The 115,343-nt window shown below is 70.8% G+C and carries 90 protein-coding genes (2 of these 90 running past the window's edge); 52 read left to right on the top strand and 38 right to left on the bottom strand.

Annotation, left to right across the window (positions count from 1 at the left end):
* From WMF19_RS00890 to WMF19_RS00880, 3 genes are all read right to left on the bottom strand, one after another.
* On the bottom strand, positions 1 to 510 hold the 5' portion of the coding sequence (locus WMF19_RS00890) for an ABC transporter permease (protein ID WP_437897335.1). The gene continues 399 nt to the left of window position 1, outside the view; 510 of the gene's 909 nt are visible here — the first part of the coding sequence; its start codon is at positions 508 to 510; its stop codon lies off the left edge, out of view.
* A complete protein-coding gene (locus WMF19_RS00885; protein WP_437897334.1) occupies positions 507 to 1,418 on the bottom strand; it encodes an ABC transporter substrate-binding protein in 912 nt (303 codons plus the stop codon). The genes WMF19_RS00890 and WMF19_RS00885 overlap by 4 nt, the downstream gene beginning before the upstream one ends.
* A 549-nt stretch (positions 1,419 to 1,967) precedes the next feature.
* Entirely contained in the window at positions 1,968 to 2,885 is a 918-nt protein-coding gene (locus WMF19_RS00880) for a LysR family transcriptional regulator (RefSeq protein WP_437897333.1), read from the bottom strand.
* Between the two features lie 234 nt (positions 2,886 to 3,119).
* On the opposite strand from WMF19_RS00880, the gene WMF19_RS00875 reads away from it, so the two are divergent.
* Positions 3,120 to 3,920 (top strand): dioxygenase family protein, encoded by an 801-nt coding sequence (locus tag WMF19_RS00875; protein WP_437897332.1) that lies wholly within the window; start codon positions 3,120 to 3,122, stop codon positions 3,918 to 3,920.
* Between the two features lie 21 nt (positions 3,921 to 3,941).
* Complete coding sequence (locus WMF19_RS00870; protein WP_437897331.1) at positions 3,942 to 4,598, top strand: YceI family protein; 657 nt, start codon at positions 3,942 to 3,944, stop codon at positions 4,596 to 4,598.
* 363 nt (positions 4,599 to 4,961) lie between these two features.
* Here the strand turns inward: WMF19_RS00870 and WMF19_RS00865 are convergent, their stop codons facing one another.
* A complete protein-coding gene (locus WMF19_RS00865; protein WP_437897330.1) occupies positions 4,962 to 5,360 on the bottom strand; it encodes a ClpX C4-type zinc finger protein in 399 nt (132 codons plus the stop codon).
* A gap of 156 nt (positions 5,361 to 5,516) precedes the next feature.
* A complete protein-coding gene (locus WMF19_RS00860; protein WP_437897329.1) occupies positions 5,517 to 6,251 on the bottom strand; it encodes a hypothetical protein in 735 nt (244 codons plus the stop codon).
* Positions 6,252 to 6,507: 256 nt separating this feature from the next.
* Here WMF19_RS00860 and WMF19_RS00855 point away from each other — a divergent pair, with 256 nt between their 5' ends.
* The 5 genes from WMF19_RS00855 (at position 6,508) to WMF19_RS00835 (ending at position 12,337) form a co-directional block, all read left to right on the top strand.
* Entirely contained in the window at positions 6,508 to 7,770 is a 1,263-nt protein-coding gene (locus tag WMF19_RS00855) for an alpha/beta hydrolase family protein (protein ID WP_437897328.1), read from the top strand.
* A gap of 244 nt (positions 7,771 to 8,014) precedes the next feature.
* Positions 8,015 to 9,439, top strand: coding sequence for a M20 family metallopeptidase (locus WMF19_RS00850; protein ID WP_437897327.1), 1,425 nt, complete (start codon positions 8,015 to 8,017; stop codon positions 9,437 to 9,439).
* A 166-nt stretch (positions 9,440 to 9,605) separates the two neighbouring features.
* The gene (locus WMF19_RS00845) at positions 9,606 to 10,286 is read left to right on the top strand and encodes a lamin tail domain-containing protein (protein WP_437897326.1); all 681 of its coding nucleotides are present in this window, start codon (positions 9,606 to 9,608) and stop codon (positions 10,284 to 10,286) included.
* Between the two features lie 250 nt (positions 10,287 to 10,536).
* Entirely contained in the window at positions 10,537 to 11,442 is a 906-nt protein-coding gene (locus tag WMF19_RS00840; protein ID WP_437897325.1) for a hypothetical protein, read from the top strand.
* 127 nt (positions 11,443 to 11,569) lie between these two features.
* The gene (locus WMF19_RS00835) at positions 11,570 to 12,337 is read left to right on the top strand and encodes a thaumatin family protein (RefSeq protein WP_437897323.1); all 768 of its coding nucleotides are present in this window, start codon (positions 11,570 to 11,572) and stop codon (positions 12,335 to 12,337) included.
* A 46-nt stretch (positions 12,338 to 12,383) separates the two neighbouring features.
* On the opposite strand, the gene WMF19_RS00830 is transcribed toward WMF19_RS00835, so the two are convergent.
* Positions 12,384 to 14,237: a vanadium-dependent haloperoxidase gene (locus WMF19_RS00830; protein WP_437897322.1), complete on the bottom strand. Its 1,854-nt coding sequence runs from the start codon at positions 14,235 to 14,237 to the stop codon at positions 12,384 to 12,386.
* Between the two features lie 313 nt (positions 14,238 to 14,550).
* Here WMF19_RS00830 and WMF19_RS00825 point away from each other — a divergent pair, with 313 nt between their 5' ends.
* Positions 14,551 to 15,054: a GNAT family N-acetyltransferase gene (locus WMF19_RS00825; protein ID WP_437897321.1), complete on the top strand. Its 504-nt coding sequence runs from the start codon at positions 14,551 to 14,553 to the stop codon at positions 15,052 to 15,054.
* Between the two features lie 81 nt (positions 15,055 to 15,135).
* Here WMF19_RS00825 and WMF19_RS00820 read toward each other — a convergent pair whose 3' ends face one another.
* The gene (locus tag WMF19_RS00820) at positions 15,136 to 15,696 is read right to left on the bottom strand and encodes a hypothetical protein (RefSeq protein WP_437897320.1); all 561 of its coding nucleotides are present in this window, start codon (positions 15,694 to 15,696) and stop codon (positions 15,136 to 15,138) included.
* 2,029 nt (positions 15,697 to 17,725) lie between these two features.
* On the opposite strand from WMF19_RS00820, the gene WMF19_RS00815 reads away from it, so the two are divergent.
* Complete coding sequence (locus WMF19_RS00815; protein ID WP_437897319.1) at positions 17,726 to 18,151, top strand: RNA polymerase sigma factor; 426 nt, start codon at positions 17,726 to 17,728, stop codon at positions 18,149 to 18,151.
* On the opposite strand, the gene WMF19_RS00810 is transcribed toward WMF19_RS00815, so the two are convergent.
* Both WMF19_RS00810 and WMF19_RS00805 read right to left on the bottom strand, forming a co-directional pair.
* Positions 18,146 to 19,276, bottom strand: a complete 1,131-nt coding sequence (locus WMF19_RS00810; RefSeq protein ID WP_437894424.1) for an IS3 family transposase — start codon at positions 19,274 to 19,276, stop codon at positions 18,146 to 18,148. The two genes, WMF19_RS00815 and WMF19_RS00810, sit on opposite strands and share 6 nt — an antisense overlap.
* Positions 19,276 to 19,635, bottom strand: coding sequence for a transposase (locus WMF19_RS00805; RefSeq protein WP_437894425.1), 360 nt, complete (start codon positions 19,633 to 19,635; stop codon positions 19,276 to 19,278). Before WMF19_RS00805 ends, WMF19_RS00810 begins: the two co-directional genes overlap by 1 nt.
* A 288-nt stretch (positions 19,636 to 19,923) precedes the next feature.
* Between WMF19_RS00805 and WMF19_RS00800 the strand changes: the two genes are divergently transcribed.
* Both WMF19_RS00800 and WMF19_RS00795 read left to right on the top strand, forming a co-directional pair.
* Positions 19,924 to 20,076 carry a hypothetical protein gene (locus tag WMF19_RS00800; protein ID WP_437897318.1) on the top strand — a complete coding sequence of 51 codons (153 nt, stop codon included), beginning with the start codon at positions 19,924 to 19,926 and terminating at the stop codon, positions 20,074 to 20,076.
* Positions 20,077 to 20,136: 60 nt separating this feature from the next.
* On the top strand, positions 20,137 to 22,059 hold the full coding sequence (locus tag WMF19_RS00795) for a serine/threonine protein kinase (protein ID WP_437897316.1): 1,923 nt from the start codon (positions 20,137 to 20,139) through the stop codon (positions 22,057 to 22,059).
* A 53-nt stretch (positions 22,060 to 22,112) separates the two neighbouring features.
* Here WMF19_RS00795 and WMF19_RS00790 read toward each other — a convergent pair whose 3' ends face one another.
* Positions 22,113 to 24,140, bottom strand: a complete 2,028-nt coding sequence (locus WMF19_RS00790; RefSeq protein ID WP_437897315.1) for a hypothetical protein — start codon at positions 24,138 to 24,140, stop codon at positions 22,113 to 22,115.
* 114 nt (positions 24,141 to 24,254) lie between these two features.
* Between WMF19_RS00790 and WMF19_RS00785 the strand changes: the two genes are divergently transcribed.
* Complete coding sequence (locus WMF19_RS00785; protein WP_437897314.1) at positions 24,255 to 24,950, top strand: Uma2 family endonuclease; 696 nt, start codon at positions 24,255 to 24,257, stop codon at positions 24,948 to 24,950.
* Positions 24,951 to 25,053: 103 nt separating this feature from the next.
* On the opposite strand, the gene WMF19_RS00780 is transcribed toward WMF19_RS00785, so the two are convergent.
* The 4 genes from WMF19_RS00780 to WMF19_RS00765 form a co-directional block, all read right to left on the bottom strand.
* The gene (locus tag WMF19_RS00780) at positions 25,054 to 25,386 is read right to left on the bottom strand and encodes a hypothetical protein (RefSeq protein ID WP_437897313.1); all 333 of its coding nucleotides are present in this window, start codon (positions 25,384 to 25,386) and stop codon (positions 25,054 to 25,056) included.
* A gap of 224 nt (positions 25,387 to 25,610) precedes the next feature.
* Entirely contained in the window at positions 25,611 to 26,513 is a 903-nt protein-coding gene (locus tag WMF19_RS00775) for a DUF692 domain-containing protein (RefSeq protein WP_437897311.1), read from the bottom strand.
* Positions 26,510 to 27,286 (bottom strand): hypothetical protein, encoded by a 777-nt coding sequence (locus WMF19_RS00770; RefSeq protein ID WP_437897310.1) that lies wholly within the window; start codon positions 27,284 to 27,286, stop codon positions 26,510 to 26,512. Before WMF19_RS00770 ends, WMF19_RS00775 begins: the two co-directional genes overlap by 4 nt.
* Positions 27,287 to 27,288: 2 nt before the next feature.
* A complete protein-coding gene (locus WMF19_RS00765) occupies positions 27,289 to 28,197 on the bottom strand; it encodes a hypothetical protein (RefSeq protein ID WP_437897309.1) in 909 nt (302 codons plus the stop codon).
* 153 nt (positions 28,198 to 28,350) lie between these two features.
* On the opposite strand from WMF19_RS00765, the gene WMF19_RS00760 reads away from it, so the two are divergent.
* From WMF19_RS00760 to WMF19_RS00740, 5 genes are all read left to right on the top strand, one after another.
* Positions 28,351 to 28,602: a YdeI/OmpD-associated family protein gene (locus tag WMF19_RS00760; protein WP_437897308.1), complete on the top strand. Its 252-nt coding sequence runs from the start codon at positions 28,351 to 28,353 to the stop codon at positions 28,600 to 28,602.
* Positions 28,599 to 29,219, top strand: a complete 621-nt coding sequence (locus WMF19_RS00755; RefSeq protein WP_437897307.1) for a hypothetical protein — start codon at positions 28,599 to 28,601, stop codon at positions 29,217 to 29,219. The genes WMF19_RS00760 and WMF19_RS00755 overlap by 4 nt, the downstream gene beginning before the upstream one ends.
* 27 nt (positions 29,220 to 29,246) lie before the next feature.
* Positions 29,247 to 29,669 carry a hypothetical protein gene (locus WMF19_RS00750; RefSeq protein WP_437897306.1) on the top strand — a complete coding sequence of 141 codons (423 nt, stop codon included), beginning with the start codon at positions 29,247 to 29,249 and terminating at the stop codon, positions 29,667 to 29,669.
* An 85-nt stretch (positions 29,670 to 29,754) separates the two neighbouring features.
* A complete protein-coding gene (locus tag WMF19_RS00745; protein WP_437897305.1) occupies positions 29,755 to 30,870 on the top strand; it encodes a hypothetical protein in 1,116 nt (371 codons plus the stop codon).
* Positions 30,871 to 30,918: 48 nt separating this feature from the next.
* Entirely contained in the window at positions 30,919 to 32,835 is a 1,917-nt protein-coding gene (locus tag WMF19_RS00740; protein ID WP_437897304.1) for a hypothetical protein, read from the top strand.
* 45 nt (positions 32,836 to 32,880) lie between these two features.
* On the opposite strand, the gene WMF19_RS00735 is transcribed toward WMF19_RS00740, so the two are convergent.
* Complete coding sequence (locus WMF19_RS00735; protein ID WP_437897303.1) at positions 32,881 to 33,285, bottom strand: hypothetical protein; 405 nt, start codon at positions 33,283 to 33,285, stop codon at positions 32,881 to 32,883.
* 307 nt (positions 33,286 to 33,592) lie between these two features.
* A complete protein-coding gene (locus tag WMF19_RS00730) occupies positions 33,593 to 33,991 on the bottom strand; it encodes a hypothetical protein (RefSeq protein ID WP_437897302.1) in 399 nt (132 codons plus the stop codon).
* Positions 33,992 to 34,302: 311 nt separating this feature from the next.
* Between WMF19_RS00730 and WMF19_RS00725 the strand changes: the two genes are divergently transcribed.
* Positions 34,303 to 34,692: a hypothetical protein gene (locus tag WMF19_RS00725; protein ID WP_437897301.1), complete on the top strand. Its 390-nt coding sequence runs from the start codon at positions 34,303 to 34,305 to the stop codon at positions 34,690 to 34,692.
* Positions 34,693 to 34,840: 148 nt separating this feature from the next.
* Here WMF19_RS00725 and WMF19_RS00720 read toward each other — a convergent pair whose 3' ends face one another.
* Together WMF19_RS00720 and WMF19_RS00715 are read right to left on the bottom strand one after the other, a co-directional pair.
* A complete protein-coding gene (locus WMF19_RS00720) occupies positions 34,841 to 35,350 on the bottom strand; it encodes an RDD family protein (RefSeq protein WP_437897300.1) in 510 nt (169 codons plus the stop codon).
* A 335-nt stretch (positions 35,351 to 35,685) separates the two neighbouring features.
* Positions 35,686 to 37,893, bottom strand: a complete 2,208-nt coding sequence (locus WMF19_RS00715) for an FG-GAP-like repeat-containing protein (RefSeq protein ID WP_437897299.1) — start codon at positions 37,891 to 37,893, stop codon at positions 35,686 to 35,688.
* Positions 37,894 to 38,178: 285 nt separating this feature from the next.
* On the opposite strand from WMF19_RS00715, the gene WMF19_RS00710 reads away from it, so the two are divergent.
* The 5 genes from WMF19_RS00710 to WMF19_RS00690 all read left to right on the top strand — a co-directional run bounded on the left by WMF19_RS00710 (position 38,179) and on the right by WMF19_RS00690 (position 47,374).
* The gene (locus WMF19_RS00710) at positions 38,179 to 39,810 is read left to right on the top strand and encodes a DUF1552 domain-containing protein (protein WP_437897298.1); all 1,632 of its coding nucleotides are present in this window, start codon (positions 38,179 to 38,181) and stop codon (positions 39,808 to 39,810) included.
* A 1,236-nt stretch (positions 39,811 to 41,046) separates the two neighbouring features.
* Positions 41,047 to 41,793: a hypothetical protein gene (locus tag WMF19_RS00705; protein WP_437897297.1), complete on the top strand. Its 747-nt coding sequence runs from the start codon at positions 41,047 to 41,049 to the stop codon at positions 41,791 to 41,793.
* An 813-nt stretch (positions 41,794 to 42,606) separates the two neighbouring features.
* Positions 42,607 to 43,470 carry a DUF6209 family protein gene (locus tag WMF19_RS00700; RefSeq protein WP_437897296.1) on the top strand — a complete coding sequence of 288 codons (864 nt, stop codon included), beginning with the start codon at positions 42,607 to 42,609 and terminating at the stop codon, positions 43,468 to 43,470.
* Positions 43,471 to 43,525: 55 nt separating this feature from the next.
* Positions 43,526 to 45,610 carry a methionine--tRNA ligase gene (metG, locus tag WMF19_RS00695; RefSeq protein WP_437897295.1) on the top strand — a complete coding sequence of 695 codons (2,085 nt, stop codon included), beginning with the start codon at positions 43,526 to 43,528 and terminating at the stop codon, positions 45,608 to 45,610.
* A gap of 360 nt (positions 45,611 to 45,970) precedes the next feature.
* On the top strand, positions 45,971 to 47,374 hold the full coding sequence (locus WMF19_RS00690; RefSeq protein ID WP_437897294.1) for a hypothetical protein: 1,404 nt from the start codon (positions 45,971 to 45,973) through the stop codon (positions 47,372 to 47,374).
* 187 nt (positions 47,375 to 47,561) lie between these two features.
* Here the strand turns inward: WMF19_RS00690 and WMF19_RS00685 are convergent, their stop codons facing one another.
* The 3 genes from WMF19_RS00685 to WMF19_RS00675 all read right to left on the bottom strand — a co-directional run bounded on the left by WMF19_RS00685 (position 47,562) and on the right by WMF19_RS00675 (position 51,119).
* The gene (locus WMF19_RS00685; RefSeq protein ID WP_437897293.1) at positions 47,562 to 49,208 is read right to left on the bottom strand and encodes a glycoside hydrolase family 43 protein; all 1,647 of its coding nucleotides are present in this window, start codon (positions 49,206 to 49,208) and stop codon (positions 47,562 to 47,564) included.
* Positions 49,209 to 49,360: 152 nt separating this feature from the next.
* Entirely contained in the window at positions 49,361 to 50,362 is a 1,002-nt protein-coding gene (locus WMF19_RS00680) for a universal stress protein (RefSeq protein ID WP_437897292.1), read from the bottom strand.
* Positions 50,363 to 50,636: 274 nt separating this feature from the next.
* Positions 50,637 to 51,119 carry a PspA/IM30 family protein gene (locus WMF19_RS00675; RefSeq protein ID WP_437897291.1) on the bottom strand — a complete coding sequence of 161 codons (483 nt, stop codon included), beginning with the start codon at positions 51,117 to 51,119 and terminating at the stop codon, positions 50,637 to 50,639.
* Between the two features lie 284 nt (positions 51,120 to 51,403).
* Here WMF19_RS00675 and WMF19_RS00670 point away from each other — a divergent pair, with 284 nt between their 5' ends.
* Both WMF19_RS00670 and WMF19_RS00665 read left to right on the top strand, forming a co-directional pair.
* The gene (locus tag WMF19_RS00670) at positions 51,404 to 51,763 is read left to right on the top strand and encodes a transposase (protein ID WP_437894425.1); all 360 of its coding nucleotides are present in this window, start codon (positions 51,404 to 51,406) and stop codon (positions 51,761 to 51,763) included.
* Complete coding sequence (locus WMF19_RS00665; protein ID WP_437894424.1) at positions 51,763 to 52,893, top strand: IS3 family transposase; 1,131 nt, start codon at positions 51,763 to 51,765, stop codon at positions 52,891 to 52,893. The genes WMF19_RS00670 and WMF19_RS00665 overlap by 1 nt, the downstream gene beginning before the upstream one ends.
* A gap of 297 nt (positions 52,894 to 53,190) precedes the next feature.
* Here the strand turns inward: WMF19_RS00665 and WMF19_RS00660 are convergent, their stop codons facing one another.
* Positions 53,191 to 54,408 carry a cytochrome P450 gene (locus WMF19_RS00660; protein ID WP_437897290.1) on the bottom strand — a complete coding sequence of 406 codons (1,218 nt, stop codon included), beginning with the start codon at positions 54,406 to 54,408 and terminating at the stop codon, positions 53,191 to 53,193.
* A gap of 359 nt (positions 54,409 to 54,767) precedes the next feature.
* Here WMF19_RS00660 and WMF19_RS00655 point away from each other — a divergent pair, with 359 nt between their 5' ends.
* The 4 genes from WMF19_RS00655 to WMF19_RS00640 all read left to right on the top strand — a co-directional run bounded on the left by WMF19_RS00655 (position 54,768) and on the right by WMF19_RS00640 (position 62,370).
* Positions 54,768 to 55,286 (top strand): DUF2690 domain-containing protein, encoded by a 519-nt coding sequence (locus WMF19_RS00655; RefSeq protein WP_437897289.1) that lies wholly within the window; start codon positions 54,768 to 54,770, stop codon positions 55,284 to 55,286.
* 474 nt (positions 55,287 to 55,760) lie between these two features.
* Positions 55,761 to 57,614 carry an OmpA family protein gene (locus tag WMF19_RS00650; protein ID WP_272097179.1) on the top strand — a complete coding sequence of 618 codons (1,854 nt, stop codon included), beginning with the start codon at positions 55,761 to 55,763 and terminating at the stop codon, positions 57,612 to 57,614.
* Positions 57,615 to 57,655: 41 nt separating this feature from the next.
* Positions 57,656 to 61,717: a DUF3344 domain-containing protein gene (locus WMF19_RS00645; protein ID WP_437897288.1), complete on the top strand. Its 4,062-nt coding sequence runs from the start codon at positions 57,656 to 57,658 to the stop codon at positions 61,715 to 61,717.
* A gap of 239 nt (positions 61,718 to 61,956) precedes the next feature.
* Positions 61,957 to 62,370: a PilZ domain-containing protein gene (locus WMF19_RS00640; protein ID WP_437326974.1), complete on the top strand. Its 414-nt coding sequence runs from the start codon at positions 61,957 to 61,959 to the stop codon at positions 62,368 to 62,370.
* Positions 62,371 to 62,381: 11 nt separating this feature from the next.
* Here WMF19_RS00640 and WMF19_RS00635 read toward each other — a convergent pair whose 3' ends face one another.
* From WMF19_RS00635 to WMF19_RS00600, 8 genes are all read right to left on the bottom strand, one after another.
* Entirely contained in the window at positions 62,382 to 63,077 is a 696-nt protein-coding gene (locus tag WMF19_RS00635) for an acetoacetate decarboxylase family protein (RefSeq protein ID WP_437897287.1), read from the bottom strand.
* Between the two features lie 32 nt (positions 63,078 to 63,109).
* The gene (locus tag WMF19_RS00630) at positions 63,110 to 64,771 is read right to left on the bottom strand and encodes an amidase (RefSeq protein ID WP_437897286.1); all 1,662 of its coding nucleotides are present in this window, start codon (positions 64,769 to 64,771) and stop codon (positions 63,110 to 63,112) included.
* Positions 64,772 to 64,947: 176 nt separating this feature from the next.
* Positions 64,948 to 66,243, bottom strand: coding sequence for a hypothetical protein (locus WMF19_RS00625; RefSeq protein ID WP_437897285.1), 1,296 nt, complete (start codon positions 66,241 to 66,243; stop codon positions 64,948 to 64,950).
* Positions 66,244 to 66,345: 102 nt separating this feature from the next.
* Positions 66,346 to 67,620 carry a hypothetical protein gene (locus tag WMF19_RS00620; RefSeq protein ID WP_437901777.1) on the bottom strand — a complete coding sequence of 425 codons (1,275 nt, stop codon included), beginning with the start codon at positions 67,618 to 67,620 and terminating at the stop codon, positions 66,346 to 66,348.
* A 157-nt stretch (positions 67,621 to 67,777) separates the two neighbouring features.
* Complete coding sequence (locus WMF19_RS00615; RefSeq protein ID WP_437897283.1) at positions 67,778 to 68,746, bottom strand: hypothetical protein; 969 nt, start codon at positions 68,744 to 68,746, stop codon at positions 67,778 to 67,780.
* Between the two features lie 230 nt (positions 68,747 to 68,976).
* The gene (locus tag WMF19_RS00610; protein ID WP_437901776.1) at positions 68,977 to 70,263 is read right to left on the bottom strand and encodes an RHS repeat-associated core domain-containing protein; all 1,287 of its coding nucleotides are present in this window, start codon (positions 70,261 to 70,263) and stop codon (positions 68,977 to 68,979) included.
* Entirely contained in the window at positions 70,148 to 73,129 is a 2,982-nt protein-coding gene (locus WMF19_RS00605) for a DUF6531 domain-containing protein (RefSeq protein ID WP_437897282.1), read from the bottom strand. The genes WMF19_RS00610 and WMF19_RS00605 overlap by 116 nt, the downstream gene beginning before the upstream one ends.
* 186 nt (positions 73,130 to 73,315) lie before the next feature.
* Positions 73,316 to 73,894, bottom strand: coding sequence for a Uma2 family endonuclease (locus tag WMF19_RS00600; RefSeq protein ID WP_272097172.1), 579 nt, complete (start codon positions 73,892 to 73,894; stop codon positions 73,316 to 73,318).
* A gap of 355 nt (positions 73,895 to 74,249) precedes the next feature.
* On the opposite strand from WMF19_RS00600, the gene WMF19_RS00595 reads away from it, so the two are divergent.
* From WMF19_RS00595 to WMF19_RS00535, 13 genes are all read left to right on the top strand, one after another.
* The gene (locus tag WMF19_RS00595) at positions 74,250 to 74,492 is read left to right on the top strand and encodes a type II toxin-antitoxin system VapC family toxin (protein WP_437897281.1); all 243 of its coding nucleotides are present in this window, start codon (positions 74,250 to 74,252) and stop codon (positions 74,490 to 74,492) included.
* A gap of 72 nt (positions 74,493 to 74,564) precedes the next feature.
* Positions 74,565 to 76,244, top strand: a complete 1,680-nt coding sequence (locus WMF19_RS00590; RefSeq protein WP_437897280.1) for a DUF2169 family type VI secretion system accessory protein — start codon at positions 74,565 to 74,567, stop codon at positions 76,242 to 76,244.
* A gap of 159 nt (positions 76,245 to 76,403) precedes the next feature.
* A complete protein-coding gene (locus WMF19_RS00585; protein WP_437897279.1) occupies positions 76,404 to 77,864 on the top strand; it encodes a type VI secretion system Vgr family protein in 1,461 nt (486 codons plus the stop codon).
* The gene (locus WMF19_RS00580; protein WP_437897277.1) at positions 77,861 to 80,539 is read left to right on the top strand and encodes a type VI secretion system Vgr family protein; all 2,679 of its coding nucleotides are present in this window, start codon (positions 77,861 to 77,863) and stop codon (positions 80,537 to 80,539) included. Before WMF19_RS00585 ends, WMF19_RS00580 begins: the two co-directional genes overlap by 4 nt.
* Positions 80,540 to 80,591: 52 nt before the next feature.
* On the top strand, positions 80,592 to 82,934 hold the full coding sequence (locus WMF19_RS00575) for a DUF2169 family type VI secretion system accessory protein (RefSeq protein ID WP_437897276.1): 2,343 nt from the start codon (positions 80,592 to 80,594) through the stop codon (positions 82,932 to 82,934).
* Positions 82,931 to 84,943, top strand: coding sequence for a pentapeptide repeat-containing protein (locus WMF19_RS00570; RefSeq protein ID WP_437897275.1), 2,013 nt, complete (start codon positions 82,931 to 82,933; stop codon positions 84,941 to 84,943). The genes WMF19_RS00575 and WMF19_RS00570 overlap by 4 nt, the downstream gene beginning before the upstream one ends.
* 44 nt (positions 84,944 to 84,987) lie before the next feature.
* On the top strand, positions 84,988 to 85,719 hold the full coding sequence (locus tag WMF19_RS00565) for a DUF3540 domain-containing protein (RefSeq protein ID WP_437897274.1): 732 nt from the start codon (positions 84,988 to 84,990) through the stop codon (positions 85,717 to 85,719).
* 12 nt (positions 85,720 to 85,731) lie between these two features.
* A complete protein-coding gene (locus WMF19_RS00560; RefSeq protein WP_272097160.1) occupies positions 85,732 to 86,145 on the top strand; it encodes a DUF4150 domain-containing protein in 414 nt (137 codons plus the stop codon).
* A gap of 30 nt (positions 86,146 to 86,175) precedes the next feature.
* The gene (locus WMF19_RS00555; RefSeq protein ID WP_437897273.1) at positions 86,176 to 87,051 is read left to right on the top strand and encodes a transglutaminase family protein; all 876 of its coding nucleotides are present in this window, start codon (positions 86,176 to 86,178) and stop codon (positions 87,049 to 87,051) included.
* A 446-nt stretch (positions 87,052 to 87,497) separates the two neighbouring features.
* Entirely contained in the window at positions 87,498 to 88,481 is a 984-nt protein-coding gene (locus WMF19_RS00550; protein WP_437326959.1) for a TauD/TfdA dioxygenase family protein, read from the top strand.
* A complete protein-coding gene (locus WMF19_RS00545; protein WP_437897272.1) occupies positions 88,478 to 89,329 on the top strand; it encodes a dienelactone hydrolase family protein in 852 nt (283 codons plus the stop codon). The genes WMF19_RS00550 and WMF19_RS00545 overlap by 4 nt, the downstream gene beginning before the upstream one ends.
* A gap of 364 nt (positions 89,330 to 89,693) precedes the next feature.
* Positions 89,694 to 90,506 carry a dienelactone hydrolase family protein gene (locus WMF19_RS00540; protein WP_437897271.1) on the top strand — a complete coding sequence of 271 codons (813 nt, stop codon included), beginning with the start codon at positions 89,694 to 89,696 and terminating at the stop codon, positions 90,504 to 90,506.
* A 126-nt stretch (positions 90,507 to 90,632) separates the two neighbouring features.
* Positions 90,633 to 91,493: an alpha/beta fold hydrolase gene (locus WMF19_RS00535; RefSeq protein ID WP_437897270.1), complete on the top strand. Its 861-nt coding sequence runs from the start codon at positions 90,633 to 90,635 to the stop codon at positions 91,491 to 91,493.
* Positions 91,494 to 91,525: 32 nt separating this feature from the next.
* On the opposite strand, the gene WMF19_RS00530 is transcribed toward WMF19_RS00535, so the two are convergent.
* From WMF19_RS00530 to WMF19_RS00520, 3 genes are all read right to left on the bottom strand, one after another.
* Positions 91,526 to 92,002, bottom strand: a complete 477-nt coding sequence (locus tag WMF19_RS00530; protein ID WP_272097153.1) for a DUF2059 domain-containing protein — start codon at positions 92,000 to 92,002, stop codon at positions 91,526 to 91,528.
* 121 nt (positions 92,003 to 92,123) lie between these two features.
* On the bottom strand, positions 92,124 to 92,942 hold the full coding sequence (locus WMF19_RS00525) for an MOSC domain-containing protein (RefSeq protein ID WP_272097152.1): 819 nt from the start codon (positions 92,940 to 92,942) through the stop codon (positions 92,124 to 92,126).
* Between the two features lie 79 nt (positions 92,943 to 93,021).
* Positions 93,022 to 94,005, bottom strand: a complete 984-nt coding sequence (locus tag WMF19_RS00520) for a hypothetical protein (RefSeq protein ID WP_437897269.1) — start codon at positions 94,003 to 94,005, stop codon at positions 93,022 to 93,024.
* 79 nt (positions 94,006 to 94,084) lie between these two features.
* On the opposite strand from WMF19_RS00520, the gene WMF19_RS00515 reads away from it, so the two are divergent.
* From WMF19_RS00515 to WMF19_RS00495, 5 genes are all read left to right on the top strand, one after another.
* Positions 94,085 to 94,741 carry a ferritin-like domain-containing protein gene (locus WMF19_RS00515; protein WP_272097150.1) on the top strand — a complete coding sequence of 219 codons (657 nt, stop codon included), beginning with the start codon at positions 94,085 to 94,087 and terminating at the stop codon, positions 94,739 to 94,741.
* A gap of 448 nt (positions 94,742 to 95,189) precedes the next feature.
* Positions 95,190 to 95,528, top strand: coding sequence for a four-helix bundle copper-binding protein (locus tag WMF19_RS00510; protein ID WP_437326953.1), 339 nt, complete (start codon positions 95,190 to 95,192; stop codon positions 95,526 to 95,528).
* A gap of 201 nt (positions 95,529 to 95,729) precedes the next feature.
* Positions 95,730 to 96,857, top strand: coding sequence for a DUF4185 domain-containing protein (locus WMF19_RS00505; RefSeq protein ID WP_437897268.1), 1,128 nt, complete (start codon positions 95,730 to 95,732; stop codon positions 96,855 to 96,857).
* A 128-nt stretch (positions 96,858 to 96,985) separates the two neighbouring features.
* Entirely contained in the window at positions 96,986 to 97,951 is a 966-nt protein-coding gene (locus WMF19_RS00500) for an AraC family transcriptional regulator (protein WP_437897267.1), read from the top strand.
* 205 nt (positions 97,952 to 98,156) lie between these two features.
* A complete protein-coding gene (locus tag WMF19_RS00495; protein ID WP_437897266.1) occupies positions 98,157 to 99,701 on the top strand; it encodes an IMP dehydrogenase in 1,545 nt (514 codons plus the stop codon).
* A 129-nt stretch (positions 99,702 to 99,830) separates the two neighbouring features.
* On the opposite strand, the gene WMF19_RS00490 is transcribed toward WMF19_RS00495, so the two are convergent.
* Entirely contained in the window at positions 99,831 to 100,742 is a 912-nt protein-coding gene (locus tag WMF19_RS00490; RefSeq protein ID WP_272097145.1) for a LysR family transcriptional regulator, read from the bottom strand.
* A 232-nt stretch (positions 100,743 to 100,974) separates the two neighbouring features.
* Between WMF19_RS00490 and leuC the strand changes: the two genes are divergently transcribed.
* The 4 genes from leuC to WMF19_RS00470 all read left to right on the top strand — a co-directional run bounded on the left by leuC (position 100,975) and on the right by WMF19_RS00470 (position 109,527).
* Positions 100,975 to 102,384 carry a 3-isopropylmalate dehydratase large subunit gene (gene leuC, locus WMF19_RS00485; RefSeq protein WP_437897265.1) on the top strand — a complete coding sequence of 470 codons (1,410 nt, stop codon included), beginning with the start codon at positions 100,975 to 100,977 and terminating at the stop codon, positions 102,382 to 102,384.
* 27 nt (positions 102,385 to 102,411) lie between these two features.
* Entirely contained in the window at positions 102,412 to 103,029 is a 618-nt protein-coding gene (gene leuD, locus WMF19_RS00480) for a 3-isopropylmalate dehydratase small subunit (RefSeq protein ID WP_272097143.1), read from the top strand.
* Between the two features lie 785 nt (positions 103,030 to 103,814).
* Positions 103,815 to 105,485: a hypothetical protein gene (locus tag WMF19_RS00475; RefSeq protein ID WP_437897264.1), complete on the top strand. Its 1,671-nt coding sequence runs from the start codon at positions 103,815 to 103,817 to the stop codon at positions 105,483 to 105,485.
* Between the two features lie 1,507 nt (positions 105,486 to 106,992).
* Positions 106,993 to 109,527, top strand: a complete 2,535-nt coding sequence (locus tag WMF19_RS00470) for a glycoside hydrolase family 31 protein (protein WP_437897263.1) — start codon at positions 106,993 to 106,995, stop codon at positions 109,525 to 109,527.
* 78 nt (positions 109,528 to 109,605) lie between these two features.
* Here WMF19_RS00470 and WMF19_RS00465 read toward each other — a convergent pair whose 3' ends face one another.
* From WMF19_RS00465 to WMF19_RS00450, 4 genes are read right to left on the bottom strand one after another with little or no spacing between them, the layout of a single operon-like run.
* Positions 109,606 to 110,307 carry a lycopene cyclase domain-containing protein gene (locus tag WMF19_RS00465; RefSeq protein WP_437897262.1) on the bottom strand — a complete coding sequence of 234 codons (702 nt, stop codon included), beginning with the start codon at positions 110,305 to 110,307 and terminating at the stop codon, positions 109,606 to 109,608.
* Between the two features lie 14 nt (positions 110,308 to 110,321).
* Positions 110,322 to 111,239 carry a prenyltransferase gene (locus WMF19_RS00460; protein WP_437897261.1) on the bottom strand — a complete coding sequence of 306 codons (918 nt, stop codon included), beginning with the start codon at positions 111,237 to 111,239 and terminating at the stop codon, positions 110,322 to 110,324.
* On the bottom strand, positions 111,236 to 111,970 hold the full coding sequence (locus tag WMF19_RS00455) for a ferrochelatase (RefSeq protein WP_437326942.1): 735 nt from the start codon (positions 111,968 to 111,970) through the stop codon (positions 111,236 to 111,238). The genes WMF19_RS00460 and WMF19_RS00455 overlap by 4 nt, the downstream gene beginning before the upstream one ends.
* Complete coding sequence (locus tag WMF19_RS00450) at positions 111,967 to 112,926, bottom strand: prenyltransferase (protein ID WP_437897260.1); 960 nt, start codon at positions 112,924 to 112,926, stop codon at positions 111,967 to 111,969. Before WMF19_RS00450 ends, WMF19_RS00455 begins: the two co-directional genes overlap by 4 nt.
* A gap of 250 nt (positions 112,927 to 113,176) precedes the next feature.
* Here WMF19_RS00450 and WMF19_RS00445 point away from each other — a divergent pair, with 250 nt between their 5' ends.
* Positions 113,177 to 115,343 carry the 5' portion of a UvrD-helicase domain-containing protein gene (locus WMF19_RS00445; RefSeq protein ID WP_437897259.1) on the top strand. 1,592 nt of this gene lie beyond the right edge of the window, so the window shows 2,167 of its 3,759 coding nt (coding positions 1–2,167); it begins with the start codon at positions 113,177 to 113,179; its stop codon lies off the right edge, out of view.

Here is a 115,343-nt window from a genome sequence, read left to right as displayed (position 1 = left end):
CATCTGCTCGCCGATGCCGAACCAGAGGATCAGCAGCGGGATGAGCGCCAGCGTCGGGATCGCGCGCTTGATCTGCACCGGCCCGTCGACCAGCGCCTCGCCGACGCGCGTCAGCCCGGCGAGGAGCGCCAGCACCGTGCCCAGGCCGGCCCCGAGCGCGAGCCCCAGGAAGGCCCGCTGCGCCGACGTGAGCAGGTTGGACTGGAGCCGCCCGTCCGCGATCAGCTCATGGGCCGTGGTCACCACGGTCCACGGCGCGGAGAGCACGCGCGCGTCGAGCGCGCCCGTCGCCGAGGCGGCGGTCCAGAGCGCGAGCAGCAGCGCCGGGCCGAGCGCGAGGCCGTACGGGATGCGCCGCCCCGGGCCCAGGCGGCGCCGCAAGCGGCGACCGGACAGGCGGCGACCGGTCGGTGCGCCGGACGGCGGCGCGGAGACGTCCGCGGTCGCGGTGAGATCCGGGAAGCTGGCGAGGCGCGGCGAGGCGGCGCTCGTGGGCAGTGCGGTCGTCATGGAGTGCTCCTGTCGGCCGTCGCCGGCCTGTCCGTCGGTCCGGCGCCCTCGGCGGCGCCGGCCACCTCCGCTCCGATCGTCTGGAATCGGAGGTCGAAGATCGTCCTGGCCTCGAACCGCTTCTGGCCGGAGGCCTCGGCGAGCAGGTCGGCTGTCTCCTGCGTCAGCGCGATCGCCTCCGACCAGTCGCCCGGGTACTGCGGGTTGCCCGCGGCCTCGATGAGGAAGCGCCCTTCCCTGGCCGAGAGGCCCTGGTCCTTGACGTAGTACGCCTCGGTCCACGCCTCCGGGTGCGCATAGGCCCAGAGCTGGGCCTTGGCCCGCCACCTGGCGTAGTCGACCAGGGCGGCCGCCTTGTGAGCGTCCTTGAGCGCCTCGGCGCGCACGTAAAGGAAGCCGAGGTTGTCGCGGACGCCGTGCGTGATCGACGAGGCGCCCTCGGCGCGGTACTCGTTGAGATAACGCAGCAGGGTGACGCCGGACAGCGGCGCGACGTCGACCTGGCGGCTGGTGAGCGCCTCCTTGAACTCGGTGCTCGCGAGCTGGACGAGCGTGACGTCCTTCTGCGACAGCCCGACCTTCTTCAGCACGCGCAGCACGAGCGCGCCCTGGGCCTGCCCCGGCGAATAGGCGATCTTCTTACCGCGGAGATCGTCAATGGACGCGACCCGCGCGCCCGGCGCGGTGGCCAGCTCGTAGATGGGCTTCTCCCTGACCTGCACGGTGACGATCTTCACGTCGAGCCCGGTGAACGTGGCGTGGATGGGCGGCGTATCGCCGACCGCGCCCGCGTCGAGCACGCCGGCGCGGAACGCCTCGACGGTCTGCGGTCCTCCGCTGATGTTCTGCCAGTCGACGTGGAACGGGAGCTTGTCGATGTCGCCGGAGAGCTGGAGTTGCTTCTGCACCGTCGGATCACCGATGCTGAGCCGCGTCTCGCGCGGGATCTCGGCCGGGATCGGGGCGTCCGGGGCGAGCGTGGCAGCGGCGCTCGCCTGGCCGTCGCGCTTGCACCCGGACGACGCGATCAGCGCAGAGAGCGCCGCGAACGTCGCGAGTGAGCGAATCCTGTCGATGAACGAGCGCAGATGGACCTCGGTGCGCGGCTGGAAGCGGTGCCGTTTCGCTGCTGCCCAGGCGCCGCCCCGCCCGCCGCCCAGCCGGCGGCGGAGAGGAGCGCTCAGGAGACCCCGGGATGGGCCTCACCGAGCCGATGGCTCGCGGTCCGTCCTCGGGAGCGTCTCGCCATGACCAGCAACGCCCATGCCGCCGCGCCGCGCGCCCGGGGACGGCGCGGTCCAGCGGCCCGCGCCCGCCGTCGCGCGGCGCCCGCCGGCGGCGGGACGGTCGGGCCGCCACCGCGCTGCTTCCCCAGCAACAGCCGGTGGTGATCCGCTGCTCCGGCGCGAGCACGGCCGGCTCCCTCCGGCGGGAGCGAGCGCGGCGGGGGCGGCCCGCTACCGCGCGGCGGCGGCCTCGCGCCGCCCCTGGACGCCGAACGCGTCGAGCAGGTAGTCGCGGAAGGCGCGGATCTTGGACGGCAGGAAGCGCGTCCCCGGGTGAACGAGGTACAGGGAGGCGGCGCCGTGGATCGCGTAGTCCTTGAGCACCGGCACGAGCCGCTTCGCGTCGAGGTCGCCCCGCACGTTGATCGCGGGGACCAGCGCGATCCCGCCCCCGGCCAGCGCGACCTCGCGGCAGAAGGAGAAATCGGAGGCCGAGATCGCCGCGCGCACCCGCAGCTCCGCGCGCTCGCGGCCTTCGCGCGCCGAGAGCGCGATCGTCGCGTGCCCGCGCGCGGTCTGGGCGAGCAGCAGCCGGTGCCCCGAGAGGTCCTCGGGCCGGCGCACCGCCCCGTGCTTGCGGAGGTAGGAAGGCGCCGCGAACAGGCCGACCTCGATGTGCTGCAGCTTGTGGGCGATGAGCGACGAGTCCGGGAGGCTCGCGGTCGCGCGCAGGGCCACGTCGACCTGGTGGGCGTCGAAGTCGAGGAGCGCCTCGGTGAGCAGCAGCTCCAGCGAGATCTCGGGGAAGCGCTCGGCGAAGCCGGCCGAGAGCGGCGCCAGGATGCTCAGCCCGAGATCGAACGGCGCCGTCACCCGCAGGTGCCCGCGCGGCCTCGAGCGCGCCTGCTGCACCGCCACGTTCGCGTCCTCCAGCAGCTCGAGCGCCCGCCCGACGCGCATCCGGTAGGCGACGCCGTCCTCGGTCGCCTGCACGAGCCGCGGGCTGCGGCGGAGCAGCTCCACCCCGAGCGCGTGCTCCAGGCGCGTGATGCGGCGGCTGACGCTGCCCTTCGTCTCGCCCAGCGTCTTCGCGGCCGCCGTGATCGACCCGAGGTCGACCACCAGGCAGAAGGCCCGCAAATCGCTCACATTCGCGTCGATCGTTTCCGTTTTGGCAACCTGGCGTTTCATTGCAGGGTCATTGTACCACTCCTGGAAACGACCTAGGGTGAGCGCACCATGGATCGCCGGGCTGCATTGAGGCTCCTCCTTGCCGCGGGCGGGGCCGTACCGATCGCCGGCGCGTGCGGGCGCTCGACGTCGACAGCGCCCGGCCCGGCTCCGGCGTCGAGCTCCACGTCCACCGCGGCCGAGAGAGGTTCGATGTCCGACACCGAGCACAAGGCGCGCGAGGGGCGCATGCCGGCCCTGTTCCTCGCGCACGGCTCTCCCTTCCTGCTCGACGATCGCGCGTGGGTCGCCGAGCTCGCCGCCTGGGCGCAGGCGGTGCCGCGCCCCACGGCGATCCTCATGATCTCGGCGCACTGGGTGGACGCGCCGGTCACGCTCGGCGCCACCGAGACCGTGCCCCTCGTCTACGACTTCTACAACTTCCCCGAGAAGTACTATCGGGTGGAGTACCCCGCGCCCGGCGCCCCCGCGCTCGCGCGGCGCGTCCGGGAGCTGCTCGGCCCGCTGGGGCCGGTCGCCGAGGCTCCTCGCCGCGGGCTCGATCACGGCGCCTATGTGCCGCTCGTCTGCATGTACCCGGGCGCGGATGTCCCGGTGCTCCAGATCTCTTTGCCGACGCTCTCTCCAGCTCCGCTCCTCGAGATGGGGAGAGCGCTCGCCCCGCTCCGCGACGAGGGGGTGTTGATCGTCGGCAGCGGTTTCTTGACCCATAACCTCCGCGCGGCAGACTGGCGCGGAGATGCGGTCGCGCAGCCCTGGGCCACGGAGTTCGACGCATGGTGCGCCGAGGTCCTCTCGCGCCGCGACGTGGGCGCGCTCGTCGAGTACCGCGCCCGCGCGCCGGGAGTGCGGATGGCGCTCCCGACCCACGAGCATTTCGTGCCGGTCGTCGCCGCCATGGGGGCGTCGATCGACGTGAGCGAGCCTGTGCAGTTCCCCATCACGGGGCTCACCTATGGCTCGTTCACGAGACGTTCTGTGCAGTTTGGCTGACAGATAAGGAGATTGTCTCTCATGTTCACCGCTCGTTTCGCTCGCATCGCCCTCCCCGCCGCGCTCTTGCTCTCGCTCGCGGGGTGCGAAGATCCGACCAAGGACAAGCCCAAGGCGACCATCTCGACCGCCGCGCCCGCGCAGACCCAGGCCGCCGCGCCCTCGGGCCCCGCCGAGACGCTGCCCATCGACGCGGCCGCCTCGACCATCGGCTTCGTCGGCTCGAAGGTCACGGGCAAACACGAGGGCAAATTCGAGAAGATCTCGGGCTCGATCACGCTCGCCGGCGGCAAGGCCGCGGGCGGCAAGCTCGCCATCGAGGCCGACGCGTCGTCGGTGAAGACCGACGCCGAGAAGCTCGACGGCCACCTCAAGTCGCCGGACTTCTTCGACGTCGAGAAGTACCCGAAGGCCACGTTCACCTCGACCGAGATCAAGGCCGGCGGCGAGAACGGCGCGACGCACACCGTCACCGGCGAGCTCGATCTGCACGGCGTGAAGAAGACCATCACCTTCCCCGCGACCATCACCGAGGGCGCCGACGCCGTCTCGGGCAGCGCCGAGTTCGTGATCAACCGCAAGGATTTCGGCATCGTCTATCCGGGCAAGCAGGACGATCTGATCCGCGACGATGTGCTGCTGAAGCTCTCGCTCAAGGCGCCCCGCAAGCAGGGCTGAGCGCGGGCCGAACACCGGGCGCGCCGCCCGTGGACGCCGCGCCCCGGATTGACGCCGCACTCCGAAGACGCAGGTGCCATGGCGGCGCATCGGCATGCGAGACGCCGAGGCATGATAGGGTGCCCCTCCGACCATCAGCGACTTGAGAAGGCTGAGCCAGGGATCGCGCCCGCGGCTGAGCAGGATCGCGGGCGTTGAATACATCCCGCCGAAAAGGATTCCGAGGAAGGGCACGGCCAGGCACAGGAGGAGCGCTTCTCGCGTGCGATGGCCAGGAGTCGGGGGCTCATCGGCCAGGCAACGTCAACGATGCACGGCGATCAGCTATTCCGAGTCCTCGGCGCACAGTTCTGGCGGATCGGTTCACCGAGGTTCCTCGCGGATGATCTCCATGCAGAGACGCACGCAGGGACTGCAGATGTTGATCCGGCCGCCCCCTAACAGCGCGGGCACATCGACCAGCGAACGCTTGCAGAACGAGCACGCAAGGTGCGGGTCCCGATAGCTGAGCCCGGTCCGCGTCTTGCTCGGCTCGCCGTCCTCCCAGAATCGCCACCAAGGGCGCCATCCGATGACGTTACGGCGGCGAAGACGGCGGGCACATTCGTGAACGCAAGCGCTGCAAATGCTGACATCAGCGGCGGCGATGAGGCGCTCGAGAACGGCCACCCCGCGTCGACAGAACGAGCACGGAGAACGCGCCTCAGCGACGCCGTCGCCGGCTGCCGCTCTGTCCGATAGTTCAATCCAGATACCCGGCATATCGACAAGCTCTCATCACCCCTCGATCTGTAGGCTGCCATCCCAGGGCCACAGATCATCGTGCGGTTCCATCGTGAAGAGGAAACAGCGGCTGGTGAGCAGCTTGACGCGCTCCTCCCGCGTCAGTCGATCGTCATCTCCGATGCATCAACAGCGTCACATCAGCTCCTGTTCTCGCGGGCGAAACACTTCGTCCATGCGGGCCTGGACCAGCCTCTTCGCGTCGTCACGAAGCGGCTCACCATGGGCACTGATGAGATGGTGAAATGGCAGGTCGGCGAGGCGGCGAAAATCTGAAATATCGGGGGCGCACGCCTCTCGCCAGGTCGCGGGGATGTTCGCCACGCCGATCAACCCTTGGGCGACGAACAGCGCGCCCGTTTCTTCGGAGAAGAACGGATCGACGTGTGACCAGTTCTGGACGGCATCACAGGTAATGAGGATTCCGCCCTCCCGCGGGAGCAAGACGGCCGCTTCCGGGAACCGCGCCGTCGTGAACACGAACACGATGCCTCCGTGAACCGGGAACGGGCCCCCGGCTGCGAGGGCTCGGTCGGCAGGTCGGCCGTCGGCCGCCACGGCCTCGGGAAGCGCCCACAGGGTGGCGCCATAGCGGTCACGATAGAAGGGATCGTCTCGACCGTGGAACGCACCGAGCCGCACGATGTGGCGGACTTGGCCCAGGGCGTCGAGCTGGCGCAGCCCTTCCTCGGTCAGGCGCACGGTATTCACGAGCGTGAGCTCTCGGTTCTGTCGGAGCACGGTCATCGTGCGGCTCGTCTGGAGATCGATCCCGGCGTGGTGGGTCCTGTTCGTACCCACGACGTAAAAGACCTCTGGAAATGCTTCCTGAACCTCGCCATGGGGCCATGCGGGGCTGTGCTCGAACATCTGGAATGTCTCCACACGGTCGCGGCGTCGCGGCTCCTCAAGTAAGAGTAGCCCCGCCTCGTACCGCCGTCGCGGGTCTGCCGGATGCGCCGCCCACTCGTCGCGGCCACGCCTCCTGAACTGCCCGCATGGTGCCGATACTACAGGGGTCTGCGGCTTCTGTCAGGCCGACGTTCGCGTCTGCCGAGCGCACTCGAACGCGCCGCGATCGTGCTCGCCGCGCCGGTCTCGGCTAGGGCGTGAGAACGATGCGCGCATGCTCAACAGCGACGTCGCTCGACACGCCCTCTGCCTGCTCGCAGCCTTCTCCGCCTCCACGCTCGTCGCCGGCTGCGCCGATGACGAGGCCTTGCCGCCCCACGAAGGCGATCCGGTGTGCACCGGCTGGGGCGACGAGGCGCCCGCCGACGGCGTCCTCGAGCTGCCCCGCCCGACCGGCCCGCACCCGGTCGGCACGCAGATCCGCGCCCTCACCGACAGCGCGCGTGGAGAAGAGGCGACGGAGGATCCCGACGACCGCCGCGAGCTCGTGGTGCAGCTCTTCTACCCGGCCGATCCTTGCGGCACAGGGCAGCTCGCGCCGTACCTGTCGCCGGAGGAAGGCGACAGCCGCCGTACGACCGGCGGCCTCCCGATCGAGGACGGCTTCGAGGCGAGCATCCTCACGCACGCGCGCGTGGGCGTGCCGCTCGCCGAAGACGGCGCGCCGCACCCGGTGCTCCTCTTCTCGCACGGGTTCGGGATGCTCCGCGCCGACTACACGAGCCTGCTCGAGGACCTGGCGAGCCACGGCTTCGTGGTGGCCGCCATCAGCCACACCTACGACACCGAGCTCACGGTGTTCCCCGACGGCCGCGCGGTGCCCTTCGGCTCGGTCGTCCTGACGCCGGCGATGGACGCGTCGGAGGAGGAGATCGAGGCCTTTTCTCAGGCGATGAACGAGCACGTCGCTGTCTGGGTCGACGACGCGCGCTTCGTGCTCGACGAGCTCACGGCCGCCGCGCAGGACGACCCGGGCGGCCTGCTCACGGGCCGGCTCGACCTCGAGCGGGTCGGCGTGCTCGGCCACTCCTACGGCGGCGCGATGGCCGCCGAGGCGTGCGCCCGCGACGACCGCTTCGACGCCGGCCTCGACATCGACGGCAGCCTCTTCGGGCCGCAGAACGGCGCCGGCGGCAGGAGCCTCGCGCAGCCCTTCTTCATCATGCTCGCGGCGGACCACCCCGACGATGCGAGCATCGACGAGACCTACGGCGCGCTGAACGGGCAAGCCTACCGGGCGCGGGTCGAAGACACCGCCCACCTCACGTTCTCGGACCTGCCGCTCGTCGTCGAGCACTTCCTTGGCGAGGGCGTCGTCCCGGAGCTGCTCGGCACGCTCGATCCGGCCCGCGCGGTCGAGATCACGAACGCGTACACGCGCGCCTTCGTCCAGGCGCACGTGCGCGGCGACGCGGCCCCGCTGCTCGACGGCCCCTCGCCGGAGTACCCGGAGGTGACCTTCGAGAAGCGGCCCTGACGCCCTGCGAGCCCGCTGAGCCCGCCCGTCCACGCGCCGCGCCCGCCCATCCACGCGCCGCGCCCGCCGGCCCCGCGCCCGCCCATCCACGCGCCGCGCCCGCCCGCCGGCCCCGCGCTCCTCGCCTCGGCGCTCTGGAAGGTTGAAGATGTCGCTGCCCCATGTCCGGGGTACACCCACGTCGTGGGCGCTGTAGAGTCGGTCCCCGGAGATCGCCGCCGTCCTCAAGCCCCTGGAGAGGTTCATGCTGACGAAGCTCAACGAGCGTGAAGCCGTCGCGTCCTGCGAGCGCTGCTGGGAGCACGAGATCGTCCCCGCGCTGCACGACTACATCCGCATCCCCAACAAGTCGCCCGCCTTCGACCCCGCCTGGCGCGAGAACGGCCACATGGACAGGGCGGCGTCGCTCATCGCGGCCTGGTGCGAGGCGCAGCCGATCCCCGGGCTCACCGTGGAGGTGGTGCGCATCGGGAACCGCACGCCGGTGATCCTGATGGAGGTGCCGGGCACGCGCGACGACACGGTGCTCCTCTACGGGCACCTCGACAAGCAGCCCGAGATGACAGGGTGGCGCGAGGGGCTCGGCCCCTGGGAGCCTGTGCGCGAGGGCGACAAGCTCTATGGCCGCGGCGGCGCCGACGACGGCTACTCGGCCTTCGCGTCGCTCGCGGCGCTGCGCCTCCTGCACGAGCAGGGGATCCCGCACGCGCGCTGCGTGATCCTCATCGAGGGCTGCGAGGAGAGCGGCAGCCCGGACCTGCCGGCCTACATCGACGCGCTCGCCGGGCGCATCGGCAAGCCGAGCCTCGTCGTGTGCCTCGACTCCGGCTGCGGCAACTACGACCAGCTCTGGACCACGACGTCGCTCCGCGGGCTGCTCCAGGGCACGCTCGACGTGAACATCCTGCGCGAGGGCGTCCACTCGGGCGTGGGCAGCGGCGTGGTGCCCTCGAGCTTCCGGATCCTGCGGCAGCTCCTGTCGCGCATCGAGGACGAGCGGACCGGGCGCGTCCTCGTGGACGCGCTGCACGTGCAGATCCCGGAGGAGCGCGCGGCGCAGGCGCGGGCCGCGGCCGATGTGCTGGGCGCGTCGCTCGTGAGCGAGCTGCCGTGGGTGAAGGGCGCGCGCCCGGTGACCGGCGACACGGCGGAGCTCCTCCTGAACCGCACCTGGCGCCCGGCGCTCTCCGTGACGGGCGCCGACGGCCTGCCGCCCATCGCCGCCGCGGGCAACGTGCTGCGCCCGTTCACGAGGGCGAAGCTCTCGATGCGCCTCCCGCCGCGCCTCGACCCGAGGAAGGCGGCGGCGGCCCTGAAGGACGCGCTGGAGAAGGACCCGCCGTACGGCGCGGAGGTCCGGTTCCACGTGAGCGAGCCGTCGGCCGGATGGGACGCGCCGGCGACGGCGCCCTGGCTCGAAGCGGCGGTGCGCAAGGCGTCGAAGACGTTCTTCGACCGGCCGGCGATGGGGATCGGCGAGGGCGGGACGATCCCGTTCATGGCGATGCTGGGAGAGAAGTTCCCGGAGGCGCAGTTCCTGATCACCGGCGTGCTCGGGCCGCAATCGAACGCGCACGGCCCGAACGAGTTCCTGCACCTCGGCATGGGGAAGAAGCTGACCTGCTGCGTGGCGAGCGTGATCGCGGACCACGCGGCACGCGCGCGCTGAGGGGCGCGGCGGCGCGCCTTTCACACGAGCGCGCGTCCATGGCGGGGCAGACGCGCGCGTCCATGGCGGGGGCGGCCGCGAACGGGAGCCCGCGCGCGCCGCCCGTCGACACACCGTTGACACACCGCCGGGATCGCCGTGTGCTGGGGCCGAGGAGAACATCGTGATGGCACAATTTCGATACGCCGCGCTCTGCATCGCTGCCCTCTGCGCGGGAGGCTGCGGTTCGAGCGACGAGCCCGGGGACACGGGCACGGGCGGCGCGGGCGGCACGGGCGGCGCGGGCGCGACCACCACGTCCCAGAGCTCGAGCAGCGCGTCCCAGAGCTCGAGCGGCGCGGGCGGCGGCGGCCAAGGAGGGACGGGCGGCGGGACCGCGACGACGACCGTCGTCGTGAACGAGATCTCGGCCAAGGGCGGCGATTGGATCGAGCTCGGCAACCCGGGCCCGGGCTCGGCCGACCTCAGCGGGCTCGGCCTGTGCGACTCCGACGACAGCGGGCAGTGCAACACGGCCGACGCGCTCAGGTTCCCCGAAGGCACGCAGCTCGCCCCGGGCGCGTACCTGCTGATCCTCGGCGACCAGCTGCCCGAGGACGGCCCTGGGCCCCACACCGCGTGCCTGCCGGACGGCGGCCCGAGCAGCTGCTTCTATGCGACCTGGAAGGTGAGCGCCTCCAGAGGCGAGACCGTCTACCTCATCTCCGAGAGCGACCAGGTGCTCGCCCAGTTCGAGTACCCGATGGAGGCAGCAGCCGATGGGCAGACGTGGGGCAGGCTGCCCGACCTGACCGGCGACGGCGCCGTCACGGCGCCGACCCCCGGGGCGGAGAACGCGGCGCCCTAGCGCCGCCCGCCGGGGATCCGGAGAGAGAGTGAACGCAAAGGCGCAAAGACGCAAAGACGCAAAAGAAAGAATGAATATCATGAATTTTTGCGCCTTTGCGCTCTTGGCGCCTTTGCGTTCAACTCTCTCTCTGCACCGAACCGCGATGCGCATGTCACCGGCGTCTGCGATCGGGATCCTCCACGCCCCGCGGCTGCTGCCGCGTCGCCTCCAGGCGTCCCGTCCGCGTGGCAGAAATGCGCCGGGGGCCTTGGCGTGGCGCTCGGCGGCGCCGGCGCTCGCGCTCTCGCTGCTCCTGTCGGCTTGCGGGGCCTCGGATCCGCCGCCGGTGCGGGAGTCGGGCTGCCCTCGTTGCACCGGGGCCGCGCGAATCGGCGCGCTCCCGCCGGGCGACATCGACGAGTGCTCCGGTGTCGTCGCCAGCACGCTGCACCCGGACACGCTCTATGTTCACAACGACCACGGCGATGACCCCCGCTTCTTCGCGATCGGGCTCGACGGCACGCTGCGGGCCGAGGTGACCGTGGCCGGCGCGGCCGCGATCGACTGGGAGGACATCGCGCGCGGCCCGTGCCGTTCGGGCGGAGGCAGCTGCCTGTTCCTCGCGGACATCGGCGACAACGACGGCGAGCGCGACAGCTACACGATCTACGGCGTGCCGGAGCCCGACACGCTCGGAGGAGCGCCGCTCGCCTCGACCGCCGAGGTGTTCGTCCTCTCGTACCCCGACGGAGACCACGACGCGGAGACGCTGCTCATTCACCCCACCACCGGAGCGCTCACCATCGTGACGAAGGTCAACAAGGGCACCTCGGACGTCTATGAGCTGCCAGCGCTGCCCGCCGCGGGCGCGCCGGCGACGCTCGTCCGGACGGGATCCATCGAGCCGCCCGCCGGCAGCGCGCGCTTCACCAGCGGCGACGTCCACCCGGACGGCACGGGCGTGCTGCTGCGCACCTCATCCCACGTGCTCTACTACCCCATGACACCGGATCAGACGGTGGCGCAGGCGCTGGCCGAACCGCCCTGCGTGCTGCCGTCGCCCGACGAGGAGCAGGCCGAGGCGATCGCGTGGGTGCCCGGCGGATGGGACTACGTGACGGTCGGTGAAGGGAAAGAGGAGCCGATCCACCGCGTGTCCTGCCAGGCGCCCTGAAGGACGCCCGAGGTCGCGAGTCCGCGCGGGTCGTTGCTCGCCGCCCGAGAGGACACGGCTTCTCGGTGGACGAGGCTTTCTGTATCCTCATCCTCCTCCCGCCACCGAGTCTGCAAGGAGGACCATCATGTCGCACCATGGGAAGGCCGCGGCCGCACTGCTCGCCATTGCGCTGCTGGATGCCGGCTGCGGGTCCCCCGAACAGGACACATCCTCCGGCGCGACGGGCGGCGGATCCACCTCGGTCAGCTCCGTGTCCAGCGCGACCGGCGGAGCCTCGTCGAGCGAAGCCAGCAGCGCGTCGACAGGCCAGCCGCCCATCAATCCGGGCGAGGTCGACTGCCGCACCCCCGGGGACGGGAAGTCCACCCTGGCCTTCGTCAACAAGTGCGACAAGCCGCTCCAGTTCCAGGGGAGCCTCATCGACGGCGGGGAGCTCGGGCCGGGGCAGTTCGCGTGCCGCGACGTGGGCACCAGCGAGGAGCCGCTGTCGTCCCTGCGTTACTGGGCGTATGCCGGGTCGGACCCCGGCGGCGGCCGATACACGCTGGCCGAGATGACCCTCAACACCGATTTCAACGACTTCGATTGGTACAACATCAGCCACGTGGACGCGCACAACCTCCCCCTGGCGATCGTGCCCGTCGGCCTGCCGGACTGCCGGACGCTGTCGTGCCCGGCGAGCCTGCTCGCGGGGTGCCCGGAGGTGGGTCGCTACAAGGACGCGAGCGGCGCGACGGTCTCCTGCGTGAGCCCTGACCGGGACGATGCCGCGAACCCCGTGGCTGCGTACTTCGAAGAGCAATGCAAGGACGCGTATTCGTGGTCCGGCGATGATCAGGAGTCGATGGCCGCCTGCGCCGGGGAAGACTACGACATCGTGTTTTGCCCCTGAGCTGCCGCTGAGCCGGCTCGGGGCCAAACGCCGGCGAGGGGCCGATTCACACAGTGACCCGCGTGCCGTCGAACCTGGTGAACGTGAAGCCCTCGAACGGCTCGCGGAAGGTCCGGCGCTCGTCCCGGAGCAGGCTGATCGCGACCTCCTCGCCGAGCGCCAGCGACGCCGCGGCGTCCGTGCGCCAGTGGATGCCCGCCCAGTTGCGCCCGAAGGCGGCGTTGGTCGCCAGCTTGTTCAGCTCGCCGCCCACGGTCAGGGGCGGCCCGCTGTACGGAACGAGCCGGGTCGGATCGGCCGGATCGGGGACGAACGGATCCTCGATGACATGGTCCTCGTCGAAGAAGGCCTTCAGGAGCGTCACGTTGACGCCCGCGATGGCGGCGGCGCCGCCCGGATAGGACCCGTGGATCGGGGCGCCCTCCGGGAAGGCCTGCGGAAGCAGGTAGCTCCCGAACGTGTCGAACGTCAGCTCGACCGCGAGCGAGCTCAGGATATCGTCGTGCAGCGGGTACTCTCGCGCGTCGTTCGCGAGCCGGCGGTGGACAAGCCCGCCGTACGCCTCGGGGCGGATGCTGCGGTGCACGAACCACTTCTGCCAGTACGCGGCGCGGACCGCGCGCGACGTGCCGAAGGGGAGCAGGCCCTGCAGGTAGGCGAGCGCGAACGTCGCGGCCGCGGAGGCCTGCGTCTCCGACGTGAGGTAGGGGTTCGTGGGGCTCAGGGGGGCCGCGATGCCCCCCGGGACGCCTGGGGTCGCGCTGCGCGCCGCGCCGAGGAGCAGCGCTGCGCCCCAGAAGCTGGACGCGCCGCCATGCACGTACTCCGCCAGATCGCGCCCTGTCGAGATGTAGCGGCGCACCGGGTCGAATGCGATCGACCGGGTGGGAGCGCGCCCATTCTGCACCGCGAGCCACTCGGCGTAATCGGTCTGGAAGTCGTTGCCCGGCAGCGCCGTGCGGATCGCGCCCCCGATCACCTGGGGGCCATAGGGGATGTCTCGCAGGAGGAACTGCGAGATGTAAGGACCGTCGAGCACGCCGGGAGGAACCACGTGTCTGGCCGTCTTGCCCGAGCGATCCCGGGGATCGACGTAGGTGACGCTGCCGCGGAACAGCGTGTCCAGCGTGACGCGGCCGCCGACCCGGGGGCCGGAGTAGCCCGACAGGCGATCGATCTCCTCGAGCGCGTCCTCCACGTCGCTGCTGCTGGCATAGCTCTCGAACGGCACGTCCCGCAGGAGCGCCTTCCAGTAGACCTCGACCGCCTCGGAGGCCTTCTGGGCGCTCGCCAGCGCGGGGGCCGGGGGCACGCCGATCTGGGCCGGGGTCTTTCCGATCAGGCTGACGGCGAGCGTGCCGATCGGATTGACGAACTTGCGGGTGCCGCCGAGCGGGATGGCCTCGAAATCGTCCCACTCGCGCGACGCGTGGGCCCTGGCCGCGACGCGGTACGCTGCCAGATCCACCTCGCCTCGCGCGTCGTGCGGCAGGCCGCGCGTGTCCGTCCCGATCTTGTTGCGATAGCGCGCCTCGTCGCCGTTGTCCGGGTGTGGCGCGATGGGCTCTTCGAAATCGTCGACCGCGGCCTCCACGCGCACGCGCAGCGCGCGCAGGCGGAGCTCGTGATCGAGCGGTGAGGCGCGCGGATCGCGGCGCGACGAATCGAACCCGTCGAGCAGATCGTCGACGCCCCTGCCCCGCGCTGCATTGGCAACACCGGGGTTCGCGGCGAGGACGCCTCCCACGGCGAGCGAGCCGGCCACACCCATGAAGGCGCGCCTGCCCGAGACCTTCTCGGCCCCCGATCGCTTTGCGGAGCCCTCGGGGTTCACGGGCGTCGGGGCGTCGAGAGTCGAAGCATCGCTCCTGGGATCACTGTCATGAGAATCGATGGTCATGGCGTTCAGCTCCGTTCGTTGGACAGACCTTCGCGTCGGCCCGCCGCGGCGCTCGCGGCAAGGCACCCGTGAGAATCGGCCTGTGAGCTCAGATCGCAGCGCGTCGCCCCGGAAGCGCAGACGCTGAGGTCGAGCTTCCGGCGACGCGCGCGCTTCGAGCGCCGACGAGGCCAGGAAAGGAGCGGACAGCGGCTTCAATCCGCTGCGTCCGTTTTATAGGACAAAATCTACCATAACGGATAGATCCTAGCAAGGACTTTGTTTCGCAGCGCACCGGCAGAACTTCTATCGTCCGGGGGCCCGGTGATATCAAATGGAGATGCGACAGGGCGGCGATGAGCGGACGGGCTCGGCAATGCTGGACGGCATCGTCCGGGGGGCGCTGGCGGGGGATCTTCCGGGGGTCCTGGAGCTCTATCGTGATCTCCACCCCCAGGACGCACCGTTCCCTCCCGAGCCGGAGCTCTCCGCGCTCTGGAAGCGCATGATCGAGCAACCCGGGCATCACCTCTTCGTCCTGGAGCGCGACGCCGCCCTCGTGGCCTGCTGCTCCCTCATCGTCATTCCGAACCTCACGCGCGGGGGCCGGCCGTATGCCTTGCTGGAGAACGTGGTGACCCACCGCGAGCACCGGCGGAGAGGGTTCGGCGCGCGCGTCGTTCGCCATGCGCTGGCGGAGGCCTGGGAGGCCGGGTGCTACAAAGTCATGCTCATGACAGGGTCCCAAAGGCCCGAGGTGCATCGCTTCTACGAGGCGTGCGGCTTCCGCGCGGGCGAGAAGACGGGCTTCCTGGCGCGCCCCGGCGCTGGGCGCTAGCCCGGCCCTCCCGGCCCTGACCGGCAGCGCGTCACGCTGCTGGCCTGGCAGAGCGCCTCCAGCGGCGGGGCGCCGGGCGGGTCACGGCACCGCGTGGCCGTCGACCCTGAGCTGGAAGAGGAAATACGGCGGGATGCAGGCGCCCTCGCCCGAGCTCGTCCTGGCGCACACGTAGTCCTCGCGGCAGGGCGCCTCGCTCGAGCAGCGGCGCAGGCCCGCGGGCGTGACGTGGCGGCTCAGGCACTCGGTGAACACCGTCCCGCGGGCGAGGCAGCGGTTGAAGGGGTCGAGCACGGCGATGGCGCCGCAGACGCCCTCTTCCGGGAGCGCGACGCAGCTGCTCGTGCACATGCCGCCGGGAAACCCGACGGGGCTCGTGTTGCACACCGCCGCGAGCGGGCACGCCCCGGGCTTCGCCGCCGAGGCGCGATCGCGGTGCGGGTCGGCGTGGGGGACGACGGCGCCGACCTGGCACGGGTCGCCGACCTCCGGCGCCGCCGGCAGGCAGACACCGACGGTCGCGCAGTCCTCCTGGGGCGCGTCGTACGCGGAGCACACGAGCCCTTCCGCGCAGGCCCAGCCCGCGAAGCTCGGGTCGCCCAGCCCGCAGCGCGCGCCGTCGCCTCGCTCCGGGTACGGCACCTCGTAGGCCGGCGCCGCGCGACCAGGTCAAGCAGTCGCGGATGGAAGCCCAAGGCGCATGAGATTAACCACAATAACGACGCGCAGTTATGCACGTGCAGGAGACGCGGCGACGCGTGGCTCTGGACCTCAGATGGGGCCGCCTGGGGACAATGGGCACAGACCGCCGTAACGCCTCTCTACAACGACATCGACGACATTCATAGGAACGGCGTGGAAGCAAGCGGAGAGACACCAACCTCAGCGTGCTATATATGGCACGCGCGACCTCTCGATGCCCTTGATGACGAACTCGAACACCACCAGATTATCTCGATGTTACGAACCACTGCCACACGCAGGCATCTCCCCCTCTGTGGTGTTGGCGCAACGCGGCGACGCGGATGCCAGCGAGTTCGGCGTGGCCGCTGCCGGCATCCACCTGGCCGTGCTTCGCATACTATCGGCGACGAGACCGCGAGCGCGTGTTCGTCGGCCTTTACGGGTCAAACGCGACTGCTATCAGTTAGATCCCCAGCATACATCCTGAGATCTGCCCAAGCCGCGGTCTCTGCAGTAGTCCGCCGCTTTCGAGGTGCACGAGCCGTACGAGATTACGGTCTCCGACCCAACTGGGTACCAAGAGCCCCCGCCGCCGCTGCACCTGGTCAAGCAATACTGGTACCATGGCGAATACCAACCTTCGCAGGCCCATAAAGCCTGCTCAGCCGTACCGATCTCCTCATTTACAGACTCGTCGCTTAGCGCATCCGTCTCAGCAACACAACCCATTGCCGCCACAGACACACAGACCAACAACACAATAATAGAACGCATACCCACCTCTCCCGTCAAACCGCAACATTACCGACACACCACAGCCAACCGCTCCGATCCAACATCAGGCATCGAATCTCGAGAACGCCAAAACCGATCACGTGAGCATCACCGCTCACCGCCAATCCAAAGGCCGACCATGTGAAGACTCATCGCGCTCGCTTGGTCGAAAGCACCCCCCCTCGATGTTCTCGACCGCCAATTACCATTTATTACAATATCGCGAGCATTAGCGATTTACACCATCACCTGGCAAATACGCAGAGTCGTCCGACCCACGAAAACCTTCATATCATGCGCTACAATAGTTGGCACGGCGCGCGCATCCACCGGCTCGTGCGTGGTCGAAGCGACGTGCACGATGCCGCCGAGCGGCGTCGCCCATGATTCCTCCTCTACCGCTTTCTGAAGGAATCTCAGCCGAGGGTGACAGAAAATCGTCAGGTGACCCGCTGCCCGGTCCGCGTGACCTCCTGCGTGCTGGCGGGGAGCCACCCGTTCGGATCGCGCCCGGTCCGGCGGAGCGGATCGCAGGAGAGCCCCGGCTTGCCCCCGCGAGGAGGCGGGCGCAGCGCTCGCCCACGGGTCCGTTCCGTCGAAATTTTAATAAATTCAATCCTTTGGCGTGAGCTGCGTGCCGCACACTGGAGGGCAGGTACACGGCCCGAGCGGCGGATGCTTGATCGCTCCGGTCATGCGTTCCGCCGCTCGGGTTGTGGTCCCTGAGGCCGGTCTCTGGTCGGATGCCGGCGCCCAGAGCCGGCCCGGCACCGAGAGCAGCTCGCGCCAGTTTGGCCACTGTCGGCCCTTCGCAGGCGTGAGAGCATGCAGAGGGCTCACCATGCTCCGTGTCCAGCGCCCTGACGAGAAGACTCGACGTCTGAACGGCTCGAAAGGCGACGCCGCCGGCCAGCAAAATCTAGTCCAGGGCACCGCTGAACATTCAAGGGTGGTTCATGCAAAACAGTGCGCGCTCCATGGATGGGTCCGACAGCGCGCGGGCTTCCCATGCCAGGAGGGTGCTGCCCCATGATACAGAGGCAAGCGACACGACATGCGCGGCAGTGGCTCCGGTGGGATCAGCTCGCGGCTTCCCACGCGCCGTCGCATCTGTTACGGTACAGTTATGACCCGTGGTGGGTGGAATCCCCAATTCCCGGACACTTCGTGGAACATGGTAACCCGCGCTGGACATCCGTTCAGCGATGAGGGCATGAACGCCCTGAATGAGCTCTGTCGGCGCTACAGAACACCCATTTATAGTTTCATCAGAGCATGCGGCTTCTCCGCCGAAGATGCGGAGGATATGACGCAGGGATTTCTGCAGCGGCTCTCAGCGAGCAACGACATAAGCGCCGTGGATCCCTCACGCGGGAGGTTCCGCAATTGGCTATGCAGATGCATAAAAAACTACGCAGCCAATGAGCGCGATCGCGCTCGCGCTCAGAAGCGGGGCGGAGGTTGCTCGCAGGAGCGCATCGACACGCTCGGCGGCGATTCGACGAGTCAATCGCTGCCCTCCAATACGCCATCCGCCGAAGACATCTACGAACACGCATTCGCGATAAACTTCATCGATCGAGTACTGACTCCGGAAAATGCCAACAGGTTTGAGACAGGCCGGACGGGAATTCTATGAGTGGATCGCGTTGAGGGACGCGTTCCGGCTCTGGCACCCGAGCGGCCGCTGCGTCTCGGCGGTTGGCGCAGCGACGGGCTCGGGCGCGACGCTGGTCGTTGCCGTGTGTGGCGGCGCCGCGGCCTCGTCGGCAGCGTCGTCGACGGACAGCGGGTTGATGGCTACCGAAGCGGGCGGCCTGCGGACGACAGGCGGACCGTTCGGGAAGCGTTCCGGATGCGCGGCGTAGGCCGTGTCGAGGGCGACCTGGCGCCGAGCCGCGATATCTTCGACGCGGCCGTAGAATACATCAGCAGGTGTGAAGAGAGCAAGACCAGAATGCTGGTGAAGGTCATTATACCAGCTGAAGAACTCCTGGCACCACGCTCGTGCATGCGCCAGCGAGGCAAAGCGGTCCGGATAGTCGGGCTGGTACTTGAGCGTCTTGAACTGCGACTCGGAGAAGGCGTTGTCATCGCTGACGTGAGGCCTGCTGAAGCTACGAACGACGCCGAGCGAGCCGAGGAGCTGAGCGAGCCCCTCCGACCTCATCGCGGAGCCGCGGTCGGCGTGCACCGTGAGCGAGCCGAACTCGACGCCGTGGCGGGCGACCGTCTCTGCGAAGAGGTGCTCGGCGAGCTTCGCGCTCTCGCGCTCGGCGAGCAGCCAGCCAACGGTCATGCGACTGAACAGGTCGAGGACGACGTACAGGCAGTAGAAGACCCCGGGCAGCGGCCCGCGCAGCTTGGTTATATCCCACGTCCAGATCTGGTTGGGGGCTGTGGCGGTGAGCGTCGGCTTGGCATGCTTCATCGGCCCGCGCTGCGCGCGTCGCTCGCCGCTCTCGCCGGACGCCGCGAGCAGGCGGTACATCGTGCGGATGGAGGCAAGGTAGACGCCGCGCGACAGCAGCGTCGCGTAGACCTCCGGCGGGGGCTGGTCGACGAACTCGTCGCTGTGCAACACATCGAGCACGGCTTGCCGCTCGGGGTCACTGAGCCGGCGTGGGCTCGGAACGGGCCCCTGCAACGCCGGTGGCCTCGCGGGCTGCGTCTGCCGGTAGAGCGTAGCGCGGCTGATGCCGAGTGTCGCACACGCCTGCGCGATGGGGACGTGCGGGTCATCGAGCTCTTCGATGGCGTCCATCAGCGCTCTTCGTCGCTCGTGAGATTGATGCCCAGAATGGCAGAGACTTTTTTTTGGAGATCGATGAGCTTCTCCGCGAGCGCGAGCTTCTCCTCGAGTCGGGCCGAGCGCTTCTCGAGCTCGGCAATGCGCCGGTCCTTCGCGTCCTGCTTCGGCTTGCGGCCGGGCTTGCGCCCCGCGAGAGCCTCGCTGCCGTGGAGGGCGAGCTGCTTGCGCCACGCCGTTAGGAGGGAGCTGTAGATGCCCTCGCGGCGCAGCAGCGCCTCGATGTCGCCGCGCTGGGTGCATGCGGCCGCCTCACGAACGATGCGCAGCTTCTCAGCCGCCGAGAACTTCCGCCTCTTGCCCGCCTTCGGCATGGTCTCGACGGCGACGCCACTCGCGCGTGGAGCAGCGCCCTGCGCCGCTGGGGCGAGGGTAGGATCGACGGATCGGAGATGGGAAGGCTTCGGCACGGGTCAGGTCCATTCTCCGCCCTCTCACCACAGATTTCCAGGGGGAGCCTGTCTCACCAGACGTTGGCACAGAGGGCTCAGCTCCAGGACCATTATAGCAAAACTGGAGAAGACAAGCTATTCGAAGCGCTAAGACCACGACTTGTCGACGATGATGCCCCAGAGCACAAACATGTCGCTGCCACACTGGGGATGAGCGTCGACGCAGTTAAAAAAGCGCTATCGCGGATGCGTGCTCTGTTCAAGCAAATGGCTCGACGTGAGATTCGCAGCATCGTCAATCAGGACAGTGAGGTCGACGATGAACTCCGTGCCATGATGGCAAGTTTGCAGCGCGTCGAATGAGAATGGACGTGGTCGGTTTATGTAGCGCCTGTCAGAGATTTTCGTCGGGAGATTTCGGCGATGTCATCTACATGTCGTCTATGCGACAAAAACATTCCCCCCGAGGCTCCAGGCGGATTGTGCCCCCGCTGCGTCATCAACAGATGCATTGATTGGCCCGATGCGACCTACGACGCTGACAATGTCCCTAAAAGTGTCGACCAATACAGATTGGAGGGCGAGCTTGGTCGCGGTGGCATGGGTGTCGTATATCGCGCGTTCGACTCGCTTTCTGGTCGCGCGGTAGCATTGAAGATGATCCGCGACGGCGCTTTTGCCAGCAAGGGCGCACGGAGGCAATTCGAGAACGAGATTCGTGCCCAATGCACGTTCGAGCACCCGAACATCGTCAAAATTTATCATGTCGGCGTACACGAAGGCTGTCTATTCTTCACAATGCAGCTTATGGCAGCGAGCACACTCGCCGATCGCCGAGCCGATTTCAAGGACCCGCGGGCTGCGGCGCGTCTCCTGGAAAAACTGGCGCTCGCGGTCCATGCATGCCATGAGCGCAAAGTCCTGCACCGAGATCTCAAGCCGTCAAACATTCTCTTCGACGAAAACGGCGAGCCACATCTCGCTGATTTCGGGATCGCCAAGCGTTTGGACACGGACAGCAGCACCGCGACAGGCATGATCGTGGGCACCCCGTGCTACATGGCGCCGGAGCAAGCAAACGGGCGTTCCAAGGAGATCAGTGCCGCCGCGGATGTGTGGAGCCTCGGCGTAATCCTCTACGAGATGCTCGTTGGGCGAACGCCGTTTGCAGGGGAGGCCACGGAGGTGTTGCGGCGCTACCGGGAGGAAGAACCGCCTTCACCTGTCAAATTCCGAAAGGATTTGCCGCGGGACCTGAGCGCCGTCTGCTTGGCTTGTCTGAGAAACGAACCGAGACTCCGCTACCCCTCCGCGGCGGCGCTGGCCGCCGACTTGAGGCGCTGGCTCGATAACGAGCCGACCCTGGCGCGGCCGCGTGGTCTCCCGCGGCGCATACTCTGGTGGTGCGGTCGGCGCCGAGCAGTTGTCGGCGCCGTCGGCGCCTTCGCGCTAATCGTCTCGATGAGGCTCAGTCTACATCACGTGCAGATGCAGGAACAAGCGCGCTCTGCCGCTCTGGCGAACAATGCCATCATCGCAGAGGTGGTGGCAGATGCACTGCAAACGGAGATCAAATCGAGCGGACGCATCGTACAATCCCTCGCAAACGATACTTATCCACGCCGACTGCTGCTTGATATGAACTGGATGGATCTCGAGGACTATTGCCGGAGCCGACAATTACTGTATGGACTCAGCGCGTTGTCCGTACTAGACGAGCAAGGAATGTTGAGGGCCGAGTGGCCTCCTCCATCACCGTCCCGCAGGAACGCGAGCCAAGCGTGGCGCGATTATTTCCGCGGCGCTTACGAGCTCGCCGCAGCCGAGGGACAGAATGTGTATGTATCCAGGGCCTTCAGGCAACAGGCCGGGCAGGAATTCGTTCTCGCCATCTCAGCGCCTCTTCGTCACGAGGACGGCTCGTTCCTCGGCGTCGTATCGGCAACCATTTCCCTGGAATCGAGATTCGACATCCTTAGGCGAATCCGTTATTGTAGCACCACTCTCGTGTCGCTTCGCGACCGTGACTCAGACACCGCCGATCTTCCTTCGCCGCAAGACGAAGACGCGATCCTGATCCATGATGGCGTGAACCACAGCCAGGTGTTTCCCTCGGGCCGGAACGGGAAGCTACGTTTGCTGAGGTCACGACTCCCCTCGTACGAAACGCACCAGGAGATCCTGGACGTCGTGGAGACCGATAAGGAGTACGTGGATCCTGTGAGTGGATCCAGCAGTGAGTCGCCAGGAGAGCGGTGGCTAGCGGCGTTCGCGCCCGTTGGAGGTACCAAGCTCATCGTGATAGTCAAGACGCGCCGCGATGCGCTCTCGCAAGTTGAGGAGTGATTACTATGAGCGGCTCGGCGAGACGTCTCACGTAACCAGGAACGCCGGGCGGGTCACGGCACCGCGTGGCCGTCGACCCGGAGCTGGAAGAGGAAATACGGCGGGATGCAGGCGCCCTCGCCCGAGCTCGTCCTGGCGCACACGTAGTCCTCGCGGCAGGGCGCCTCGCTCGAGCAGCGGCGCAGGCCCGCGGGCGTGACGTGGCGGCTCAGGCACTCGGTGAACACCGTCCCGCGGGCGAGGCAGCGGTTGAAGGGATCGAGCACGGCGATGGCGCCGCAGACGCCCTCGTCCGGGAGCGCGACGCAGCTGCTCGTGCACATGCCGCCGGGGAACCCGACGGGGCTCGTGTTGCACACCGCCGCGAGCGGGCACGCCCCGGGCTGCGCCGCCGCGGCGCGATCGCGGTGCGGGTCGGCGTGGGGGACGACGGCGCCGACCTGGCACGGGTCGCCGACCTCCGGCGCCGCCGGCAGGCAAACGCCGACGGTCGCGCGGTCTTCCTGGGGCGCGTCGTACGCGGAGCACACGAGCCCTTCCGCGCAGGCCCAGCCCGCGAAGCTCGGGTCGCCCAGCCCGCAGCGCGCGCCGTACCCGCCGCGAGCGCCGTCGCCTCGCTCGGGGTACGGCACCTGGTAGTCCGGGGCGGCGCCCCGAGCGATGGCCTCGACCACCGCCCGCCGGCGCGGGAGATCGCCTGCGAGGTGCGCGGACTCGACGGTGAACAGCGCGTCGTGGACGCGGCCGGGGGGCTCCTGCCCGAGCAGGTGGAAGCCGGCGACGGACCCGCTCTGGTGGCACCCGGGGCAGGTCATCTGGTCGAGCCGCCGGAGCAGCCCCTCCGGCGAGCGGACGCGCGAGAGGCCACCGAAGTCGACGCCGGCGAAGTCGCGGGGCTCGAACAGCACGCGAAAGGGCCGGTTGGCGCGGCGCGCGAGCCCGTGGGGCGTAGCCGACAGCGCCTTCGTGGCGAGGAACTCCTCGGGCAGGAGCGCGGTCCCCTCGTCGAGGCGCGCGAGGTTCTCGGGAGCAGACAGCCACGCGCGCAGCCGCTCGCGCCGCGCCGGGTCGCGCGAGAGCCGGGCGACGTCGGGGGTGTTCTCGAGGGCGAGCGGCGCGTAGCGCCCGGCGCGGGCGTCCCAGCGGAAGGCGCGGAGCACGTACTCCGCGTGCCCTCCGAGGTCCGGGCGAACGGTGGAGGGCCAGCGGACGCTCTGCAGGTTCACCACGAGCTGCGCGAGGTTCGCGCGATCGGCCGCGCTCGGGGCGAGCGGGCCCTCGGGCGAGGTGAGAAAACGGACGAGATCCGGCCCGGAGAGCGCGCCGGCGCGCGACCAGGCCTGCGCGAGCCGGCGGCACGAGAGGGCGTCGTCGGCGGGCGCGAGCAGTTCGAACGACGCGGTCATCGGGAGGCGTGAGGCGGCGGGGGCCGGCGTGGCGACGGAGGCGCCCGCAGCGGACGTGGCGCCTGCCGCGCCGCCCGGGGTCTTCGCGGCGTAGGCGAGCCGGTACACGAGGCGGGTCTCTCCACAGGCGGAGGCGTCGAAACAGGCGGAGGCGTCGAACGGGCGGCGATCCATCCGGTTCACCACGCCGATGAGCTCGAAGCGGGCGCCCTCGGCCGAGAGCCACCGCTCGTCGAAGAGGCGGTGCGCGTGGCGCGCGATGCTCGTCCCGCTCCTCGGATCGGCGCGCTGGATCTGCCGCAGGTCGTCGGCGAGCACGCGCGCGATCGAGGCGAGCGCGGCGGTGCGGGAGAGCGCGGAGAGCGAGGCCGGCGCGCGCGGCGTGCCCGTGAGCACCGAGCCGAAGTCGAGGCCCGCGGCCTCGAGCTCGGCGAGCACGGCAGGGTCCGTGAGGTGCAGGAGAGGCCGCGCTTGCGGCGGGGTTCCCTGCGGCGCGGCGGCGGGCTGCGGCCCTCCCGCGGCGGGAGAGGGCGGCGCGGCGGACGGCTGCCCCGCTCGGACATCCTGGCGCGCTGCGGAGGGCCCCTCGGATGGCCACCACGAGCACCCGGCGATGCCGGCGCTGGCCGCCAGCGCGGCGAGGGCGAGGGCGTGACGGAGGCGGCGGGGGCGCACGCTGCCAGGCTACACCGGCGCGCGCCGCGACGATCTCGAGGCGATCTCGACGAAGCGAGCAAACCGAGCCGCGTCGCGGTCGACGTACACACAAGGCGTGTGAATACTGTCCCCATGCAGCACGCCGCGCTCGCGCGCCGGCTCCGCCACGTTCGCGCGCCTTCCCCGCTCCACTTCCCGGAAGAGGCCCTCGTGCCGGAGACCAAGCGCCACCTCGAGATCAGGACCCTGCTCTATGTCGTGCTCAAGACCTTCGCGGATCGCGCGTCGATCGGATCCGACCAGTTCGTCTACTGGTCCGCGTCGGATCCGAGCCGGTGTCTGGCGCCGGACGCCTTTGTCCGGCTCGACACCCCTGACACGCCGTTCGGCTCCTGGAAGACGTGGGAGCGTGGTGCCCCTGAGCTCGCCGTCGAGATCGTGAGCGAGCACGACTCGGATCCGCAGACGTGGGCCGACAAGCTCCGCAAGTACCACGAGCTCGGCGTGCTGGAGCTCGTCGCGTTCGATCCTGACGCCGCGCCAGGAGAGCGGCTGCGGGTCTGGGATCGCATCGACGGCGATCTGATCGAGCGCGTCGTCGAAGGGGAACGCAGCCCGTGCACCGTGCTCAATCTGCACTGGGTCATCGTCCCTGCCGCAGGCCAGCCGGCGGCGCTTCGTCTCGCCCGCACCCCCGACGGGGCGGAGCTCGTCCCGACCCCTGAGGAGGCGGAGCGACGCCGCGCAGAGGCCGAGCAGGCCGCCCGCGCAACGGCGGAGCGGCGCATCGCCGAGCTCGAGGCCGAGCTGCGCCGACGAGGCGGCTGACCCCGTCGGCATCCACTGGGTCAACCTCACCATCTCCGACGAGGCCAAGAAGCACTGCTGACACCCGGCAGGGGTGCGAGGAAGCGCTGCTGACGCCCACTGGTCATCGGGGCCGTCGGGCACGCGCAGGCGCGGAGGGCGCCTCCATCCAGCGGCGGAACAGGCGGGCCTCGCCCGGCGGGAAGAAGGCGGTGGGCGGCACCTCGGCGTGATAGCGCCGGAACGCGGCGCTGAACTCCGCAGGATCGCGGTCGAACCACGCCTCGGCCTCGGGCGATCCGCGCAGGAGCCGCTCGAAGCGCAGCCGCGCCACGAGCAGCGCCGACATCCTCACGCCGTCCTCGTCCGCGCCGAGCAGCGCCCGCCGGAGCGCGGCCGGCAGCGCCGGATCCTCGGCCGCGGCGCGCAGCGCGGCCACGGGATCCTCGGCGGTCATCGCACGGGCAACGAGTGCTTCGTAACGCGCGTGCGCCTGCGCCCCGCTCAGCCGCGCCGGCCGCGCCGGCCGCGCCGCCGGGCCCTCCGCTGCCCTGCCACGGGCCTCCGCTGCCCCGCCGCGGGCCTCCGCTGCCCCGCCATGGGCCTCCCCTGCCCCGCCGCGGGCCTCCCCTGCCCTGCCACGCGCCGCGCGCCCCGCTGCCCCGCCGCCGGCCGCGCGCGTCACCTCCGCCTCCCGCGCCGGCCGAGCGCGCGCCGCGCGCGGCGGAGCTCCTCCCGCACGGCGGTCGCGTCGTCCGCGCCGTGCACCGTGCCCTCCATGCGCTCCAGGGTCACCCCACGCAGGTTCGGGCAGCGCGGCGCGACCTCGTCCAGGAGGCGCCACACCGGCTCCGGCACCGCGTCGTCGTGGCCGTCGAGCCGCAACACCCGGCCCGAAGGCAGCCAGCCCGGGTCGCTCGGACCGCCGCCGGAGAGGTGGATCTCGATCACCCGGGCGAGATCGAGCCGCGCCACGTACTCGGCCGGATCGAAGCCGAAGTTCTCCGCCATGGTGTGCACGTTGTGCAGGTCGAGCAGCAGGTGCGTCCGCGGCGCCCTCAGGATGCGCTCGAGGAAGCGCGGCTCGTCCAGCGGATCGCCGAGGACGAAGTAGCTGACGCTGTTCTCGACGCCGACGTCCTCCACGACGTCCTGCATCGCCCGGAGCGCGCGGCGGGCGACCGCGGCGCTGTGCGCGCTCATGGGCATCGGGAGCGGCAGCCCGGTCGAGAGCCCGGCGGGCGCGCTGATCCCGAGGTGATCGGTGTACCAGCGGAACCGGAAGATCGCGTGGTCGCGCCGGAGGGCCGCGCGCCAGCGGGCGCGCCGGCCCGCGTCGGCGTCCGAGGCGCCGCCGAGCGACCAGCCCACGCCGTGGGCGACGAACGGCCGGTCCGACCGGCGCGCCAGCTCGGCGAAGCGGCGGTGGAAGCCGTTCTCCTGGAGATCGGCCTCGGCGGCGTCCGGCACGCGCCAGAGCGTCTCGGGCGCCACCTCGTAGTAGTCGGCGTCGCGCAGGATCACCTCGGCCAGCAGGTCGAGGAACGCCGCGTCGGGCTGGAGCGTCAGGCCGACCGGGATCAACGCGTAGAGGCCCCGCGCCCGTCGACCGAGAAGAAGTACAGGAAGCGCCGCGACTTGGAGGGCACGTGCCCCATGCCGCAGGCCATGAGCCCGCTGTCCTTGGCCCCCTCGACGTCGATCCCGCAGCCGCTCGCGATCGCCCAGTGCGCGCCCGCGGGCGGCGCCTTCACGAGCCGCGCGCGCACGCTCGCGGCCCGGGCCTCCACGTTGCGTGCGTCGGCGCCAAGGCCCTTCCGGAGCAGCGCCCCGAGCGCGCCGATCCGCTGCGCTGCGATGCGCTCGTCGTGCTTCAGCTGCTCCTCCCGGCCCCCGGCCGCCATGCGGCGCATTCCGTCGTAGCTCGGGAGCGCGACGTCGAGCTGCGTCGCGGCGACGGGCACCTTGTCGGTCCCGACCACCACCAGGAGCGGCTCCCCGTTGCCTGCGCCGGGCACGAGCTTCTTCAGATCCGCCATGGTCGCGCAGACGACCTCGACGCCCGCGAGCGGCGCGAGATCCCCGTCCGCGCCGAAGTTGAGCAGCTCGCCGAACGCATGGCCGCGCTCCCACTTGGCGCTGTCGTCGGCAGGGATGACGAAGACGAGCAGCACCCTGTTCGCCTGCCGGGCGCGCCGGAACGCGGCCGAGATCTGGACCAGCGACCCCGAGGCCGCCGCTGGCGTCCCCTTCTCGTCGCACGCGGCGCCGTCGCCGAACGCGTCGCGGATGAACGCGGGCCACGCGGTGGCCGCGAGCCCTGCTGCAGTCGCTCCCAGCAAATGCCTGCGCTTCATGGTCACTCCTCACCGCCGTTCCCGAGCAGCTCGCTCTCCGTCTCGCCGCCCTCCGAGGGCTCGGGCGCGAGCGGCGCGAAGGCCGACCCGCCCGGCTGCACCAGCCTATCCCGATCGCGGCCGAGCACGATCGGCGCCGCCCCCGCGGATCGCAGCATCACGCGATCGCCCGCGGCCGAGTACTGGCCGGTCGCGACCACCTCGCCGGTGCAGCGGTCCTCGAGCGTGAAGCCCCCGGACGCGTCCAGGAGGAGCGTCCGCAGCCCCGCGGCGTAGAGGCCGACCAGCTCCGCCTCCGCGCTGCCAGGCTCCAGCGCGCCGCCTCTGGCGGCCGCCGGCACCGCGGCGAGCGCGTCCAGGGCGTCCTGCGCCGCCGAAGGCGCGAACGCGGCGGGATCGCCGGGATCGCGCTGCGCGTCGGGCAGGGCCTCGATCACGCCCTCGGGCGGATCGAGGAAGGAGCCACGCTCCAGCAGGTCCGGCGCCGTGAGCGTCCACATGCCGTCGCGGCGCCGGGAGATCTCGCCGCCGACGAGCGCCGCGAGCGCCGCAGCGGCCGCTTTGCTCGCGTGCAGCGTCAGGCGGTCGTCCCGCGCCTCCTCCCCCAGCGCGAGCCATCGGATCTCGCCCTCGGCGCCGCGGACGTGCGCGAGCATGCCGCCGCGCAGCGCGATCCGCGCAGCGCCCTCCGGGCCGCGCAGCACGGCCGTCTCGTCCACGTCGAGGGCGACCGGCAGGATCGGCGCGCCCTGCCAGCCGTCGCTGGCCACGGTCCAGCGAGCGCGCGCCGCGGGATCGAGCAGCACGTACGCGGTCGCGTCCGGAGCGTCGATCGGCTGGGAACACCCGGCGGAGAGCAGCGCCGGGCAAAGAAGGGAGAACGCAAGGAAGAGACCACGACGTCTGGGCATCGGGCGGAACCTCCGGGGAGCTGAGACGCCCCACGGCGGTGAAAGTTTCATCGACCACCAAGGGGCGCGCCCCGCCCGGGGCGAGCCCCGAGCGGCGAGGGGCACGCCCCTCGGCTTCACCTCCACGCCGTGCATCGGTATAACGAGGAAGTCATGAGCGCCGACGCGTCAGGCCTGAGAAGGCCCAGGCACCCGATCCCCGATTTCGTCGAGAACGCGCTGAACGAGCGTGGCTTGATGGCCTACAGGGCCCGCCCCGCGTACCAGCAGAACGATTATATCGGATGGATCGACAAGGCGAAGCGGCAGGAGACCAGGGAGAAGCGCCTCCGCCAGATGCTGGATGAGCTCGAATCCGGCGGTGTTTACATGAACATGAAGCATCCGGCATCGGAGAAGACGTGAGTTATCCCGCGGAAGGGAACAGCGAGTCCGTGCTGGCCTATGTGTTCTGGCACTGGAGACGACCCGAGACCCCTGCGGAGGAGTACGAGCGCCGGCAGCGAGCCTTCCACGCGGCGCTCGCCGCGGCGCCGGCGCCGGGCTTTCTCCGGTCGTTCAGCGTCGGGCTCTCCGGGGCGCCCTGGGCGGCCGGCGGCGGCGACGTCTACGAGGACTGGTACCTGGTGAACGACTTCGGTGCGCTCGGCGCGCTGAACGAGGCCGCGGTCTCCGCCAGCCGCTCGGCGCCGCACGACGCGGCGGCCGCGGTCGCGAGCGGCGGGGCCGGCGGGCTGTATCGCCTGAGAGGCGGAGCAGCGCCGAACGCTCCCGGCTACGCCCACTGGTTCGGCAAACCCGACGGCGTGTCCTACGGTGAGCTCTTCGACCGGCTCGCGCCCGCGCTGAACCAGGCGAGCGCCGGCCTGTGGATGCGCCAGATGGTGCTCGGGCCCGGCCGGGAGTTCTGCTTGCACGCGGCGATCCCCCTATCCCTGCCCGCGCCGTTCGATGCGCTCGTCCTCCCGCTCCGGCCAGCCTGGCCGGCGCTCGACGACACGGGCATGCCTCCGGCGCGCTGAGGCGCGCCCGCCATAGAACCGGTGCTCATGGAGATCGACCTCGCGTTCGTCCCCGGCTTCTCCGCGTCGCTCGCCGGCTGGGAGGCCACGCTGCGCGTGGGCGGCCATGGCGCGGTGAGGTGCCACTGGATCGGGCCGTCGGGCCCCGAGGAGCGGACCGGGACACGCGACGATCTCTTGTTGACCTCGCAAGCCTTCGAGAGGCTCAGTCGCGCGCTCCGCGAGCTCCCCGAGGAGCTCCAGCGGTGGGCGCTCGACGACGCTCCTGTCCGGCACATCCGGTGCCGCACCGGAGATGGGGCCATCGAACGTCGCCGGTCGGTATCGGGGAGGACCGCTACGCCGCTCGAGGCGGAGTTCGATCGCATCTGGCTCGAGCTCTTCTCCCTCGTGCGACCAACCCTGGTCGACCTCGGAATGCCCGAGCCGCTCGTCGCGCTGGCCCGCTGACACGACAGCGCCCGACAGCGGCGACCCTCGCGAGCGCTCCGAGGCAGGCCCGACGTGCTCCCGCGTTCCGTGTACACTGCGCGCCATGAACCGCTTCCTCCTGATGAGCGTGCTTGCTTTGTCCGCGTGTAGCCCCGAAGATCGCGACTTCACTCCTGAGAGCTCGGATGCCACGAGTTCGGGGACCTCCGGCGGGGGCGGAGGCGACGCCGTGGCCGTGGCCGCGGCGGGCGCCGGGGGCGACGCGCCCGGCTGCCAGGATGGCCTGTCCTTCTGCGCCGGCGCCTGCGTGGACAAGACCTCCGATCCGGAGCACTGCGGCGCTTGCGGCCATTATTGCCTGGGGGCGCCGTGCGAGGCGTCGCGCTGCCAGCCCCTCCTCCTGGCGTCGGGCGGCGTCGAGCCGACGGACATCGCGGTCGACGACACCACCGCGTACTGGGTCGATCCCGTCGCTCGACAGGTGATGACGGTGCCGGTCCGCGGCGGCAATGCGGCGTTCCTCTTCGAGGGAGACCCGCCCTTCGCCCCCCAGAGCATCACGCTCGGCCCCTCCGGCCAGGTCTACTTCACGGACTCCGGCCTCGAGGTCGTCGTGAGCGCGTCGTTCGAGGGCGATTACACGATCCTCGCGGACGGGCAGACATACCCCATGGGCATCGCGATCGACGCCGAGAACGTCTACTGGACGAGCGCCGACCAGGGCACGGTCATGAGGGTGCCTATCGCGGGCGGCTCGCCCGTCGCGCTCGCGGAGGGGCAAGACTCCCCGCTCGGCGTCGCTGTCGACGCGACCCACGTCTACTGGGTGAACGAAGGAGGCACGGTGATGAAGGTGCCTGTCGCGGGCGGCGCCGCGGTCACGCTCGCGGAGGGGCAGCTCAAGCCGAAGGACATCGCCGTGGACGCCGCCGCGGTCTACTGGACCAACGACGGAGGCACCGTGATGAAGGCGCCGCTCGAGGGCGGCAGCCCCGTCGCGCTCGCGGAGGGTCAGCGCAACCCCGGGAAGCTCGCGATCGACGCCGAGAGCGTGTACTGGACGAACGACGACGGCAGCGTGAAGAAGGTGCCCATCGGCGGCGGCGATCCCGAGACGCTCGCGACGGGGCAAGATCATCCGCTGGGCATCACCGTGGACGCGACCAGCGTCTACTGGACGAACAGCGCCGCAGGCACGGTGATGAAGCTCCCGAAGTGACACCCCGCTTGCCAGGGGCCCGGTTCGAGCGCGACGATCGGCGCCTCCATGAAGCGCGCCGCCCTCCTCCCGATCGCCCTCCTCACCGCGTGCGCCGGCGCTCCGGCTCCCCAGCGGGCCCCTGACGCGCCGCTGCTCGCGGCGCCGCGCCCCGCCGTCGCCGCGCCCGCGGTCGCGGCGGCGCAGCCCGCGACCGCGCCGGCGGAGCTCGCCTTCGTGCTGAGGATCGCCCATCCGAAGCGGACCTGGGACAACGTCGCGCAGCTCCTGCCGAGCAGCGCGCTCGTGTTCACCATGGGCTCGACGGACCCCACGAAGGTCATCGCGCAAGCGGCGGGTCCGGAGCTCGCCGACATCGTCGATCTGGAGAGGCCGCTCGACGTCGCCTTCCTGGGCAACATGGGCAATCACGCCGTGGCCTCCCTGTCGGTCGCGGAGCAGGACCTGCCGCGGCTGGCCGATCGCTTCGCGCTCAAGGAGCTCAAGGAGCACCCGGGCCTGTTGCGCGTCGAGCGCGCGCGTGACGCCGAGCCCGACGACGAGGCGCCGCCCTGGGCCTGCGCGTTCGATCCCGGCGAGCGGCGGGATGGCGCGCGCCTGCTCTGCGGCACGGACGTGGAGGACATCGAGACCGCCGCGGCCTACCTCGTCCAGGTCGTGGCCCGCGAGCCGCTCGACGCGGACGCGCGGATCGAGCTCTCGGAGCGGACCCTCCGCCAGGCCGTGGAAGAGGCGAGCGGCGCGGACGGCGCGGACGAGAACGACGGCCGCGCGGGGGCGTTGGGCCAGGAGCTCGCCGCGGGGTTCCTGCGCGACATCGAGAGGTTGAACGTCGACCTCACGTGGGGCCGCGCGGACGTCGAGGTCGGCCTCACGCTGCGCTTCGCGGGCCGGCGCTCGCCCCTCACGCTGGCCTTCGCGCCGGCGGCGGCGCAGGACGCCGCGCCGCCGCCGGCCTTCTTCCGCCTCCCGGCCGACACGGCGGTCGCCTTCCACACGCAGGGCGCGTCGCGCGCCGAGCTCACCCCGCTGCGAGAGGCCGTCTTCAAGGCGCTGCGCGACGACATGATCGACGACGGCTACGACGAGGCGCGGCTCGATCAGGTCCTCGATCGCCTCGAGACCCTGGCCCTCACGGGCGGCCCCTTCGTCTTCGGCGCGGGCGCGAACGGCGCGGCGGCGGAGAAGGCGCTCGCGGCCTACCAGCGCGACAAGGGCGCGCAGCGCGCGCAAAAGGCGGCGCGCCTCGCGCTCCAGGGATGGATGCTGGCCTCGGTCGAGGAGCCGGCGCCGACCTGGATCTCCAGCGTGAAGGAGCTCCTCCAGCGCGGCGATGAGCTCGACAAGCTCAAGAGGAGCGCGCCGAAGGACGGAAACACCGCGCGGGCCGCGGGCAAGCCCGGGGGCGCGCCGAAGGACGGCGCTCGCAAGGACGACGAGGACAAGCAGCGCACGACGCACGCGATCGTCCGCGCGCCCGCCTCGCTGCCCGCGGGGACGCTCCACGTCGAGCTCCGCTCGAAGCCGCTCACGAAGGACGCCCCGCCCGCGCACACGACCCACCTCTACGTCGTCCCCGCCGGCCAGCGGACGTGGCTCGGGATCGGCGAGGACGACGCCGCCCTCATGGATCGGCTGCGCGTCGCGGTGGATCCGGGGCGCGACGACGGCACGCTCGGCGCGGCGCCGGACATCGACGTGCTGCGGAGGCGCGGGACGCTGGCCGGCGGGCTCTTCTCGCTGGCCGGCTTGACGCTGCTCGCGGCGAACGGCGACACGCCGGAGGCGCTGGACAAGGTCGCCAAGGATCTCGCCGCGCTCGCGGCGCTGCCGGCGCGCGGCGGGGTCGCCATTCCGCTCGCCGTCACCTCCGAGGTGCTCGGCTCCGGCGCGGCCCGCCTCGACGTCCGCGTGCGGCTGACCCACGCCGGGATCCAGGACGCGATCGCGCTCCTCGCGCGCTGACGTCGACCCACCGCGCGAGGGGCCCGGACCGCGCTCGAGGCAGCGTCACATCGAGATGTTGATCGTGGGTGTCTGGTCCGTCGTCCAGGAGCTGACGCCCGGGAAGTAGGTCGTCTCCTCGTCGCCGCCCTGGGTCGTGTGGATCTGGTACCGGCGATTCGCTCCGCAATTGAAGAGCGCCCCGTAGACGACCGATTTCGTCTGACCGGCGCCGACCAGCTCGGACGAGTTGTTCGCGAGCTTGTCCCACGTGCCGCCGGACACCTTCACCTTGCTCTCGTCCCAGTCGACCGTGAACGCCTGGCTGCCGGAGTTGTGCACGCTCACCGTGATCTGGCAGCCGGCAACCGCGTCGCTCGGCGCGCCCGCGGCGATCGCGGCGCCGATGGGCAACGCGAGGGCAGCGGCGATCAAGGTCCGGCGAATGAGCACATGTCGTTCGAGCATCATGGCGAGTCCTCCTGTGGTGTTGCGGCCGTCGATTCACCTCGACGGCTCGCTCGCGGAGGGACCTCAGCAACCGGCAGGCCAGAGGCGAACTCGCGTCGGACCGCGAGGGGCGGGCCTCGTCCTCGTCGCGCGCCGCCCGCCTCCGCTGCGGAGAGGCGCGCGCGCGGAGCCCCCGGGCGCCTGCTCGAGCCTTCGGCCGGGAGCGCTGCGGGTGACACATCGCCACAAGGGTGTCACGTGACACCGTGTGGCAGGTGAGCCTGCTCATCCGGGACGTGAGAGGACGCTGCGGAGCTGGCCGCCGCGCTCACGCCCGCTTCGGCGGGATGGGGTATATCGCGGCCAGATCGTCGTTCCGCCGGAACCCGAGCGCCTCCCGGTGCACGCGCAGCTCCCAGACCGCGCGCGCCGCCACCTCTCGCTGTCTGTTGAAGGCCACGATCATCTCCGCGCGCTCCGTCGAGTCCGCGCCCTGGCGCAGGGCGAGCTCGTCGAGCGCTATGCCTTGCAGCTCGAGCTCGAGCAGCGCGACGTTGACCTTGTCCTCGGACCGCCCGAGCGCCGAGGCCATCTCCCTGAGGATCTCACCGGCGAGGTCCGTCCGGCCGACGGCGGGCAGGCGCTGCCGGAGGCGGTCGAGATACGGGCTCTTGTGCCCCTGATCCTTGAGCTGCTCGACGAGCTTCTTCCACGCCGGCTCGGTCATGCCACCGCAGCGTAGCAGCGCCGCGGGAGCGCACCGCCTCCGCCGCGGACGCGGCAGGCGTGCCCGCACGCGTCGCGAGCGCCCGGCCGAGCCGCCTGCGCCCGGCCCTCGGGCCCAGGAGCGGCCCGGCGCGCCTCGCGGTCAGCCGCCCCCCTCCGACACCAGCTTGCCGAATGCACCGGCGTTCGCCGGCGGGACGGGCCTGGGCGCGGAGATCTCCGTGACCCTGAAGGGCACGGAATCGCTACACAGGAAGAAGTCCAGACGATTCCACTCGACGGTCCGGGGTGGCCCGGTCTTCTTCCTTGCATGTGAAAGCCGCCACAGCGTACTTCTTGACGCGAGAGCAGCCTCCGCTCGAGCAGTTCGAGGAGATCACCATGCCCTGGTATGTCTATTTCGCGTACTTCTTCGGTGGGGCGTTCCTCGCCAATGCGCTCCCCCACTTGATCGCCGGCGTGTCCGGCCAACCGTTGCAGACCCCGTTTGCATCACCGCCATTCAGGGGGTTGTCGCCGCCGGCGGTGAACGTCGCCTGGGCGCTGGCCAACCTCGCCTTCGCGTATCTCTTGCTTGTGCGCGTCGAAGCCCTCGATCTCCGGAGCTGGTCTGACGCCGGTGTCTGTTTCCTCGGGTTCGGCGCCATGGCCCTCCAGTGCTCTCGCTCTCTCGCTCGCCTTCGCAAGCAGACCCTCCCCTGACCTGCCCCTTCGCGAGGCGACGAGAGCGCACGCGCCGCGAACGCCGTGAGGCTACGACGAGACGATCGCATTCTCGGGACAGGCACCACGCACGCCGCCGGCCGCCGGAGACACGGCTCGTCCCTGCTGGAGCTCGGCGAACCGCCTCTCAACGTGCGTCGTCAGAGCCGCGCACGAGGATGACACGGGTCTTCGACAGCCCGTCGTGCAGGCCCACGGGCGCGGCGCCCCGCCGCGTCAGGAACGTGAACGCCTCGAAGGGGATGAACCGGCACAGGGTGCGGAGCGCGATCCGACCGAGGCCGGCGCGGCTGCCGTCCTCCATCACGACCCGCGTGCCAGTGACGAGCTTGCCCAGCGTGGCGCCGAAGATCGCCTCCATCGAGACATAGTACGCGAACATTATTACGAGGCCGAGCAACGTATCGTTGGTCCGCTCGAACACCTCGGCGCCTCCGAGGAGCCCGAAGATCACGCCCACGAGGAACGTGAACAGCATCAATCCCATGTAATCGACGATGAGGTTCACGAGCCGCCGGCCGCCGCTCGCGAGCCGCAACCGCGAGCGCGCCTCCGGTCGCAACGCCGCGGAGGCGTCTGCCTTGGGTGGTTCGTAGGGGTTATAGCTCTCGGCGGGCTGCGCGGTCGGAGAACTCATGAGACCTCTCGATGCGGGTTGGGTGGCGTCGCGGCGCAGCGCTCGAGGGCAGGCTGCCCCCGGAGTCGACGCGCCCATACGCATGCTACGCCCCGCAGGCGGCGACGTGAAGACAGACAGCTCCTTCGACCCGGCGATGAAGGAACGATCGAACCGGACACGCTTTTCGGAGTGTGGACGGATCGCAAAGGCGACCGGTGGCGCGGCGCCGGATCGAGCTCACCGCCGAGCGCGAGGTCGACGCTCCCCGTTGCCATCGCATCCTGCACGGCGCCCCGGCCCGCCGAGAGCACGCGCTCGCCAGCCTCGCAGATGGAAGCAGCCTGCCTGCGGGTTCAGAGATTGATGACCAGCATGGTCACGGCTTCGCCGTCGTCGTACACGATGTCGGGCCTTTCGTCCCCGTTGAGGTCGCCGACACCGAGAGACAGGCCCTCCCGGCTGTTCGCCTCGTCGAAGGTGTGATCTTCGCCGAACGCCGTCCCCTCGCTGACGATCAGGTGGATCACGCCGTCCATGGCCCAGTTCGCGACGACATCGTCTCTCCCATCGCCGGTGAAATCGGCCATCGCGGTCCTGGCATGGTGATTCGCCGACACCTGGTGCTCGGGCCCCTGCGTGAACCCACCCGCGCCGTCGCCGACGAGCACGCGCAGCCTCCCGTCGAGCATGGCCACGACCAGGTCCTGGTCGCCATTGCCGTCGAAGTCCCCGGCGGACACCGACGACACCTCGGAAGGCATCGCGAAGGAGGTCGGCGAATCGAGGCCCCCCGCCCCGTCGCCGAGCCAGACGCTGACCTTCCTCTGGTCCCAGTGGGCCGCCGCCAGATCCGCGTTGCCGTCGGCGTCGAAGTCCCCCACGGCGAGCGCGACCGGAGAATCGGCGGGCACCGTCGCTGCCGCCACGAACCCGCCAGCGCCGTCCCCCAGGAAAATGGTCACGTCGGACGCGCCGCCGGAGGCGAGATCTTGATGCCCATCACCATCGAAATCGGCGGTCGCGAGGCAGAGCGAGCTCGCCGGATCGACCTCGATCGCGGGCAGAAACGTCGCTCCCGGCCCCCCCTCGGCGAGCGACAGGCCCCACACCTCCGCTACGACGTCGGGGTCGCCGTCCTCGTTGAAGTCGGCGACGACCGCCGCGGAGTAGTAATCCCTGGGCGGCAGCGTCCAGACGGACTCTTCCATCCGCCCCGTCCCCTTGCCGCGCAGCACGCCCAGCCCCTCGCCCGAAGCACCGCCGATATTGCCGAGGATGACGTCGGCGCGGCCGTCCTGATCGGCGTCGCGCACGAAGATCTCGGTCAGGCTGCCGCCCTCGAGGGGCCCGGAGACGCGGACCTTCTTGACCGAGCAGATCGCGTTCAGCGGCGATTGGCTCGGGTTCGGGACGAGGCGACAGGAATCGTCGGCGTCGTAGATACCGTCCCCGTCCTCGTCGAAGAACCTGTCGATATCCGGCACGTCGGCGGTCGAACCCAGCTCCTCGATCCGCTCGCCGAGGAGATCCTTCACTTCGTAGCGATCCAGCGCCGAGGCCGCCCCGGCGAGCTCCGCGACGAGCGCGGGATCGAGCGCGCCGTCGCTCGCCAGATCGAGCGAGAGCTGGTTCACGAGCTCCTGCACCGTCGCGTCGACGGAGCCGTGCTCACCCGCCTCGAGGATGGCTGCCTTGAGCACGATGGCGCCGACGGCGAGGAGGTACGCATTGGCGTCGCCATCGCCCCCGAGGGCGTTCATCTCGACGCCGCTCGCATGGGGGTCGAAACCTGGCGGGCCGATGCCCAGCGCGGCGCGGAGCTCGCCCTCCGCCTGCTCGACCGCAGCCGTGAGATCCCCGCTGCCCTCGGCGAGCCGCCTGGCCCGCTCGTAGCCGAGGTGCGTGATCAGGTTGACATACGCGGTCTGCTCCGGTGCATTGCCGGCAACGTCGAACAGCGCGCGCAGGGTCAACGGGGCGCCCGAGAGGCGGCCGGTGACCTCGTTGTAGTAGAACCCTTCGCTCACGATCGAGACCGGACCGGGGTGGGCGAGAGCCACTTCGAAATGTCCGAGATCGTTGTCCGTCGCGGTGATGAACGTCTGTCCCGTCGGGGTCAGGTCATGACCGAGGACCGAGATCACCACCGACGATCCGACCACGAACGGCCCCTTTTCGACGGCTCCCGTGAGCTGCACAGGCCCCGCGCCGCCCGTCCCTCCCCCCGCCGCGCTGCTGCTCGCGTCCGCGCCGCCCGTCCCCGCCGCGCTGCTGCTCGCGTCCGCGCCGCCCGTCCCCGCCGCGCTGCTGCTCGCGTCCGCGCCGCCTCTCCCCACCGCGCTGCTGCTCGCGTCCGCGCCGCCTGTCCCCACCGCGCTGCTGCTCGCGTCCGCGCTGCCTGTCCCCACCGCGCTGCTGCTCGCGTCCGTGCCCGCCCCTGTACCGCCGGCGGGCGAGCCCGTCGTCCCGCCCGCCTCCGGGTTGGAGGGCGCTGTTTCCCCACCGCATGCGCCCAGCAACGCAGAGACGGCAACCGCAAACAGGGCGCGATTCGACCTCATCGTCATGCTCTCAACATAGCATCGCGAGCAGCGAAGCGTCGCGGTAGGCGCCAGTTACCGCCGCCTCCCGCCGCGCGACGAGCTCTTTCCCGGTACCGCTGTCGCCCGTGACGCGCGGGGCACCCTTCCGCTCGAAGAACGCTCCCGGCCGAGCGAAACCCAAATACGTTCACGGGCCTGCGGGCATTGTAGGGGGTGATGGAGACGTGGCCAACGCGGGCATCCGGAGGGCGTTCCGAGTGTCAGCCGGGCGTTTATCTCCACTGAGGCAGGAAAAATACGACCATGACAAAGCGCGTAAACCGAAGAATTTTCCTCCGGGGGCTGGGCGGAGCTTGCGTCGCGGCGCCGTTCCTCGGCTCGATCCTCGACCGCTCCGTGATGGCGCAGCCGGCCACACCACCGAAGCGGCTGATCGTGATGTACACGCACTATGGCTGCATCACGACGCGGTGGTTCCCGAAGAAGTCGCACGGCCCGCTCACCGCCGCGGACCTCGAGTCGACGACGCTCAAGCACCTGGCGCCGTACGTCGACAAGCTCCTCATGCCCCGAGGCATCCGCGCGATGAACGAGTGGACGGCGACGATGGTTCGGGGGCAGGGGAACGATGAAAACACGCAGGTGAACGGGTCGTACTTCACTTGCCACCCGGTCACTCCCAACAGCAACGACCCGTTCAGCTTCAACACGGCGACGAAGTTCTACGCCATGCCGACCGGTCCCTCGCTGGACCACGTCATCGCACGACAGCTCAGCCCGCAAGGCACTCCGTTGCTCTTGAACACAATTGGTCAGAATGATAACTCTCAGTCGGCGATTTCCTACTCCGCCGCCGAGACCCTCTTCAGGGGCTTCAACGCGCAGCAGGCCTTCAGCAGCCTCACGGGCGTCTTCGAGACGGGGAAGCCGCCGTCTCCGGACACCTACGCGGCGATGCGCGGCAAGAGCGTCCTCGACATCGTGAAGGATGATCTGCAGAGGCTCGAGCGGTTCGACATGAGCCGTGCCGACAAGCAGAAGCTCGCAGCCTGGAAGGAGCTCCTCCACGCGACAGGCAACGTGGTGGCTTCTGCGCAGTGCGACACGTCCCTCGCCACGTCGCTCGATGTGACGCAAGAAAACATCGATCTGGTGAGCAACGCGAACTACTCGGACAAGCTGACGCAGCCAATCTCAGACGGCCTGGACGGAGCGGACCTCTATTCGAACCTCGCCGTGCTCGCGGCAGCGTGCAACGCGAACCCCGTCATCTTCCTGAAGTACCCCGCGGCCTACACCTTTGGGGGGCTCGGCCTGACGCAGGAGGCCGCGGGTCTCGCGAGTCGCTTGGACCACGCGGGCATGACGGGCACCTGCGTCCCCGGTGTGATCGACATGATCCTCAAGATCGACGACTACTATGCGAGGAAGTTCGCCCACCTCGTCGGGCAGCTGAACCGTATCGACGAGGGCGACGGGACGCTCCTCGACAACTGCGCGGCCGTCTGGTTCCAGGACGCGTCGGACGGCTGCGCCCGGAACCTCAACAACCTGCCGATCGTCCAGGCCGGCAGCGCCGGCGGCTATTTCAAGACCGGCTGGGCCGTGAACGTCGAGGACGGCTCGCCCGATCTCACGACCGGCAACAGCGAGATCACGTGTGCCGACGGCACGTCGGACCAGGTCGACGCGATATCCCAGGAAACGGGGACCGATCCGTCGCTCGCCAACGCGCCGATCAACAAGTACTTCTGCAACTTGATGAACGCCCTCGGGGTCAAGGCAGGCGCGGATGGTTTCCCGGCACCGGGCGGTTCGGCGCCGGTGACCCACTACGGCATGTACGACCGGACGGAAGACTTCATCGGTGGCGGGACCAATCCCCCCACCATCCACGATCCAGGCGAGTTCGCCGCGCTCAGGGCGAACGCCTGAGCGGTCTCGTCCCCGAGCCTGTCGCGCTGCTTCACGACATGGACCGTCCGGCAGATCCGCATCGTCATGACGCGAGCCTCGACCGCGTGATCTCACCCTCATGGCGCGACGGGTACCGAGCGGGCCAGCGGACGGGGGGCGGCCCTTTAGGGCGAGGCGAGGGGGCCGATGGCGGGTCCTTGTCGCAGTCGCGGTGGCGCTCGCCGCGCGGCGCGCGGGGTGATCCCCTCGCTGTACGGCCTCGCCGTCCTGCCGGCGGCCCTGGCCTTGGTCGTCGCGCGACATCGCCCCGAGCACCGCCCGATCGCATGCCTCCTCGGGTGCGGGGCCGCTCGTCCGGAGGGAGCGGGCGAAGGTGCACCACGTCGCTGCGGGCCTGATCATCATCACAGAACTGTCGATGCTCGCGGGCCCGTACCGCTTCGGCGTCCTCACGACTTGGGAGCTCGCGCAGTCGATGCTGATTGCGCTGTACGTCACGATCGTTCCTGTCCAGGGGGTGGCGGTGTGGCGACGGACGCCGCAGCGTTCACGCTCGCTCAGTTCATCGTCTTTCTCATCGCGATCATCGTTCGCGATCGAGGCTTTGCACCAAAGACCGACCCGACCCGGACGTGCAGCCCGCGGAAGCGCTTCGTGTCTGGCTGCGGGCGCTGACCATGTCGGAGAAGGCCAGCAGGGTCTTGCAGGGGGAGCTCTTGGGCGAGCACCAGAGCGCCTTGGTCGGTTGCGCCGAGCGAAGTTGGCAGCCGCTTCGGGCGTACCAGAGCACCACGAGCGTGTAGGCTGGCCGAGCCGCCCTGCGAGCCGATACGCCCGAAACGGCGCCCGATGTTCCGGCTCTTGAGAGCGTAGATCTGGCGTAGCGCGCCACCCATGCCCTCGCGGCTCCGGCGCCCGGAGCGTCTCCAGATCGCACGGCCGCCCTCGCTCAGGGCTGAGCACGGCCGGAACACTAGGCACAAACTGCTCATCACCCTATGTTCCGAGCGCTTGTCCTCCGCTTCAAAAACACCCCCGCACGATGTGCCGAAGGCGGACTATCCATCGATTCACGCTCTGGACAAGACGCCGGCGGAGCGACGATCCAGGCACATAGAATTTCTAAAGTCGGACAAGACCCACGAGCCGACATTCGTGTAGATCACTACCAATATGGAAAGTTGGCGCGGGGCATGCAGACGCTCCGACACAGCATCTCGCGGGGAGATGAGTCAACAGCAGGGGGGAATATTCATGAATACGACTTTCCATCGCGTCTCGGCTCTCGTGCTCTCCTTCAGCACCGTCGCCGTTCTCGCGCTCTCGGGCTGCACCGTCGCAGACGAGGTAGAGGCAGCGGAAAGCAACGATCTGGCCGTCGACACCGGCAACGGTTCGGTGAGCGGTGCGCACTACACGCTGAATATCATCGGCGTGCCCAGGGGCAAATCTGCCAACATGACTGGTGGCGACGGTCGCCGCATCTTCGTGGGCCTCGGGAGCGATGGCGCGGTGTCCTCGACGCGCATCGATCTCACCGAGGGTGACTTCGCGGTGCTCGACGCCAACGGCACCGACGGCCGCGCCTCGTTCCAGCTGCCCAACCCCGATCCTGACTGCGACGGCACGACCTCGTACTCGGTCTACGTGCGCGCGCTCGCCAAGCCGGGCGGACACGCGGACATGCAGTCCTGCTACGAGGACGAGACCGGCACCTGGTGCGCGGTCGACTTCGCCGGCGGCGTCGCGCCGATCACCATCACGCGCACAAAGGGCAAGCAGACCTTCGTGAACGTCTCCAAAGACCTCCTCTACATCGATTACTGCGCCGAGTGGGACGCCACGACGGGTGAGTGCCTGGACGTGAACCAGGTGCCGCTCTTCGGGGACGACAACCTGGCGTACTTCTGGCAGTACGACAACCAGGGACTGAAGCTCGCGCAGCTCCGCTTCTACGAGATCGCCACGGACACAAACTGGGAGCCCGTGTGCCCGCAGTAGTCTAGAAGCCCGCCAATCTTGCGCCTAGGCGCGACCGAGATCGCGCAAGCTCTTCGTCCTAGCCCGCCGACGGGACGACCGTCATCGAGCTGGTGGGGAGGCACGGCGGGCGGATGCGGATCGACACGAGCGAGAACAGCCTCTCGGCCTCGTCCCTCGGCGTGCCGCCCGCGCGTGCCGGAGGCCCGCCTCTGCCCGCTGCTCGACGAACTGCGAGCCGCGCACCCTTCTTGGGCCTTTTCATGCCCAGCGGATCCCGGATCATCAGCCCGCCCTGGCGGCCTGCGCGGTTCTACCTCGCGTAATCCGGCCGGCTCGTCCAATCCTCCCAGCGCGGGCTCGTGGGCCGCTTCCTGCGCCGGAGCGCGGAGGGGGCGTCAACCTGCGGGTCCAGGGCCCCGAGGGGCAGAGCAGCGAGCGCGCGAGCTACGTCGTGGGCTGCGACGGGGCCGCGCGCGTCGTGCCGCCGGTGCCACCGGCAGCCCGAGCAGTCGGCCGATCGCTTCGTGAACGACCCGGGCCCCCACCCCATCCCCGAGGGCGACGGCGCGGCTCAGGGGTGCTGGCGAGCGAGGCGACCACCGCAGTCCGACGCGACGGCTCGGCCACGGCGAGCTCCCCAGGCCCGGGGCTTGACAGCTGGGCGCGGTTCGGGTCCGTGCCGTCCGAGGAGGTGCGATCCGCCGTCACGCCCCCCTGAAACCGCACCGCGCGCTCAGCCGACGCGCGATCGGCCTTCACGCCGGCCGAAACGTCGCCCTGCTTGCATCTGGTGCCCGTTCCTGACTACCCGTCCATGCAAGGAGGGTCCCGATGACAACGACCGCTGTTCTCCAGTTCCTGCCTGACTGGCAGCACGCGCAGCAGGGTCCGATCGAGCGCGGGGGGAAGCTCAGGATCGAGTACGAGCTGAGCCGCCTGTCGCGCTGCTTCACGACGTGGCGCGGCGCCGAGATCGGCGACATCACCGCCTACGTCCGCTTCCACCCGCGGGGCGCGATCGTGCAAGGGAGCGTCGTCGAGGAGGTGCGGGCCCCGGGGAACCCGCCCGGGCACGTCGTCGCGCACAGGCCCGCGGCCCTGGAGATCTCGGTGCCCGACGACGCGACCCAGGCGGAGATCTGGTTCCACGGCTTCTCTCAGACCAGCCGCCGGTGCGAAGCGTGGGACACGCGCTTCGGCGACAACTACTGGTTCGATGTGGGCGGCCCGCCGCCGCGGATCCCGGCGCAGCCGGTCGTCTACCGCGCGGGGGCGCAGCGGCGCCCCGACATCACGAACGTCCGGGCCTTTCGGGTCTCGAAGGTCTACGCGTTCCCGAGGCCCGCACAGGGGCCGATCGCGGGGACAGACATCCAGATACACCTGGACCTCGACGCGTGGGTCAGCCATTCGGCGTGGGGCGCCAGCGCATGGATCGATGTCCACGTGTTCGACGGCCACGACGCGCTCGTCCACGCCGAGACGATCCCGCTTTCGTATACCGGGTGGGGCCCGAACCAGCAGTTCAGCTTCGCGGGCAAGATTTTCCAGGGATCCACCGCGACGCCGGGCTCGGTGTCGCCGCGGCCGGACGCGCGCAAGGTGCAGCTCCGGCTCTATTACGAGATCGACGGCCAGGTGTTCACGGATGGAGTCCTGCACCAGGCCGAGCTCCCCGAGGACGCGCGGCTCTGATCGGCGCCCCGCCGCCTCGCCGCGGGAGAGCGCCCCATGCTAAAAGGGCGTTCCCATGGCGAGCCGCTTCTACGTCACGACGCCCATCTATTACATCAACGACGTCCCGCACCTCGGTACCGCCTACACGACGATCGCCGCGGATGTGCTGTGCCGCTACCACCGGCTGCGCGGCCACGAGAGCCGCATGCTCACCGGCACGGACGAGCACGGCCTCAAGATCCAGCGCGCCGCCGAGGCGCGCGGCCTCGCGCCGGGCGCCCACGCCGACGAGATCGCCGCCGTCTTCCGCGACACGTGGCCGAAGCTCGGCTGCGCTCCCGACGACTTCATCCGCACGAGCGAGCCGCGCCACAAGAAGGCCGTGCAGGAGCTCTGGAGCCGGATCAAGGCGCGCGGGGACATCTACCTCGGCCACTACGAGGGGCTCTACTGCGTCGGGTGCGAGGCCTACTATACCGAGAAGGATCTGGAGCAGCCCGGGAACGTCTGCCCGCTGCACAAGAAGCCCGCCGAGAGCGTCAAGGAAGAGAGCTACTTCTTCCGCCTGTCCAGGTACGGGGACGCGCTGCTCGATTACTACAAGCGCAACCCGACCTTCGTGCAGCCGGCGAGCCGCCTGAACGAGGTGGTGAGCTTCGTGCGCGAGGGGCTCCAGGATCTGTCGGTCTCCCGCACCACGTTCCAGTGGGGCATCCCCGTCCCCGACGACCCGAAGCACGTCATGTACGTGTGGTTCGACGCGCTGGCGAACTACATGACCGCCCTCCGGGAGCCGGAGGACAACACGCGCTTCTGGCCCGCGGACGTGCACCTCGTCGGCAAGGACATCCTGCGCTTCCACGCCGTCTACTGGCCTGCGTTCCTGCTCTCGGCCGGCTACGGAGAGGCGGAGCTGCCGCGCCAGGTCTTCGCCCACGGGTTCCTCACGTACAGCGGCCAGAAGATGTCGAAGACGCTCCGCAACACCATCAGCCCCGTCGAGGTGGCGGCCGCCCTCTCCGAGGCGGCCGCGGCGGCCCTGCCCGGCGGCCCGGACGCGGCCGCCGCCGCGCCGCCCGTCGGGGTGGACGTGGTGCGGTATTGCCTGATGCGCGCGATCTCGTTCGGCCAGGACGGCGATTTCGGCCTTCAGGACGTGCTGTCGCGGTATGGCTCGGAGCTCGGCAACTCGCTCGGCAACCTGCTGAATCGCGTGCTCCCGTTCGCCGAGGAGGTCCCCGCGAAGGGGGCCTTGGGCCCGCTCGAGGAGGAGCTCGCCGGGGCGCAGCGGCAGGCCGCGGCGGCCGCGGCGGCCGCGTTCGACGCGAACCAGCCGACGCGCGCGCTCGACGCGATCTGGACGGTGATCGCCGCGGCGAACCTCTACATCGACAAGGCCGCTCCGTGGGTGGCCAAGAAGACGGACCCGGCGCGCCTCGGGACGATCATCGCGACCTTGATCGAGCAGCTCGAGGCGATCAGCGTGATGATCTCCCCCGTGATGCCGGTCGTGGCGGGCAGGATGCGCGAGCAGCTCGGGCTGCCGCCGATCGCGTTCGAGGCGGGCAGCGATCGCTGGCCGATGGCGCTCCCCGGGCGCGCGCCGGGCGAGAAGCTCCGCAGGGGCTCGCCCATCTTCCCGCGCCTCGAGAAGGAGAAAGAGGCCGAGCTGCTCGCCCGGTTCGCCCCGCCGCGGCCGGACGCCGAGCCGGCGAAGGCCGACGCGACGGCCGGCGCGAAGCCCGAGTCGAAGGCGGCCCCGGAGGCGAAGGCCGCGCCCGCGGCGAGCGGCGGCGCCGAGGTGGCTGCCCCGCCGGCGCGCCAGGGCAAGGGGCCCGTGGCGTTCGACGAATTCGCCCGGCTGGACCTCCGGATCGGCGTGGTCACGAGCGCCGAGCGCGTGAAGAAGAAGGACCGGCTGCTCGATCTGCGCGTCGACACCGGCGACGGCGCTCCGCGGCGCATCATCTCGGGCATCGCGGCGAGCTACGCCCCGGAAGAGCTGGTGGGCAAGCGGGTCGTCGTCATCTGCAACCTGCCGCCGCGCGACTTCGGCAAAGGGCTCGTGTCGGAAGGCATGCTGCTGACCGCCGATGTCGAGGGGCGAGTCCGCACCATCACCGTCGAGGACGCCGCGCCGGGCACGCCGGTGCTCTGATACCGCACCTCGACACGCGATTCACAGCGCAGCGACACGGCGGGAGCGAGGCGCCGGCCTCTGGCGGTTGTGTACCTCTGGCCGCAGGTGGGGTCTCTTGAACCGCCAAGTCGCCAGAAGACGCCAAGAAAAACAAAACAAATCTTGGCGTCTTCTGGCGACTTGGCGGTTCCATCCTTCCGGCAGGTGGGAGAATCCCCTCGCCACCCCGCCTCCGCGGCCGAGCGGTATGGCCGCGATCGCTGCGCCGCGATCGTGCTTTTCACGCCGGTGGGCGGGGGACCAAGGGGGAGGTCGGTCCGCCCGCCGGGGGGCGTGCTAGACCTGGTCAATGCGCGCTTGCCTTGGCACGAGGAGGCGGTGAGCATCTCCCTGCGGGGGCGCGATGCCGTGGCCCTGGCCATGGCGGTCGCGGCGCACGCCGCGATCCTCGCCGCGCCGACGCCGGAACGGCCTCTCGAGGGCCCTGCCGAGCCATCGGCGCTCGTGGATGGCATCGATGTCGAGCTGGAACCACAGGCTCCCCAGGCCGCAACCGCGGCGCCGGCCGGGGGCGAGCCGATCGCGGGCGAGCCGGAGTCGGCCGGTGAGATCGGCAAGGCCCCTCCGGCCGAGAAGGCGCAGGCGCCCGCGCCGGGCGCCGTGGCCGCCAAGGTCGCCTCGGTGGAGCGCGCGAGGCCTGCGCCGGCCGCTCCCGCCGCAGAGCCGAAGGCCCCACCTCCGGAGACCGCGCCGCCCGCAGCCGATGCCGCCGCCCGGCCTGCGGCCGAGGCCCGTGCGCCCGCCGCCGAGGCTCCCGGCGCCCCCGCGCCCACCGCCGAGGCCCCTGCGCCCGCCGCCGAGGCGCCGGCGGCCCCGGCGACGGCGCCGCCCGGCGACGAGTACGGCGGGGCACCTCCCGCTGCGGGCGGGGGCATCGCGCTCGCGCCAGGGCTCGGGACGCCCCTCTGGACCGTGCCCGGCGTGCTCCCCGGCCCCGACGCGCCGCGCGCCGCCCCGACGGCCGCCCCGCGCGCTCGCCCTGTGGATCCGGCGATCGCGGGCACGGTGCTGAACGAGACGCTGCACGGCAAGGACAAGAGCGTGGGCATCAGCATCCCCGCCGCGGGCGCGGTGGCGAGCACCCTGGCGGACATGGTCCGCTCCTCGGCCGCGCCCCTCGACGCGCGGGCGACCTTCGAGGTCAAGCTCGGCGCCGACGGCCAGGTCCTCGGCGTCCGGCTGGTGAGCGCGTCGGCCGGAGACGGCCCCACGTGGGATCGCATCGTGGACGGGGCCAAGGGCGCGCTCGCGGGGAGCGCGCTGCAGATGGGGCCTGACCGGCAGCCGGTGACCGTGACCGTCAAGGTCCAGTCCAAGGTGCAGTATCCGTCCGGCAGCAAGAAGAAGCCCAAGCCGGAGCTCGTGTGCGCCGAGGAGGTGCTCGAGCAGCTCCAGCAGGCGATGGAGGACCCGAGTCGGCTCGGCCAGCTGCGCGGCCCGGGCGACGGGGCGCCGCCGGGCGACACGGATGAAGAAGAGCGAAAGAGGAGGTTCTGCATCCCTGTCGGGCTCCGCGCCAAGGTCGATCTGTCCGATATCGGCGCGCACAGGATCAACGTGGTCTCGGCGTCGTTCGCGGTGAAGCGCGAGGGCGAGCGCGCCCTGCCGCACGAGGACATCCTGCCGATCGACACGCGCGTCCCGTGGGCGCCCAAGGACCCGAACAAGACGAAGCTCCCGCCGCCCAAGAAGAAGAAGTGGAAGAAGAAAAAGGAGCCTTGAGGGCCCCGGCCTGCTCACGACCCTGACGGGCTGCAGAGAGCTCAGCCGAGCGAGCGCGAGCCCGATCGCGCCTCGCGCTTCGGCGAAGCGTCCGTCGTCCACCCCCCTCGGGCGCCACGACTCCAGATCCAGCGACCCGCGGTCAAAAACGAGGTTCCTTACCCGCCTCCCTCCCGGGAAAGTGACGCTACGGGCGCCTGGGGTCGATCAGGTACTCGCGCTCGCGGTACTCGAAGTAGTCGAAATCGGCTGGGCGCGCGGTACCCGACATGTCCTGGCACGCCATGCCGACGAACGCACCGGTGAAGTTGGGAAGGCCGGGCGCGGAGGCCTCGTCCGAGAGGATGCTGGCGTCCAGATGCTCGGGGAACCAGCTCCAGTCGGTACCGTCGAGGCTGTAGGCGAAGTAGAGCCGGTCGTGGTCGAGCTCGGCGCGCAGGTGCACGGGCGCGGTGCCCGGGATGGGGACGGGTGCGGTGAAGGCGTCCGCCATGACCCCATCCGGAATCGCCGACATGATCCGGATATAGCGCCCGACCGTCTCATCGTGCGAGATGTGCAGGTAATGGAACTTGCTCGCGTTGTAGTAGCAGATGAGCCCGGCCATCTGCTGATAACGCTCGGGCGCGAAGTCGACCGACGTGACCGCGGTGTAGCAGTGCGCCTGCTGGCGGCGTGCGACGAGCGACTGGCGGAACAGGCTGCCGAGCGTCTCGCGGCCGTAGAGCCGGAGATGACCGGGACGTGCGGTGAGGCTGAACAGCTCGTCGGGGTAGGGCGAGCGCAGCCACTGGAAGTCGATCGGCAGCTGCGGTGAATCGAAGTCCTCGCGCGCGGCCGGGGCGGGGAAAGGATGCGCGGGCAGGCCGGGGGCTGGGACCTCGACGCGCGGGATATTTTCACCATCGGCCGTGCGCAGCCAGCCGTCGTCCGACCAGACCATCCTCTGGATCGCGGTCTCGCGGCCGAGCGTCGAGCGCCCGCGGTTCGGGATGGGACGGCTGCACAGGTGGACCATGTACACGTCGCCCGACGGCGTATCGCAAAGGTCAGCGTGGCCCGCGCGCTGCAGCGCGACGTCGGCGCGAGCGCGCGATGTCAGGATGTACGTCTCGGGGTGCAGCTCGTACGGGCCGGTGAGGTCACGGGAGCGCGCCATGGTGACGGCGTGGCCCTGGTACGTGCCGCCCTCGGCGGTGATCAGATAGTAGTAGCCGCCGCGCTTGTAGATGTGCGGACCTTCGGTGTAGCCGATCGGCGTGCCTCTGAAGATGTTCGTGACAGGCCCGATGAGCTTGCGCTCGGCGTGCGAGTACTCCTGGAGCACGATGCCGGCAAAGCGATCGCGGCCGGGCCGGTGGTCCCACAGCATGTTGCTCAGGTACTTGCGGCCGTCGTCGTCGTGGAACAGCGAGGGGTCGAAGCCGCTCGAGTTGAGATGAACGGGATCCGACCACTCGCCGTCGATGGTGGGGCTGGTCACCAGGTAGTTGTGGAAGTCGCGCATGGACGCGCCGGACGCACCGCCGACGGTGGTCCGGCCGTAGCGCTTCACGTCGGTGTAGATCAACCAGAACAGGCCATCCGCATACGTCAGGCACGGCGCCCAGACGCCGCACGAATCGCCGGCGCCAAGCAGGTTCAACTGGCTCGCGCGGTTGAGCGGGCGCGAGAGCAGACGCCAGTGCACGAGGTCGCGCGAGTGGTGGATCTGCACGCCGGGATACCACTCGAAGGTCGAGGTCGCGACGTAGTAGTCGTCGCCGACGCGGACGATGGACGGATCGGGGTTGAAGCCCGGCAGGATCGGATTACGGATGACGGTATCAGGCATGGATGAATGGCTCGCCGGCGATGGTGCAGAGGACGATCGCGCCGAGGATATCGAGGAACGGGGGGAAGGAAAAGTGAAACGATATGCTTCCGCCGGCGCTGGAGTGCACGATGAGCCGGGCGCCGCAGGAGCATGCTTCGTTGCCGCGCCGCTCAGGGCAGCTCCAGCACGAACGTGGAGGGGCGCGCGACAAGCACGTCGCACGGCGCCGAGCGCATGACGGATTCGGCCACGCTGCCCAGGAGAGCGCGCGAGATCCCCGAGCGCCCGTGCGTGCCCATGATGATGAGATCGGCCTTCCACCGCCCGGCTTCGCGGACGATCGCGCGCCTCGCATCGCCGCGCCGGACCGACGACTCCCACGTCACGCCGAGCCCGTCGAACGAGTCGAGGAGGCGCCGTAGACCGGCGCGCGCGTCGTCATGGTATCGAGCCCGATAGGCCGCGAACTCCAGCGAGGGGAGGGCGAGCGCCATCCTGTCCTCGAAGGGCACGCGATAGGCGTGGATCGCCCGGATGCGGCTCACCTCGGGGTCGATGACCTTCGTCGCGAGCACGGCGCTCCGGAGCGCGACGTCCGAGAGCTCGACGGCGAGCAGCGGTCGCCTGTAGGCGCTGGCGGGGGCTCGCTGCACGACGAGCACGGGAGTGTCCGCGTGACGGACCGTGAGCTCGGCCGTCGACCCGAGCAGGAGATCGAGGATCGAGCGCTCCCCGTGCCTGCCGAGGACGATCAGCTCCGCGCCGTGGCTGCGCGCATGACGGATGATCTCGACGAACTCTCTGCCGACGAGCACGCTCGGGACGACCTGCAGACCTGCGTTCCCCGCGCCCCGGGCGACATCGAGAGCGCGGGCCGCGATCTCGTCGAGCGAGCGACGCGCGGCCTGCTCCGCGCTGTCGCCCTCCGCGGGCGAGGCGGGCGCTGGCAGCACGTGAACGAGGTGCAAGGTGCTGCCCGCCGAGAGCGGGAGACACGTGGCGCGCTCGACCGCCGCGAGAGCACCCGGCGAGAAATCGGTCGCTGCAAGGACGTCGCCGAGGCGAGCCTCGCGGCGCGGTGTGCTCGTCGTCCGGCCGTCGCGCCGGTGGGCCGGCCCCGCCTGGGCGGGCGAGCTCGGAGGCGTCGTGGGCGTGGCGTCGGTGCGGCGCATCGGCTCGCCGCGCAAACATAGCAAGCCGCGCGCCAAGCGTCGCGACCTGCCCTGCGCAGGGCGCGCTTGCCGCCGAGGACCTGCGCGGCGCGGGAGATGCGCGCGCTACGTAAGGATTGCGCCCGAGGTGGCGCGGGGCTCGCCATGTTCCTCGAGGTCGAAGCGCTCCGGCAGGCGATCTCAGCTCAGCCACCCTGCACGCCCGCCGGAGGCGTCGCGCCGCTCCGCCGAGCGGCGCGAACCACCTCCGCCAGCGACGTGGGGAGCAGCCCCATCAACGCGAGGAGGCCTTGATGGCGGCGAGCGCAGACGTGTACTCGGCCATCGCCGCCGAGATCGTTGCGGCTTGCCGCTCGAGTGTCGATGCACGTTCGAGCGCCTCGCGCTGCCAGGAGAGCGCTTTGCGCGCGAGGTCATCGTCCCCCGCTCGAACCGCGAGCATCGCGCGTCGTTCCCATTCATCGGCGTTCGCCGCCTGCTGCGCAGCCGCTCGTGCCAGCTCCGCCCCGTATTTCTCAAGCGATTCCAGGCGGAGTTGAGCCGCTTCGAATCGACGAGCTCCCTCGTCCTCGGCGCTCGGCTGAGCCTTCAAACCATGCCGAAGCTTTGAAAGGACGCGAGCGAGCCAATGAGGTCCCCTCTCCCGTGCCCGCACGGGTTCGAGCCGGGCGTCGGCGACTGCAGCCTCATCGATACGCTCCAACTCGCGTTCAATTCGCTCGGCGATCTTGGCAAACCTCTCGGCATGGGAAGGCATCTCGATTGAACCGCCTGCTGCTCATCTTACGCTGGAGCCATGTCCACCGGGAGACGAGTGCCACCCGTCTTTTTGTGGACGCACCTCCACCAAGAGACGAGTGCCACTCGTCCCCTCTGTGCCAACGTCTGGTGAGACAGGCTCCCCCTGGAAATCTGTGGTGAGAGGGCGGAGAATGGACCTGACCCGTGCCGAAGCCTTCCCATCTCCGATCCGTCGATCCTACCCTCGCCCCAGCGGCGCAGGGCGCTGCTCCACGCGCGAGTGGCGTCGCCGTCGAGACCATGCCGAAGGCGGGCAAGAGGCGGAAGTTCTCGGCGGCTGAGAAGCTGCGCATCGTTCGTGAGGCGGCCGCATGCACCCAGCGCGGCGACATCGAGGCGCTGCTGCGCCGCGAGGGCATCTACAGCTCCCTCCTAACGGCGTGGCGCAAGCAGCTCGCCCTCCACGGCAGCGAGGCTCTCGCGGGGCGCAAGCCCGGCCGCAAGCCGAAGCAGGACGCGAAGGACCGGCGCATTGCCGAGCTCGAGAAGCGCTCGGCCCGACTCGAGGAGAAGCTCGCGCTCGCGGAGAAGCTCATCGATCTCCAAAAAAAAGTCTCTGCCATTCTGGGCATCAATCTCACGAGCGACGAAGAGCGCTGATGGACGCCATCGAAGAGCTCGATGACCCGCACGTCCCCATCGCGCAGGCGTGTGCGACACTCGGCATCAGCCGCGCTACGCTCTACCGGCAGACGCAGCCCGCGAGGCCACCGGCGTTGCAGGGGCCCGTTCCGAGCCCACGCCGGCTCAGTGACCCCGAGCGGCAAGCCGTGCTCGATGTGTTGCACAGCGACGAGTTCGTCGACCAGCCCCCGCCGGAGGTCTACGCGACGCTGCTGTCGCGCGGCGTCTACCTTGCCTCCATCCGCACGATGTACCGCCTGCTCGCGGCGTCCGGCGAGAGCGGCGAGCGACGCGCGCAGCGCGGGCCGATGAAGCATGCCAAGCCGACGCTCACCGCCACAGCCCCCAACCAGATCTGGACGTGGGATATAACCAAGCTGCGCGGGCCGCTGCCCGGGGTCTTCTACTGCCTGTACGTCGTCCTCGACCTGTTCAGTCGCATGACCGTTGGCTGGCTGCTCGCCGAGCGCGAGAGCGCGAAGCTCGCCGAGCACCTCTTCGCAGAGACGGTCGCCCGCCACGGCGTCGAGTTCGGCTCGCTCACGGTGCACGCCGACCGCGGCTCCGCGATGAGGTCGGAGGGGCTCGCTCAGCTCCTCGGCTCGCTCGGCGTCGTTCGTAGCTTCAGCAGGCCTCACGTCAGCGATGACAACGCCTTCTCCGAGTCGCAGTTCAAGACGCTCAAGTACCAGCCCGACTATCCGGACCGCTTTGCCTCGCTGGCGCATGCACGAGCGTGGTGCCAGGAGTTCTTCAGCTGGTATAATGACCTTCACCAGCATTCTGGTCTTGCTCTCTTCACACCTGCTGATGTATTCTACGGCCGCGTCGAAGATATCGCGGCTCGGCGCCAGGTCGCCCTCGACACGGCCTACGCCGCGCATCCGGAACGCTTCCCGAACGGTCCGCCTGTCGTCCGCAGGCCGCCCGCTTCGGTAGCCATCAACCCGCTGTCCGTCGACGACGCTGCCGACGAGGCCGCGGCGCCGCCACACACGGCAACGACCAGCGTCGCGCCCGAGCCCGTCGCTGCGCCAACCGCCGAGACGCAGCGGCCGCTCGGGTGCCAGAGCCGGAACGCGTCCCTCAACGCGATCCACTCATAGAATTCCCGTCCGGCCTGTCTCAAACCTGTTGGCATTTTCCGTCTCTTGGTGGACGCACCTCCACCGCGTAGACGAGTGCCACCCGTCTTTTTGTGGACGCACCTCCACCGGGAGACGAGTGCCACCCATCTCCCGGGTGGACGAGCCAGGTCATCCGGACGGGCTCACGGCGTTCCGTCCGCCCCGGCCGGGGCCGCCGGGACGGGGCCGGCGCTTCCCCAGGCCCCTGCCCCTTGCCCCACCGCGGCCCCGCCCGTCCAGAGCCCCCTCCCCTCCCCGAGCCGGTCCTCCCGCCCTTCACCCTGGACACGGCGTCTGCGCCCCCGCCGCGTGCACCGCAACGCGCCTCCCCGGCTCGAAGCGGATGGGCAAGCGCGCCGGACCGTGCACGATGATCGCCTTGCGCGGCTCCCACGGCTCGTCGCTCGCGAGCCGGAGGCCCTTCAGCCGGCAGAGCAGATCGGGCAGCGCGATCCGCGCCTCCAGGCGCGCCAGCGCCGCCCCGATGCAGAAATGGATGCCGTGGCCGAACGCGACGTGCGGGTTGGGATCGCGCCCGATGTCGAAGCGGCCGGGGTCGTGAAACTGCAGCGGATCCCGGTTCGCGGAGCCGATCACGGGCAGCACCAGCTTCCCGGCCGGGATCACCTGGCCGTGCACCTCGACGGCGCGCCTGGTCTCGCGGAACACCATCTGCAGCGGCGAGCGGTGGCGCAGCACCTCCTCGATCGCCGAGGGCAAGAGCTCGGGCGCCGCCCTGAGGCGGAAGAGCTCCGCCGGGCTCCCGATGAAGCACAGGATGGCGTTGTCGATCAGGTTCGTTGTCGTCTCGGTGCCCGCCGCGAGCAGGAACTGGAAGAAGTTCAGGATGTCTCCCTCGGTCAGCCGCTCGCCGTCCACCTCGGCCTCGACGAGCCGGGTCAAGAGATCCTCCGCCGGCGCCCTCCGGCGCGCCTCGATCAGGTCGGCGAGATACGCCTTCATCTCCTCCTTCACCACGGCGTGCTCGCTGACGGCCCTCGCCGCCTCCTCGCCGCCGGAGATCGCGTGGCTGAGGTTCGCTATCACCTCGCTCCAGCGCAGCAGCCGCGCCCGGTCCTCGAAGGGAATGCCGATCATCTCCGCGATCACCATCGTGGGCAGCGGCCCCGCGTAGTCCGCCGCGAGGTCCATCTCCCCGCGCTCGATCCACGGATCCAGGAGCTCGCGCGACAGCTCCCGGATGCGCGGCTCCAGGCCCGCGATCGAGCGCGGCGTGAACGCCCGCAGGACGATGGATCGAAGCTTCGTGTGGCGCGGCGGGTCCGAGAAGACGATCCAGTCCGGCGCCTTGCCCGTGGGAGGCGTCACCGCGGAGCTGAACGCGTCATGATCGGTCAGCGCCCGCTTCACCCCGTCGTAATCGAAGATCATCCAGAGATCGAGCGGAGCAACGTGGAACACGGGAGAGCCGGTCCGCAGCTGATCGTAGAGGGGATAAGGATCCCGCCGCATCTCGTCCGGAAAAAGGTTCATCGTCGAAACCTCCGTCGTCTGGAGTCGCCGGTGGCAGCAGCCCTTCGGGAGACGATGGTAATCGATGCAACCACCAGATGGAGCGCCGGAACGCGCCTCCCGAACGGAATGCCCCAGTCGACACGACCCGGACGGACGCGTCGCGCGATCGCCTCGCGCCGCGCCGCGCGCCACCGGTGGCCCCTGACGAGCCCGCGGCGCCCGACGTAGCGAGTCCCGGGAGGCGCCCGACACGGGTCCTTTCGCGGTCGCGGGAACCGGTCGGGGCCCGGCGCCCGTACCCAGGCCGAGACCTCGACGCGCCGGCGCCGCTCTGTAGCGCAATGCCCGCGTTCCCAGGGCTCGAAAGGACATGGACCATGCGTATCGCCTCCTCGTTTGCCGTCGTCGCCCTCGGAGCTTCCTTTGCCCTCGCCGGCTGCATCGCCGACACGTCCGATCCCGAGCCGCTCGACGGAGAGGGCTCCGCGCAGGAGGACGTGGTCGAGGCCGCTGCCGCGCTCGGCGGCTGCTACGGCGCGTCGTGCACGGGGCAAGACCCTGGCGCGACCGGGTGCGAGGCCGACGCGGTCACGCGGGCGTCGAGCGACATCCTGTCGGGCACCACCGCGATCGGCAAGATCGTGATCCGGTACTCGCCGAGCTGCAACGCGGCATGGGCAAGGACCGTCGTGACCAGCGGCAGCTCGTATCTCCGGGCAGAGATCACGAGGAGCTCGCCCTACGCGACGAGCCAGGCCGAGTCGACCTCACCGACCGACGCGCTGCGCTCGGCCATGCTGGCCGTCACGCCAGGCTCCAGGTTCACCGCCATTGGCAAGATCGGCTCGAACCCTGGCATCTTTCAATTCAGCGGCACCGTCCGAACGAACTTTTGACCCCCGCGGTGAAGCCGGGCCTCCGGCGGCGCAGCGCCGGGGCCGCGAGCGCCGCAGAGCCCGCCAACCGGGCGCGCCGGCGCGCCCCCTGCTCGATCCCGGTCGACACCGCCGCACCGGGGCCGCAGTGCTGATGTCTGTAGTCCTCAGTCCACCCGCCGCAGAGCCGGCCTGAGGCGCCAGATCCCCGACAGACCACCGGCCCCGCGCGACCGCGAGGCGTGCACACGCCTTGCATAGACCGCGCTGCGAAGGCCGGCTCGCAGGAGAGCCGCCCTGTCGAGGCCGATCCGAATTCGGACGGCCGCCCAGCGAAAAGTCCACCCGTAGCGTCCTGCGAAGCCTATAAGACGGCCCGGGATTTCGAGGCTGCTCGCGATCTTCCTCGTCGAGCATGCAGCGTTTCCCCCAACTTGCCTGCGCGCCGGAGCAGTCGACGGCCGCTCGCCCAAAGCACCCAAGGTGATCCTGCGAATGAGAGCCCCCTTGCCCCCTCGATGGATCTGCGGCGCCGCCGCGCTAGCCGCGGCGGCGTGGGCCGCGCCAGCGTCCGCTCAGGAAGCGGGACCGGCGCGCGGCCTCGCGCTCAACCGCTTCAGCCCCGCGCCCGCCGGCGACCGGATGTTCGGCGTGCCGTCGCCGTACGCAGCCTCGCCGAACCAGGACGGCAGCGCGACGCTGCACGTGATGCTGCTCGGTGACTACGCGCACAACCCGCTCGTGCTCACGCGGCAGGGCAGCGACGAGAACCTCGGCGCGATCGTCGGCCACCAGCTGTTCCTGCACCTGAACTCCTCGCTCACGCTCTGGGACCGGCTGCACGTCAACGTCGACCTGCCCCTCGCCGTGCTGCAGCAGGGCGACAGCCCCGCGGCCGAGGGCCTCTCGTTCAGGTCGCCGAGCGACGTGCAGCTCGGCGATCTCCGGGTCGGGCTGCGCCTGCGCCTCCTCGGCGATTACTTCGACCCGTTCCAGCTCGCCGTCGGCGGCTTCGTGTGGGTGCCGACCGGCGACCGCGACGGCTCGTTCGTGGGCGAGGAGTCGGTCCGCGGCCTGCCTCAGATCCTGGCCGGCGGCCGGATCCCGGGCTTCGTCTGGTCGGCCGCGGCCGGCGTCGATCTGCGCCCCGCGCAGACGTTCGCGCAGGTGCGGCAAGGCCTGATGTTCAACGGCGGCGCGGGCGTCGGCCTGCTGCTGGGCTCGGAGGAGCAGCTCCAGATCGGCCCCGAGGCGACCGTGTCGACGGTGCTGGAGGACCCGGAGGCCCGCAACACGAACGTCGAGGCGCTGCTCGGCCTGCGCTACCGCTTCGCGCCCACGCTCCGCGATTTCGAGCTCGGCGTCGCCGCCGGCCCCGGCTTCACCTCGGGCATCGGCACCCCGGATTTCCGCGCCGTCGCGATGCTCGCGTACTCGCCCGAGGTCCGGCGCGCGGACCCGGACCGCGACAAGGACGGCATCGTCAACGAGAAGGACGCCTGCCCGGACGTGCCCGGCGTCGGCGACCCGGATCCGAAGAAGAACGGCTGCCCGCCCTCGGACCGCGACGAGGACGGCATCCTCGATCGCGTCGACGCGTGCCCGGACAAGCCCGGCGTCGCGAACGACGACCCGAAGAAGCACGGCTGCCCGCCGCCAGGGGACCGCGACAAGGACGGCATCACGGACGACGTCGACGCGTGCCCGGACGAGGCAGGCCCGGCGAACGAGGATCCGAAGAAGCACGGCTGCCCGCCGCCGCCCGACAGGGACGGCGACGGCGTGATCGACGCGGAGGACGCCTGCCCCGACATCCCCGGTATCCGCACCTCGGATCCGGCGACGAACGGCTGCCCCGGCGACCGCGACGGCGACACGGTGCGCGACGATCAGGACGCCTGCCCCGACATCAAGGGCAAGCCCGATCCGGATCCTTCGAAGAACGGCTGCCCCGTCGCGGTGCGCATGACCGAGACCGAGATCGTCATCCTCCAGCAGGTGCAGTTCGACACCGGCAAGGCGACCATCAAGAAGGTGAGCGATCCGCTCCTCGATGAGGTCGCGGGTGTGCTGAAGGAGCACCCGGAGATCGCCAAGATCGAGGTGCAAGGACACACAGACCCGCGCGGCGGACGCGCGTACAATATCAAGCTCAGCCAGGCGAGGGCCGAGTCGGTCATGAAGGCGCTGGTCCAGCGCGGCGTCGAGGCCGAGCGGCTGGCGTCGAAGGGCTACGGGCCCGACGTCCCGATCGCGGACAACGACACCGACGAGGGACGCCAGAAGAACCGCCGCGTGCAGTTCAAGATCCTTGAGAAGAAGCCGAAGCAGCAGCAGGAGGCGCCGTGAAGAGACGTTGGGTCATAAGTAGTCTTGTCGGGATCGCCTGCGTGGGCGGGCAGGGCGGCGCCGCGCACGCCGAGCCCCATCTGCGCAAGCAGGTCGACCAGCGGGGCGACTTCATTCTGATCGGGAACACGCTGGGCCACGAGTGCGGCAGGGACGACATCGACTCGCCCATTGTGGGCGACATCGGTGCCTGCGGCAGCAACATCGGCGACAGCGCGCCCGACACATACTGGCGCGCCGACTCGCCCGCAGAGGGCCAGGCGGAGGCGAGCACCACCATCACCGCCGCGCAGGCGCGCACCACCGCCGTGCTCCAGGTGCCGGCCGGCGCGACGGTCACGCACGCGTACCTCTACTGGGGCGCGCACCTCGGGGCCACCGGGACCGCGGACGAGGACATCACGCTGGAGCGGCCCGGCGCGGGCGGCTTCTCCGAGCCGGTGACCGCCATCGACAGCGTCGAGACGATCAGCTCGATGCGTGTCTACTACCAGTCGGTCGCGGACATCACCGCCCTCGTGCAGGCCCACGGGTCCGGCGCGTACCGGGTGAGCGGCGTCAACAGCGCGAGCTTCACGAACAACAACTTCGACAACCACTTCGCCGGGTGGTGGCTGGTCGTGTTCTACGAGCTCGCCTCCGAGCCGCCGCGCAACCTCGCGCTCTTCGACGGCCTCGACACGGTGGCCAGCGGGTCGACCCAGAACGCCACCCTGGACGGGTTCCTGGTGCCGAACGCGGGCTACGACGCGAAGATCGGCATGGTCGCGTTCGAGGGCGACGTGGCCCACGAGGGGGACCAGTTCCTCTTCAACGGGACCGCGCTCGGCAACGATCTGAACCCGGTCAACAACTTCTTCAACGGCACGCGGTCCTACTTCAACGCGCCGGTGTCGAACGTCGGGGATCTGCCGCAGCTCGCCGGGACCGCGGGGACCATGGCGGGCATGGATATCGACGTCTTCGATATCACCTCGCTGGTGACCCCGAGGCAGACCTCGGCGCCCATCCGGGCGTCGAGCAGCATGGACCTCTACTTCCTCGCCGGGTTCATCACGTCGATCTCGACCTTCAAGCCGGACTTCACGTCCTCCTCGAAGTCGGCCGTCGACGTGAACGGCGGGCTGCTGCTCCCGGGCGACCAGCTCCAGTACACGATCGAGGTCGTCAACAGCGGCAACGACGCGTCGAGGGGCACCGTGCTCACCGATCCGCTGCCCGCGGGCGTCACCTACGTGCCTGGCTCGCTCTCCATCGTGGCGGGCGCCAACATGGGCCCGAAGACGGACGCGGCCGGCGACGACCAGGGCGAGTACGACGCCGGGACGCGCACGGTCCGCGTGCGGCTCGGCACGGGCGCGAACGGGACGGCGGGGGGGTCGATCCCCGCCGGGCAGTCGGCGCGGGTGACCTTCCGGGTGACGGTCGACGCCAGCGCCTCGGGGGTCATCGCGAACCAGGCCATCGTCCGGGCCGCCGGGCAGCAGGGAGCGCCCGAAGAGGACACGCCGACCGACGGCAACGGCCCGACCGACGGCGTGCCGCCGACCGAGGTCGTCATCGACGCGTGCGAGACCGACGCGCAGTGCGCCGCAGCGACGCCTCACTGCGACACGGCGGCGGAGCCCAACGAGTGCGTCGAGTGCCTCACCGACGCGCACTGCGGGCCGCTCTCGCCGACGTGCGACCCCGACACGCACGCCTGCGAGTGCGTGCCCACGGGCGCCGAGGTCTGCGGCGATTCGATCGACAACGACTGCGACGGCGTGTTCAACAACGGCTGCGACTCGGACAACGACGGGATCGACGATCCCGACGAGCTCGAGGCCGGCACCGACCCGAACGACGCCGACAGCGACGACGACGGCGTGCCCGACGGGCAGGAGCCGCGCTGGAACGAGGACTCCGACGAGGACGGCCTCATCAACGCGCTCGACCCCGACAGCGACAACGACGGGCTCTACGACGGCACCGAGCTCGGCCTGCCCTGCGACAACGCCGGCACCAACGCCGCCGCGGGCCATTGCCGCGCCGACGGCGACGCCGGCGCGACCAAGACCGATCCGCTCGACGCCGACACGGACGACGGCGGCGTGCCCGACGGCCAGGAGGACTTCGATCTCGACGGCGTCGTCGACGCGGGCGAGACCGATCCGAACGTGCGCGCCGACGACGTGCCGCCGAAGGACACCGACGGCGACGGGCTGAGCGACGATTTCGAGGAGACGATCGGGAGCGATCCGAACGACGCCGACACCGACGACGACGGCGCGCTCGACGGCCAGGAGCCGAACCCCGCCGACGACACCGACGGCGACGGGCTGATCAACGTGCGCGACGTCGACAGCGACAACGACGGGCTCTTCGACGGCACCGAGCTCGGCCTGCCCTGCGACAACGAGGACACCGACGCCGCCGCGGGCCACTGCCGCGCCGACGCGGACGAGGGCGCGACCAAGACCTCGCCGGTCGATCCCGACACCGACGACGGCGGCGTGCCCGACGGCCAGGAGGACATCGACCTCGACGGCGAGATCGACGCGGGCGAGACCGATCCGAACAACGGCGCCGACGACGGGACGCCGAAGGACACCGACGGCGACGGGCTGATCGACGTGGTCGAGGAGCAGATCGGCACCGACCCGAACGACGCCGACAGCGACGACGACGGCGTGATCGACGGCGATGAGCCGAACTTCAGCGACGATCACGACGGCGACGGCCTCATCAACGCGCTCGACCCGGACAGCGACGGCGACGGCCTGTTCGACGGCACCGAGCTCGGCCTGCCCTGCGACAACGCCGCCACCGACGCTGCCGCGGGCCACTGCATCGCGGACGCCGACCCCACGACGACGACGCACCCGCTCGACTCGGACACGGACGACGGCGGCATCTCCGACGGCGCGGAGGACGCGGATCACGACGGCGCCATCGACGAGGGCGAGACCGATCCCAACAACGGCGACGACGACGCGGTGGACGAGGATCGCGACGGCGACGGGCTGCCCGACGCGGAGGAGGAGGCGATCGGGAGCGATCCGGACGACGCCGACACCGACGACGACGGCGTGCCCGACGGCCAGGAGCCGAAGCCCGGCGAGGACACCGACGGCGACGGGCTGATCAACGTGCGCGACGTCGACAGCGACAACGACGGGCTGTTCGACGGCACCGAGCTCGGCCTGCCCTGCGATCACGAGGGCACCGACGCTGCTGCGGGCCACTGCCGACCCGACGGGGACGCTGGCGCGACCAAGACCGACCCGCTCGACGCCGACACCGACGACGGCGGCGTGCCGGACGGCCAGGAGGACACCAACCTGAACGGCGTCGTCGACGCGGGCGAGACCGATCCCAACATCGGTGAGGACGACGGGACGCCGGTGGACAGCGACGGCGACGGGCTGGTCGACGCGCTCGAGGAGGAGATCGGCACCGACCCGAACGACGCCGACAGCGACGACGACGGCGTGATCGACGGCGACGAGCCGAACTTCAGCGACGACCACGACGGCGATGGCCTCATCAACGCGCTCGACCCCGACAGCGACGACGACGGGCTGTTCGACGGCACCGAGCTCGGCCTGCCCTGCGACAACGCCGCCACCGACGCCGCCGCGGGGACCTGCATCCCGGACGCCGATCCCACGACGAAGACGAACCCGCTCGATCCGGACACGGACCACGGCGGCATCTCCGACGGCGTGGAGGACGCGAACCACAACGGCGCCATCGACGCGGGTGAGACCGATCCCAACGATCCCGCCGACGATCAGACGCCTCCGGCGTGCCGGCAGGACAGCGATTGCGGCGGCGCGACGAGCGGGATGATCTGCGAGCAGGGGACCTGCGTGGAAGGCTGCCGCGGCGCCGAGGGCAACAGCTGCCCGTCCGGCGAGGTGTGCAGCTCGACCGACAGCACGGCGGGCACCTGCGAGCCCGAGAGCGAGAACGACCCGAGCGGCATCTTCGCCGAGGGCAACGGCTTCTGCGCCGCGCGGCCCACGCCCGCGGGCAGCACCCGAGGCGCCGCCGCGCTCCTGCCCATGCTCGCCGCCCTCGCCGGCCTCGCCCTGCGCCGGCGCCGCGCGGGCCGCTGACCGCCGGATAGAAAGAGGCCCACGGCCGCGCGCCGCCCCGCCCACCTGGCGGGGCGGCGACCCTCCCCAGCGGCCGCGGGCGCCTCTCGCCGCGAGCGCCCTCAGGGGCGCCGAGATCCCCCCACCCGCTCCCCTACGTGCGTTCCTCCTCGACCCGCCGCAGCGGGCGGCATCATCGTGTAAGTTTCTTGTCCACCTGTAGCCGTCCTCCGTAGCGTACCGCGCCAAGGAGAACGACCATGGAGATGCTGCTCGCCAGCGAGCGCCGCGCCACGCGCCGCGCCGCGATCGTGGAGTGCCAGGCCGTGCGCGAGCGGGGCTTTCGGCTGCTCGGGACCCGGGCGATCGACCTGTCGATCGACGGCATGCTCGTGCTGACGAGCGCCCGCGCGCTCACGGGCGAGCCGGTGATCGTCTCGTTCCGGATCCCGGAGACGAACGTCTGGATCGACGCGACGGCGACGATCGCGCGCACCCTCCACGGCCGGCGCCAGGGCGACCCGGGGCGTGCCGTGGGCCTGCGCTTCGACCCGCTCGACAGGGCGTCGATCCGGCGCCTGCGCGCGGCGCTCGAGCGCTTCCCGCCGACGTACCCCTACCGCGCGCAGCGCGTGGACTACGCGGCGACGGCCGCGATGATCGCGCTCAGCTGATCCGCGCTGCTTCAGGAGGAGGGAGCGAGCTCGACGTCGGCGACCGGGAACTCGGCCTGGAAGCGGGAGAGCCGGGCGGCGAACACCACACGACCCTCGTCGACGCGCGGCATGCGCGCCGGATCGACGCGCGCCTCGAGCAGGCGCGCGTGGCGGGCGCTCCCGCGCGCGGTCGGCGCGCAGAAATAGTCGTGCCCGTCGCGGTGGTGCACCAGCCGGCGGAGGCGCGCGGGCACGAGCGCGCTCAAGGCGGGCAGGCTCGGGCCCGCGGCCGCGAAGCGCAGATCGGCGAAGACCTCACCGCCCTGCGACGCCCGGAATCGCTCGCTCCCGTCCGCCTCGCGCGCGATCTCGAAATCGGCGTGCTCCTTGGGGATGCCCCAGTTGCGCTGCCCGTTCACCACGCTGTCCCACGAGCTGACGTAGATCTTGCTGATGGACCAGCAGAGGCCGCGGCGCGTGCGGAAGCGCCCGGGGATGAACAGGAGCTCGCGATAAGGCCCCACGTTCGATGACGCGTAGTCGAGGGCCATCAGCAGGCTGTAGCGCCCCTCGAAGCGGGGGCGGAGCGCCTCCGGGATGAAGCTCTGCTCCTCGAGCAGCGGCTCGGGGAGCTCGAGCATCACGATGGTCGCATCGCCGGCCAGCGTCCACGGCGCCGGCGCTGGCTTCACGTCAGGAGGATGACTTCCGGCGCTCTGGCTCATGACGACCTCTCCTCGGGCTCGATGAAATCAGGCTACCCGAGCAGATCGATCGCTCCCGGGGGGCGCCGCGCGCGCGCGAGCTCCGACCTCTCGAGGTGGGCGAGGACGGCGAGTACGGCCGCCTCGTCCCACGCGTCGCCGAGGATCTGCAGGCCGATGGGCAGGCGCTCGGCGTCGACGCCGACGGGCGCCGTGCCGGCGGGGAGGCCGGTGAGGTTGCCGAGGAAGGCGAAGCGGCACATGCCGTCGAGGGCCATGGGATCCAGGAAGGCGCGGCCTTCCTCGGCCTGGGCGTAGGGGGGCGCGGTGATCGCCGTCGTCGGGAGCGCGAGGACGTCGACGCCGGCGAGGGCGCGCGCCACCTCGCGCCGCATGCCCGCGCGGAGCCGCGCGGCGTCGATCTGCTCGAGCGCGGTGACGCCCGAGAGGAGGCTGAAGGTGACGCGCAGGTCCTCGCTGATGAGGTCGCGCTGCTCCCTCCAGGCGCGCTGGTTCGCCGCGAGCGACTCGGGGCCGATGACGAGGTAGCCGATGGAGGCCGCGTGCCTCGCGAGGGGGATCTTCACGTCCACGAGGGTCGCTCCCTCGCGCTCGAGCGCGCGCAGCGCCCCCCGGCACACGCTCGCGACCGGGGTGGAGGCGTCGCGCCACTCCGCCTCGTCGACGCCGATGCGCAGGCCGCGCACGCCGGCGCCGAGGCGCGCGCCGAAGCCTCCGGGGGGCGGCGGGGGCGCCCACGCGGTGAGGTCGTCGTCGGGGTCGGGCTCGCTCGCGACGGCGTCGAGGAAGCGCGCGAGATCGGCCGTGCTGCTGGCGATCGGGCCGGCGTGGGCGACCGAGCCCTTGAAGCCGTCGCCGGCGCGGCTGACGCGGCCGAAGGTCGGCTTGAGGCCGAAGACGCCGTTCAGCGCGGCCGGCGCCCGGATGGATCCGCCGCCGTCGCCGCTGGCCGCGAGCGGCGCGAGCCCGAGCGCCACGCCGACGGCGGAGCCGGTGGAGGAGCCGCCCGCGGCGCGCTCCTTGTGGTGCGGGTTGTGGGGCATGCGCTGGTGGATGCTGTTGCCGATGGGCGACATGCCCCACTCGGTGAGCACGGTCTTGCAGAGGAACACGGCGCCCGCCTGCCGGAGCCGGGCGACCACGGCGGCGTCGCGCGGCGCGGGCGTCTGCGGGCCGCAGGGCGAGCCGAGCGTCGTCGGGAGGCCCTCGACGTCGAACTCGTCCTTGACGAGCAGGGGCACGCCGTCGAGCGGGCCGCGCGGCCGCCCCTCGGCGTGGCGGGCGGTCGACGCGTCGGCGTCCCTGAGCGTCGCCTCGCGCGAGGTGGCGACGGCGATGTTCATGCACGGGCGCTCGGCGGCGAGGGCCTCGAGCGCCGAGAGCGCGCGCTCGGCGACGCGGAGCGGGGTGGTGGCGCCCTTGCGGTAGGCCGCCGCGTAGGCGAGCGAGGGCCGGGGCCAGTCGCGGACAGGGGGCGCGCCGAGGTCGGCGTCCTCCCAGCGCCGCGGCGGCGCGGCCTGGAGGGGGCGCGCCTCGGCGGGAGCGTCGTCGCGGAAGGCGTCCGGAAGCGAGGCGAGGCGATCGATGCCCAGGCTGCGCTTCATCACTTCCCGGAGCGCGGCGGAGGATCCGGGCGCCTCGGCGGCGAGGCGCGCCGCGGTGAGCGCGCGGCCGGTGAGTCGGGGGACCTTCATGCGCCGCAGCTTACTCGACCGGCTGGGCGGGGCGGCGGCTCATGGTCGGAGCATGGCCAGGGTGCTCCGTGAGATCACGCCGTGGCTGCGTGTCGTCGACGGCGGGATCGCTCGTCGTTCCTCGTCGATCCACGCGCGTGGGATGGCATGGGACGTCGGCCGCCGCGACCTGGAGCTCAGGTAGACGAGGTGAGGTCGTCCCAGACACGCACCGACTCGGGATGCAGCTCGCGCATGCGCGTCACGGCGCGCCCCACGGAAAGCCTCCGCTCGAACACCAGCGCCGCGTCGCCCGCGTAGAACGTGCCGATGGAGTCGCTAGCCTCTTCGACCTCGCTCAGGCCGAGCGCTCGGGAGAGCTCGCGGCCAAGCGGTGACAGCGCGATATGGGTCGGCACTTCTTTCGGGTGTCCCCACAGCGCAATGCGAGAGATGAACGTGCTCACGGAGTCGCTCGTGCGCTCCCACTCGCCCCAGCTGAAATCATATGCCCACATACTGCCGTCCTCCGTCATACAAGCGAGCGTATCCTGGTTGTCGAGGTCATCCTGACTCAGGAGAATCGCAGGGCCGCCGGGCGTCTGCTGAATAGGCCACTCCGCGACGCTCCCCTCGGCGAGGGCTCGCTCGAGCATCAGGATCCCGCCGAAGCGCTGGATCCGATCGACGCTGCGCAGGCCGCCAAACGAGCTCTCGGCGTCTTCTGCCGCTCTGGCGAGCGCCTCGCTGCCGCCGTTCTCCAGCACCCACGAGGCGAGCCGCGCGGGGTCGCCGGGATCGTGCAGCCGGCACAGCCGACGCGATGCCGCCTCTCTCACGCGGGGTGACGACGGAAGCGTCCTCGACGCTGGATCTACGGTTGCGCAGAGAAACCCGACCACGCTCTGCCGAAACCGATGGTTCGCCTCTCCGAGCGGAAGATCGAGGTGCACGGCGTCGTTGTTCAGAGCCGCACGCGCCATCGAATCAACATAATTGTCACGAAACTCGATCCAGCCAGATTCGGGCGCACGAGGTGCTTCCCCCACCGCTCGCACCACCGGAAAAACGCACTGCAACCGCAGGGCCGCGCACTCTTCGAGCCACGGCAAAAGGCTCGCCGCCGTGGGGCCCAGCACCCGCAAGAACACGTCGTCGCGCAGGGCGAGCACCCCGTCACAGACATGCCACACGAAGCCGTGCAGGCGAGACGAACGACTCGCCTGGGCGACCCGGCGAGCAACTCCCTTGACGAGAGCGTTGGTCTTGTCGAGCGCGGTGACCCGTCCCGTCTCGGCGTAGAAGTTACCGAGATCGACACGCACGCGCAGCTCGAACTTCGGCGAACGCCACCGTTCGAGCCGCTCCGCCACCTCGTTCAGCTGGGAAACGGACGCCGTGAGCTGTTTGGTTCCGCAGATGGATCGGAGCTGAGGGCTGAACATGCCCATCTCGATCGTTCCGAGGAGGAAATGGCTGAATCGAGGCTTCACGTCGACCCCCAGTCGTTGTTCAGGCCGGTACCTCCGAAGACGCCCGGCGTCATTCCGGCCACGCGATTGGTGCGGCGCTCAATCTCTGCATCCGAGCCATCTCTACCTGAAGCGATCTGCGATCGCCAGCACGTCCGACACGCTGCACACGCGGCGGGACATTCGCTGAATGCCGCACTCCTCGACGAGCCAGACGGCATCCCCGTCGACGAAGACCTGCGCTGCAGCGTCAGAGAGATCTCCGCGGAGACTGAGTCCGGGGGGCAGCACCTCCTCCGAACGGCAAGTGGCCTCGGATGCGTAGCCGTTCTCGAGAAGGTAGACTTGGCGTTCGAACCAGCGCTCGACACTCGTGCCCACCAGGCGCAATTGCACGTCGTCGTCGTCCGGCTCCTGCCACGAGGCCCACACGCCGCCCGTCTCGTCGACGTACAGGCTCGTGCGCACCGACGTGCTCTCAATCCAACCGATGAACCAGGCGCCGTTGTAAGGATGGACTGGTTCAGACCAGATGCCAGGTGCCGTCCGTTCCCGGATCGCGCCCGCCGCCCATGGGGCAACGAGTGAAATTCCCCGCTGCCCGCGGAAGCCCCCCCCCACGAGCTCGTCCAAAGCGAAAACAGTATTGGTAGACGCAGTCGATGCCCGGTATCGCTCGAGCTGGGCGCGCAGACCATCACGATTCTGCAGACCAGGCTGCCACTCTCCGAATGAGCTGGCGCCCGCGAGTCGATCGGGATGACGCGGAACCGTGGCGATGCTCCCGCCGGCCGTCATGTGGAGCTGCGTCTCGAAAGAGCCGTCGAGCACCCCACGAATCCAGCAACCGGTCGCCGTCTCGTACAGCTCGAACGCCTCTGGGAAGTATCTGTCCATAGGGTCCACCGACCCGAGCAGCGGTCCCTGCGGCGGAACGCAGGCGATTGAGCCGTACGAATACCTCGCCGGCGCGGGCGAGAGGCCACGCGGCAGGGGATGTGCGAGCAAAGCTCTAAGCCGCTCGCTGGTGGCGCACGCCACCGTCAGGGCGTCGCACAGCAGCAGCACGATCGCTCCTTCGAACCAGAGCAATTGCTCTGAACGCCCGATCGAGCGAACTGCGCACGGCGGCCCCAGCGCGCCTTCGACCCACGCGGTCATGAGCGCTCCCTGTGCCCCGTGGTTGTGGCGCTCGCGGAGCACGAGCCCCTCGGAGACCAGCCGCGCTGCCTCGCGGAGGATGGCCGGATCGTCGACAGGCACCGGAGGTCGCGGCTCGAACCGGTTCCCAGAGAGTGGCACCCGCACCACAGCCCCGTCGTACAGGGCGAGTGAGCCCAGCGGCCCCAGATTCTCGAGCCCCGGGGCGCTCGGCAGATCGTCGCGTTCCGTGAACATCACACGCGTGGCCTCCACGACCCCGACGAGTGATGGCGGGGGATCGGCGGGTGGCTCGCTCGGCGCTCCTGGTCGGGCCAGGCGTACGCACGCCCGCCGACCGGGTGCATGCTCTGCCGTGCCGCCAAAGGGAGCGGAGACCGCCGCAACGGAGGACCTACCCCGCGAGGGTCTCGCACACCCGTGCCTCGGCTTGTGGGGAGAAGCACTTCAACAGCGCTCGCTCACCGGAGCGCTGGAATGCTACGAGATCGGCAGAGATCGCCAAGGAGGCGCAGTCGTCCGTTCCAATCGGGTCGATCACGAGCCCCAGCCGCTCGCAGAGCTCGTTCATCGGGAGATCCGACTCGCGCGTGGCTGCCACCCTCGCGTCGAAGCGAAGGATTCGCTCGACGTAGGCGGCGTAGCTCGATGCCGAGATGGACCACAGGCCCTCCTCGAAGGCGTACCGGTGGATGCGGCGGTCCTCACCGAGGTAGACAAACGCATCCGACGTCCCGATGTCCCAGTAGCCGACCAGCAACCGCGATGGCTCACCGGGCGGGAGCCAGGCGTCGCCGGGGACGAGGAGCGGCGATTCAAACGCCTGCGCGGAAGCCGCGCCCGCGAAGAACTCGGCGTGGCAGAGCACAGGACCGCACATGGCGGTTCGATCGAACCGCCGGACGCCGTGCGCGAGGCCGAGCGCTTCCGAGACGGCATCGCCAAGGCGGGACGATGCTCCCTGTGCGTGGAACCATGCGAGAAAAAAGGGGATGCCGTCGTTGTTGACGACCACGAACCGTGGGGCCGTGGTCACGTCGTTAAACGATGATTGCCACGGAGTATGCAAGCGTACGATCGCTCGTTTCCCGAGCCCCATCGATACCCCTCCGCCAGGGAGGCGATAGCGAACGGCCGCGCTGCCATTGCGCACCAGAAAGGATCCCTCGACGCCCGGCTCCCGGTCGTCGAACGATAGCCCCTCGCCTTCCACTGGTTCGCCCTCAGCGAGCACGGCCGAGTAGGCAGGGAACCAGATCGGCTTGCGTGGCCGCCGCTCACCGAAGGCCTGGATCCAGGGGATCAGGTGCTCGGCGCTTCGCGCGTAAAGGCACCACGTGTCCCGGCTCTCGATGACCATCACGGATCCCTCATACCACCTGAATGAACCACACGTCTCCGGAACAGGTGGCACATCACCACCGCGCGCGCGGACGGCGCCGAGGATCTCATCGCGAGCGACGGTGGGGGCGCCCGTGCAGGCAAGGTAGCAGTCCTCCCAGCACGCGAAGCGCGAACGGAGCCGCTCGTGGTCCCTGGGTGGAACGCCAGGGAGCGCAGGAAAATCAAGCGTCTGAATCTTCTGCGGTGAGGTCATAGCTGTTGCCATTGGCCATTCACATAGTCATACGTGCCCGGGGTCATGCTGCTGACCCGCCTCACGCGTCGGTCCCGCTCGGCCCGAGACATCTGTCCAGCGGCCACTTGCTGTTCCAACACCTCCGCGTATCTCGAGTTGTTTGCGCGATTCGCATCGGCCAGGTTCCCCGAGTTGATGTCGTTACGGAGCTGTGTGTTGGCGAGCGCCGCGCGGGCTGCCGTCGGGGGCGGCAGTGGGGTGCCTGGAGGTGCGTTTCGCTGAGGCGGCGGGGACGCTGGGACGACAGGTGGAGGCTGCCCCACGCCCGCCATAGCGTGGAGACGCGCAAGCATCTGCGAGCAGTTAGGACATGGCGCACAAGCCGTCTGGTTAGGGTCGCTGTCGTTGCTCCCGATGCTGCTCATCCGACGAAGAGCACGCCGCAGATGCCGCTGCCCCTGCGGAGTACCAGGATCACACAAGACTCCATTCCGCCTCTCGTAGTCCTGAAGGTAGCGGCTCACGGCATCCGGCTCGGAGCAGCCGCCGGCTGCTCTCGGCATGGCATTGCGCACTGGAAGCGCGGCCGCGACGGCGGGGTGAAGCTGCCGCTGATATGGTTCATCACTGCCAGGCTCCGTCAGCGGTGTTCTCGGGTCTCGCGCCGAATACCCAATTTGCGTGGGACCGGCTCCTCGACGAGATGTCACCGTCGAGCGCATCAACCCATCAAGGTCGACCAACGCGAGCGGCCTCCCGCTCACATACCCGTACGCTTCGAGCCCCCCTTCTAGCCCCAGCGGCTCCGGGCTCAGGTACGTCGCGCTCGCCGGATCGAAGTACCGCCACCGGTTGTAGTGGAGCCCCGTCTCCGGCTCGTACCAGTGCCCCGGGAACCGGACCAGCGTGGCAACCGCGTCGCCCGCGATCACCCGACCGTACGCGTCGGTCTCGAAGACCTGGTCGACGCTTCCGTCGCCATTGACGAGCCCGAGCGGCACAGGCGCCCCGTCCCGGTGCACGACGTACTTCCAGGCGCCCGGGCCCGCCTCGGTGTCGATCGCCTGCGCGACCGGCGCCGGCGAGCCCGGCGAGTACGCGTAGCGACGGCGCTCCATCAACGTGAACGGCGCGAATGCGCCTGTGGCGCTCGACCCGCGCTCGACCGTCTCCTCCAGGAGGTCCTCACCATCCCAGCGATAGCGGTGCCGCACGATCGCCGCGTCCCGACGCAGCACGCGCTTCTCGATGCGCCGCGCGAACCCGTCGTAGACGAACTCCAGCCGTGTGCCGTCGGGCAGCGTCATGCCCGAGAGCAACCCGAGCACGCTCCACGCGTAGGTGGTCACCGCGGTGCCCTCGACCTTCTTCGACAGCCGGCCGCGTGCGTCGTACGTCAGGGCCGCGCCGTTCGTGGTCACGAGGCGGCCGCCGCCGAGGTGGGACTGCGCGCGGCCGTCGATCCAGCGCACGTCGCCTCGCGGCGAGAGCGCGTAATCCTCGGTCCTGGCCCGTCCATCGTGCCGCTTCTGCGCGATCCGGCCACGCGCGTCGTACAGGAAGGACTGCGCCCCGCGATCGCGATCGGCGAGCACCTGGAGCTCGTCGGCAGGCGACCATCGGTAGTCGAACCGCAGGGTCTCCGGGCCGCCCAGGCCGCCGACCCACATGGGCTCGCCCGGGCGGATGACAGCGGTGCCACCGCCGAAGACCGCCGAGCGGAGGACGTTGCCGTGCGCGTCCCTCGTGAGCTCGATACGGCCACCGCCGGCAAAGAAGCGCCCCGTCTCGCCGTCCGTCGGGTCGTACGCGAACGTCGCGATCGGCGCGTCCGCACCCCGGGCGCCCGAGACATCCGATGAAGACGAGCGCGGCGCATCGCCCGACGGCGTCGCGCGGCGCGGCGATCGAGAAAGCGCCGAGCACTTCCACCTTCGTGCGATGCAGGCCGGCGTCGTAGACGTGCCGGAGCGATGTCGCGGACGACGGATCGTCCTTCCGCTCCGTGTCCTCGCGGGTGCAACGCCCTCGTGCGTCGTACGTGTAGCGCGTGCTGACGGCCTCCGTCTCGAAGCTCAGGAGGCGGCCGCGCTCGTCGTACTCCAGCTTGTGGGATGTGTCGTCCGAGAAGGTGCGCGCGATCAGCCGATCGAGCTCGTCGTAGGCGAGCTCGACGAATTCGCCGTCGTCGAAGGTGATCCTCGACAGCCGCCCAGCCTGATCGTTCCTGTACCGCATCCAGCGACCGTCGAAGGTGCGCTCCGAGAGGATCCGCCCTTCGAGGTCCCGCTCGATGGTGTGCACGTCGCCCTCCTCGTTGACGATGCGTACCATGTCGAGCTCTCGATCGTAGGCGTACGAGACGCGCGTGCCGTCGCTCCGCTCGACCGCGATCACCTCGCGGAGGCCCGCGTAGATCAGCCGGAACCAGCGGCCATCCGCGTCTCGCTCGCCGGCGAAGCGGCCGGCCTCGTCGTAGCTCGTGATCGTGCGAGCGCCCAGCGGCGAGCGGTGCTCGACCACGCGCCCCATCGCGTCGTAGATCCAGCGGTGAACCCCGCCCTTCTCGTCCCGCATCTCCACGAGTCGCCCGAGGAAATCGTAGCGGAGCGCCCGCGCGCCGCCGTCCGGCTCGACGATCCCGATGCGGTTGCAGAGCGCGTCGTACGTCATCGCCGTCTTGCCGCCGTCGGCTGTCTCGGCGTGGACAAGGCAGCCGCGCTCGTCGTAGCGGAAGCTCGCGACGAGCCCCATCGCGTCGGAGAGGTAGATCAGGTTTCCGTCAGGATCGCGCGCGTGCTGCGTCTCCAGGCCGTCAGGGCCGCGCGTGGTCACGACATTGCCGCGATCGTCATAGCGGTACTCCGTCACCTGAGCGAGCGGGTCGACCACACGGTACGCGCCGCCGGCCTCGCCCATCCGCCATATGCGCCCGAGGCCATCGCGATACCCCGCGAGCTCGCCTGCATCGTCGAACACATTCTCGTGCACCTGCCCCGCCCACACGATCCGGCCCGCCTTGCCGAAGGCATTGACCCCGATCCTCCGCAGGGCGCGCGAGGTGATGACGTTGTTCTCGTCCCCGCAGTACTCGACCTTCGCGTGCAGGAACCCCTTCGCGCGACTGCCATCCGCGAGCAGCTCGGGCACGCCCTCGGCCAGGAGCGCGCGTTCATTGGGGTCGTTGCACCACGTCTCCACGCAGCGACCGCGGTCATCGTAGCGGTAGCGCACCTCGAGGCCCGTGGGCCAGCGCTCCAGCACGAGCCGATGGTCCACGTCGTACGCGAAGGTCATCGCGTGCCCCAGGGCGTCGCGCGCGACCACGAGATCTCCGCGATCGTCGTATTCGTACGTGCGGAAAGACGTCCAGGCGCCTCTCGATGACGCGTTCTTCACCTCGAACGCGGCGATGCGGCCGTCGCGGTGCCGCCGCACGCGGAGCAGACGGCCCACGCTGTCGTTCACGAACTGGAGCGGACCGGTGCCGTTTTCGTAGAAGAGCCGGGCCTGGTTGCCGTTATGATCGAGGAGCGCGCTGAGGCGGAACTCGTTGTCGGTGGCAAAGACGTCCTCGAAGACCCGCGTGATCCCGTCGTCCGCCTCGAGGAGATAGCCGTCGCGGGTGCGCGTCAGCAAGCCGACGGGGAGCTTCACGGTCTCTCCCTCGTCGGGACAGCGGCCCTCGCACGCGAGCGCCGTCTCGGTGACGACGCGTACCCTGCGGCGGCGGAGCTCGATGACGCGCCAGCCGAGCGAATGGTTCCAGCCGTAGCCAAGGCCGTAGTCGAGGTCGCGCTGCGCAGAATTATAGGCGCGCTCGATCACGAGCGGGAACGCTCCCGGCAGCGCCATGTCGGTGACGGCGAGCGTGTAGACGCGGCCCGTGACCGGATCGATGGGGTGCCCAGCATGCGTTCCTCCACCGCCCCCGTGCGTCGGGTTGGGGCAGCCGCCGCCGCTCCCCTGACCGCAGCTGCCGGCGTTGCGGCCGCCGCCCTGGGCGCCGTTGCCGCCGTTCTTGCCGCCCGCGCCCTGATCGCCGCCGGCGCCGTTGCCGCCCCGCCCGCCGCTGCCACTGCCACCGGCGTCGCCGCCGAGGATGAAGACACCAGGGTTCATCCCAGGGATCGCGGGGATGTTCGGAACCGGAGCTGTGCGCGCCATGATGCGATGGTCGCCCAACGAGCCACGGAGTCAATACCCGCTGCCACGCAGAAATGTGCTGGGATGGTGCAGCGCGCGGTGACCGGACGTACGCGCAGCTTCCAGCCCATGCATGCTGGTGTACAATGTGCCTCGATGAGCCCCGGGCAACTCTCGCCGAATGCAGCGCTTCGCGTCTGCGCCCTCTCAGGCCCCCGGCTCGGCCGCAGCCTCGTACAGCTCGCGGACGTCGAGCCGGGCGCCGATCGACGCGAGGTGCGCGACATCGCCATCCCGCGCGATGGCAGACGTGAAGTCGCCGTCGACGTCGCGAGTCCACACCTCCACGCTGCGCTCCCGGTGCGACACCAGGACGTACTGGCGCAATGAGGCGAGGCTCTTGTAATGCTCGAACTTGTCGCCTCGGTCGTACTCCTCGGTGCTGCGGCTCAGCACCTCGACGATGAGCGTGGGGTTCGTCACGGCTTGCTCGTCCTGGGCGTCGCGCTCGATCGGCCCACACACGACCGTGACGTCGGGGTAGGTGGCGAGGCCTGTCGACGGAACACGCACGCGAAGATCGGCGTCGTAAGCACGGCATCGACCTCTGCGAAGCTCGGGGAAGAGGAGGCCGATGACCGCCGCAGCGAGCGCGGCATGCTCGGGCGTACCTCCCGCCATCGCGTAGATCTGGCCGTCCAGGTACTCGTGCTTGACGTTGCTGGACGCCTCGAGAGTCAGGTACTCGGCGTACGTGTAGTGGATGCGATGTGCCGGGGCCACCATGGCCGCGCAGTATGGCACAGCGCACGGCGTTCGCCGCGGGTGGCGGGCGCTCGGGCGCGGCCTCCGCGTCCGGCGCCGCAAGGCGGCGTCTCCGGCGCCCTCGATCGCGGCCGACCCGAACAGCTCACGAGCCCCACGGAGCGGCGACATTTCCCGGAAACCGCCGGCCTGGCCGGTCCCAGGCAGGCGCTCGCGGTGCCGGCGGTGGAGCGCGCGCCGCGCAGTAGGCTCACCATCGCGACCGCCCGCAGCACCTGGTTCAACAGCTCGCAGGCTCCGCTCGGTACGTCGATGACATCGAATCTCCCGCAGAGAATGCCGATGCGCGGCCGCGCGACGAGGAGAGCTTCAAGCCGTGATCGTGCTGGAGACGCACGCCTGGTTCTGGCTCGTCGCGTCCCCAGATCGCCTCTCCGAGCAGGCAGCCGTGGCCGTCGATGGCGCGGATAGGCTTGGCGTCTCGGCCATGAGCTGCTGGGAGATTGCAATGCTCACCGAAAAAGGGAGGGTCGATCTCGATCGGCCCGCGCAGAGATCGCTCGAGGACGCGCTCGCCAGAAGCGGAGCGGCGCGATCCTCTTGCCGATTGAACCGGTGATCGCTGCACCGCGTGACGGCCACAATGGCTTGACAGCAGCGTCGGAGGGCGGGTCTCATCGCTGGTGGATCCATGGCGACGAGCAGCCCTCCGCATGTGAGCGCGATGCCGGTCGGCGCTGCGACCGCCGCCGCCATGGCATGGAGGTTCAAGGGCAAGCTCTGGGTGACCGCGATGGTGAAAGCCACCTTCGGGTTCGCCAGCGACACGATGATGCAGCGCATCGCGCCGCAGGAGATCATCCGGGAGGAGGTCCATCACCGCGGGCTGCCCTCGCGGAGCATCCGGTTCACGACCGATCTGGTTCCTCGCCTGCTCAAGGCCGACGTGCTCTTCACGGGCCATGCGCATGCGCCGCACGGCCGCCCCGTCGAGGCGGCGCATGTCCGGCTGGGACTCTTCTCGAGCAGCTGGACGCTGCTGGACAAGACGCTGATGGTCCGTAAGCGGGGCGGCTTCGTGCGGCTCCCCATCGATTACGAGCATGCTTTTGGCGGGATCGGCTTCCCGGACAACCCCTTCGGGGAGGGCCATCCGCAGGGCTCGGGTGAGCCGAACATCCTCGATCCGGCCGACGCGAGGCGCGTGGCTGGCTTCGGCCCGATCTCGAAGGTCAGCCCCGCCCGCCGGCGGCTCCTCGGGGCGACCCCGCGCGCCCTGCTGGAGCGCGGCATCGCCGAGATCCCGGACGAGCTCAGTTGGGATTACTTCCAGGCGGCGCCGCCGGATCAGCGCACGCACTTCCTGCGCGGCGACGAGTGGATCGTGATGGACGGCCTGCACCCGAGCGCGCCGCGCATGCGCATGCGCCTGCCCGGCGCGCGCGGCTTCGCGCGCATCCACGGCCTCGCGGACGTCGGCCTCGCCGAGCACCAGGAGCTCCCGCTGAGCGCCGACGTGCTGCGCATCGACGGCGACGAGCAGCGCTGCACGGTGACGTGGCGCAGCAGCTTCCCCGTGCCCTCGGAGGACGTGCTCCCGCGCATGCGCATCTTCGCCGGCGTCGAGCTCCCGGGCGAGCCGATCGCGTGGCCCGCTCCGGGCGCCGCGATCAGCAGGGCCGGAGCGACGGCGCCCCGCGCGGGCGCGGCGGGCGACGAGGACGACGCCTCCCTCGAGTCGACCGTCGCGCTGTCCGCCGCGGCGAGCATGAGCCCCAGCGGGACGCTGGACATCGCGCCGAACAGGGCGCTCGCGGTCCCGGGGACGCTGCCGTTTCGTCCGGCCCCCGCAGGCGCCTCGCCGTCGCCGCCGAAACGGCCTGCGCCATCGCCACCCGAGGCTCCGCTCGCCAGGTCGGGGACGATGCAGATGCCGAAGGATGTCGGCAGCCAAGGCGCCTCGCCGTCGCCGCCGAAACGGCCTGCACCATCGCCACCCGAGGCTCCGCTCGCCAGGTCGGGGACGATGCAGATGCCGAAGGACGTCGACAGCCATGCGGCGCGCCAGCCGGCGACTCCCTTCACGGCCGAGCCGCCACGCGCGCCGCCGGCCGAGCCGCCACGCGCGCCGCCGACCGAGCCGCCACGCGCGCCGCCGGCCGAGCCGAGCGCTCCCGCCGCCAGCGCGGCCGCGCCCGCGGTCCCCACGCCGGACCCGGCGAGCCCCGCGGCCGCGGGGGGCGCCTTCGCCTGGGCGACACCGCCCCCCGAACCGCCGCCCCCGGAGCCGCCGCCCGCCGGAGCGCCGAAGCGCCCGGCGAAGCTCAATGTGCGGGCGCTCCTGTACGGCGCCGGCAAGGGGCGAGGCTGACGCTCCGATGCCCGTGAAACCCCGAAGGGCGAGCCCCGGCGCAGCGTGTCAGCTGCCCTCGCGCGGCCACCCCTGCGCCCCCGCGGCGCGCAAGCCCACGCGGCTCCTCCACCTTTCCGGTGCTCCAGGGAAAGCCGCGGAGGAATCGGAGAACGAGCGATGAAGGAAGCCTCCGGGACGTTGGACGTTCGCATCGAGTCGGAGCGAGGGCCGTGGGACCACGTGAAGGTCCGCGAGCTCTCCGGGCGAGAGGCGATCTCGCAGCTCTTCTCGTTCGACCTCGAGGTCGTCATCGAACAGGGCCGCGAGCTCCCGGCCGACGCCGCGCCCGGCGCCGAGATCAGCCTGGTCTTCGAGGCCGACGGCGAGGAGATCCGCCGCGTCTCGGGCATGCTCGGCCCGATCCGGGACCGCCTCGAGCCGCTGGCGGAGCGCGCCACCTGCCGCCTGCGCCTCGTGCCGCGCGCGTTCCGGCTCACCCTTGTCGAGACGCAGGAGATTTACCTGGATCGCAGCGTTCCGGACATCCTCCGGAGCAAGCTCGAGCGGCACGGCCTGGGCTCCGAGGACGTCGAGCTGCGGCTGCTCGAGACCTACCCCGAGCGCGAGTTCGTCGTGCAGTACGGCGAGAGCGATCTCGCGTTCATCAGCCGCCTGGCCGAGCACGTCGGCATCAGCTTCTTCTTCGAGCACGAGGGCGGCCGCGACAGGCTGGTCTTCACCGATCACCCGTCCGGCTTCCGCCACGCCGCGGGCGCGGAGACGGTGCCCTTCCGCGCCCGCGGCGAGGCCACGGACATCTTCGCCCTCGAGGTGACGACCGACCTGGTGCCCACCAGCTACGTGGTGCAGGACTACAACTACCGCGCACCGCAGCTCGACCTGACGGCCTACGCCAGCCTGGGATCGGGCGACGGCGGCGGCGTTGTCGAGTACGGCACCCACGTCAAGACGCCCGAGGAGGCCGCGAAGCTGGCGCAGATCCGGGCGGACGAGCGGCTGTCGCGGCAGCGAGTGTACGAGGGCAAGGCCAGCCGCGCGGCGCTGTCCGCCGGGCGGCGCGTGACCCTGATCGAACACCCGCGCTTCCCGGAGCGCGAGGAGCTGCTGCTCGTCGAGGTGGAGCACGAGGCGAGGCTCCCCGCGTTCAAGGACGCCGGCGAGCAGAGCCCGTTTTACAGGAACGCATTCCGCGCGATCCCGGCGCGCGTCGCCTACCGGCCGCCGCGCCGGACGCCGAGGCCGCGCATCTCCGGCGTGGTCACGGGGATCGTGCAGCCGGGGCCCGGGGGAAAGACGAACGGCGTCGCCCTGCTCGACGCCGAGGGGCGCTACACGGTCCAGCTCCACTTCGACACGGCGGAGCCGGGCGAGCAGAAGGCCTCGCGCCCTGTCCGGATGGCGCAGCCCTTCAGCGGCGTGGGCCACGGGATGCACTTCCCGCTGCGCCCCGGCACCGAGGTCCTCGTGGCGTTCGCCAACGGCGATCCGGATCGCCCGGTGATCGTCGGGGCCATGTTCAACCCGCTCGCGCCGTCGCCCGTGACGGCCCGCAACGCCAACCAGAGCCGCATCACCACGGCGTCCGGCGCCATGCTCGAGATCTCGGAGAAGCGATGACGAAGCCCACGACGGTCGGGATCCACTTCCGCTCCGAGGCCGCCCCGGCCGGGGCGTTCGCGGTGCTGGGGCTGCGCGGCGAGGAGGCGCTGTCGCGCCCGTACCGCTTCGAGATCGATCTCGCGTCGCCCGATCCCGCGCTGCCGCTCGACGACCTCGTCGGCGCGGCCGGGGAGCTCGAGCTCGCCGGCCGCGCGGTCCCGGGGGTCGTGGCGGAGGTGGAGCAGGGCGGCGCGCTCGGCGGCGATCGGTACGCCTACCGGGTCGTGCTCGTGCCGCGCCTCGCCCTGCTCGGCCTCGCGCGGCAGACGCGCGTCTACCAGCGGCTCAGCGTGCCGGACCTGGTGGAGGCGGTAATCGCCGGGAGCGGCCTCGGGATCGAGGTGGAGCGGCGGCTCGAGCGGGCGTATCCGCCGCGCGAGCACGCCGTGCAGTACCAGGAGAGCGCGCTCGACTTCGTGTCGCGGCAGCTGGAGCAGGCGGGCGTCAGCTACTTCATCGAGCCACGCGGGGGGGCGGAGCGGCTCGTCCTCTGCGACCACCCTGACGGCTTCCGGGGCGCGGTCGAGGCCGCGATGGGGGAGGCCGGAGGGGTGCGCGCGCTGCGCTGCCGGCGCCGGATATCGCCGCGCGCGCTCGTGCTGCTCGACTACAACGAGCGCACGCCCGAGGTGCCGCTGGAGGCCGAGGCCGAAGTCGACGCGCGCGGCTTCGGGCTGCTCGTCGACGAGGGCGGCTCGTTCGCGGCGCCCGAGGAGGGCGCCGCGCTCGCCGCCGTGCGCGCCGAGGAGCTGCGCTGCCGGGCGACCGTGTACGACGGCGCGATCGGCGCGCCGCTCGCCGCGGGCGAGCGCCTCGGGCTCTCCGGCCATTTCCGGGCCGACTGGAACCGCGATTACCTGGTGACGCGCGCCGTGCACAGCGCCGGGGCGGTCGACGAGCCGCGCTATGCTTGCCAGTTCGAGGCCATCCCGGCCTCGACGCGCTACCGCCCGCCGCGCGCCACGCCGAGGCCGCGCCTCGAGGGCGCGATGGTCGCCCACGTCGACGCGCGCGGCCCCGAGGGCGTCGCCGCGGTCGACGCCGAGGGGCGCTACCGCGTGGTGATGCCGTTCGATCTGAGCGGCGCGGCCGAGGCGCAGGGCTCGGTGCCGATGCGCCTGGCGACGCCCTACGGCGGGGCCGATGAGGGCATGCACTTCACGTTGCGCAAGGGCGCCGAGGTGCTGTGGACCGGCGTCGGCGGGGATCCCGAGCGGCCGGTGATCACCGGCGTCGTGCCCAACGCGAAGAGCCACGTGGTCACGAGCGCCGACGAGGGGCGCGGCCGCATCCGGATGCCGAACGGGGCCATGGTCGAGATGGGAGGCGGCTTCGGGCGCGCGCGCGGCGGGCCCGCGACGCGCGCCGGCGCCGAGGGCGCGCTGCCGACGGAGCAGCAGCTCGGCCAGGACGACATGACGACCACCGCGAGCAGCGCGGAGGACTGGATCCGCATCGCGGTCCCCCACAGCGACGGCAAGTACAGCTACCTGCGCTACGGCGAGCGGGCGACCACGGCAGCCGGCACGTTCACCGAGTCCGCGCGGCTGGATCCTACGGGGGGGTTCGGCAGCAGCGGCTGGACGTGGTCGAGCCTCGACGATGGCTACGACACGAGCTCGGACGCCAATGACAAGGGGAAAGCGGCGCACTTCGGCTGGGCAGCGAGCGACGGGGTCTACGATCACACGGACGGCAACCGCACGGTCGTGACCCAGGGGGACTACCAGTCGGTCACCACGGGCAACCGCACCGACGTCGTTCTCGGGAACTACCGGCTCGTCATCCCGAACCGGACGCTCGGCATCTTCGACGTGGACTTCTACTCGATGACGTTCAGCAAGGACTGGCAGGGCTGGCGGAAGACGACGCGCAGCCACGTCTCGACGGTCAACCTCACGTACGGCGACAACTCGAACTTCTTCACCGGAATCAACTTCGGGGCGAGCCTCGGCGGGAACTACAGCATCGCGGCGGGCGTGAACGGCAACGTCTTCCTCGGGCTCAATACGGGGATCACGGCCGGGATGAGCTGCAATATCGCGTACGGCCCGGTGCTCGAGTTCGGCAGCACGAAGAAGCTCACCACGGCCGACGAACAGGACATCAAGGCGCGCTCCAAGGTGCACCTGCGCGTGCGGAGCACCGACGCCCCGACGGTCGAAGCCGCGAAGCCGTGGGCAGCCGCCGTGGCCGCGGGCGCCCTGGGCGCGGTGGCGGGCCCGCTCGGCGCCTCCGCGGGCAAGGACGATCTCGAGAAGGGCAGCGGGCTCACGGGCGCGACGTGGGGCATCGCGACGCTCGGGGCGCTCGTCGGAACGTACCTGGTCCACAAGCTCGCCCACGCGAGCCCGCTGAACGACGCCGAGCTGATCATCGAGCCGACCCAGCTCCTGCTGCGCTGCGGCGGGCTGGCCGGCGCGTACATCAAGATCGAGCCCGCCGCGATCGAGCTCGCCTGCGGTCCCAGCAGCCTCAGGATCGACGCGACGAGCGTGATCGCCGGAACAGGGACCGCCAAGCTGGAGCTGAGCAGCACAGCCGCGTCCTCCGTCCTGAGGTTCGGCGGCCACCAGGTCCAGGTCGACGCCGGGGGAGCCGTCATCCAGGGCGCCCAGTTCCACATGCTCTAGGAGGAGCCCGCTCGGCGAGCGGTCGAGCGGCCTGCGCGGGTCGAGAGCTGCCATGAAGATCATCAACCCCACGCCCACCACGTTCGCCGCGGTCTCGTGGCAGATCCGGCCCCCGCAATGGGCCCTGTGCCTGATCGCGAAGGGCACCTACCGCCTCGTGCCCGGCGAGCCGGCGATCCCCGCCGGCGCCCCGGAGCCGCCGCTCGGCGACGCGCACGAGGGCGACGATCCGCGCGGGGCGCTCCTCCGCGCGTCCGACTTCGCCCCCTTCAAGCCGAAGGCGGATCTCCTGCTGCGCGGCAAGGCCCACGCGCCCGGCGGCCGGCCCGTCAGCTCCCTGCCGGTGAGCTTCGCCGTCGGCAGGACGTCGCTCGCGCTGCAGGTGACCGGCGACCGGTACTGGACCGATCCGGCCGCCGGCAAGCGCACCGACCCGCAGCCGTTCGTCGAGATGCCGCTCGGTTATGACCGCGCCTTCGGGGGCCCGGACTTCGCGGCCAACCCGGCGGGGCGCGGCGTCTTCGACCCGGGCGAGCGCGATCTGCGGCGGCGGCCGCTGCCGAACATCGAGGATCCGCGCGCGTTGGTCGACTCGCCCGCGGCGCGGCCGCCGCCCGCGGGCTTCGGGCCGCTCGCCGCCGCCTGGGCGCTGCGCGCGAGCAAGCTCGGCACCTACGACGAGCGCTGGCTGAAGCAGCGCTGGCCGTTCTTCCCCGACGATTTCGACTGGAGCCACTTCAACGCGGCCGTGCCGGCGCTCCAGGCCGAGTACCCGCGCGGCGACGAGGAGATCGTCTGCCACAACCTGCACCGCGCGCGGCGCGACTACCGCGCGCGGCTCCCCGGCGTCCGGATCCGCTGCTTCCTCGACGAGCTCGCGGGCGGCGCGGAGCGCTTCCGCGAGGTGCAGATGCACCTCGACACGGTCCGGGTCGACATGGAGGCCGAGGCGCTCATCCTCGTGTGGCGCGGCCACGCGCCCGTCTCCGCCGAGGACCACCCCGAGGTGCGGCACGTGCTCCTCGCGAGCGAGCCGCTCGGCGAGGGCCGCGTCGCGGCCGCGCGCTACCGCGAGCAGCTCGCGCTCGCGCTGATGGAGGCGCGCCCTGCCGTGGCAGAGGCGCCCGCCGCAGGGGCGCCCCCCGGCAACGACAACCGCGGAGCGTCTCCCCTGGCCGGCCTCGACGACGCCGAGCTCCTCGCGCAGATCCGCGCGACGCTCGAGCGGGGCGGCGCCCCCGCGGCGCTCGTGGCCTCGCTCGGCACGCCCGGCGCCGACGCGGAGCTCGAGGCGTGGCTGGGTAAGCTCGGCGGGGATCCGGCGCAGCTCGACGAGATCCAGCGGAAGAGCCGCGAGCAGATGAAGAAGGCGCTCGAGGCCGGGGGGCACGACCCGGCGCAGCTCGACGCGCTGGACCGCGAGGACGAGGCGCGGGACCGGGCAGCCACGGAGCGCGCGGCGCCGTGGACGCGCGAGCGCGTGGAGCTCTGCCTGTCGATCCGCGAGAGCATGGCGGGCGCCGATCTCTCGGGGCTCGACCTGTCGGGGCTCGACCTCAGCGAGGCGAGCTTCGCGCGCGCGCTGCTCGTCGGCGCCGACCTGACCGGCGCCCGCCTCGCCGGGGCCGACCTCGAGGGCGCGACGCTCGCTCGCGCCAGGATGGCGGGCGCGTGGCTCCCGGCGGCCAGGCTGAACGACGCCGATCTCTCCGGCGCCGACCTCGCGGGCGCCGACCTGACCGGCGCGGCGCTCGGCAAGGCGCGCCTCGACCGCGCGGCGATGCGCGGGGCCATCCTGACCGGCGCGGCCGCGGCCGGCGCCTCGTTCCTCGAGGCCGACCTCACCGGGACGCGGCTCGACGGCGCGCAGCTCGCCAGCGCCCGCCTCGCGCGCGCGGCGCTCGACCGCGCGTCCTTCGCCGGCGCGGCGCTCGAGGACGCGAGCATCGAGGGGGCGCACGGCGAGGCGGTCGACCTGCGCGGCGCCGACCTGCGCGGGCTGCGCGCCTCGGAGCACACCCGCCTGCCGCGCGCCCAGGCGCGCGGCGCCCGCGCCGATGGCTCGCGCTGGATGCACGCCGATCTCACGGGCGCCGACCTCGCGCTGTCGAGCCTGCGCCGCGCGGATCTCGGCCGGGCCGAGCTCGGCGGCGCCGACCTGCGCGGCGCCGACCTGGCGGGCGCCGACCTGACGCGGGCGCGGCTGGGCGGCGCCCGCCTCGAGCGGTCGAACCTGCACGGGGCTCGCCTCGAGGGCGCCGACCTGCGCGACGCCGACCTGCGCGGCGCAGGTTTGTACGAGGCCGCCCTGTGGCAGGCGCGGCTCGAGGGCGCCGATCTCACGGGCGCGCAGCTCGCGTCCACCCTGCTCACCAGCGATCGAGGCGCGACGTGACCGGCGCCGCCGCCACCTCCGCGGGCTTCGCGCGGGACAGGGACGATCTCCTCGCGCGCCTCGACGCCGGACCGCTCGATCCGCCGATGATCCTGGGCCTCGACCTGCGCGGCGTCGACCTCGCGGGCCGCGATCTCTCGGGCGTGCTCTTCAACGGCGTCGACCTGAGCGACGCGCGGCTCGCGGGCGCGCGGCTCGCCGGCGCCGTCTTCCTGGCCGTCACGCTCCGCGGGGCCGATCTGTCGGGCGCGCGCCTCGAGCGCGCGGTGCTCGCGCGCCACGTGCGGCTCACCCGCGACGCCGCGGCCGCGACGCTGCCGCTCGAGGCCGATCGCGACCTCGGCGCCGAGTCCGTCGAGGCGCTGCGCGCCGCCGGGTACGCGGGGTACGCCGCCGGGGCCACGTCGCTCGCCGGCGCGTCGCTCCGTGGGGCCGATCTGTCGGGCGCGCGGCTCGAGGGCGTGGACCTCGCCGGCGCCGATCTCTCGGCCGCGACGCTGACCGGCGCCGCGCTCGCGGAGTGCGCCCTCGACGGCGCGCGCCTCGACGGCGCGACGCTCGGCGAGGTCGAGCTCGACCGCTGCGCGCTCGCGGGCGCGAGCTTCATCGACGCCGAGCTCGCCGCCGTGACGCTCATCGGCGTCGAGCTCGGCGCGCTCGACCTGTCGCGCGCGCGCCTCGTCCGCGGGCTCCGCGTTCCGAACCAGGACCTCCGCGGCGTGGCGCTCCCGCGCGACCTCGCCGGCGGCGACCTCACGGGCGCGAACCTCACCGGCGCGGACCTGTCCGGCTTCGACCTGCGCGGCTGCAAGCTCGACGCGGCCGCGCTCGACGGCGCGCAGCTCCCGTCCGCGGCGCTCGGCGGCGCATCGCTGCGCGGCGCGTCGCTGCGCGGCGCGCGCCTCGCCGGCGCCACGCTGAGCGGGGCCGACCTCGAGGGCGCCGTGCTCGAGCGCGCGAACCTCGACGGCGCCCGGCTCGACGGCGCCGGCCTCGAGGGGGCCGACCTCACCGGCGCCAACCTGTCGGGCTGCGATCTGTCGGGCGCGCGGCTGCGCGGCGCCCGCCTGCGCGGCGCGCTGCTCGCGGCCGCCGTGCTGCGCGGGACCGAGCTCACGGGCGCCGATCTCGCCGAGGCGTCGCTCCAGGACACCACGCTCGACGGCGCGGATCTGCGCCGCGCGCGCCTCCCGGGCGCCCGCCTCGCCCGGGCCGAGCTCACCGGCGTCGATCTCTCGGACGCCGACCTCGCGGGCGCCGATCTCTCCGAGGCGCGCATCGCGGGCGTGCGCCTCCGCGGCGCGAACCTGGCCGGCGCGCGCCTGCACGGCGCCACGCTGAAGCGCGCGCAGCTCACCGGCGCCGCCCTCTCCGGCGCGGATTTCGGAGGGGCCTCGCTCGAGGGGACCTCGCTGGTCGGGCTCGATCTCCGGGGCGCGCGGCTCGCCGGCGCGCGGCTCGCGAGGAGCTCGCTCGTCGGGGCGAAGCTCGGCGGGATGGATCTCTCGGGCGCGGAGCTCCGCGACTGCGACCTGTCGCGCGCGGACCTCCGGGACGCGCGGCTGGACGGGGCCGATCTGGCGCAAGCGAGCCTGGCCGGCGCCGAGCTGGGCGGCGCCTCGCTCGCCTCGGCGCGCCTCGGGGTCGCGAACCTGACCGGCGCCAATCTCCGAGGCGCGCGGCTCGCCGGCGCCGATCTCTCCCGGGCGTGCCTCGACGGCGCCGCGCTCGCCCGCGCCGATCTCGGCGGCGCGCGGCTCGACGAGGCGATGGCGCGCAAGGCGGATCTGAGCGGCGCGCGGCTCGAGGGCGCCTCGCTCGTCGGCGCGGACCTGTCGCACGCCGACCTGTCGGGCGCCGATCTGTCGGGCGCCGATTGCCGCGGGATGAACCTGCACCGGGCGGCCACGGCGCGCGCGCGCTGGGACGGCGCGAAGCGCGAGGGCGCCCGCGAGACCGATCCGGAGCGTGCCCGCGCCGAGGACTGGCGCCCGCCCACGCTGTTATGAACGGCCGACGACGGCCGCGAAGCCACGACCCGAGGACCACCGCCATGCCCACCGCCGCCCTCCCTGCTCTCCCCGTCGAGCCCCCGCCCTCCGACGCGCGCCCCGAGGGGCTCCGCGACGGCGCGCCGCGCGTGCAGTCAGCGGCGCCCCCGCTGCGCATCGTGGCGAGCGGGGGCGCCTCGGCGTCGATCGTCGAGCGCGACGGCCACGAGGTCGTCGCGGTCCACGACCGGGCCGGCCGGCTGCTCTTCGAGTACGACGCGGAGACCGGTCGGGGCAGCCTCGTCGCGGCGGGCGGCCTCTCGCTCGCGGCGCCCGGGGGCGACATCGATCTCGTGGCGGGCGGCGCCATCCGCTGCTGGGCGGCCGGCGAGGTCGCGATCGCGAGCCGGAGCGGCGCGACCCTGAGCGCGCGCGCCGGCGAGCGCGGCGCGACGGTGCAGGTCGCGCCCGGGCGCGTCACCGTGGCCGGGGAGGCGCTCGCCGCCGTCGCCGAGCGGGGCGACGTGCGCATTGCCGAGGCGCGCTATGAGGGGCGGGCGCTCACCGCCGTGCTGGAGCGGGCGCACACCACCGTGGGCAAGATCGAGTCGATCGCCGGGCGGGTGATCGCGCGGGCGGGGGATCTCTTCCAGGAGGTGCGCGAGCTGCACCAGCTCCGCGCCGGGCGGGTGCGCGCGCTGGTCGAGGACGTGATCGAGCTGCGCGGGCGCGAGGTATCGGTGGATGCGCGCGAGGACGTGAGCATCGATGGCCAGCGGATCAACCTGGGGTAGGAGGGCGCGGCGATGTTCCCTGTAACAACGACGCAGGCCGGGATCTGCCAGGCCATGCCGGACACGTGCAAGACCCCTGCGCCGCCTGGTCCGCCGGTGCCGTTGCCGTACCCGAACGTGGCGATGTGCAACCAGGCGCTCCCGAGCACCTGCGCCCTGAAGGTGCTGGTGGAGGGCAAGCCGGTGCTCACGAAGCAGAGCGAGATCCCGATGTCGACCGGCGACGAGGCGGGAGCTGCCGGCGGCGTCGTGAGCGGCAAGATCAAAGGCGAGGCGATGTTCCGCAGCTTCTCGGCGAAGGTGAAGGCCGAGGGCAATCCGGTCGTGTTCCACGCATGCGCGGTGGCGCAGAACGGCAAGAGCCCGAACATGCCCATGGGCGTGCAGGTCGCGCCGTCGCAGGCGAAGGTGATGGTGAGCGGCTGAGGGGCCGCGCGGCTGGCGGAGGGGGTCCACGTGGCGGCACGTCGTTACCGCGTGGTTCATCGCAGCCGGTACGAGCTCGGGGCCGACGGAGCGGTCGCGTGCCGGCTGGAGGCGCACCTCACCCCGCGCGCGCTGCCGCATCAAGCGGTCGAGTTTCACCAGCTGGTGGTGCGGCCGCCGCCGCGATCGAGGCGGGTCGAGGAGGACGCCTTCGGCAACCGCCGCGCGCGGATAGAGATCAGCGGGAGCTTCGGCGCGATCGACGTCACGGCCCTGAGCGTGGTGCGCCTCTGCGAGGAGGCCGCGGGCGGCGCCGGCGATCTCGCGGACGACTGGCGGGCCGTGGCGGCGCGCACGGCGGCCGCCGCGGCGGAGGACCCGGCGCTGCGCGCGCTCGTGGAGGGCACGGCGCGGGCGCCGCGGAGCGGCGCGATGGCGGACTACGCGCGGGGGAGCTTCCGGGAAGGCCTCCCGCTCGGCGGAGCGCTGGAGGGGCTGGTCGACCAGATCCGACGGGATTTCACCTTCACCCCGGGCGTCACCACCGCGGACACCGGCATCGCCGTCTTCTGCGAGCTCCGGCGCGGCGTCTGCCAGGACTTCGCGCACCTCGCCGTGGCGTGCTTGCGATCGATGGGCCTCGCGGCGCGTTATGCGAGCGGCTACGTGACCGGCTCGGCCTCGGCGCCGGCGCGCGCCTCGCACGCGTGGGCGTCGGTGTGGTTGCCGTCGGGCGGCTGGCACGACCTCGATCCGACGCTCGGGCGCCTGGGCGCGCCCGGGCACATCGTGCTGGGCTACGGACGCGACTACGATGACGTCGCGCCGCTCAGGGGCACCGCCGAGGGCGCGCGCGGCGTCCGGCTGCGGACGGAGATCGTGGTGGCGCCGCAGGGAAACGAATGACTGATGTTCGGCGGAACCGCCGAGAGGACCATCAAGCTCTACGAGAGCGCGCTCGGGGCGAAGAGTGAGGGCGTGATGCGCTCCGGCGATGTGTCGGGCGACAACCCATCTCCCGAGAGCAAGGACCGGATCATCCACGCCACGCTGCAATCGGTCCTGGCGTCATCATGGTCATCGGCACGATGCCCGGCACGCCGGCCGCGAAGGGGAGCGACACCGAGGTCTGCTTGCACTTCGGCGATATCGCGGAGAGGACGACGGTGTTCGACGCGCTCGGGTGGGCGGCGATGTCACTGTGCCCCCTGCTGGAGACGTTCTGGGGACTTCCGCACGCGCGCCCCGCCCCGTGTGTCCCCACGCGCACGCCGCCGCTCGCTCCCTGGCACGGCGCCCGCATACCGACCGTCAGCAAGGACGTGGCGGGGGGGACCACGCGGAGGAGACCCATGAGCCAGAGAGCATCCGATCAAGCCATCCAGGTAAAGCCGCTCGCAGGGCATATCGGCGCCGAGATCCACGGCGCCGACATCTCGAAGCCGCTGCCCGACGACTCCGTGGCGGCCATCCGCGCGGCGCTGCTGAAGTGGAAGGTCGTCTTCTTCCGGAATCAGCCGCTCGGCCACGCCGAGCAGATCGCCTTCGCGGCGCGCTTCGGCGAGGTGACCTATGCCCATCCGCACGAGGACGAGCCGTTCGATGAGCACCCGGAGATCCTCGCCATCGACAGCCGCCGCTACGATCGCCGCTACGGCAGGCGCTTCAGCTACGAGAACCGCTGGCATACCGACGTCACCGCGGCCGTGAATCCGCCGGCGGCGTCGATCCTGCGGGCGCACATCCTGCCGCCCTACGGCGGCGACACGACCTGGACGAACCTCGTGGCAGCCTACGAGGGGCTGTCCGCGCCGCTGCGCGCGCTCGTCGACGGCCTGCGCGCGGAGCACCGCTTCGGGCTTCGGTTCGCGCCGCAGGACCAGGACAGCCCGTACCTGCGCAAGGTGCGCGAGAACCCGCTGATCTCGATCCACCCCGTGGTGCGCGTCCACCCCGAGACCGGGGAGCGGGCGCTGTTCGTCAGCCCCGGCTTCACCAGCCACATCGTCGGGCTGTCGCCGCGCGAGAGCAGCGCGATCCTCGATCTGCTCTTCGAGCAGATCAGCCGCCCGACCTACACGGTGCGGTTCCGGTGGGAGCCCGGCAGCATTGCGTTCTGGGACAACCGGGCCACGGCGCACCTGGGGCCGCAGGATCTCGGGCACCTCGACGTCGAGCGCGTCCTCTACCGGGTGACGCTGACCGGAGATATCCCGGTGGGGATCGACGGGGTCCGCTCCGAGATCGTGGCCGGAGAGCCGTTCGGCAAGCGGCCCCCGAGCAAGCTGAAGCCCGCCCGCAAGGACAAGGCGCCCGAGGCCGAGGTGCAGGCATGAGCGCCGCGAGCGCAGGCGTCGAGAGGACGTCGTTCGAGGGGCCCCACGGGCCGGTGGATGCGGTGCAGGTCCGCCCGGCGTCGGGCGGGCGCTCGCCGGCGCCGGCGGTGCTGATCCTCCACGAGGGGCTGGGGCTCACGGTCCATACGATCGAGCTGGCGAGGCGCTTCGCGCAGGAAGGGTACCTCGCGTTCGCGCCGAACCTGTATTCGCACGACACGACGCACCGGACCTTCACCGAGGCGGAGGTGGCTCGGGGGGTGAGCCTGCTGCGCGCCGCCGACCGCGACGAGGTGGTCGCGCGGTTGCCGGCGGACGAACAGGAGCGGCTGAAGAAGGTGTTCGCCTGGTTCGGTAGCCGCGACACGTCGACGTACCTGCCCGACGCGAGGGCGGCGGCGGCGCACCTCGTCGGCCGGTCGGACGTGCGGCCGGGGGGCGTCGCCGCCGTCGGGTTCTCGCTGGGCGGCGGGCTCGTGGGGCAGCTCGCGGTCGCAGGGGTGGAGCTCGCGGCGGGCGCGGTGTTCTATGGGCAGGCGCCGGCTCTGGAGCAGGTGAAGAACGTGCGATTTCCGCTGCAGGTGCATTATGCGGAGGACGATCCGGCGATCACCCCGAAGGCGCCAGCGGTGGGGGAGGCGTTCAGGGCTGCGGGGCGAGAGCTGATCTCGTTCGTGTACCCTGGGACGCGCCACGGGTTCTTCAACGAGACGCGGCCGGCGTACCACGCCGACGCGGCGCAGCTCTCGTGGCGGCGCACGCGGGAATTCTTCGCCGAGCGCACCGGCAACGTCGCGCAGTGGCGGCCGCAGGCAGTCGCCGGCGAGGGTGCGCGCGCGGCGGGGTAGCTGCGGCTCCACCGCCGGCACCTCAACCTGGGTCGGCTCCTCAACCCGGGTCGGCTCCTCAACCCGGGTCGGCTCCTCAACCCGGGTCGGCTCCTCAACCCGGGTCGGCTCCTCAACCCGGGTCGGCTCCTCAACCCGGGTCGGCTCCTCAACCTGGGTCGGCTCCTCAACCCGGGTCGGCTCCTCAACCCGGGTCGGCTCCTCAACCTGGGTCGGCTCCTCATCAACCCGGGTCGGCTCCTCAACCTGGGTCGGCTCCTCAACCCGGGTCGGCTCCTCAACCTGGGTCGGGTCCTCAGGTCGGCTCCTCAACCTGGGTCGGGTCGGTCCCGCCTCATGGCACGGAGGCTGCTGGGCGCCCGCCATGACCGCCTCCACGCCCATCGCCGAGAGCAACGCTCCGAAGCCCATCCACACCGACGACGCCGGACTCATCGCAGGCGCGATCACCCTTCCCGCGCCCGCGGGTGACCTCCCCGGCTACCGCGCCCACCCCGCCTCCGGTGGCCCCTTCCCTCTGGTGCTGGTGATCCAGGAAATCTTCGGCGTCCACGAGCACATCCGCGACGTGGTCCGCCGCCTCGCACACCGCGGCTACTACGCCCTCGCCCCGGATCTGTTCGTTCGGCAAGGCGATCCGAGCCACCTCCACACCGTCGATGAGTTCCGCGCTCTGGCGGGCCGCGTGCCCGACCGGCAGGTCCTCTCGGACCTCGACGCCAGCGTGGCCTTCGCCCAAGCCTCCGGAAAGGCCGACGTCCGCAAGGCGGCCGCGGTCGGCTTCTGCTGGGGCGGGCGCATCACGTGGCTGTACGCCGCGCACAACCCGGCGCTCAAGGCGGCGGTGGCCTGGTACGGACGCCTGACCGGCGATCGGACCGAGGCCCAGCCCAAGCACCCGATCGACGTGGCGAGCGCGCTGCAGGTGCCCGTGCTGGGCCTCTATGCCGGACAGGACCAGGGCATCCCCCTCCCGACGGTCACCGCGCTGCAGGAGGCGCTCCGTGCCGCCTCCGAGACCGGCAGCGCGCCCGGCGCCGCGCACTCCGAGATCCAGGTCTACCCGGACGTCCCGCACGCCTTCTACGCCGACTACCGGCCGAGCTACCGGCCGGAAGCCGCCGCCGACGCCTGGCAGCGCCAGCTCGACTGGCTGGCCCGACACGGCGTCGCCTGACAGCGACCAGCCGCGACAGCGCCCGGCGGCCCCTGCTGCCCCGGCAACAAGCTGCGCCTCCACTGCTACTCCCCACGCACCTCCCGCCCGCGCCACCGCGCCCCGCCGATCGGATACCCTGACGCCGTGCGCGCCAGGATCCGAGACACCGAGCTCTACTTCGACGTCGAGGGCATGGGCCTCGTCCCCGACGGCCCGCGGATGCGCGAGAAGCCGGTGATGTTCGTCGTACACGGCGGACCTGGCGCAGATCACGCCTCGCACAAGGGCGGGATGACGCCGCTCGCCGATCAGGCGCAGCTCGTCTACTTCGATCATCGCGGACAGGGCCGCTCCGCGCGCGGGCCGAAGGAGACGTATACCCTCGAGAACAACGTCGAGGACATGGAGGCGCTGCGCCTGCACCTCGGCCTCGATCGTATCGTCGTGATGGGCACCTCCTATGGCGGCATGGTGGCCATGGCCTATGCGCTCGAATACCAGCGCAACATCTCTCATCTCATCCTGGTGGCCACGGCAGCCAGCCATCGCCTCATCGACCGGGCCAAGCAAATCGTCGCGGAGCGCGGCACCGAGCAGCAGAGAGCGGCGTGCGAACGCCTCTGGGCCGGCGAGATCGAGGGCGACGCGCAGTTCGCCGAGCTCCTCCAGATCCTGGGGCCGCTCTACTCGACCACCTTCGATCCACAGAAGGCGAACCAGGCCCGCGCGCGCACCATCTACAACGTCGACGCGTGGAACGTCGGCCTGGAGAGGTTCATGCGGAGATTCGATTTCACGCCGCGCCTCCCCGAGATCGCGGTGCCCACGCTCGTCATCGCCGGCCGACACGACTGGATCTGCCCACCCGATCTCTCGGAGGAGATCGCGCGGCTCATCCCGGGCGCCGATCTACGCATCTTCGAGCGCAGCAGCCACTGGGTGCGCGCTGACGAGCCGCGGGCGCTGCTCGACGCCATCGCTGGCTTCCTGGCCGAGAGGCGGTAGCGCGCAGAGCGCACCGCCGAGCGTCGCGCCCTCTACTGGATCCCGGCCTTCTTCATCGCCGCGGGCATCCGCTGGACGATGACCGTCCCGACCTTCTTCCCCACCTCGCCGCTGATCTCCGGGAGGAGCTTCGCGGCCTTCTTTCCGACCGGCGTGCCGTAGAACTTGATGAGCTCCTTCAGCTCATCGGCGGTGAACTTCCCCGCGTAGATATCGACGTTCCACTGGACGAGCTCGTCGTACGGCAGCACCTCGGCGACCACCGCCTTCAGCTTGCTGGCCTCCTTGGTCGAGACCTTCGCGCCCGCTTGCTGCATCGAGGCACTCATGTTGGTCATCAGCTGATCGAGGAGCGCGTTGTAGACGTCCTTCGGCATGACGAGGTGCGTGAGCTCCAGGGCGAGCTTCTTCTCCGCCTCTCCGGCGTAGGCGCTGCCGAGCGACACGAACGAGAGCAAGGTCACGACGGCGAGCGAGACGATCCATGAACGAAGCGCGTGCTTTCTCATCGGCCCTTTGTATCACGACCGCGCCGCGATCCGCGCCGCGCAGGGTGGCCCGCCGCATTCCCTCCCAGGAGCCGCCGCGACACCCGAGGAGCCGCCACGCCGGAGCAGATCGGGTGCTCGGTCACACGACCGTCACCTCGTCCCCCACGCGCAATGTGCCGGATTTCGTCTCCTGGATGTAGTTCTGTCCGAAGTTCACCTCGCCGGGCCTCTGCGCATCGCGCCGGTAGCTGGCCAGCGTGCGGAGCGGCTCCGGGCCGCGCTCTGCGGTGCGCTGGTCGGTCGTGGTGACGACGCAGCGGCCGCACGGGCCGCCGGCGCGGAGCACGAGGTCTCCGATACGGACGCGGCTCCACAGGTCCTCGTCGAAGGCAGCGCAGCCGCTCACGACGAGGTTGGGCCGGAAGCGATCCATCGGCAACGGCGCGGCGCCCCGGCCCTCGAGGTGAGCGTTCAGATCGGCGAGGGAGGCCTCGGAGATCACGAGCAGCGGGAACTCGTCGGCGAACGACACGACGTCTTCCGTGCCTGCCACCGAGGCCTTGAGGACGGGCCGCCGGAACGCCTCGCCGATGCGGACGAGCCGCGCCGGGTGATCCAGGACGCCGCTGAGCCACGCGGCGGCTTCGTCACCGCAATCCTCGGCCAGGAGGCCGCTGCTGCTCCAGACCTCGACCGTGAGCAGGCGCGCGCCCTCGGCCCTGCGCGGCACCGAGATCGGCGGCCGGCCGGCGAAGCCGAGCGTGAGCGCGCTCTCGGAGAGCTGCGTCTCGATGAGCGCCATGCGCGGCAGCGGGCGCTGCGTGAGGGGCTTTCCCTCGGGGTCGACGATCATGAACCGCCGATCGCCGGCAAGGCCGAGCGCGTCGACGGCGGACGCGTCGAGCGTGAGGCCCCGGCAGCCTTTGACGGGATAGATGTGGATCGCGGAGAGTCGCATTCCGTAGCTTATAACACCCCTCGGGCGCTCGGCGCCCGGAGAAGCACGGAGCGCGCGTCGCGAACGCCCGCGCCGCCCCTCATGCCACGTCGCCTCCCTCCGCCGGTATCCCGAGCACCTGCCGCAGGTCCATCCCCACGACGACGTCGGCGTTCTGCCGAACCCAGCCGACGAGCGCGGGGCGCAGGGCGCGCGCGATCTCTTCCTTGACGAGCCCTTCCACGACGCTCGGCCCGAGGCGCTGCGGGTCGAGCGCGACGCCGCCGCCCGCGACCAGGGCGCTGAACAGGCGCACGAGCGACTCGGCGCCCGCGGCCTGGCGCGCCGCGCCGAGCGGCTCGACCCGCTCGACGGCGATCTCGCCGCCGCGCTTCACGATAAAGCGACGGACGTCGGCCTGGTCGACTCCCCCCTTCTGGAGCACCGCCGACGAACAGTCGACCTCGATGCGCTGCACGCGCGGCGCCGTCTCGATCTCCTGCCGGGTGCCCTCGATATCGACGCTGGCCGCGACGGTCGCGCCGGCCGGGATGCGGAACCCGTCCGAGCCCACCCCGCCAGCGAGCTCCTGGCGCAGCGTCAGCCGCGCGGACAAGCGGGCACCCCGCACGGCCGTACTGCTGCCGGCCTCGAGGTTCGAGAGCGCCTGACGCACCGTCACGACGAGATCGGGATCGCTCGTGGGGTCGTACGGGGGCATGGCCATGGGCGTCGACGTGACGAGTCCGCGCATGAAGGCGCGCGCCTCGTCCTCCGCCGATCCCTTTCCGACCCGGACGAGCCCTCCCGTGTAAAAGACGTTGGGCGTCATCGCGCCTGAACGGAAGTCGTACTCGATCTGCTGGAGCCCCATGTCACCGAGCGGCGGCGGCAGGTCGATGACGAGGTACGGCTCGAAGGTGATCCGCAGGAGCGCCGGCGCGAGCGTCAGGCGGAGCGCCGTCGCGCTCGACGTGGCGAGCGCGGCCACGCCGGTGCGCTTCAGGACGGTGCGAGCGGGGAGCTCGAACGAGATCGAGACCGACTCGAGATCGATCCACCACGGCAGGAAGCACCAGGCCATTCGAGGAGGGTACACCCACCTGGCCGCCGGAAGCGCGGCCTATTGACCCGCCGCACGGGGCGCGCCCATCATGCCCCGCATGAAACCAGAGGAATTCCTCGACGAGCTCGACCGCAAGGTCGGTGAGCGCCTCGCCCACATCGGCGCCGTGGCCCGCGCGGCGGAGCCGGCGAGCGGCGTCGGCATCCCGGCGCTGCTCGCGACCGCGCTCAAGAAGGAGCTCGAGGCGACCGAGGAGGCTGCGCTCTGGCTCACCACCGAGACCGACGTGGAGGTGAAGCTCGCCCTCGCCCGCCAGTGCGGCGACGAGGCGAGGCATTACCGGCTCATCGCCGAGCGCCTCCGCGCGCTCGGCGTCGACCCCGCGGCGATCCCGGCGAAGTTCGGGCCTCCCACGCCGATGTTCGGGTACTTGAAGGGGCTCGGCTCCACGGTCGAGCGCGTCGCAGCGGGCCAGTTCACGCGCGAGGCGCTCGCGAAGGTGCACAACCAGGCGTTCATCGACTACTGCGAGTCGCAAGGCGACGCCGAGACAGCGCGCCTCTACCGCGACGTCATCCAGCCGGACGAGGGCCATCACCACGAGATGGGCCGGCGGCTCCTCGCGCGCCTCGCGGTCACCGAGGAGTCCCAGGCGCTCGCGCGCGCCGCCGCGATGCGCACGCTCGAGATCGCCGAGGAGCTCCAGGAGATCGCGCGCCTGAAGATGGGTATCTGCCGCGCGCCTGGGTGCTAAGCTCTACTGCGGCAAGTCGGCCGGGGAAGCGAACCGCCAAGCCGCCAAGGGCGCCAGGAGAACCGGGGAATAGGGGGGATGCCCGGACGGCCCCCTTCCCCCTCTCCCCTTGGCGTCTTTGGCGGCTTGGCGGTTTTTCTGCCGAGCCGGGGCAACTTCCCGCAGTAGAGCCAAGTTGTGTCGCCGCGTTGCGCTGAGGGAGCGACCAGGGCGGGACCAGCGGTTCGGGCGGGGCGTTCGCGCATGTCTCGCGGCGTCCCGGCTGTTCGCGAGGCGCGCTCGAGGGCACGGCGGTCTCGGCGTCGGTCGCTGTTCCGAGGCCCATTTGCGGGATGGCCCGACATGCGAAAGCCATCGAATCCATGCACCCTCCAGATACCGAAGTTGCCGCCTTGTCGCGAGGCTCCCTCGCGGCGAGGGGCGGCCGGTTGGATCAAGGGGGGTTCTCATGATCAAGTTTCCGGGGGACAGATCGTTCCGGGAGGTGGCCCGATTCACCCAGGATTGTGGCTCGATCTGCACGCACGCGGCTCAGTATTGCCTCGAGATGGGAGGCTCTCACGTGAGCGCCACGCACATGCGGATGCTCCAGGACTGCGCTGATATCTGCGAGGCGACCTCGAAGCTCCTCCTGCGCAGCTCGCCCCAGATCCCCCAGATGATGAGCGTGTGCGCCAGCCTCTGCGAGCAGTGCGCGGCGAGCTGCGATAAGCTCACTGGGGATATGCAGATGAAGACGTGCGCTGACGAGTGCCGCCGCTGCGCTGCCGCCTGCAGGCAGATTTGACAGCGGCGGAGGCATCGCCGTCCTCCAGACCGCGAACCGATCAGCGGAGTAGCTCTCCTCGCCTCTTGCGGATCGCCGCCATCCTCTGCGCCAGAGCCCTTGTGCGCGCGGGGCCCGCCGGCGCCCCCGTCGCGTGTAGTCCGGCAGCGGAGCGACGCCGACGGCGGCGGCGTTCAGGCTCCCCATGGTACCCTCGCGCGCATGCGTTATCGAAGGACCATCGGAGCCGCCGGGTTCGCTCTCCTGTGCGCCGGGTGTGGCGAGGAGGCGCCCGAGGCCGCGGTGCGCGCGGTGCGCGACCTGGGCGCGCTGGAGTTTGCCCCGGCGATCCGAGGGCGGGACGGCGGCTACAGCGCGCGGTGGGGCGACCGATCGGTGTGGGTGTTCGGCGACACGACCTTGGAGATGCCGGGGGAAGACGGGGCGATCTGGAGGTCGAGCACCTTCTGCGCGACCGACGATCTGGATGCGTCGGATGGGCTCTCGTCGCTCACCGAGCCGCTCGACGCGGACGGCGCGCCGCGGGAGTTCCTGCCGTTCACCGAGGAGGAGCTCGCGTTCAACCTCGAGCACTCCGACCCTCGTGCGGAGGAGACGTGCGAGGAGGACTGCGGAGCGCGCTATGCGCTGTGGCCGGGCCCCATCGTCGTCGACGAGGCGACCGGCCGTGCGCTCGTCTTCTACAGCAAGGTGACGGGGCGACTCGGGGCCGGGGCGTTCGAAGTCGACATGCTGGGTTCGTCCATCGCTGTCTGGGAGAGCCTCGACGCGCCCCCCGCACGCCCGGAGGTGCGCCCGGGCGCTGCGGATCCGACGCTCCTCTTCGGCGCGGATGAGCCCTTGCTCACGTCGGCGGCGCTCGTCCGCGAGGGGATGCTCTACGCCTATGCCTGCGCGTGCTCGGGTCTCACGTGCCCGTGCATCGTCGCGCGCGCCCCGCTCGCGGAGGCAACGGAGCGCGACGCGTGGCGGTTCTTCTCGGACGAGCGCTGGGTGAAGGGCCATGATGAGGCAGAGCCGGTCATGGCGGGCGCACCGATGATGTCGGTGCATTGGAACGAGCATGTCGGCAGGTACATCGCGCTGTACAGCGAGCCGGTATCGTCGGAGATCTCGATCCGGACGGCTCCGGCGCCGGAGGGGCCTTGGTCGGACAGCGCGGTGGTTCTCACCGCCGAGGTCCCGCCTACGCCGGATGCGTGGCCCTATGCCGCCCTCGTGCACGCCGAGCTCGCGCGGGAAGGAGAGCGGGTGGAGTACGTGACGTACTTCCGGGAGACGGGGTTCCTGGAGGGGGAGATCCGGCTCGTCGAGCTGGAGCTCGAGTAGAGGCGACCCGACACACGTTGAGGCGACCCGACCCACGTTGAGTCGGGTGCCGGGCGCCCCTCCCAACCTGGGCGCGGTCGCGGCCGAGGCCCTTTTTTTTGCGACCATCCATCAGGTACCCTCCGCCCGTGGCAACGTCCGACAGGAGCCGCGCCGAGTACCAGCGGCGGGTCAACCGCGTGATCGACTACATCCAGGCCCATCGCGCGGAGGACATCTCCCTCGATACGCTGGCGGCCGTGGCGGCGTTCTCGCCGTTTCACTTCCACCGCGTGTTCAAGTCCATGACGGGCGAGAACCTTCGCGAGTTCATCCAGCGGACGCGCCTCGAGACCGCGGCGAGCCACCTCGTGCAGCGGCCGCGCGCCGACATCCTCGAGATCGCCCTCGAGAACGGCTTCAGCTCGGCGAGCGCCTTCGCGCGCGCCTTCAAGGAGCGCTTCGGCATGAGCGCGTCCGCCTGGCGCAACGGCGGCGCCACGGACGCGAGCAAGGCGCGGCAAGCGGATCGCAAGCCGGGTGAAGTCGAGCGCAATCCGCGCAAAGCAGCGCTCTGCGCGCCTGACCAAGATGCCTCCTCGTCGGGCGCGGACGCCCGTCAAGACGAGGAGGAGATCATGAACGTGACCGTGAAGACCCTGCCGAGCTACCACGTGGCCTATGTCCGATGCATCGGCCCCTACGGCCCCGGAGGGGTCGTCGACGAGGCCTGGCGACGGATCGCGCGCTGGGCCAGCGCGCGCGATCTGTGGACCCCGGACCGCATCTGCCTCGGCATCGCGCACGACAACCCCAAGGTCACCGAGCCTGCCAAGTGCCGCCTCGACGCCGCCATCGTGATCCCGCAGGGCTTCAAGGCGGACGGCGACGTCAACGTGACCGACGTCGCCGGCGGCAAGTACGCCGCGGGCGCGTTCCTCGGCGAGGCGCACACGATCGGCGCCGCCTGGGACCAGCTCTTCGGGAGGTGGCTCCCCGAGAGCGGCTATCAGCCCGATCACCGGCCCTGCTTCGAGCTCTACCAAGGCGAGTTCCACGATCCCAAGACCAACAGGTTCCGCTGCGAGCTCTGCTTGCCGGTGCGCCCGCTCTAGCGCCGCCCCCGAGGGAGCCCGGTCATCCCGCCCGGGCTCCTGCACCGCCTCACCGCAACGCTGGCGGGCGGCCGGGCCCCTGTCGCCTCGCGCCGCCCTTCCAGGCCCGCCGCTACCACCGTAAATCGTCGATATTACACGACTTTCCCGGGAGAACGGCGCCGCTCGTGTTTGACAGCCGGGGATCCTTGCACTAGGAGCCGACATGGCATTCATCTACGATGAGCCGAGCAGGACGTTTGGCGAGTACCTGCTCGTCCCGAATCTGACGACGAAGGACTGCGTGCCGGCGAACGTCGATCTCACGGCCCCTGTCGTCCGGTTCAAGGCCGATCCGGGCGCGACGCCGCCGGATCCGAGGCTCGCGCCGCTCACGATCAGCGTGCCGGTCACCAGCGCGATGATGCAGTCGGTCTCGGGCGCCGACCTCGCGATCGCGCTCGCGCGCTGCGGCGGCCTGTCGTTCGTGTACGGCTCGCAGGGCATCGAGGAGGAAGCCGCCATGGTGCGGCGCGTGAAGAACTACAAGGCCGGGTTCGTCGTGAGCGACTCGAACCTGCGCCCCGACGCGACGCTCGGCGACGTCCTCGCGCTCACCGATCGCACGGGCCACTCCACGATTGCGATCACCGAGGACGGCACGCCCACGGGCAGGTTCGTCGGCATCATCACGAGCCGCGATTACCGGCTCGGCAAGACGCCGCTCAGCACGCCGGTGCGCGAGATCATGACGCCGTTCAAGTCGATCCACTGCGGCAAGGTCGGCCTCGATCTCCAGGAGGCGAACGAGCTCATCTGGCGTCACAAGCTCAACACCCTACCCGTCATCGACGAGCGACAGCACCTCCAGTACCTGGTGTTCCGCAAGGACTACGAGTCGCACCAGGCGCACCCGCTCGAGAACGTGGATCACGAGAAGCGCCTGATCGTCGGCGCCGGCATCAACTCGCGCGACTACAGAGATCGCGTGCCGGCGCTGGTGGAGGCGGGCGCCGACGTGCTCTGTATCGACTCGTCGGACGGCTACTCCGAGTGGCAGGGCGACACCATCGCCTTCGTGAAGTCGCTCGGCAAGCCGGCCTATGTCGGCGCCGGCAACGTCGTCGATCGCGAGGGCTTCCTCTACCTGGTCGAGGCCGGCGCCGACTTCGTCAAGGTCGGCATCGGCGGCGGATCCATCTGTATCACGCGCGAGCAGAAGGGGATCGGCCGCGGCCAGGCGTCGGCCGTGATCGAGGTGGCCAAGGCGCGCGACGAGTACTTCCAGCGGACCGGAATCTACGTGCCGATCTGCTCCGACGGCGGCATCAGCCAGGACTACCACATCACGATCGCCCTCGCGATGGGCGCCGACTTCGTCATGATGGGCCGCTACTTCGCGCGCTTCGACGAGTCGCCCGGGCGCAAGGTCCGCGTGAACAACCAGTTCATGAAGGAGTACTGGGGTGAAGGGAGCAACCGCGCGCGCAACTGGCAGCGCTACGACCACGGCGATACCAGCAAGAAGAAGGATCAGCTGGAGTTCGAGGAGGGCGTCGACAGCTACGTGCCGTACGCCGGCAAGCTGAAGGACAACCTCGACGTCACCCTGGCCAAGGTGCGCTCGACGATGTGCAACTGCGGCGCCACCTCGCTGCGCGACCTGTACATGCGCGCCCGCCTGACCGTCGCGTCCGCGGTGAGCATCCACGAGGGCGGAGTCCACGACGTGATGCTGAAGGACACGCGCGGCAACACGCGCGAGCCCTGAGCCGCGCCGGCCGGCCGCGCCGGTCGCGCCGACCACCCCTGTTGCGCCCCGGGGCGCACGCTCTGGTCGGAGCGAGTCATCGTGTCGCGCCCCGTCCACCTGACGGGCGGCGGCGCGCCTCGCGCGGTGTCAGCCGCCGAGGAGCGCGCGCGTCCGCTGCTCCGCGCGGCGCCCCTCGGCGGCGAGCCGCTCGACGAAGCGCTCGATGATCGGATTGCGCCGGAAATTCTCGCGCGTCATCAGCTCGACGGGCAGCGGGTCGACCTCCGCGACCTCGACGTCGAGCCGCGAGCGCGCCACCTCGGTCAGCGCGAGCGCCGGCGCGAGGCCGATGCCGAGCCCGCCGGAGACGTACGAGACGAGGAGCGACACGCTCGACACGTCGATCGTCGAGATGGGCCGGATCCGCTCGCGATCCAGGTACGCGTCGAGCATCCGCCGCCCCACGCTGCCGGGCGCCAGCCGGAGCAGCGGCTCGTGCCGGAGCCGCTCGCGCAGCGCCGGCGCCGAGCCCTTGAGCCGCGGCCCCACCCAGAGGAACGGCTGCACGAACAGCGGCTGCTTCACGAGGTCGCCGCCCGCCGAGGACGCCGACGCGAGGCCCAGATCCACCTCGCCGCGCTCCACCCCCCGCGCGGCGTCGACCGAGTTCGCCGTCGTGATCGCGAACCGCACCGGCGCGCGCTTCTCGAGCATCTGGCGGATCACCGGCACGAGCAGCCCCTTGCCGAGGTAGTCGCTCGCCGCCACGCGCAGGGTCGTCGACGGCTCCCCCGCCAGCTCCGAGAGCAGCTCGAACACCCCCTCCGCCTGGTCGAACAGCCGTGTGATCGCGCCGAGCGCCGCCTCGCCCGCCGGGCTCAGCCGCACGCCGCGCCCGTCGCGCTCGAACAGCGCCACCCCGAAGCGCTCCTCCACCCGCCGCACCTGCTGGCTTATCGCCGACGGCGTCTTGTGCAGCCGCCGCGCCGCCTCGGCGACCGAGCCCGATCGGGCCACCATGAGCACATCCTCGAGCGCGGGGAGCAGCGACGCGTCCATGTAGCTTTACTTAATCGATCGTGAAAAAAGTTTCATTCGACTTAATCCTCTCGCGCCCGCATAGTCATGCCGCCCGCCCGACGTTGGACCGCCAGACCGGCGGCGCGCCGGATGCCTCCGAGGAGGCTGCCGGTGCGCCGCGGCTGCGGCGCTCGGGCCGGTCCGCTTCGCTTCGCACGCCGTCCCCCTTCACCCCCCTTCACCCGATTCCAGCGCACCGCGAGAGGCCATCATGGGTAAGAGTCTCTATGACAAGGTTTGGGACCTCCACAAAGTCCGCACGTTGCCGAGCGGCGAGGACCAGCTCTTCATCGGCCTTCACCTGATCCACGAGGTGACGAGCCCCCAGGCGTTCGGGATGCTCCGCGATCTCGGCCTGCGGGTGAGCATGCCCGAGCGGACGTTCGCGACCCTCGATCACATCGTCCCGACCGACAACCGCAAGCGGCCGTTCAAGGACACGCTGGCCGAGGGGATGGTCGACGCGCTCAAGAAGGCGTGCACCGAGCAGGGCGTCACGTTCTTCGATCTCGAGTCGGGGAAGCAGGGCATCGTGCACATCATCGGCCCCGAGCTCGGCCTCACGCAGCCGGGCATGACGATCGCGTGCGGCGACTCGCACACGTCGACGCACGGCGCGTTCGGCGCGATCGCGTTCGGGATCGGGACGACGCAGGTGCGCGACGTGCTCGCCACGCAGACGCTGAGCCTCCAGCGGCTCAAGGTCCGACGGATCCAGGTGGAGGGCAAGCTCGGGCCGGGCGTCTACGCGAAGGACATCATCCTCGAGATCATCCGTCGGCTCGGCGTGTCCGGCGGTACGGGCTACGCGTACGAGTACGGCGGGTCGACCATCGAGGGATTCTCGATGGAGGAGCGGATGACCCTGTGCAACATGTCGATCGAGGGCGGCGCCCGGGTCGGCTATGTCAACCCGGACCAGGCGACGTTCGAGTACATGAAGGGGCGTCCGTACGCGCCGAAGGGTGAGGCGTGGGAGAAGGCGCTCGAGTACTGGCGCACGATCGCCTCGGACGAGGACGCGCGTTACGACGACGTCGTCCGGATCGACGCGAGCGAGATCGCGCCGACGGTCACCTGGGGCATCACGCCGGGGCAGGCGATCTCGGTGAAGGAGAAGGTCCCGGCGGCCGAGGACGTGGCGAACGAGTCCGAGCGGGCGCTGATCCGCGAGGCGCTCGAGTACATGCGGCTCGAGGGCGGCAAGCCGATCGAGGGGACGAAGATCAACGTGGCGTTCATCGGCAGCTGCACGAACGGCCGCCTCTCGGATTTCCGGGAGGTCGCGCGGCGCATCCAGGGGCACAGGGTCGCGCCGCACGTGCGCGCGCTGGCCGTCCCCGGGTCGATGGAGGTGGCGCGCGCCGCCGAGGCCGAGGGGCTGGACCGGGTCTTCCGCGACGCGGGCTTCGAGTGGCGCGAGCCGGGCTGCTCGATGTGCCTGGCGATGAACCCCGACAAGCTCATCGGGGATGAGCTGTGCGCGTCCTCGTCCAACCGCAACTTCAAGGGCAGGCAGGGGAGCCCCACCGGGCGCACCGTGCTCATGAGCCCGGTGATGGTCGCGGCTGCCGCCGTCCGCGGCGAGATCGCCGACGCTCGTGACGTGTTCGGAATCTGACGACGCTCGCACCCGAGGGAGATCCCAATGGCACTCGATTTGATTCAATCCGTCACCGGTCGCGCCGTTCACGTTCCGGGGGACGACATCGACACGGACCGCATCATCCCGGCGCGCTTCCTGAAGTGCGTCACCTTCGACGGCATCGGCGAGCACCTCTTCCGGGACGTGCGCTTCGACGAGCGGGGCGAGAAGCGGGAGCACCCGCTGAACGACCCGCGCTTCGCGGGCGCGACGGTGCTGATCGCCGACCGCAACTTCGGCTGCGGCTCGTCGCGCGAGCACGCGCCGCAGTCGATCGCGAAGGCGGGTTTCAAGGCGGTCATCGCCGAGAGCTTCGCCGAGATCTTCTTCGGCAACTCGACGACGCTCGGCATCCCCTGCGTCTCGGTGAGCCGGGAGGACCGCGCCGCGCTCGTGGCGCGCGTGAACGCCGACCCGAAGACGCCCGTCACGGTCGACCTGCAGGGGCAGGTCATCCGGGCCGGGAGTGATCTCACGGTGCCCTTCACCATCAAGCCGGGCGCGCGCGAGTCGCTGATCCGGGGCACGTGGGATCCGATCGCCCAGCTGCTCGAGGGGGCCTCGGAGGTCCAGCAGGTGGCGGCGCGGCTGCCCTACGTGCGGCCCGCCTCCGCGCAGTAGCTCCGCGCTCGAGCGGGGCGCTGCCCCAACCTGGGGCGCGCGAGCAAGCACCTCAAGCACCTCAACCTGCAAGCACCTCAACCTGAGTCGGGTCACCACCCGGCCGAACCTCAACCTGGGTCGGGGCATCCAGGTCCTCCAGGGTCGGGTCATCCAAACCTCAACCTAGGTCGGGTCAGGGGGTCGGGTCACCACCCGGCCGAACCTCAACCTGGGTCGGGGCATCCAGGTCCTCCAGGGTCGGGTCATCCAAACCTCAACCTAGGTCGGGTCAGGGGGTCGGGTCACCACCCGGCCGAACCTCAACCTGGGTCGGGGCATCCAGGTCCTCCAGGGTCGGGTCATCCAAACCTCAACCTGGGTCGGGTTACCACCGGGTTACCACCCGGCCGAACCCCAACCTGGGTCGGGGCATCCCAGGTCACTCAAGAGGAAAATTCCGCCATCGCTCCATCCGCTTGCCTGCCGGCACCCCATGCGGCGCCGGTTGGCTCAACGTGACACGTAGGCAGCGCTCCCCGTCACACTGTGGCCCTGTCGCGCCGTGCGGTTGCGCGCAGCGGGCGCCGCGCGACCGCGAAAAGCCGGCCGATACACGTCGCTCCGGGCGGCCGGCAACCCGACCGAGCAGGCGGACGCGCCTGGCATGTCCAGTGCTTCATCTCGACGCGAGCTCTTCGAGTCGGCGCTGAGACGCCGCGCGCAGCAGCGCTCCGCATGCCGCGGCGCAGAGCCATCGTTCCTTGATCGCGTGTCTCGCACAGGCACGCAGGATGGAGTACCCCATGCGTTTCGCGATCTTCTCCTCTCTTATCCCGCGTTCGTCAGCCGCTCGCTCCTCTCTCCAGGGGCTCATTGCGCTCTCCGCGCTCGTTGTGCTCACCGGCGCCAAGGGGCAGGGCTGTGGGGGCGTGGACGAGCCGTCACCGCCACCAGAGCCCAACTGCGGACCTGGCTTTCACTGGGAGACGGTCTGTTCACCGTGCGAGATCGGCGAGATGTGCGAGGAGCAGTGTGTGCCCGACAGCGTCTGTCCTGCTGACTGGAGCGAGCAGACCATCTGCAGCGGCGGCACCACCTCTTCGGGCCAGGGTGGCTTCGCCGGCGGCACCGCCATGCCCGTCGATCCGGGCGAGTGCTGGACCGAGTGCATCCCGCCGCAGCCGTACTGCCCGCCGGGCACGATCGAGCAGACCGTGTGCGGCGGCTCCGTGACGGTCGGCGTCGGCGGCTCCGGCGGCTCCGGCGGCTGGGGCAGCGCCAGCAGCGCTGTCGGCGTCGGCGGCTCGGGCCCTGGCGGCATTCCGATGCCTTCCGAGCCGTGCTGGACCGAGTGCGTGCCCGTCGAGCCCTACTGCCCGCCGGGCACCACCCCGCAGACCTTCTGCGACGAAGGCACCACCGTCACCAGCAGCAGTGTCGGCGTCGGCGGCTCGGGCGGCTGGGCGGGCACCGGCGGCGCCGGCGGCTCGGGCGGCTGGGCGGGCACCGGCGGCGGCACCGCTGGCGGGGGCATCGGCGGCTCCGATTCAGACTTCGCCGCGCCGCGCCCCCCCGGCGGCGGCTGCTGGACCGAGTGCGTGCCCACCGCGCCCTACTGCCCGCCTGGCACCACCCCGCAGACCTACTGCGACGGCGGCACCACCGTCACCAGCAGCAGCGTCGGCGTCGGCGGCTCGGGCGGCTGGGCGGGCACCGGCGGCGCCGGCGGGAACACCGCTGGCGCCGATCCAGGCTTTGCCGCGCCGCTCCCCCCCGGCGGCGGCTGCTGGACCGAGTGCGTGCCCACGGAGCCCTACTGCCCGCCGAACAGCATCCCGCAGACGGTCTGCGGCGGCAGCGCGGTCTCGGTCGGCAGCACCGGCACCGGCTACGGCGGCGCCGGCGGCGCCAGCCCGTACCCCGGCCAGGAGTACTGCTGGACCGAGTGCGTGCCCGTCGAGCCCTACTGCCCGCCTGGCACGACCCAGCAGACCATCTGCGAGGGCGGCACGCCCGAAACGAGCAGCAGCGGCACCGGCGTGGGCGGCATGCCCTACCCCGGCGGCGGCTGCTGGACCGACTGCGTGCCCACCGAGCCTTACTGCCCGCCGGACAGCATCCCGCAGACGGTCTGCGGCGGCAGCTCTGTCTCTGTCGGCAGCTCGGGCAGCACTGGCACCGGCGTGGGCGGCATGCCCTACCCCGGCGATTGCTGGACCGAGTGCGTGCCCGTCGAGCCCTACTGCCCGCCTGGCATGATCGAGCAGAAGGTCTGCTCCGGCGAGAGCAGCAGCAGCAGCACCGGCACCGGCATGGGCGGCGCCGACGCGTACCCCCCCGGTGATTGCTGGATCGAGTGCGTGGAGGGAGCCACGTGCCCCCCCGGCGCGACCATCCGGACCATCTGCGAGGAGATCAGCGCCGGCGGCTCCGCCCCGATCTGCCGGACCGAGTGCGTCCTGATGCTGCCGTGACGCGACGGGCGCGGGCGATCCCCCCGACGGCGGGAGGTTTCGCGAGCGAACCGCCGCCGCCCGCGCCCTGGAGCGCCGCAGCTCCGATCGAATGACGAAGGCGCCGGGAGCGCCAGGGGAAAGCGATCCCCTGGCGCTCCCGGCGCCTCGGCGTTTCAGGACGGCACCGCCCCGGCGCTGCGCGGCCGCGCGGCCCCCTCGAGCCAGCATCGGATCTGGCAGGACCGGCCGCAGATCGATGTGAGCGAGCTGCGGCAGCAGGCGCCTTCGGGTCGCTGCCACCACCTCGGCGCAGGCGACAGTGCCAAGGGACCACGGAGCTCGGACCGGGCCTTCGCCCGCTCGTCGAAGCGGAGCCGCGTCGTCGGAGGCGCGGTATCCTGTTCCGCGGCAGCCTCGGTGGCCCGACCGACGTCGCCCACTACGCCGTCTGGACCACGGAAATCACCCCGCTGATCGACGTGCTCCGTACCGTTGAAAGCCGCTGGTCGATTGAAGAGCGCGTCGAGAGGGCGATGAGCGAGGTCTGCCTTGGCCACGATGAGGTTCGCCGTTTCACCCGCTGGCACCGCCACATCCCCCTCACGCCGTCTGCGCGCGCCCTTTCGACGGTTGATCGAGCTGCCTCCGACGCGTCGAGCTGGTCCGGCGGTAAAGCGATGGCCGCGGTCCAGCCCTCCCCCTCTTGACGCGGCGCTCCGGAGCGGCCCCGCCAGCCTCGTCCTCCCTCGGCCTCGAGGATGCCCGCGGGCCGGTTGATTGGAATTGACATCAATCATGTGAGCGTTCACATTGCGGTCGAGGGGCATCCTTTCGCTTCGGCCTCCTCGGTCCCCGTGGCACCGAGATCTTCGTCATCCATTCACTTTTGATCGATTTTTGCACCGATTCTGTTCGCTCGGCCTTCGAGAAAGCGATTGCCGATCGATGGTGATTGGCGTTTTGCCAAGGGCGATCCGCCAGAGAACACGACGAGCGTCGCTCATTCGACGCCTGTCGTGAAAGCCTGAGTGCTGTCCACCGGAGATGATTTCGTCACGAATCCGGCGATGCTGGCGGTGCGGCCGGATGGCAACCTTGGGAATGGACAGTCGGGCAGCCTGCGCCAGCGAGGCGCTCCGCTGTAGCCGAGCTCTCGCGGCAGGTACTCCCGAAGGACCCCGCCTCGAGCACGAACGAGATCCTCGTCAAGGCGATCCAACCAGGCGCACGCGGCCGGCCGCCCTGCGGATTCGGCTCCGTCTTCGGAAGTAGCGGTTCAAGTCGCTCCCAGCGTTCGTCCGGCACCAGCAGCTTTCCCACATCCTATTCCGTCGCGCTCCGCCTCTCCCAAGCGAGCGGGATCAGCGGGCTATTACCAGATGCTCTCATGCTGATTCAGCGGTGCGAAGCGCAGGCGGAAACAGCTCCGTGCCTCGGCCGCATGGGGACGGTCCGCGCTCTTACAGCTGGCATACATCATCGAAGTCGGGAGAACCATCATGCACTCTGTTGCTTGCGAGGAGTCATGCGAAACTTGATTAACCGTCATCTCTACGCGGTTCTGATCGGCCTCTTGCCGCTCGGCGGCGCGTGCTCGGGCGGGTCCACCACCCCCGGTCCGGGTTCCAGCGGCGCGTCGACCAGCGCCGCTGGCACGACCAGCGGGGCGGGGGGAGGCGGTACGACCGGTACGACCGGTACAGCCGGTGCGGCCGGGGTCGGCGGCGGCGGCGGTTCCGGAGGCCAGGGAGGCGACGACGACCAGCTGGCTTGCCCGCCTGCACCTCCAGAGACCGGGCTCTATGCCGCCGACGCCACCGGCGTCACCTTCAACCTGGAGACCGGCCTGCTGAGACTGGAAGTCTGCAATGAAAGCATAATCAGAGTCCAGTACACAACGGCCACCTCACGCCCTGACAAGAATTCCCTATCCGTCAACAAGGAGTGGGACAAACCGAGCTTTTGCGTCGCGGAGAATTCGGGGACCGTGACCATCACCACTTCACGGCTCAAGATCAACGTCGACACGACCGACGGCCTGGTCACCTACACCGACCTGAACGACAGCGTTCTCCTGTCGGAAGACAGCAAGACCTTGACGCCCGCGACCGTCGAGGGGGTCCGCACGAACCGCGTCGAGACCGTCTTCAACTCGCCCGCCGACGAAGCCTTGTTCGGTCTTGGCCAGCACCAGGACAACGTGATGAACCGCAAGGGGACGACCCGGCGCATCGTCAACGCCAACACGGAGATCAACATTCCGGTGCTGGTGTCCAACAAGGGCTACGGGATCTTCTGGGACAACTATTCCACCTCGAACTTCGACGGGACCAGGTCCAACAACAGCAAGTACAGCTATTCGTCCGAAGCCGGCGAGATGGTGGACTACTACTTCTTCTATGGTCCGAGCATCGACCAGATCGTAGCCCAGTACCGCACCGCGACCGGCGCAGCCCCGCTGTTCCCGAAGTGGGCCTACGGGCTCTTCCAGTCGAAGGACAAGTACGGCAGCCAGGCCGAGCTGCTGAAGATCAAGGACGGCTACCGCAACAACAACATTCCCGTCGACTGCATCGTTCAAGACTGGGACTACTGGACCCCGTACGCGTGGGGCTCCCACTTCATGGATGAACGCCGCTACCCGGATCCAGCGGCCCTCATCGCCGAGATGCACAAGGCCAACGTTCACACGATGATATCCATCTGGCCGGTGTATCAACGCGTGAACACCGAGCGGAAGGCGGGAGAGCTGGGCAACTACAACGCGCTCAATGAAATTGGAGCTCTGTACCCGAGCAGCGGCACACACCGTTTCTACGACACGTTCAACCCCGCCGCCAGAGCGCTGGTGTACCAGCAGATCCACGATCGCTTGCTGGGGCCGTACGGCTGGGACGGCATCTGGGCAGACAACACCGAACCCCAGGCCTATCCGGACCCCGTCAACGTGCGGGCGGCCGATACCGCGCTCGGCAAGGGGGCGCTGTACCTGAATGCCTATCCCCTGGAGCACGCCGCGGGGGTGTACGAGCATTGGCGTAGCATCGGCCCGAAGCAAAAGCGAGTCTACGTCCTCACCCGCAGCGCCTTCGCCGGCCAGCAGCGATACGCCACGACGTGCTGGTCGGGAGACATCAACAGCGATTTTGCGACCTACGCCAAGCAGATCCCCGCGGGGCTCAACTTCTCGCTCGCGGGGATGCCCTACTGGACCACGGATATAGGCGGATACTGGGGACACAACGTGGACTGGACCACCAGCGCAAACAACGAGCTCTTTACCCGCTGGTTTCAGTATGGCGCCTTCTCCCCGATCTTCCGGATTCACGGGGGCGGATCGAGGGAGCTGTACAGCAACAGCTGGAGCGCCGCCACCAAGGCCAATCTCCTCAAGATCGACAACCTGCGCTATCGGTTGATGCCTTACATCTACTCATTGGCATGGAAGGTGACCAGCGAGGGCTACACCATGATGCGGCACCTGGTCTTCGACTATCCCAACGACGCGAAGGTCTTCAACATCAAGGATCAGTTCCTGTTCGGCCCTGCCTTCCTTGTCAATCCGGTGACCACCGCGGGCGCTACCAGCCGCTCCGTCTATCTCCCCACGGGGACCTGGTACGATTTCTGGACAGGCTCGACGACGGACGGCGGACGCACGGCCTCGGTCCCCGCGCCGCTGAGCGAAATGCCGCTCTTCGTCAGAGCGGGCTCGATCGTCCCCATGGGTCCCAGCGTCCAGTACGCGACGCAGAGCATCGACCCGCTGGAGATCCGGATCTATACGGGCCAAGACGGGTCCTTCACGCTCTACGAGGACGAGGACGACAGCTACAGCTACGAGGACGGCAAATACTCGACGATTCCATTCACATGGAACGAGTCTACCAAGAAGTTGACCATCGGCGCACGGAAGGGGAGCTATACCGGAATGCCGGCCAGCAGGACGTTCAGGATCGTGCGGGTAGGCTCCAATCACGGCGCCGGCGTCGACGTCACTGCCGCTCCAGATCAAATGGTCACCTACAATGGCTCAGAGGTCGTCGTGACCGCGAACTGAGCGACGGGGGCGGCTCGGCCCTGCGGTGGCAACACCGCTCCTCTGAAGAAAAGGCGCGCCGGAGGCGCCGGGGGAATTTCAATCCCCGTCGCTTCCGGCGGGCCCGTACCTGAACCCGAACGCCCACGCCGGGAACACCGTGGCCGCGAAGCCCGCGCCGAGCCCGTAGAGGATCTCGTCGAGCGGCACGCCGAGCAGCGCCCTCCCCGGCAGCAGCACGCTGGGCCGCCAGGTGCGCTCGAACACGGAAGGCACGAGCGCGGCGAAGACGAGGCACAGGCCGAGGTAGAGCGCCGCCGACAGGAGCGCTCCGAGCAGGCCCGGCACGAGCAGATCGGCGCGCACCGCGCCGAGCGCCGCGGCGACCCCCACCATCGCCGCCACCGACGCATAGAGCACGGGCACCCCCGCCGCGAGCAGCGCGCCGGCCACCGCGAGCACGAGCGCGATCGCCGCCGCCGCCCGCCGCCACGGCCGCGCCCCCCGCGCCGCGCAGGGCACCGGCGCGCGGCGGAACACCACGGCATAGACGGTCGAGGAAAACGCGCTGAGCCCGACGACGAACAGCACGTCCTCGATGCCGAACCCAATCCGATCGGCCAGGTCGAACAGGAACTTCGGGGCCCAGTACCTCGGGTAGAACAGCCGCTCGGCCGCCGCGAACGGCAGCGAGGCGAGCGCCATCCGCTTCATCAGGGGGCGCAGATCCGGGCGCGCGAGCCAGATGACGCCCCCTGGCAGGAGGAAGAGCAACGAGAGCAGCAGGAACTCGTGCGACATCGCGCCCTCGCCCCTCAGCGCGCTGCGAGGGCGATGGCGGTCGAGCCGACCAGCGACAGCGTCGCCGCGCCCGCCGCCGCGACCCGGACCAGCAGCAGGCGCGAGCCCGGCGGCGCCGGGCGGGCCAGCAGCACGACGAGCGCCGCCGCCGCCGGCGCGAGCAGGCCCGCCCCCGGGCGCAGGCCCACCGCGCCCAGGCCGACCGGCGCGAGCAGGAGCGAGAGCCCGTTCAGGAGGACCACCCACCGAGCCGCGCGCTCTCCGCCCACGCGCACCGGCAGCGTCCGCTTGCCGCTCTCGCGATCCGAGGGCTCGTCCGGGAGCGCGGTGGCGATCGCGCAGGCGAGGTGGCTCGGCAGCAGGAACACGAGCAGCGCGAAGGGAAAACGCGCGGGGTCGCCCCCCTGGGCGATGTAACCGTAGAGCGGCAAGACCGCGCCGACGCCGACCATCTGGAGCAGCTCCCCGCCGCCGCGGTACGACAGGCGAAGCGGCGGGTAGCTGTAGGCCCAGAGGAGCAGGAGCGCCGCTATCGCGAGGAGCACGAGGAGCGCCGCGGCGGCCGTCGCCAGCGCCGCGGCGAGCGCCGACGAGACGGCCACGAGCGCCGCGGCGCACACGGCGGCCGCCGCGCCGAGCGCGCGGGGCGAGAGGCGCCCCTCGACAAGCACGCGCGAGCCGCCCGAGAAGGGCGTCGCGGTCCTGTTGCGGCGATCGGTCTCCCGATCGGCGACGTCGTTCGCGTAGACGATGAAGAGCTGATCCAGCAGGCCGAACAGCTGGACCGCCGCGAGCGTCCCCAGATCGAGCGGTCGGCCGGCCGCCTGCGCGCCGACGAGCTGCCCGAGCAGCAGCGGGAGCGCGATGCTCGGCTGCGAGGCCAGCCGCGACGCATCGAGCCACGCTCGAAGCGCGCCCGGCCGGACGCTCATCGCCCCTCGCCCCGCGACAGGCCGAGGCGATCGGCCAGCTTGGCGCGCAGATCGGTGAAGGGGAGGTCCCAGCGGCGCTCGCCGTCGAGGCGCCAGGCCTTGAGCGGGATCAGGTCGACCTGGGCGAGCAGGCAGTGGAGCTGCGACTCCTCGGGCGGCTCGCGGATGAACGAGAAGGGGTTGCGGTACTCCCGGCCGTTCAGCTGCGAGTACTTGCGGTCGTTGCTGGCCACGAGCTCGACGAGCGTCCTCTGCCGGCCGTCGAGGTAATCGAAGAACGAGACGTCGAAGGGCCCGATGCCCGCGCGCTCCTCCGGCTTGCGCATCACCCAGCGGGCCCAGTCGTAGCCGTAGAGGAAGTCGTGCGCGTAGCGGAAGCGCAGCTTCGACTTGTTGCCGAAGCCCAGGCAGAGCGACACCACGCGGCGGGCGAAGTCGCCGATCGCGGGCGCGCTCCCGGCCTGCCACAGGCAGCAGGCCAGGTAGTCGAGATCCCAGAAGATGTTGTCGGGGAAGTTGTCGGCGACCGCGCAGATGATCTCGCCGAGCCCGCGGGCGAAGGCGCGCGCCCGCTCGGCGTCCTCGCTGCCGCCCACGATCTGCTCGACCAGGGCGACGGGGGTGGGCGCGCACGGCCGGCCCGGCGCGACCGAGGCCCGCGCGCCCTGCAGGGGCGTGAGGCGCGCGAGCGCGTCGCGCTCCTCCGGGGGAATGACCGCGATGCCCGTCATGCCGGCCCTCCCCCGGCGCGGAGCCCGGCGGCGAGCACGGCCGCCGACAGGGCGACGATCCCCCACTGGATCGCGCGGTGGAGCTCGCGCTTGTAGGCCGCCTGCGCGGCGAAGGCGTTCGTCACCGCCTCGGGGCTCTTCTCGAGGAGCCGCGCCCTGAAGAAGAGCGCCACGGCCGCCGCCGGCGCGACCGACCAGGGAGGCGGCGCGTCTTCGGCGAGGAGGGACGCCGCGAGCCAGAGGAGCGGGCCGAGGCCGGCGAGGGCCTCGGTGGCCCGGCGCGTGGCCGCATTGCCGAGCAGCGTGGCCACGGTGCGCTTGCCGCCGGCGCGGTCGCTCTGCTCGTCGGACAGCCCGCTGGCCAGCGCGCTCGCCAGCGCGAGCACGAGCAACCCGGGCAGGAGCGCGACGAGCCACGCCGGCGCCAGCGCGCCGCACTGGGCATACGCGTGCAGCGCGGGGAGCACGCCGCCGACGCCGGCCATCTCGAGGAGCTCGCCGCCGCCGCGGTAGTTGAGCCGGATCGGCGGCAACGTATAGGCGATGAAGACGAGCTGGCCGAGCGCGGCCAGGGGGAGCAGCAGCGGGCGATCGAGCGCGATACCGGCACCCCAGGCCATGAGCAACGCGGAGACACCGGCCCCGAGCCCGGCGAGCAGGAGGGCGCTGGCGGGAAGGATGCCGTCCGGGATGGTCTTCGGCGAGCAGCCGTCCGGGAACATGCGTCGCTTGAGGGCGTCCACCTCGCGATCGCCCCAGTCGTTCAGGAGCACGACGAAGGCGACGTCGGCCATCATCCACAGCGCGCCGAAGGCCAGGGCCCCTGCGGACAGCCGGCCGGCGACGGCCGCGCCCACCGCATGCCCGACTACGGCCGGGACGAGCACCTTGGGCCAGCTCGCGGGCTTGAGCGCGTACGCCCACCGCGCTCCAGGGCTCATCGACTCGAGGCGCATGGATCAGCTCTCCCTGCTGCTAGCACAAGAACATCCACGCTTCGGGGCTACATGAGCCCGTCCGGAAAACGGAGCGCCTTCCGCCGGGCACGGCAGCGTTTCCTTCCACGGCGATCTGAGCCACCTTACTCCCCCCGACAGCCTCCACACGCGACCCAGTGCGGCACGTCCCCCTCCCCTCCCCGAGCCTGGCCGGCGCGCTCCAGCCGCGCGCCCCCGGGCAGCGCCTCGAGCCCGCGCGGAGGCGCGCGTGACCGCCGACGCGGTCCGGCCGCGCGGCGCGCGGGTGCTCGCGGATGAGCCCGCTCGCCGCCGCATCCGCGACGATCTGCGGACGACGCTCGTCGTCGAGGCCGCCGCGGGCACCGGCAAGACCACCGCGCTCGTGTCGCGGATCGTCGCCGTGCTGCGGAGGGCGCCCGAGGAGGGCGGCGGCACGCTCGATCGGATCGTCGCGGTGACCTTCACGGAGAAGGCAGCCGGCGAGATGAAGCTGCGCCTCCGGGCCGAGATCGAGCGGGCGCGCAGCGACCCGAGCGCCGGCCCCGCGGAGCGCGCGCGGCTCGACGAGGCGCTCGCGCACCTGGAGGCGGCGCGCATCGGGACCATCCACTCCTTCTGCGCCGACCTCCTGCGCGAGTGGCCGGTCGAGGCGCGCGTCGACCCGCTGTTCCAGGTCGCGGCCGCGGATCAGGCCGAGGCGCTCTTCGATCAGGCCTTCGACGCCTGGTTCCAGCGCACCCTGAACGACCCGCCCGAGGGCGTGCGCCGGATCCTGCGCCGGCGCCCGCGCGACGGCGCGCAGGGCCCGCGCGACCTGCTCCGGAGCGCGGCGTTCAAGCTCGCCGAGCACCGCGACTTCACGCGCCCCTGGCGGCGCGACCCGTTCGACCGCGAGCGAGCGATCGACGAGATCCTGGACCGCCTCGCGGCGCTCGCCGACCTGGGCGCCGAGGCCGACCGGGAGGGCGACTACCTCGCGCAGAGCCTCCGGAACCTCGACCGCTACCTCGCGGAGCTCCGCCGCCGCGAGGAGGTGACGGGCGGGCGCGACCACGACGGCCTGGAGGCCGAGCTGGGCGAGGTCGCGCGCTGGAAGGAATGGCGCTGGAGGGGCACCGGCAAGGCGTTCGGCGGGGATCTCACGCGCGCCGAGGTGCTCGCGCAGCGCGACCGCGTGAAGGTCGAGCTCGACGCCGTGCTGACGGCCGCGAGCGCCGATCTCGCGGCATGCCTCTCGCGCGAGCTCCGGCCGCCGATCGAGGCGTACGACGCGCTCAAGGCCCGCGCCGGCAAGCTCGACTTCCTCGACCTGCTCCTCTGCGCCCGGGACCTCCTCCGATCGAGCCGCGGCGTGCGCGAGGAGCTGAACCTCCGCTTCTCGCACCTCTTCGTCGACGAGTTCCAGGACACCGACCCGCTCCAGGCGGAGATCCTGCTCCTGCTCGCGGCCGACGACCTCTCCGAGACCGACTGGACGCGGGCGCGCCCGGTGCCCGGCAAGCTCTTCGTCGTCGGCGATCCGAAGCAGTCGATCTACCGCTTCCGCCGCGCCGAGGTCGCGCTCTACGAGGCGACCAAGGCCCGGCTCGTCGCGTGCGGCGCGAGCGTGCTGTACCTGTCGACGAGCTTCCGCAGCGCCCCGTCGATCCAGGAGGCCGTCAACGCGGCGTTCGCGCCGCTGATGCAGGGAGGCACCGCCGAGGGCGAGCGCGCGGCGACCCAGGCGCGGTACGTCGCGCTCGAGCGGTTCCGGGACGATCCGCCGGAGCAGCCGACGGTCATCGCGCTCCCGGTGCCGCGGCCTTACGGCGACTTCGGCAAGATCTCCGATTTCCGGGTGCGGCAGTCGATCCCGGACGCGGTGGGCGCCTTCGTCCACCACCTCATCCACGGCGGCGCGGGCGCCGGCGCGGCGCTGGACGGTGACGGAGCGCGGCGCTGGACGGTGACGGAGCGCGAGCGCCCTGGCCAGCGGGTGCCGCTCGAGGCGCGGCACATCTGCCTTTTGTTCAAGCGTTTCCAGACGTTCGGCGAGGACGCGACCCGCGCCTACGTGCGGGCGCTCGAGGCGCGGCGGATCCCGCACGTGCTGGTGGGCGGGCGGTCGTTCCACGATCGCGAGGAGGTGATGGCGGTGCGGAGCGCGCTGCTCGCGATCGAGTGGCCGGACGACGAGCTGAGCGTCTACGCGACGCTGCGCGGGCCCCTCTTCGCGCTGACGGACGACGTGCTCCTGCTCTACCGCGATCGGTTCCGGCGCTTGCACCCGCTGTTTCGACCGCCGGACGACGGCGCGCTCGATCTCGCGGTGGAGGGCGGGGCGCGGCCGCTCCGGGAGGTCGCGGAGGCGCTCGCGGTGCTCGGCAAGCTGCACCGCGAGCGCAACCGGCGGCCGATCGCGGACACCATCGGCG

This window comes from Sorangium sp. So ce124 (genome assembly GCF_051525235.1).
Taxonomy (GTDB): domain Bacteria; phylum Myxococcota_A; class Polyangia; order Polyangiales; family Polyangiaceae; genus Sorangium; species Sorangium atrum.
The sequence above is the reverse complement of the archived record's forward strand: the minus strand, read 5'-3'. Positions and strand labels throughout refer to the sequence as shown.

Bases quoted from the DNA above. Each gene is read 5' to 3' on its own strand.
- WMF19_RS00875 (WP_437897332.1), top strand. From the start codon at position 3,120: ATGTCCGACACCGAGCACAAGGCGCGCGAGGGGCGCATGCCGGCCCTG.
- WMF19_RS00870 (WP_437897331.1), top strand. From the start codon at position 3,942: ATGTTCACCGCTCGTTTCGCTCGCATCGCCCTCCCCGCCGCGCTCTTG.
- WMF19_RS00865 (WP_437897330.1), bottom strand. From the start codon at position 5,360: ATGCCGGGTATCTGGATTGAACTATCGGACAGAGCGGCAGCCGGCGAC.
- WMF19_RS00860 (WP_437897329.1), bottom strand. From the start codon at position 6,251: ATGTTCGAGCACAGCCCCGCATGGCCCCATGGCGAGGTTCAGGAAGCA.
- WMF19_RS00855 (WP_437897328.1), top strand. From the start codon at position 6,508: ATGCTCAACAGCGACGTCGCTCGACACGCCCTCTGCCTGCTCGCAGCC.
- WMF19_RS00850 (WP_437897327.1), top strand. From the start codon at position 8,015: ATGCTGACGAAGCTCAACGAGCGTGAAGCCGTCGCGTCCTGCGAGCGC.
- WMF19_RS00845 (WP_437897326.1), top strand. From the start codon at position 9,606: ATGGCACAATTTCGATACGCCGCGCTCTGCATCGCTGCCCTCTGCGCG.
- WMF19_RS00835 (WP_437897323.1), top strand. From the start codon at position 11,570: ATGTCGCACCATGGGAAGGCCGCGGCCGCACTGCTCGCCATTGCGCTG.
- WMF19_RS00830 (WP_437897322.1), bottom strand. From the start codon at position 14,237: ATGACCATCGATTCTCATGACAGTGATCCCAGGAGCGATGCTTCGACT.
- WMF19_RS00825 (WP_437897321.1), top strand. From the start codon at position 14,551: ATGGAGATGCGACAGGGCGGCGATGAGCGGACGGGCTCGGCAATGCTG.
- WMF19_RS00815 (WP_437897319.1), top strand. From the start codon at position 17,726: ATGAACGCCCTGAATGAGCTCTGTCGGCGCTACAGAACACCCATTTAT.
- WMF19_RS00810 (WP_437894424.1), bottom strand. From the start codon at position 19,276: ATGGACGCCATCGAAGAGCTCGATGACCCGCACGTCCCCATCGCGCAG.
- WMF19_RS00805 (WP_437894425.1), bottom strand. From the start codon at position 19,635: ATGCCGAAGGCGGGCAAGAGGCGGAAGTTCTCGGCGGCTGAGAAGCTG.
- WMF19_RS00800 (WP_437897318.1), top strand. From the start codon at position 19,924: ATGAGCGTCGACGCAGTTAAAAAAGCGCTATCGCGGATGCGTGCTCTG.
- WMF19_RS00795 (WP_437897316.1), top strand. From the start codon at position 20,137: ATGTCATCTACATGTCGTCTATGCGACAAAAACATTCCCCCCGAGGCT.
- WMF19_RS00785 (WP_437897314.1), top strand. From the start codon at position 24,255: ATGCAGCACGCCGCGCTCGCGCGCCGGCTCCGCCACGTTCGCGCGCCT.
- WMF19_RS00780 (WP_437897313.1), bottom strand. From the start codon at position 25,386: ATGACCGCCGAGGATCCCGTGGCCGCGCTGCGCGCCGCGGCCGAGGAT.
- WMF19_RS00770 (WP_437897310.1), bottom strand. From the start codon at position 27,286: ATGAAGCGCAGGCATTTGCTGGGAGCGACTGCAGCAGGGCTCGCGGCC.
- WMF19_RS00765 (WP_437897309.1), bottom strand. From the start codon at position 28,197: ATGCCCAGACGTCGTGGTCTCTTCCTTGCGTTCTCCCTTCTTTGCCCG.
- WMF19_RS00760 (WP_437897308.1), top strand. From the start codon at position 28,351: ATGAGCGCCGACGCGTCAGGCCTGAGAAGGCCCAGGCACCCGATCCCC.
- WMF19_RS00750 (WP_437897306.1), top strand. From the start codon at position 29,247: ATGGAGATCGACCTCGCGTTCGTCCCCGGCTTCTCCGCGTCGCTCGCC.
- WMF19_RS00745 (WP_437897305.1), top strand. From the start codon at position 29,755: ATGAACCGCTTCCTCCTGATGAGCGTGCTTGCTTTGTCCGCGTGTAGC.
- WMF19_RS00740 (WP_437897304.1), top strand. From the start codon at position 30,919: ATGAAGCGCGCCGCCCTCCTCCCGATCGCCCTCCTCACCGCGTGCGCC.
- WMF19_RS00735 (WP_437897303.1), bottom strand. From the start codon at position 33,285: ATGATGCTCGAACGACATGTGCTCATTCGCCGGACCTTGATCGCCGCT.
- WMF19_RS00730 (WP_437897302.1), bottom strand. From the start codon at position 33,991: ATGACCGAGCCGGCGTGGAAGAAGCTCGTCGAGCAGCTCAAGGATCAG.
- WMF19_RS00720 (WP_437897300.1), bottom strand. From the start codon at position 35,350: ATGAGTTCTCCGACCGCGCAGCCCGCCGAGAGCTATAACCCCTACGAA.
- WMF19_RS00715 (WP_437897299.1), bottom strand. From the start codon at position 37,893: ATGAGGTCGAATCGCGCCCTGTTTGCGGTTGCCGTCTCTGCGTTGCTG.
- WMF19_RS00710 (WP_437897298.1), top strand. From the start codon at position 38,179: ATGACAAAGCGCGTAAACCGAAGAATTTTCCTCCGGGGGCTGGGCGGA.
- WMF19_RS00705 (WP_437897297.1), top strand. From the start codon at position 41,047: ATGAATACGACTTTCCATCGCGTCTCGGCTCTCGTGCTCTCCTTCAGC.
- WMF19_RS00700 (WP_437897296.1), top strand. From the start codon at position 42,607: ATGACAACGACCGCTGTTCTCCAGTTCCTGCCTGACTGGCAGCACGCG.
- metG (WP_437897295.1), top strand. From the start codon at position 43,526: ATGGCGAGCCGCTTCTACGTCACGACGCCCATCTATTACATCAACGAC.
- WMF19_RS00685 (WP_437897293.1), bottom strand. From the start codon at position 49,208: ATGCCTGATACCGTCATCCGTAATCCGATCCTGCCGGGCTTCAACCCC.
- WMF19_RS00680 (WP_437897292.1), bottom strand. From the start codon at position 50,362: ATGCGCCGCACCGACGCCACGCCCACGACGCCTCCGAGCTCGCCCGCC.
- WMF19_RS00675 (WP_437897291.1), bottom strand. From the start codon at position 51,119: ATGCCTTCCCATGCCGAGAGGTTTGCCAAGATCGCCGAGCGAATTGAA.
- WMF19_RS00670 (WP_437894425.1), top strand. From the start codon at position 51,404: ATGCCGAAGGCGGGCAAGAGGCGGAAGTTCTCGGCGGCTGAGAAGCTG.
- WMF19_RS00665 (WP_437894424.1), top strand. From the start codon at position 51,763: ATGGACGCCATCGAAGAGCTCGATGACCCGCACGTCCCCATCGCGCAG.
- WMF19_RS00660 (WP_437897290.1), bottom strand. From the start codon at position 54,408: ATGAACCTTTTTCCGGACGAGATGCGGCGGGATCCTTATCCCCTCTAC.
- WMF19_RS00655 (WP_437897289.1), top strand. From the start codon at position 54,768: ATGCGTATCGCCTCCTCGTTTGCCGTCGTCGCCCTCGGAGCTTCCTTT.
- WMF19_RS00650 (WP_272097179.1), top strand. From the start codon at position 55,761: ATGAGAGCCCCCTTGCCCCCTCGATGGATCTGCGGCGCCGCCGCGCTA.
- WMF19_RS00640 (WP_437326974.1), top strand. From the start codon at position 61,957: ATGGAGATGCTGCTCGCCAGCGAGCGCCGCGCCACGCGCCGCGCCGCG.
- WMF19_RS00635 (WP_437897287.1), bottom strand. From the start codon at position 63,077: ATGAGCCAGAGCGCCGGAAGTCATCCTCCTGACGTGAAGCCAGCGCCG.
- WMF19_RS00630 (WP_437897286.1), bottom strand. From the start codon at position 64,771: ATGAAGGTCCCCCGACTCACCGGCCGCGCGCTCACCGCGGCGCGCCTC.
- WMF19_RS00620 (WP_437901777.1), bottom strand. From the start codon at position 67,620: ATGTTCACGGAACGCGACGATCTGCCGAGCGCCCCGGGGCTCGAGAAT.
- WMF19_RS00605 (WP_437897282.1), bottom strand. From the start codon at position 73,129: ATGGCGCGCACAGCTCCGGTTCCGAACATCCCCGCGATCCCTGGGATG.
- WMF19_RS00600 (WP_272097172.1), bottom strand. From the start codon at position 73,894: ATGGTGGCCCCGGCACATCGCATCCACTACACGTACGCCGAGTACCTG.
- WMF19_RS00590 (WP_437897280.1), top strand. From the start codon at position 74,565: ATGGCGACGAGCAGCCCTCCGCATGTGAGCGCGATGCCGGTCGGCGCT.
- WMF19_RS00585 (WP_437897279.1), top strand. From the start codon at position 76,404: ATGAAGGAAGCCTCCGGGACGTTGGACGTTCGCATCGAGTCGGAGCGA.
- WMF19_RS00580 (WP_437897277.1), top strand. From the start codon at position 77,861: ATGACGAAGCCCACGACGGTCGGGATCCACTTCCGCTCCGAGGCCGCC.
- WMF19_RS00575 (WP_437897276.1), top strand. From the start codon at position 80,592: ATGAAGATCATCAACCCCACGCCCACCACGTTCGCCGCGGTCTCGTGG.
- WMF19_RS00565 (WP_437897274.1), top strand. From the start codon at position 84,988: ATGCCCACCGCCGCCCTCCCTGCTCTCCCCGTCGAGCCCCCGCCCTCC.
- WMF19_RS00560 (WP_272097160.1), top strand. From the start codon at position 85,732: ATGTTCCCTGTAACAACGACGCAGGCCGGGATCTGCCAGGCCATGCCG.
- WMF19_RS00550 (WP_437326959.1), top strand. From the start codon at position 87,498: ATGAGCCAGAGAGCATCCGATCAAGCCATCCAGGTAAAGCCGCTCGCA.
- WMF19_RS00545 (WP_437897272.1), top strand. From the start codon at position 88,478: ATGAGCGCCGCGAGCGCAGGCGTCGAGAGGACGTCGTTCGAGGGGCCC.
- WMF19_RS00540 (WP_437897271.1), top strand. From the start codon at position 89,694: ATGACCGCCTCCACGCCCATCGCCGAGAGCAACGCTCCGAAGCCCATC.
- WMF19_RS00530 (WP_272097153.1), bottom strand. From the start codon at position 92,002: ATGAGAAAGCACGCGCTTCGTTCATGGATCGTCTCGCTCGCCGTCGTG.
- WMF19_RS00525 (WP_272097152.1), bottom strand. From the start codon at position 92,942: ATGCGACTCTCCGCGATCCACATCTATCCCGTCAAAGGCTGCCGGGGC.
- WMF19_RS00520 (WP_437897269.1), bottom strand. From the start codon at position 94,005: ATGGCCTGGTGCTTCCTGCCGTGGTGGATCGATCTCGAGTCGGTCTCG.
- WMF19_RS00515 (WP_272097150.1), top strand. From the start codon at position 94,085: ATGAAACCAGAGGAATTCCTCGACGAGCTCGACCGCAAGGTCGGTGAG.
- WMF19_RS00510 (WP_437326953.1), top strand. From the start codon at position 95,190: ATGATCAAGTTTCCGGGGGACAGATCGTTCCGGGAGGTGGCCCGATTC.
- WMF19_RS00505 (WP_437897268.1), top strand. From the start codon at position 95,730: ATGCGTTATCGAAGGACCATCGGAGCCGCCGGGTTCGCTCTCCTGTGC.
- WMF19_RS00495 (WP_437897266.1), top strand. From the start codon at position 98,157: ATGGCATTCATCTACGATGAGCCGAGCAGGACGTTTGGCGAGTACCTG.
- WMF19_RS00490 (WP_272097145.1), bottom strand. From the start codon at position 100,742: ATGGACGCGTCGCTGCTCCCCGCGCTCGAGGATGTGCTCATGGTGGCC.
- leuC (WP_437897265.1), top strand. From the start codon at position 100,975: ATGGGTAAGAGTCTCTATGACAAGGTTTGGGACCTCCACAAAGTCCGC.
- leuD (WP_272097143.1), top strand. From the start codon at position 102,412: ATGGCACTCGATTTGATTCAATCCGTCACCGGTCGCGCCGTTCACGTT.
- WMF19_RS00475 (WP_437897264.1), top strand. From the start codon at position 103,815: ATGCGTTTCGCGATCTTCTCCTCTCTTATCCCGCGTTCGTCAGCCGCT.
- WMF19_RS00470 (WP_437897263.1), top strand. From the start codon at position 106,993: ATGCGAAACTTGATTAACCGTCATCTCTACGCGGTTCTGATCGGCCTC.
- WMF19_RS00465 (WP_437897262.1), bottom strand. From the start codon at position 110,307: ATGTCGCACGAGTTCCTGCTGCTCTCGTTGCTCTTCCTCCTGCCAGGG.
- WMF19_RS00460 (WP_437897261.1), bottom strand. From the start codon at position 111,239: ATGAGCGTCCGGCCGGGCGCGCTTCGAGCGTGGCTCGATGCGTCGCGG.
- WMF19_RS00455 (WP_437326942.1), bottom strand. From the start codon at position 111,970: ATGACGGGCATCGCGGTCATTCCCCCGGAGGAGCGCGACGCGCTCGCG.
- WMF19_RS00450 (WP_437897260.1), bottom strand. From the start codon at position 112,926: ATGCGCCTCGAGTCGATGAGCCCTGGAGCGCGGTGGGCGTACGCGCTC.